The following is a 115,343-nucleotide window of genomic DNA, read 5'->3' as shown; positions in this document are numbered from 1 at the left end:
AAATCATTTACCGGAACTCACCACCTTCCATTGGCATGGCCTGATCGTTTCCGGTCCCTATGTCGACGGTGGCTGTCATGCACCCGTATATCCGGGTGAAACCAAGCACATTGACTTCACCTTAAACCAACCCGCTGCAACCACTTGGCTGCACGCTCATCCGTGCCCATCAACGGCTGAACAGGTTTGGCACGGCTTGGCAACCATGGTGCTAGTTACCGACGACCACATCAAGAGCCTGCCAATTCCACACAACTACGGTGTAGATGATATTCCGCTGGTACTGCAAGACCGCCGTTTCCACGAAGGCAACCAGTTGGACTATCATGCCGATTACGATCCAGACGGCGTGCAAGGGCCAACCGCTCTCATCAACGGCACCGTCAACCCCGTCTTTGACGTGACGACGCAGAAACTACGCCTGCGGATTTTGGACGGTGCTAACCGGCGTGAATGGCGGCTGCACTTTTCAGACGACCTTAAATTTGCTCAAATCGGCGGTGATTCCAGTCTGCTGCCAGAACCCGTTTACATGGACCACTTGATGCTCACTTGTGCTGAACGGGCTGAGATCGTAGTGGACTTTGCAGGTTACCATGACGGTCAAACCGTTACACTGTTCAGCGATGACGTGCCAATCGTCAAGTTCAAGATTCACCAGTTTGCACCTGATAACACCACGTTGCCAGACCATCTCTTCACGATCAACAAACCTGAAGTTGATCCAAAAACACCCGTTCGTAAAATTGTGATGAGCGGCATGGACGAAAGTGTCATGATGGACAACAAGAAGTTCAGCATGCAACGCATCGATGCCACCCAGCCAATCGGTGAAAGCCAGTACTGGGACATTACCAACTCTAATGACATGGATTCCGGCATGGTTCACCCCTTCCACGTTCACGGAACTGAATTTCTCGTAATTTCTCGTAACGGCCACGCACCTTATCCAAACGAACATGGCTATAAGGACACGGTTGGTGTCAACCCCGGTGAAACGGTCCGCATCCTGGTCCGTTTCGACCTGCCTGGCGTTTACATGTACCACTGCCACATCATTGAACACGAAGATGGCGGCATGATGGCGCAAATTCAAACCTACGAACCCGATAAGCCAATGCCAAAATATAAATTGATGGACATGGATACCTTGATGAACGCCTTCGCAAAAGAACGCGGCATTGATCCCAAAGACTTATGGATGGCCGGTATGGATTCCTACGCCAAGATGGGTATGAAGATGTAACCAAACAATACATGGTTAAACTAAAACCTCTCAGTCAGATGATTGAGAGGTTTTTTTATAGCCATTTATTGAATTTTCGACCAAATGATTTTGCGCTGGCGATCGTAATATTCGTGGTCACGGGCGTTGATTGCACGCATGACCCGGCAGGGATTGCCCACTGCCACGACGTTTGCGGGCACGTTCTTGGTTACCACGCTGCCCGCGCCAATCACCGTATTGTCGCCGATTGTCACTCCGGGAAGGACAATAGCACCGGCACCTAGCCAGCAATTACGGCCGATCTTAATTGGTAAATTATACTGGTATTCCTTTTCCCGCAGTTCGAATAAAACCGGATGGGTGCCGGCAGCTAAAATCACGTTAGGGCCAAACATAGTGTGGTCGCCCACGTAGATGTGAGTATCATCCACAGCCGTTAAATTATAGTTAGCGAAAATTTGGCTGCCGAAGTGCATGAAATGACCCGCCCAATTAGCATGCAGCGGCGGTTCGATGTAGGTCTCTTCACCGATTTCCGCAAACATTTGACTTAGCAGCTCAGCCCGCTTGTCGTGATCCCCCGGCCGCGTTTGATTATAGTCATATTGTAATTCTTGAGCGGCTTCCTGTTCTTGAAGAATTGATTGATCCATGGGTAAATATAAGTTACCGTTATGCATGTCAGTGGTCATACTGCATCCTCCTCATATCCAATACCTTCATTATAGCAAAATTGAAAGCGTTTTACTTACCTTGATTACGCGGTTCTTAAACTTGATTAGACACTTTAAATTAGCAAACCAATTACATGTCAAAGTCAAGCTAACGTGCTATTATGTCCTTGCATTGAGAGATTGTTTGATTTATGAGAGAAAGGATTGATTAGTATGACAAACTATCATTTGAACCATTCATTCAAAAGGTTTCCCGGCCATTACTTTTACGTCATCGCCTTAGTCTCAGCTGGGCTCCTTTGGGGGCATACCACAACCGTTGTGAAGGCCTCAACTTCAGAGGATTCAACGCCTTCGTCTGGCACCGTCAGTTCAGTTGATCAACCAGCGCCTAGTACAGTTTTACGAACATCCGCCACGACTCAACCGAGTAGTACAGAACAGAATACTGATGGATTCAATAACGTGCGTGTGGTAGCTGATTCCTCATTTTCTAATGAAAGTACAGCAACTAAGATTGCGGCAGTCGAACCAGTTGTCACCACCAGCAACGCCGATGATCCTGGATCAACGGACTCTTCCGGAGGTACTTCAACCGCCAGCGTCACCCTCACACCTCCAGGCGGAACACTGCCGGGAAACGACGGCTCATCAGCAGTACCGGATACGGGTCAGACTGATGACAATCAGACTGGCTCTCAAACCAGTGTGCCTGCAACTAACATTACAACCATCACCCCAGATCCGGAAAACACCACGCAGGTTGCCCCAGATGCCCTGGGCGTTAAACCGGTCGGCAGTATCAGGCTGAACGTGCCGATTCCCACGACCGGTAAGGATGCTATTAAAGCTACGGATGAATATTACTATACGCTTAATGGGCCTATTAATACGACTTATCAATTGGCCAATTATCACACCGGGTTAGCGAATGTTTCAATCAAGCCCGGTACTTGGCTAGGCAGTGTCTATGCTGCCTCTATTCCAACAAATGCAGTGGGTACCGATCCTAAGACCAGCAACAACTATATCGATGAATGGATGCCGGACATTTGGTTTCAGTATTTACTTTGGCTGACCGAATACCAGACTCAATTTTCCACGTGGGCCGGCTTCAGAAATTCATTCTCCAAGTCAGACCTCAACACGCTGACTAATTTCACCATCACCCAGGCTTCTCAGCAAACGACTTCTCCTACTTCGACCGGTCCAGTAGCGACACCGATTTTTACGGCATTACAGCAAACCCAATCTTTGGAGGGTCTTCAATACGCTCAAAACTTGAACACCATTAATTTTACGCTCAATACGACGCTCTCTGACTACACCCAAAGTAGGTTGTGGGATATCAGTTCGCTAGCAAAAATACCCAGTTTAACTAGCGTTCGTTTCTTATACACTTCGATCCAAGATGTGTCGGCTTTAAAGACTAATAAAAACTTAACGAACATTGAGCTCAGTTTTAATCAAATTAGTGATATCAGCGGCTTTGCGATTACCTGGATAGGACAGCAGACGCCTCCCGACATTAACGACAATCGAATCGGCAGCGCACGCTACAATAGTATTAGCATGCCATTGCTAGTGCTTAAACCTGGAACTACCAGCGTGGAAGTGAGTTACAACGTCAAAGAATACGATGGCTCATTAGTTCACATGTATCCTTCTGACGGCTCCGACTTTAGTACTGACTATCCAGAAACCCAGGAGATGTATAAGCCAAGTACAGCTGATGCAGTCAGCGAAGACGATCAAACCATTGTGTTCTATAACTTAAAGACGCCCCCGGCTGGTGATGTTGGCTGGCTTTCAGCGGGGTACGTTTTTTGGGAGGACGGCTATCCAAAAGATCCGTCAGCCTTCGATATATGGGTATCGATTCCCTACATTATTAACGATGAATATGGCACGACAAAAGTCAATTACGAAAACTTAATGCCCAATGGCCAGCAAGAAGAAATTGCCACTTCGACACCATTAAGTGGTCCAATTAGCAACCCGTTCGATATTTCGACTGACCGCAACACGACTTACCCATTAGAATGGCTGATCGACAAATATGGCAGTAACTATATCGTTCTGGACGGTACGGGCAATTACTCAGATTACCTGGCCAATAATGGACTGGCTAAAGCAGCGCCAGTAACCGGAAACTATAGCACTGACCCGCAAAGTCTCACGGTGCTGTTTGCACCAAGTCAACTCACCGTTCAACACGGTTATTACCAGTCTGACGGTCAGTTCACATCACTAGTACCAGACAATCAAGTTGCACAGTCACTGACCACCAATTTGGCCATTAATGACCAGGCCACTGACATTCAAAACTTTCATTATAAAGGTGCAGAAATTGTGGCAAGTGATGGCACTGTGACAGCCATTGACTCGGCGACAACGTCCTTGCCTTACTTATCCGTCGACCACCTGCTCCGAATCGTGTATGCGCCTAATCAAATGACCATCCCAGTCAGCTACGTGGATAACCTTAGCCACGTGATCAATCCCACCACAATCTTCACTGGTACCGCTATCGATTCGGTTTCGCCAACCAGCACAACGGCACAGTTGCCCATTGCAAATTATACTTTTGACCACTACGAACTAAGCGATGGGACGCCTGTCACAAATACGGTTCCCCTGACGGATCTGCAAGCAGGCTTGAAACTGGTTTATACCGGTAACACACTACAAATTCCGGTTAATTACGTGGATAATTTGGGTCAAAAACTGCAATCTGCCCAGATTCAAGGTGTCGTCAACGCGCCATTACCGGCAGGTTTCGCAGCCAATCTGCAAATTAACATTCCAAACTATACCTTTAGTTATATCGAGACTGCCAATCACCAGCCGATTCCCGCCAATGCAACCTACGATACCATTCACGATGGGATTAACCTAGTCTATACGGCCAATAGCACCAATGTTATCCCACCGGTAACGCCGGAAGTAACTCCACCAGAGGAAAAACCGGGCGAAAACGCCCCCGAATCGGTATCGGCAAAAGTGATCTACGCTTTAAAACAAGTTAGTCTGCACACCAGCGTCAACTTCACTGATGACAACATCCTGATGACTTACGTGAAGAAACCGCGAATTTATCGTCCCCGTTTCATGGTGATTGGCACGGCTCGTGATCGTCAAAACCGGCTTCGTTATCTGGTTCGAGACATTAATTCCAAGAGTGACACTTACGGGCTCATTGGCTATTTGACTGCGGATCCAGAATCTGTGCGCAGCGCCTACTACCACATCGTGCCTAAAACCATTACCGTTATTAACCCCAAGGGAATTAACGCTTATGCCAACGCCGACTTAACTGGCAAGCTAACCCATTACCGCCAAGGAACGGTGCTGAAAGTCGCCAACATCATTAAAGACCGAACCGCTACCCGCTTTATCCTCACTAACGGCCAAATTGTGACTGCCAGCAAGGTCCTCGTCAAAATGGGTACCATTGCTCAACCGAAGACGACCACCAAGCTGCTGGCGCTAAATCGTTATGGTGATGTGAACTTAACCACTCGATTAGAGCACTTCAAACGAGTCACACCCAAGTCCTTTACCATCCTCAATTGGGACTACAGTAACGGCTATGACTACCACGTTAAATCATTGAAACGCTATCAAATTGGTAATGGCTACATTACGGCCTATAGTCAGTTAGTCAAAAGTGATTACTAAAGCGTTGAAAAAGCCAAATAAACCTCATCCTGACAAAAATATCGGGATGAGGTTTATTCGATTTAAAAGAAACGCTACCTATTTAATTGTTCAATTCACCCGTATACAAGAAAAAGGTTAGCTTAAATTGATGATCAAATTCAATCTGAAGTTTTCGCCGCTGCAGCAATCCTATCAAATTATAAAACTGATAGTTACTAGCTGTATCTGCAACCAGATAATAATGTGACACGGGAACCTGCTTCCAGTGATTGGCGACTGTTCCTAGCAGCTGCTGACCAATTCCTAGATTTTGATAAGCTGGATCAACGACTAGTAAGACGATTTCGCCTAAATATTCGCCCTTATTGAGACTGGTTAACAGCTTTTGGTCAATCTGTTTTGTTTTATTCAGTAATTTCAAGCTTTGCCGGCCTTCAGCATTCAACAATAACGGCAGCTTTGCTAATTCCAATCTCAAATGATCACTGACTCGCCGCTTCTTTAAGTACTTCGTCTCAGTCAAGGTGACACCAACAACTTCATCCTTCCATAAGGCAACTTTTGCATCATTTTGACGAACCAAACAAGCTTTCAAAAAGACATTGGCTAACCGATGATTTCCCTTAATATCATGGTCGCCACTGAAATCCCAAACGCGTTCGACAATCGTCACTAGCTTAGCAATATCACGTCTTCCTAACGGTCTCATTGTCAGCTTCCGAATCATGTTTCCCTCCTTAATACCGTTCGCTTCACAACCTGTTGCTGCCATTTTTTGGCAAAGTAGGCATCGTTCAGCCGATAGTGCGGTGCTGGTTGCCGCTGCGCTAAAAATGGCCGCACAACTTGATCAATTGCCAGCCAGCCGCGCCGACCCAAATGAATCGTATCCTGCATAAAGTAGTTCACGTTGCCAGCTTGGGTTAGATCCAGAACATGATTAAATCTCTGGAGTGACAACGACCAATTAAAACCTTTTGAAGCCAAAAAGAAGCTTGATACTGTCTGCTAACGCGGCAGTATCAAGCTTCTTTTATGTTTCCTGTTATTTTTATTTAGGCAGTCAATGTCGATTACCTGCGTTTAATATTTAACTTTATCCATGAATCCCCAAAGCCACCTTGGCGAACCGGCTCATCCGGTTCATGTCCCAAGCGGGCTCCCACACGAGGTTGATGTCGCAGGCGGTGACACCGTCCACTGACAGCACCGCGTCGTTGATCTGATCAGCCAGCAGGTTGCCTAACGGGCAGCCCATGGTGGTCAGCGTCATGGTGATTACGCACTGTCCCTTATCATCAACGTTAACATCATAGATCAGCCCCAGGTTGACCATGTCGATACCAAGTTCTGGGTCAATCACGTCTTCCAGTGAGGTCATCACTTTGTTTTCGATGGGTGAAAATTCTGCGCCAACTTCTTCAGCCATTGCGTTTACCTCCTCATTACTGTGCGAGCACGCCATGGACAACCATGACTTCGCCGGCTTCATCGGGTGCTTCCAACCAATGGAATTCACCGGGTTGCATAACAACAGCCTTTCCCGGAACCAGTGTGGTAACCTCATCATCCGTGTGGAACTGAATCGATCCCTTGATAGCAACCACCGTGACGGTCATCATTGACCGATGACGTTTAATGGTCTTCCCCTTTGGCAAAACCAATCTGACAATCGACAAATGGTGTTCAGACAGCATCCGATCTGGTCCTTCTGAAACTGTTGTATCTGGTGTTAATACCTTCATAACCCGATTACCTCCAACGACAAATTTTTATTTAACAATATGCACGTCGCCCTTGATGAAACGACGGCGAAGAACGTACCAGCAAATTAACGCGGTCAATACCAGCAGTGCGATACCTAACTGGTAACTGCCCGTCCAGCCCTTGATCCAGCCAACAACTAGTGGCGGGAAGAACCCGCCTAGGCCACCGACCGCACCTACGAAACCGGTAACGGCACCAGTATTACCCTTAGAAACGTATGGCACCATCTTAAAGACGACCCCGTTGCCCCAGCCGGCGGCAAGGCCAGTTCCCACGATTCCCGTTACAAACAGGATTTGAGAATCAAACGAAAACATGATGACCAATGAAAATACGGCAATGAGAATGAAAATCCACTGCAGCATTGACATTGGCCGAAACTTATCAGCGGCCGCGCCACCAACCGGTCGAATAACCGTACACAAAAAGGCAAACAAGGCCGCATATAGGCCAGCCGTTACCGCATTGACCCCAAAGATATCGCCTAAGAACATGGGCGTTAAATTGGTGAAAGACACGAACAAACCGAAAGTTAAAAAGTAGAATAATGACAGGTACCACGTACTGCTTTCTTTAGCAACGGAAAGTGCACCGCTGACAGACTTCGTTTTATCCGTCGGCATTTCCTTACAGAAAATGGCAAACAGGATCATGATAATCACAGTTAAGATCATCAAAAAATGATAAACACTGTTAAATCCACTAGAAGCTGAAATCCGTGGTAAGGTCAAGGCTGCCACCGCATTACCCATGTTACCCATGGCCACGATTCCTAAAGCGAACCCCTGCTTTTCTGGTGGAAACCAAACTGAAGCGTACGAAACCCCGACTGCAAATGACGTGCCGGCCATTCCGACTAACAAAGCAGCGAACAGTAACATGCCAAACGTGTGAACCTCGGTGATCATAAACAGTGGGATGAGAATAAAAATCATTAAAATAATGTATACTTTCTTACCACCGTATTTATCGCTTAAAATGCCAACTGGAATCCGCATAATGGATCCCAATAACACAGGTGTTGCCAGTAACAGCGTTTTTTGGCCCACTGACAAATGGAACATCGTTGCTACTTGCGCTGCTAGCGGGGCGAAGTTAGACCAAGACATGAAGCAGACAATCATTGCGATGGTTGCCAGAATCAACGCCATATAAGCGTTATACCGTGAGCCATGTGCAACATCCTCTTGAGTAGCCATTATATTAACCTCCTATTTGACTCATATGACGCCAAGTTGGCGCCTTGTCAATAATCCGATCAGTTTCAGCCATTGCCATTTCGTGGTTTAATGGTTTGTTGTCCAGAGCCTTTTGAATCAACTTGCGGAAGGCTGCCTTATCTGGAATGGCTTTGCGAATATCGATTTCTTCATTCCAGTACAGGCAAGCCTTCACGTAACCGTCCGCCGTGATCCGCAAACGGTTACAGTTTTCACAGAATTTGGAACTGATAGGATGAATCAGCCCGAAGCTGCCTTCGTAACCTTCAATTTGGTAATTATCGGAGGGTCCATTACCCTTTAATTCAATTGGGTGATAAACCATGCCGGCCTCGTCTGCGGTTTCAAAGACACTCTTTAGGCCAACATACTCCTTCTTCCACGTCCTCATCGAGTTACCAATGGGCATAAATTCAATGAAGCGAACATTCACATCATGCGTCTTTGTATAATGTAAAAAGTCTAAAACTTCATCATCATTTTGCCCGCGGATCAAAACAATATTTAATTTGATTTTCTTAAAATGAAGCTTGCTGGCAACGGCAATGCCTTCCAGTACCTGGTTGATATTGCCACCCCGAGTGATTTTCTTGTAACGGTCAGGTTTGAAAGTATCCAGGCTGATATTCAGTCGATCTAGGCCGGCTTCTTTCAAATCCTTAGCTAACTTCGCCAGAAACAAGCCGTTGGTGGTGATGGACACATCGTTGATCCCGTCAATGGCCTTAATACGCCGAACAATCTCAACCACATCCGTTCGTAAAAGGGGCTCACCACCAGTGATACGGACTTTAGAAACGCCCATGTCAGCGAAGTTTTGAATCATTTGCACAATTTCGTCTTGAGATAAGACCCGGTCCGTTGGAAAGAAAGGCAATCCCTCTTTGGGCATACAGTACACACACCGCAAATTACAACGGTCTGTGATCGATAACCGGACGTAATCATGTAACCGATCATATTTATCGTAAAGTTTATCCATTCTACTTCCTCCTCATCATTATCCGACAAACTTCAGTTAACCGCCGCTTACTGGTGGAATCAAAGCGATTTCATCGTCTGTACCAACGTCAAGGGGGCCGCTTGCGGTGAATTCTTGATTAACTGCTATTCTCGCCGTACCAATCACTTGGCGTAGATTTGGTGACGCATCAGCAATGGCTTGTTTTATTTGGTCGGCAGTCGGCTGCTCTGGCACAGAGACGACAATGACATCGCCTAACTGTTCTTGAAGCATCGCGAATAATTTCACATGAAGTTGCATTCTCAGTCCCCCCATCTTACGGCGTCAGTGTCGGTTTCTTTCTTCCAAATTGGGACCTCTTTTTTTAAGGTGTCGATTAAGTACTCGCACCAGCGAAAGGCATCGCCACGGTGAGCGGCCGCTACCCCAACAAACACAGCTTCGTCGGTTAAGTCCAAGTGGCCAGTTCGATGTGCGATGACCACTCGGGCACCCTTAGCTTCAATTGGTGCAGCCAATTTTTCCAGCTGCTTTTCGGCCATGGGATGATAAGCTGAGTAATCAATAAAGCGTGTCTCAATATCACCTGTCCACTGGCGAACCGTGCCGACAAAGGTTACGATACCGCCATACTGCGGGTCCTTTAATTTTTGGTAAAGTGCGTCCACATCGATTGGTGAATCGCTGATGTTTAGGTAATACATACTGACCACCTGTTTTTCATAATGTTGATTACAACCCCTATTATTTCAGAAGAATATTCCTGGTTGAATTAGTCAATTCCCTAATTTATTCCAAAATTGACAGAATGCTATACTGGATACTAGTTAGAAAGACTGAGAAAGTTCCCAGGCTAAGAGTTTCGAAACCTGATTAAGCACCAAAAAAGTGGTAAATCGAATTATTGATTGCTTCTAACGTTTCCTGGTGTGGCCTAAAACTATTTAGATGAAGGGAGTTGAAAATTATCTTACGAGTTAGGCACCAATTACAAATCATCTCCCTTGCGAGTATTATTTTAGTTTTATTATCATTTGCCTCACTGTGTTTTGGTAATTATCAAATTCCATTAATTCATTTGTATTATGCAATAATTGGTCAAATCACCGATCACACGGTTATTAGCCCCATTGAAACTAACATTATTTTCAGCTTACGGCTGCCTCGGATGTTAGCGGCGATTGGAATCGGCGCCGCTTTAGCCATTTCTGGAACGGCTTATCAAAACATTTTTCAAAACCCGTTAGTTTCTCCCGATTTACTTGGCGTGTCTAACGGTGCTGCTGTTGGCGCTGCTCTAGCCATCCTACTGAATTTGCATAGTTTCGGCACTCAGATCTTAGCACTTATTTTTGGTTTAATTGCCGTCCTTTTAAGTGTCACTATTCCCCGTTTAATGGGTCGTTCGACCAACCTCACGTTAGTACTAGCTGGGGTAGTCGTCAGCGGTCTCATGCAGGCCATTCTAGGGTTATTAAAATACCTTGCTGACCCTGACTCCCAATTGCAAAGTATCGTGTATTGGCAGTTGGGGAGCTTATCCAAAGTAACTGTCGGTAATCTTATTTCGGTACTACCAATGATGCTGATTGGTTTAATTGTACTGTACATCATGCGCTGGCGGTTAACGGTCCTCAGTCTTGGTGACGCAGCAGCGCAAAGTATGGGGATCAACGTTGTGTTTGAACGGCGCTTGGTTGTTTTTAGTGCAACGCTGCTCACGGCGGCGTCCGTTTGTCTGAGTGGCCCAATCGGTTGGATTGGTTTAGTTGTGCCTCACATGGCTCGCATGCTGATTGGTCCAAATACACGTTATGCTTTGCCGCTATCGGGATTAATCGGGGCCATTTTTCTATTACTGGTTGATACACTCGCACGCACGCTTTCAGCCGGTGAAATTCCCCTGAGCATCCTCACAGGATTTATCGGCACACCGATCTTTATCTACATCCTGGCAACAAAGAAGGTGACCTTGCGATGAGCTTGTTAACAATGAATCATCTCAGTTTTCACTACACCGGCCAGCCCAATCTATTTGAACGCCTTAATTGCAGTATACAAAATGGTGAAATACTTACTATTCTCGGCCCAAACGGTGTTGGTAAATCTACCCTGCTGAAATGCCTCATGGGCCTACTAAAACCATCTGCGGGAACCATCACGCTTGAAGGCCAGGCACTGACTAAATTGTCTGCCCGGCAAATCGCTCAAATTGTCGCCTACGTTCCGCAACATGTTGCCAATCCAGGCAGTTTGACGGTCACCGACTACCTTGTGACTAGCCGGACACCATACCTCAGTTTTGCGGCAACTCCTAGAGAAGCTGACTACCAAATTGTCAGGGATAACCTCGCAAAGCTAAGCTTAACTCATTTACAAGACCAACCTGTAAACACGCTTAGTGGTGGCCAATTTCAAATGGTGACTATTGCAAAAGCGCTGGTTCAGCAACCGAAGCTGATTATTTTAGACGAACCAACCGCAGCTTTAGACTTTGGTCGGCAAAAGCAGGTCATTGACCTCATTTCGGCCTTAGCTGCTGACCATTATGCCGTTTTGCATACCACACATAATCCCAACCACGCGTTTATGCTTGGCCACAAAGTCGGTTTATTCTCCCCAGATGGCCATTTTGAAACTGGACAAGCTGACCAACTACTGACGGAAAACCGTCTTAAAAAGATTTATGGAACGGATTTAAAATTGATCTATGAAGCTACTTTGGGGCGTTACGTTTGTGAGTTGGTTTAAAAAATTAGTGTTTTATCTGGCCCAATCGGGCTACAAGAAGGCAACAACCTGCACACAAAGGACTCCCACCCAAAACCCAAGTTCGGGGGCTGTTCACTTTTATATTGCCTAATCAGGCTACAGAAGGCAGTGACCTGCACACAAGAAGCGTCCGCCAGAAACCCAAGTTCGGGGTTTCCGGCGGACGCTTCTTGTTTTACGGTCACTAGGCGCCTTCTTGCGCACCTTTATCCAATTGACCCCTCCATCTCAAAGCTAATCAATCGGTTCAACTCAACCGCATATTCCATTGGTAACTGTTTCGTAAAGGGTTCCACGAAGCCCATGATAATCATTTCCGTTGCCTTTGATTCCGAAATGCCTCTCGACATCAAATAGTAAAGCTGCTCCTCTGAAATTTTGGAGACTTTCGCTTCGTGTTCCATGGCAACTTTGCCATTATAAATTTCGTTGTACGGAATCGTGTTTGATGACGACTGGTCATCCATAATGATCGTGTCGCATTCAACGTGAGCCTTTGAACCGTCCGACTTCTTCGTGAAGCGAACTGTCCCACGGTAGTCGGTGGCGCCACCAGTCTTAGCGATTGATTTCGAAACAATCGAGCTGGATGTATTCGGAGCGTTATGGATCATCCGCGCACCGGAATCTTGGTGAATACCGTTAGAAGCAACGGCAATGGATAACATCGTCCCACGAGCATTTTCACCATCCAGATAAACACTCGGATATTTCATAGTAACCTTCGAACCCAAGTTACCATCGACCCACTCCATTGTGGCGTTTTCTTGTGCTGCAGCCCGCTTCGTTTCCAGGCTGTAGACGTTATCCGACCAGTTTTGAATAGTGGTGTACCGGCAGTACGCATCCTTTTGAACGTTAACTTCAACCACCGCAGCGTGCAAACTATCCGATGAATAGTTTGGTGCCGTACAGCCTTCAACGTAGTCTACCCGAGCGCCTTCATCAACGATGATCAGGGTCCGTTCAAATTGACCGGAGTTTTCGGCATTTAGACGGAAGTAAGACTGAATTGGTGTTTTGGTTTGAACACCCTTTGGGACGTAAATGAACGAACCGCCGGACCACACAGCACCATTCAGCGCCGCGAACTTATTATCGGTTGGCTTCACTAACTTGCCAAACCACTTCTTGAACAGTTCTGGGTATTCGCGCAATGCCGTATCGGTATCAGTGAAAATGATCCCCAGTTTTTCAAAGTCGTTTCGCATGTTATGATAGACCACTTCAGATTCATACTGGGCTGATGATCCTGCCAGATAACTGCGTTCCGCTTCAGGAACCCCTAGCCGGTCAAAGGTCTTTTTCAGATCTTCTGGCACATCATTCCAGTCCCGATATTTCTTATCGGTCATTTTTTGATAATACAACATGTTTTTCAGGTCAAGGTCACTCAGATCCGGACCGTAATCCGGCATGGGCAACTTTTTATACGCTTCATAAGACTTCAGCCGGTAGTCCAGCATCCATTTGGGTTCCTTTTTTTCAGCTGAAATTTGACGGACGGTTTCCTCCGTTAAACCACGACCCGTTGAATAAGCTGGTTTAATATCATCGTGAAAACCGTATTCGTAATCTTTGTCTTTGGCGACGATGTCTGGGACACCTTCTGCACCAGTTCCTTTTGCCATCGCTACTACTCCTCCTTCTCCTGATCATCATCAACACTGCCATCCGGCTGTTTCAGCAAGGCCCGTTGCAACGCCCACCAAGAAAGTGTCGCGCACTTGATCCGAGCGGGGAACGTCATGATATTACTCAAAATCGCGGCGTCTTGCAGTTGGTCTAAATCCGCTTGGGGATGCTTTTTACCCATCACCATGTCCGAAAAGGTTTTGGCCATGTGCAGTGCCTCCTCCTTGGACTTGCCCATCACGGCATCCGTCATCATGGAGGCACTGGACTGGCTGATAGTACAGCCATCACCGGTAAAGCCAATATCTTTAATTTTATCTTGATCGTCCAACTCAATGTCTAAGTTGATCACGTCACCGCAGGTTGGATTCTTCAGCGTGATTTTATGGGTTGCATCAGGTAACGCATGCTTATGATGCGGGTGGTCAGAATGATCCAAAATCACTTCGCGGTATAAATTATTTAGTTTCTCTAGACCCATGATTGAAGAACTCCTTTGTTTCTTGAATTGCCACGAGCAAACGGTCCGCGTCTGCTTGGGTGTTATACAAGTACAGGCTGGCACGTGCTGTGGCAGTCAGGCCTAAGTACTCCATCAGCGGCTGTGCGCAGTGGTGCCCGGCACGAACCGCTACACCTTCCATATCCAGCGCAGTAGCCACGTCATGAGGATGCAGGTTTTCTAGGTTAAAGGCAATCACACCCGTATGTTTAGCGGGATCTTGCGGCCCATAAACTTGAACGCCGTCGATGGCTTCCAACTTCGGCAGCAGGTAGTTGACCAGCTGCTGTTCATGCGCCTGCACGGCTGACATGCCGATAGCATTGAGATAGTCTACGGCAGCACCGAGGCCCACTGCCCCAGCGATGTTTTGCGTTCCAGCTTCGAACTTGTACGGCAGCTCCGCCCAAGTGGATTCCTGCTGGTGCACAAAGCCGATCATTTCACCGCCGTATTGGTATGGCGGCATGGCTTCCAACAGCTCACGCTTGCCATAGAGAATGCCAATCCCAGTAGGACCCATCATTTTATGGCCGGAAAACGCGTAGAAGTCAACGTCCAGATCCTGCACGTCCACTGGCATATGAGGCACCGCCTGAGCACCGTCGCCAACGAAGATGGCGCCGTGCTGATGGGCGATTTGTGCTAGCTGCTTGATTGGATTAACGGTCCCCAACACGTTAGATGCATGGGCTACCGCGACGATCTTGGTTTTATCCGTGATCAAAGTCTTAGCTTCATCTAAATCAAGTTCGCCATCGTCCGTTAGATGAATGTACTTTAACGTGGCACCCTTGCGGATTGCCAGCTGCTGCCAGGGAATCAGGTTACTGTGATGTTCCATGATGGAAATCACAATTTCATCACCCTTTTTAATGTTTGCTTCGCCATAGGTGCTGGCTACCAGGTTCAGACCATCGGTACAGCCCTTTGTAAAAATAACCTCTTCAGGTTCCGGCGCGTTGATAAACTTTTGCACTTTACGGCGGGCGTCTTCATAGTCGGCAGTCGCGCGTTCAGCTAAGGTATGCACACCCCGGTGAACATTGGCGTTATCCGTTTGGTAAAAGTGTGTTAGCGCTTTAATTACTTGGTTTGGTCGTTGGGCCGTAGCGGCGTTGTCCAAATACACTAGCCGTTCATCGTTAACTTTTTGATCTAAAATTGGAAAATCACGCATTAATTTAGTTAAAGTGCTGTCCATCTTCTAGCTTCCTTTCAATCACATCAATCATCTCTTGACGGACTTCTGGTAACGGAATTTCTTCTAGGACGGGGCCTAAGAACCCTCGAATGACTAATCGCTGTGCCAGTTCCTTGTCGATGCCACGACTCATTAGGTAGTACAGCTGATTTTGATCAACTTGGCCAACACTGGCCGCGTGACCCGCAATCACATCGTCTTCATCAATTAACAAGATGGGGTTAGCATCGCCGTGCGCATGATCAGACATCATCAGCACCCGGTTTTCCTGTTCCGCGTTGGCACCGGAAGCACCGTGAATAATGTTCCCAATCCCATTAAAGATCAACTCAGATTTTTCAAGCAGCACCCCGCGTTGAGAAATATTGGCAGTCGTATGTTTGCCCCGATTGACAACTCGGTTGTTGATACCATTACTCTGCTTACCAGTCGTGACCGCGATTACCTTGGATTCAGAATGGGCACCTTCACCAATGAGTTCACTGGTGATATCACCCAACGTATTTTGGTCATTGACGATCCCAATCGCCCAGTCAAAACGAGCATTACGGCTAAGGTTAGCTCGGCGATGAAGAAATGAGTAGGTGTGCTCGCCTAATTCATCCACACTTGAAAAATGAACGTGGCTGTTAGCCCGGCTTAAAACTTCGACCATGCAGTGGGCCGCGTTAGCTTCGTCACCCTTGGTATTCAAATGCTGAATAAATGAGAACTGACTGTTTTCTTCGGCAATGATTAGCACGTGTGACACCATTGGCTGTTTAACCGTACTATCCTGAATGAGATAGGCTTCGATTGGCCGCTTAATTTCAACACCCTTTGGAACGTATAAGAAAACACCGGCATTCAAAAAGGCTTGCTGATAAGCGGTTAGTTTATTTTCTTTATAGTTCGTCACTTTTTCCATAAAGTATTTTTCAGTTAAACGTGGATGTTCACGAAAAGCACTGAAAATATCTGTTAAAATGACACCTTGATCTGCCAATTCATCGGGTAGATCTACGGCAACAGTCGTTTGCCCTACTTGAACAAACCGAATCTGATTCTTTGCTTTAGGTAATCCATCAGCCAGACTCTTGTCACTACGTCTGAAATTCAGTTCCATGTTATCCATTAATGGCCAACGGTGAAAATCATAACGTTTCATTTCCGGTAATGCGAGATCTTGCATGGCATCAATCGCTGCAAGACGACGTTCCACGAACCAGTGTGGCTCGCCGTGCTCGTTAGCAGCAGTTTCCACTGCGGTTTTTATTGCTTCATAATCTTGAACGGCACTTATCAAAACGACCTCTCCTCTCTAACGATTATCGTCAACTAAGCTGACTTTTAGCCCTAACTCATCGCGCAAGCCAGCGTAACCTTCCTTTTCCAACTTCTTGGCAAGGTCGGCATCGCCACTCTTAACGATTCGGCCATCCATCATCACGTGGACCACATCGGGCACGATGTAATTTAATAATCGTTGATAGTGGGTAATGATCAACGAACCAAAGTTATCGCCACGTAAGGAGTTGACACCCTTTGAGACAACTTGAAGCGCGTCAATATCAAGGCCAGAATCAATCTCATCCAATAAAGCGAATGATGGTTTAATCATTAATAATTGCAAAATTTCATTCCGCTTTTTTTCACCACCGGAAAAGCCTTCGTTGAGGTAGCGTTCCGTCATTTGCTCACTCATATCCAATAATGATAAATTCTTATCCAGTTCCTTCAAAAAGGCCATGACTGAGATTTGATCATCTTCTGGCCGACGGGCATTGATAGCAGCCCGAAGGAATTCAGCGTTGGTCACACCCTGAATTTCAGCTGGGTATTGCATCGCCAAGAACAGACCCTTACGTGCCCGCTCATCAACCGGCATACCTAAAATACTTTCACCGTTTAACAAGACATCGCCTTGCGTCACATGATAAGCGCCGTTGCCCATGATCGTCTGAGACAAGGTCGACTTCCCAGTCCCATTAGGCCCCATGATGGCGTGAATCTCGCCAGTGTTCATGGTCAGGTTGACACCCTTTAATATTTCTCGGGTTTCTTTTTCTTCTTTGATCGAAACATGCAAATCTTTCACTTCAAGTGTCGCCATAAAAAATCATCCTCCACTGAGTTATTATCGCCGGAATATTACCTTAACGAATACCACCAACTATTCCAGTGCGAATATTGTTTGCTACAAGTCAAATTATAGTTGTTTTTGGTGACGATTCAAACTAGGCATTTCCCCAATACATAAAAACTTCATATTATGTGATAGTATAGACAACGAGATATTCTTTTTCGAATATTATTTTTGACGCCATATTCATATTTTCAGAACGATTTGAAAGGTAGGATGGCAATCATGAATCACTTTATGATAAAGCAGTTTAATGGTCTTGACGCAGCGACCACACAACGGTTACATAGTCTGGGTCTCCAAGTGGGCAGTGACCTGCAAGCTGTGCGCTTTTATCCATTTCATGGCCCGGTCATTATTCAAGTCGATCATCAGCGAATTGGTATTCGTTACCGGGTCTTTAAACAACTCACGGGGGGCGAGGCATCTTGACTACTGTCGCCCTACTTGGCAATCCCAATACCGGTAAAACGACCCTCTTCAATGAATTAACTGATAAGTATGCTTATGTCGGCAACTGGACGGGGGTCACCGTTGAGAAAAAAGTCGGTCAGATTCGCCACTCCCACACCCAAGTCATCGACTTGCCAGGGGTTTATTCGTTGAGTCCGATCACCAAGGACGAGTCAGTGGTGACCAACTACCTGCTGCAAAGTTCCCCTGATCTGATCCTAAACGTCACCAATGCCAGTCAGCTGAAACGAAATCTGCTGCTATCAGTAGAAGTGTTGGAGTTGGGCGTGCCGGTGATCATTACGCTTAATATGATTGATGACTTAAAGCGTAGTGGGTATAGCTATAACCTTAAAACCCTTTCTCATGAACTGGGCTGTCCGGTGCGTACCAGCAACGCCCGCAATAAAGAAGGGCTGGCTCAATTAAAAGCTGACCTAGTGTGCGAACAGGCTGATATTAAACCTAATGCGCCATTACAATTAAACTACCCCATGATGGTCACTCAGGCCATCCGTCAGGCGGCAACTGCCCTGACTCAAAAAAATCAGGTCGAACCAAAATTTGCCCGCTGGTTAGCAATTCAATACATCAATAACAATAAAGTCGTTCGTAAGTATGCTGTGAAGCATCAATTGAAACCGCTTTTATCGCAAAAAGCTTACTACGACGCACAAAAGTTTGCCGACGAGATTTTTGAGACCCGCCTATCCTTCATCGAAGCCACACTGGCAGCTGCCACCGAGCAGCTGCAGTCCACCAAACACGTGGTGCTGACTTCCAAGATCGATAAGCTGGTAACGCACCCAGTTTTTGGCTTACCGATCTTCGTGGGCATCTTCTACTTCATGTTCAAGCTGTCCTTTGACTGGGTTGGGACGCCGGTTTCCACCCAACTGGATAAACTATTATCCGGCCCCATTTCCACTTGGGCAAACCAGTTTTTGACCCAGGTGGGCGCCTTGCCGATGCTGCGGTCACTGATCGTTAACGGTTTGATCGCCGGTGTCGGCGGCGTGCTGGTGTTCATTCCACAGATTTTCGTGCTGTTTGCCTGCATCTCGATCCTTGAAGATTCCGGCTACATGGCCCGGGCGGCACTCGTGACCGACCGAATCATGGAATTGATTGGCTTGAATGGAAAAGCCTTTATTCCGCTGATCATCGGCTTTGGCTGCAACGTCACTGGCATCATGGCAGCCCGAACTATCGAGCAGCCCAAAGAACGGCTGATCACCACGTTGATCTCCCCGTTCATGAGCTGTTCCGCCCGGTTGCCGATCTACAGTTTATTCGTGGCCGCCCTGTTTCCGCGGCACCAAGCGCTGATCGTACTGTCGCTGTATTTCTTAGGCATCGTGGTGGCTTTGCTGATGGCAAAGGTCTATCACGTGATCTTCAAGGCCAAGGAGCACTCCATTTTCATCGTGGAACTGCCGCAGTACCACATTCCCCGGCTGGATATTGTCTGGCACGGGACTTGGGATAAAGGTAAGGGCTTTATCAAAAAAGCCGGCACGATCATCTTTGCTGGTACCGTTTTGATTTGGCTGCTGTCTAACTTTGGTGTTCACGGTTACGTCACCCAAATCGACCAAAGTTTCGCTGCTGATATGGGACAAATCCTGTTACCCGTCTTTAAACCCATTGGCATCGCCACTTGGCAGCCGATTAGTGCACTACTAACAGGTGTACTGGCCAAAGAGGTCATCAGTTCCAGCATGATGGTCCTATTCCACACAAGCAACCAAGGTGCTTTAATTGCCATGATTGGCGGCAGTTTCACCGCCCTTTCCGCTTACGCGTTGCTAGTGTTCATCTTGCTTTATATTCCGTGTTTCGCTACAATTGGGACGATTAAGTCTGAAACCGGTTCCGCAAAATGGGCCGCCTACTCCGTTGTCTCTGGTTTAGTGATCAGCTACACGCTGGCCTTCCTGATCTTTCAGGTAGGGTCATTACTGATGTGAAAAGAGGTCATCTACATGGGCTTGTTAGTGAATATCATCATTATTGCCGTAATCATCGGCTTCGCGGGTTACCAGATCTACCGTGCAGTGAAACGTTCTAAGCAAGGTAAATGTGCCGCCTGTGATTATGATTGCGAAGCGAAAAAATTATTAAACAAATCAAAAAAACATGCGCTTTAACCAAAAACGCCCTGAACGCTGCTACCAGTGTCCAAGGCGCTCTTTGTGCTGTGCATGAACCGTTTAGGAGGAAATTCCGATGAAACACCCATTATCCGTGGCAGCTGGTCTAGTCAGCCTGTTGGCAGTGGCCGTTCTCGCCACCGGCTGCAGCCAGTCGTCCAGCTCCCAGCAAGACTCGTCAGGTGCGGCCACTCGCACCGTTACCGACATGAGCGGCACTCGCGTCAAGATCCCCCATAAAGTCAACCGGGTAGCTGATCTCTGGCACGCCAATAATCAAGTGGTGATGTTACTGGGCGAACAGCAAAAGCTGGTTGCCACCACGCAGATGATCAAGACGCAGCCGTGGTTTAAGACTGTTTATCCGGGTATCGCAAGGGTTAAAGCCCCCTTCTCCGGTGACACGATGCAGATGGAAGCCCTACTGAAAACTAAGCCGGACGTGGTGATCTCTGCTGATCCGGACCAAATCAAGCAGGCCCGCGACGCCAAGATCCCCACGGTCAACGCCATGTATCAGAACTTTGCTGGCTTGCGGCGCTCGGTGAATTTGACCGCCAACATTCTCGGCGGCAGCGCGCCGGTAGTGGCTAAAGCCTACCAAAAGAATTTAACCGCTAACTTGAACACAGTGAAGACCCGGCTGAAAGGCGTCTCATCCCGGCCAAAGGTGCTTCACATCGTCAATCCCACCAACCTCAACGTGGTGGACGGCAGGCACACCATCGTGGACGAGTGGATCAAAGCAGCTGGCGGCCAAAACGCGCTGACGCAAACCGGCAACATGATCTCCGTCACCACCGAGAAGCTGGCCAAGTCCAATCCGGACGTGATCATCGTGGGTTCCACCACTTCCAGTCAGGCACTGAAGGCGCTGAAGAAGGATCCCGTGTTAAGCAAACTGTCAGCGGTGAAAAACGGCCGCGTTTACGGCAATCCTCAAGGCACCTTCCCGTGGGACCGCTACAGCGCTGAAGAAGCCCTGCAAGTCCTCTGGGCGGCGCAAAAGCTCCACCCAGCACAGTTTAAGAACCTGAACATGACTAAGAAAACGCAAGACTTTTATCAGCAGTACTATCACTATCATTTAACGGCTAAACAGGCGCAGTTGATTCTGGCGGGGTCAAAATAGTAAAAAACAATCAGTTCATCGACTTGATGAACTGATTGTTTTTTATCTCACTTGTTTCCATAAGTTCTCGTCAAAGTGTCCGAGACCGTTTGCTTGCAGTGTTTTAAAGTACGCCAGTAACTCAATGGCGCCGCTCTTGCTGACGGTGGCGATAGCGTTCATGCCCATACCAGTGGGCACCACATTACTCATGTGGGTGATTTCGTTGCCATTGACGATCTCCACCTGCGCGCAGGTGATGGTCCATTTATCCAGCACGTTTGGGGCGAAGACCAGAAAAACGTTGTAGTCGTCGGACAGGTACCCCGGCATGGCCCAGGCCACGTCGTCTAACGGTTCAGGGTATAGGTTCCCCTGCATGGCAAAGTCTTCAATGTTGTCTTGGGTGGGCACCTGGTCTAGCACGAACAGGGTATTTTCGAATTCGGGCGTTCCCAGCTTGGCTTCTGGGCCGCTGACTGGCTCTTGATTCATCATCATGATCACATCCTATGCAAAGTTTTCCCGGTAGTATCGATACTTATTCTTGATCTCCTGCAGCGGCTGATCCATGACGTGTTCTTTCCCGTCGGCGTCCAGCTTGAAGTGATCAGCGATTTTTGCCGCCAGTTGGATTTTCAGGCCCGGCCGTTTGGCGATCAGCGGCCTTAAGTCAGTAGACATGATCTCAAAGCTGGGGATCACGTCTGGCACAAGGATCTTGGTGAAATCCTGAAAGTTGTCGGCTAGAACTTCGGAGTAAATGTGGTCCGCGTATTTCAGCTCGATCTGTTCAAGCTTATCGAAATACTCGCTCTCCTGCAGGCCCTTCTGGTTCTTGACGATGTGCTGTTCATCGTACTCGTGGGTCAGATAAGCATCCCAATCACGGTAGGCATACGTCGTCATCCGAACCACCAGATGGCGGCCTTCCTTGGTCACGTTAGCCGGTACCATGCCGCCCGTTGGATCGATCAGGTAAGGCTTCACCAGCTGTTCCGTGACGTAATAATAATACGTACCGGGAATCAGTTCTTGGTCCTGATCAGCATCATAAAGCTCGCCTTCACCTTCCAGTTCGGGCAGCCCAATTAAACTCAGCCGCGTCTGATTGATGGCATAAATCATGTCTTCTAGTTCTTCGTTGATATTATCAGTTCGGCTGATCACTTGCAGGATGTGGGTGTATAGGCGCACCAATTCGTTGCGCTCACCCTTCTGGTTGTCATACACCCCTAGCTGGCGGGCGTATTTGCGGGTTTCGCGCTCCAGCTGTTCTTCAAGACTAGTGGTCATCCGCTCCACCTTCACCGGTAGTACTGGCTGGTCGAAAGCTTCCCGAGCCACCGTTCGTACGGCTTCACGCAGTTTCGGCCGCATTTCGATAAAGTCTGGAAATTCAAACACGTTTTGAAAATCGTAGTGCCCGTTAGCATCTACTCGGGTTTCATTCAAGTTGAAGTTAAATTTTCCCAAAACTAGCCCCTCCATCATTCGCTTTTGTTTTATTGTACTGTGCCAGTCACGGAAAAACTATTAGGGAAAAGGCGCACTTCACCGAAAAAATCCCCCGCGCTGCTGAAGGCTTCGGCAGTACGGGGGATTTGAGTTTAAGTATCTATTTATTGATATCCTTTAAACTAAACGCATCTTTAATGTATGTGTAACCAGTGTGAACGCCGGTGTAGATGGCTTTTTGACCATCTGTGCTGTCTGGGTCAACAGAGGTATACCCATCTTCATAACGCTTTTGCAGGGCGTTTGTGACTTGGTTAGTCAGATCCTGCTTGGTGTATGCATCGAACATCCGTGAGAACGGATTCTTGGTGGTCCGGGTAATGCTATAAGTTGTGCCCTTATTGCTTAATAGCTTACCAGCCTTGTACGAATACTGCTTCACACGGTACTTGGACGTACTGAGCTTATATAGGCCAAACTTATAGGTTGCCGAGCTGAGGTTACCAGCGTTGGAATACAACTTGAAAGTCGTCGTGAACGTCCGCCGGTTCCGGCTGATCTCGTAACGTGAGATACCACCAGTGTAAACCGTCCCGTTTTTAAAGTTCGCCATACTAATGAAGTGATACGTCTTGCCGCTGCGTTTCAAGCTGGCCCAGCGAAATGCGTACTGGCCCTTGTTCGTATAGTAATAACCGGTTGGATTATTAAGCGTCGAGCGCGAAAAAGTTGAAGAAGCCTGCGCCGTTGCTGGCTGGCTAAGTAAGACACCGCCGAAAAGTCCAAAAGCGACTGCCAATGTTCCTAATAACGCCTTGTTTTTCATCATTGAATCCCCCTAAGAAAATTTGTCACTGTCAACCTACTACTACATTGAAACTATAGCATAACTTTCAGCTTCTACATAGGTGGAATTTGAAATGTTTTTCACTTAGTAAAAATGGTGATTTAAGATAACAAAAACCGTCAAAACGACGTTAATCGTTTTGACGGACTAATAGTTGTATGCTGTAAGAGTTAATCAATCTAATATTTGTAGTATGCAATTATTCAACACTGTACTGTTTGAGATACTTACTGAGTGGCTCCAAATCGTCAGCGTAGTAACGCTTCTTAAAGGCAGCAATTGTGTCAGCGTCAAACTTATCCGGATCCAAGGTTAATTTTTCAACCGGAATTGGCCGCTCGTTCGTCATGCGAATATCGATCAGGACCGGTTTGCCAGATTGCTGAATCTTCAGCGCTTGGTCAAAGGCGTTTGGCACTTCGCTGATCTTGGTTACTGTTATTCCGGTAAGCCCTTGTGCTTCAGCAACTTGAGCGAAATCAGTCTTTGGCAGGTCGATACCAAACCATTCCTGCCCGTCGTCTTCCTGCTCATCTTCAATGTAGCCCAACGCGAGGTTGGTGAAGACGACGTTGATTACGGGCAGACCATAGGTTACCTGGGTCGCCAGATCCTGCATGACCATGGCAGCGGCGCCGTCACCCACCAGGTTGAAGACTTGCCGTTGCGGGAAGTCCAGCGAAGCGGCGATGGATCCTGGCAAGCCAACACCCATAGTAGCAAATAACCCGGAAGTGATCCAAGGCTGCTTACCGTTGACCTTTAACAGCCGAACCGCGTTTTGCGTCACGTCACCCACATCGATGGAGAAGACCGCGTCATCCGTTGCGATGCGGTTAATTTCCTTAAACGCCGGTTCAAATCGCAGGTCACCCTCGGCCCGGTTCATCATGTCCTCGTTGTACTGGTGCCAGTTCGCCACGTTGGCGACGTTAGCCGCGTACCATGGTGAAGCGGGCGCGTCATCACCCTGGTCGATCAGCAGCTGCAGGGTCCGTTTGGCATCCGCTAAAATCGCCACATCCGTGTGGTGCCGTTTCCCGAGGATCTGCGGATTGGTATCGATTTGAACAAATCTTATCCTGGGTTTGAACATTGATTCCGCAAACGGGTAGTTGGAACCCACAAAGAGGATCAAATCGGTTTCCGGTAACGCCTCATTGGCTGGCTTAGAGGCCACCCGGGCTGCCGAACCCAGCAGTGATTCAAACTCGTACGGAATGATTTCCTTGCCCAGCGCGGTGGTAATGACTGGTGTCTGGAACTTCTTAGCAAAAGTGGTCACTTCATCAGCCGCACCGATAGCACCCTGACCAACGTACAGCAGCGGTTTCTGCGCTTCTTTCAGCAGTACCAGCACCTGTTTGATCAAATCATCATCTGGATCAGCTAACTTTGGCCGGGCGAAGTTGGCAGCCGAACTGTAGTAACCGTCAGCTGGGATCGGCTTATTGGCCAAGTCATTAGGAATCGTCACGAAGGCTGGTCCGTGCTGTGCAAACGCCCGTCGAATCGCTTCATCGATCACGTGCGGTAAACTCTCAGCGGTAGTCACCGTTCTGGCATATACGCCAGGATCATTGAACCATGGATCCTCATCGAATTCCTGGAAGAAATCTTGGTTCATCAACGCCTGCGGATTTTGACCAATCAAAAAGAGGACTGGCACCTTATCTGCCATGGCGTCATACGCGCCTTGATATAAATGTGTCGCGCCGGGTCCCGCTGAACCGAACGCAACCCCGATATGCCCCGTTAACTTCGTATCAGCCACCGCCGCCAAAGCCCCCACTTCTTCGTGGCGAACGTGGATGTACTTGATTCGTTCCTGCTCCTTGTCTAACGCATACATCAAATTGTTGATCGTCCCACCGGGAATCCCGTAGATGTGATCAACGTGCCAACTTTCCAACGTCTTTAGGGCTGCAACACCCGAATTAATGGTCTCTGCCATTGCTGTTTCCTCCTCCAAAAAAAGATATCGTCACATCACTTTTTGTTTAACCTTTTAAGCGCCATTATCATAAGTGATTTGTGATTTAATATCAATTAACTTGACTTGGTAAAGTAGTTTTAGTTGTAAGGATGAGGGATGCAATGGTTTTATGGGTGAGGATTCGGATTAAATGGGGGTTCTGGGCAGTTGGAAGTATACTTCCAATTTTTTGATATTTTTGGATTTTATGAAGTATACTTCAAATTTTCCGATATTTCATGATTTTATGAATCATACTTCCAATTTTTTGATATTTTCCGATTTTTTGAAGTATACTTCCAATTTTTTACTATTTCTCGATGTTTGAAGTATGTTTCATATTAAAAGTGCCATTAATTCCACAAATTGGGAATTAACGGCACTCTTTTGCTCTTACATAGCCGAAACGTGTGAAAAAAATCAGCTCCCTGCCACCTAAGCAAAGAACGCCATCAATTCCAAGTTCGGGAATTGACGGCGTTCTTTACTTAGGTTCTAGGAGCTAACCGATTTTTTCACACTCTGGGTTTTCTCCTATACACAATATACCGACGGAAAATGTACTGCCACGGCAGCGTCAGTGCGTGGATCAGCCTCGTATACGGGAAGAAGCCGAAGATGGCGAAGCCACAGATCACGTGAATCTTATAGATCCACGGCACATTGGCCATCAGCTGCCACTTTGGTTGCAGATAGAACAGCGATCTTGCCCAGACTGACAAGGTTGACCGGTAATCAAAGTTCGGTAAAAACGGACTGGATAACGTCGATGCCAGCCCTAAGATGATGGTGATCAATAGCGCCACGTTGACGATCAGATCACTCCAAGAACTGGTGAGAAACACCCTAGCGTTGGTAAAACGGCGGTACGTCAGAATAGTCATTCCGGCTAACGCCAGCAAGCCAGCCCCAGTCCCCATCATCAGGGAACCAAACAAGTGATACATTTCATCCGAAATCCCGAAAAACGCGGTCCACGTTTTGGGAATTAAAATCCCTAGGATATGCCCGAAGAACGCTAAAATAATTCCCACGTGGAAGAGCAGACTTCCCACCATCAGCTTACGCTTTTCCAGCATTTCACTGGAGACGGCGGTAATCCCCGCTCTAAACCAGCCAAACCGAATGATTGTCCCGAACACGAACGACAACAGCATCACGTATGGGTAGATTACCCACAACAGGATTGAACCAAAATTACTCATTTGGAGGCCACCTCCATCTCGACACAGCTGCGCAATTCTTCACGAATCACTTGAATCATCCGGAAGTACGGATCTTCAATATCGCCAGCCGCGTTTTTCAATAATTCATAGGTGCCGTCTTCAATCACTTGAAAAGCCAGCTTCAGATCCTGGCGGCGCTCATCGCCGTCAAAACTGCCAAAGGCTAAGAACTCCAGCAGCATCGGCAGAAAATCAGCCAACTCGTTACCCTCAATGGTCACACCAAACATCTCATAGAGCATCTTCAGCTTGGCCAAAATCGTCCCCCGTTCCCGGGAATCGGTCATCTTGTAGTAGCTCATGTATAAGGTGTAACGCTTGTTCATTTCAAATAAATTCGAATAGTGGGCTTGTTGCTGCAGCAGGTCTTCTTGCCGCATATCGTCCACGGCTGCCAGCAGTTTTTGCTTCTGCGCGGTTTCCGGATAGTTCTTGACGAAGTCCACGTAGGCTTCATCGCTGAAGGTGTCTTCATCTGGATAATCGATGAACCGGGAAAGGTCCACGAAGGCATCGGAAAGCGCATGTAATTGTTTAAAATTAATCACGCCAAATCCCCCCATAGAAACTTTCTGCGTAAATCTGGTTAGTCGATTCGCCAGCTTCCGCCTTCTTGAACATCGAACCGTGCTGCGGTGCTAATGAGCAGCCTTCACATTCGTCGTAGCCTAAGCCGCCCTGTTCACTTTGAACGTCTTCGAACTGTTCCTTGTGACTCTTTGGAATCACGAAACGGTCTTCGTACTTAGCAATGGCCAGCAAGCGGTACAGGCTGGTAGCGGTATTTTCGGTCAAACCGACCCGCTCCAATTTAGACGTATCAAAATCCTTACCGCTGGTTTGCGCCCGCATGTATAAGCGCATCATCGCTAATTTGTACAAGGCGTACTTGATGGCATCCACGTTACCACCGGTCAAGAGGCTGGCCAGGTAGTCCACGGGTACCCGCATTTCATCGATCCCTGGGAAAATCATGTCAGGATTCTTGATGGAATCACGGCCTTCAAAGTAGCTCATGATCGGTGATAGCGGTGGGATGTACCAAACCATTGGCATTGTCCGGTATTCGGGATGCAATGGGAAGGCAATCTTTTCTTCCACGGCCATCTTGTAAATTGGTGACTTCTGAGCGGCATCGATCATTTCCTCGGTGATGCCATCCGCTAAGGCCTGTTCAACCACTTCGGGATCGTTGGGATCCAAGAAGAGGCCTAGTTGTGCTTCGTAGAGCTTGCTTTCATCCTCAGTTTCCGCAGCTGCTTCCACCTTGTCTGCATCATACAGCATGGCGCCAATGTAACGGATCCGGCCCACACAGGTTTCGGAGCAGACAGTTGGTTCGCCTTCTTCGATTCGTGGGTAGCAGAACGTGCATTTTTCGGCTTTGTTGGTCTTCCAGTTGAAGTAGACCTTCTTGTACGGGCAGCCGGTCATGCAGAAACGCCAGCCGCGGCAGCGTTCTTGGTCGACCAGAACGATACCGTCTTCGTCACGCTTGTACATGGCACCGGATGGACATGATGCCACACATGGCGCGTTCAAACAGTGTTCGCACAGACGTGGCAGATACATCATGAAAGCTGATTCAAAGTTAGCCTTGATGTCCGTTTCAATCTTATCCATGTTGGGGTCCTGCTTGAAGTATTCAGGCGAACCGGCCAAGTCATCGTCCCAGTTAGGACCCGTTTTCAGGTCCATGTTCAGGCCGGTGATCTGTGACTTCGCACGGGCAACTGGCTGGTGCTTGCGTTCCTTGCCAAACAGGGTTTGGTAATCGTAAGTCCAAGGTTCGTAGTAGTCATCCAGTTCAGGCATGTCAGGATTCCAGAAAATCTTACCGAGGCCGACCTTGTTGATCTTATTGCCGGCTTTCAGCTGCAGTTTCCCCTTACTGTTCAGTTCCCAACCACCCTTGTAGTGGCCTTCGTCTTCCCAGCGTTTGGGGTAACCCACGCCAGGCTTGGTTTCAACGTTGTTAAACCACATATATTCAGCACCTGGACGATTGGTCCAAGTATTTTTACACGTCACGGAACAGGTGTGGCACCCGATACATTTATCCAGGTTCAGCACCATTCCGATTTGGGCTTTAATCTTCATTCCAGTTCACCTTCTTTAACTTGCGAACGTTCACGTACAGATCCCGTTGGTTCCCGATCGGGCCGTAGTAGTTGAAGCCGTAACTCAGTTGCGCGTAGCCACCGACCATTTGAGTCGGCTTAATGTGGATCTGAGTTGGCGCGTTGTGCGAGCCCCCACGGTTACCAGTAATATTTGAGAGCGGTTCTTGAATTTCCATATCCTGCGCGTGATACATGTACATGGAGCCTTCAGGCATCCGGTGAGAAACAACGGCACGGCAGGTCACGACCCCGTTACGGTTGTAGATTTCCAGCCAGTCGTTATCCTTGATGCCGATCTTGTCCGCGTCTACCGGGCTCAACCAAACGTTTGGCCCACCACGGAACAGCGTCAGCATTTCCAGGTTGTCGTAGTACATGGTGTGAATGTTCCACTTCCCATGAGGCGTCATGTAGCGCAACGTCAGTTCCTGACCGTCTTCAGCTGGGGCGATCTTGGTATCAGCTGGCCCCATGACTTGCGGCGGCAAGGTTGGCTTGTAGCTGGCCAGTGATTCGCCGTATTCTTGGAAAATTTCGTGATCCAAGAAGAACTGCTGACGACCGGTCAGCGTTCTAAATGGTACCAAGCGTTCAATGTTCACCGTAAATGGTGAGTAGCGGTCGCCGTCGTGTTTCGATGACGTGAAGATCGGCGTTGGAATGGCTTCGGCAGGTTGAACGGTGATGCTCTTGAAGGTCATCTGCTTTTCAGCTTGCCCCGCTGGAATATCACTGAGCTTTTGGCCGGTGACTTCCTCGGCATTCTTCCACGCCTTCACGGCCACGTGACCGTTAGAGCTACTTGAGAGATGCAGGATGGCTTCACAGACCTTCTTGTCCTCGTCCAGCCGTGGGCAGCCAGCGTTAGTCCCTTGATCGAAGGTGCCGTTCATGTCTTTGAGTTCATCATATTCAGGTGAAACATCGTAGGAGAAGCCTAAGCCACCGACCTTGCCCCGAGCGTTAGGCCCTAAGGCAACGTACTTATCGTAAACCGCGGTGTAATCCCGTTTGATCAAGGCTAGTGAAGGCATGGTCTTGCCTGGGATCGGTTCAACCTCGCCCTTCTTCCAGTCCTTGATAACGCCCATTGGCTGAGTGATTTCACCTTTAGAGTCATGGCCTAGCGGCTGAGTCTTCAAGTCATATTGCGGTTCGTCGTAGTACTTCTTGGCCATGTTGGAGAAGGTCTTCGCTAACGTCTTGAACTGCTGCCAATCACTCTTAGACTCCCACATTGGGCTGATAGCCGCGTTAAATGGGTGAATGAACGGGTGCATATCAGTTGAAGACAGATCTTCTTTTTCGTACCAGGTCGCAGCTGGCAAGATGACATCGGAATACATTGGTGTTGCCACCATCCGAAAGTCCATGTCGATGACCAGGTCTAATTTACCGGTAATCGTCTCGTCGTTCCAGACCATTTCTTCCGGCTTATTGCGTTCGTTAGTCTTCGCCAGCAAGCCGTTTTCGGTGCCTAGCAAATGTTTCATGAAGTATTCTTGGCCCTTCCCTGATGAGGTGAAGAGGTTTGACCGCCAGATGAATAGACTCTTTGGTGAGTTCTGCTTAGCGTCTGGATTTTCAGCGGCAAAATGCAATGTTCCCGCTTTCAGTTCTTCAACGACTTTCTTAGCAATTTCAGTCACATCGGTAGTGCCGTACTGTTCACTAAAGGACAGGTTGCTGCGGTCGAATTGCGGGTATGATGGCAGCCAGCCCAGCCGAATGGCCAGCTCGTTGTAGTCAGCCGTGTGATCGTAGCTGTGAGACGACTTAGCAACCGGTGACTTCAAAGCTTTGTTATCCAGTTCATCGTACTTCCATTGATCGGAAGCAAAGTAGAAAAAGGACGTCCCGTTTTGCTGACGGGCGCCACCCTTTTGCCAGTCATTGGCAAAGGCAATGGTTGCCCAGCCCTCTTGCGGCCGTAATTTTTCTTGACCAACATAGTGGGCCCAGCCGCCGCCTTGAACGCCTTCGCAACCGCACAGCATCAAGTTGTTGATGATGGAACGGTAGGTCATATCGGAGTTGAACCAGTGGTTGATCCCGGCACCCATGATGACCATGGTTTTACCGCCGGATTCAAGGGCATTTTGGGCAAATTCACGGGCGATTTGAACCACGAGGCTCTGCTTAACGCCGGTGACTTTTTCCTGCCAGGCTGGCGTGTAGAAGCTGTCAGCATCGTCGTAACCCTTAGCGGCCAGTTCGTCATTGTCATCCCGTTTGATCCCGTACTGACTCATCATGAGATCAAAAACGGTGGTGACGAGATGTTCACTGCCATCCGCGAAGGTCAACTTCTTGGCGTTGATATGGCGCTTCAGCACGCCGTTCCCCTGGTTATTAAAGGTTGGAAAATCAACGGTGACCTGCTGTTCGGCATCGATGGATAATTGTGGATCGATGTCGTTACCATCAGCGTCCTTCAGCGTTAAGTTCCACTGTTTGCCAGCTTCCCAGCGCTGACCCATGGTTCCGTTTGGCACCACGATCTTTTGCTGGTTGGCATCGTAGACAACCGGTTTCCACTCGCCGTTTTCGATGGCGTCAGCCGTTAAGTCGGAGATCCGCACGAAACGGTCTGACGTGTAATCATCACTGTTGGCGGCACTCGGCTGCAAGGTGATCAGGAATGGCAGATCAGTATATTGTTTGACATAATTGCGGAATTCTGGCACATCTTTTTCCTGATAGTATTCGTTGAGGATCACGTGGGTCATCCCCTGTGCCAAAGCGGCATCGGTACCAGGATTTGGTGCGAGCCAGTTATCAGCAAATTTAACGTTTTCAGCGTAGTCTGGGCTAACTGCCACGATCTTAGCACCGTGGTAGCGGGCTTCGGTCATGAAGTGCGCGTCAGGCGTCCGGGTCAACGGCACGTTTGAGCCCCACATCATGATGTACTGGCTGTTGTACCAGTCAGCAGATTCCGGCACGTCGGTTTGCTCGCCCCAGATCTGCGGTGATGCAGGCGGTAAGTCGGCATACCAGTCGTAGAAACTCAGCATTTCGCCACCCAGCAATGAAATGAACCGCGCCCCAGACGCGTAGCTCATCATGGACATGGCTGGAATTGGCGTAAAACCAGCGATCCGGTCAGGACCATAAGTTTTAATCGTATACAGCAGTTGGGCTGAAATCAGTTCTAGGGCTTCTGGCCGGTGAACCCGGACCATGCCGCCGTGACCGCGAGCGGATTTGTAGGCCGCGCTCTTCTCAGGGTCTTCAACAATGCTGCCCCAAGCGTCGATGGGGTTGTCGTACTGCTCTTTGGCTGCCACCCATAGCCGCCATAATTTGCCACGCACATACGGATACTTAATACGAACTGGGCTATATTCATACCACGAAAAACTAGCCCCTCTAGGACACCCACGAGGTTCATAACCAGGCATGTTGGCGCCGCACTCGGGATAGTCAGTTGCCTGATGTTCCCAGGTGATGACCCCTTGCTTCACATATACATTCCAGCTACAAGAACCCGTACAGTTTACACCGTGAGTTGTCCGAACAACTTTGTCATGAGCCCAGCGTTGACGGTACAGCTTCTCCCAGCGGCGATTGTGCTCTTCCAGCTGGGTGAAGGTCCCGTTGAATTTCTCAACGCGGTTAAAAAAGCGGGATTTTTTCACTTTTTACTACCTCCTTGTGTTCGAATTCAATGGTGCATTACTTTCGCGAGAACTGGTGAATTTAAAAGTAAGCCATTTCCCTAATACCAACATTAGCATGTGAATTGTTATACTTCGACTAGGGAAAGTCCTATATTTCGGAGCGTGAAACCGGGCGCTTAGAGACTGGAGTATAGGCAGCTATCCTTGTAATGCCGCGGGTTGTGCGGTATTGCAGGGATAGCTGCCTATATGCAAGTCTCTGCCCGGGCGAACGCGTTCAGGCTGTGTAGCCAAAAAAAGTGAACACAATTCCTGCTAAAAAAGCCAAACCAATATAAATCCAAAAAATCACAGAAAGGAGCCCCCACCATGAACCTGAACCGTTACGACCGCCAAGAACGCGTCAAAGTCATCGGTAAAGCCGGCCAGCAAAAACTCAATAGCGCTACCGTCCTAATTGCCGGCGTTGGTGCCCTGGGCAGCTACACGGCTAGCCAGCTTCTGCGTGCCGGTGTGAAGCAACTGATTTTAATCGATCCGGACGTGGTTTCAACCACTAATCTGCAGCGCCAAGCCCTGTTCACGGAACAAGATGTCGCTGACGGCACGTTTAAAGTCGATGCTGCCAAGGCGCATCTGCTGGCTATCGACCATACAGCCAAGATTAACGTCTATCCGGAACCGTTGAATGAATCCCACCTGACGGACCTGACCTTTGATCTGGTGCTGGATTGCTTGGATAACTTTCGTACCCGTGATTTAATTAACAAAGTTGCACTGAAGCATGGCTTCGACTACATCTTTGCCAGCTGTGCCGGTACTTTCGGCAGCGTCATGCCCGTTTCACCAACTGAGCACGCCTGTCTGAATTGCCTGTACCCGAACCTGGAAGATCTTAAGCAGACTGATTGTGACCTGATCGGCGTCAACACGGCATTAGTCCCCCTGGTTTCCGGGCTCCAAGTTTCATTAGCCCTCCACTATCTCGTGGATAAGGCCAGCGTTAATTTCGCACAGCTGACCACCATTGATAATTGGCAGCTGAGTTTTCAAAATTTCAAAATCAATAAGGATCCCGCTTGTCCGGTCTGTAGCAAACGTGACTGGGACCTGCCTAAAATGGAAAGCACAGAACAAGTTACCGTACTATGCGGGACCCAGACCTACTCGGTTCAGATGAGTAGGTCGCCAAAGTTAGCTCAGCTCAATCAGTGGCTGACTGACCAAGCCATTCCTTACCGGCAGTTCAAGAGTTTCTCCACCTTTATCTGGGCAGGCTATTCGGTCAGTTTATTCAAAACTGGCAAATGCTTGCTGTATGGGATTCCTACCTTAAAGGAAGCAACTGCCACCTATCAAAAATTGAAACAGGCTTTTCAGCCCGTCATCACTGAGGAGGCGACATCATTATGACAACCGCGATGATTTTAACGGTCAGCGATACCCGTGATCTCGTCGCCGATAAATCCGGGCAATACTTAGCCAGCACGCTTGAGGCCCACGGCATTACCGTGAGTGACAGGCAGGTGGTGATCGACGACATTGTGGACATTCAATCGCAGTTCTTGCAGTTTGAACAGCAATCACCCGACCTGATCATTACCAACGGCGGCACGGGGATCGCGCAACGAGACGTGACCATCCCCGCCCTCACACCGCTGCTGCCGACCATCGTGGAAGGCTTTGGCGAAACCTTTCGTCAGCTTTCCTACGATGAAATCGGCACCCGGGCTTTAGCATCCCGCGCGCTGGCTGGCTTTAACCAGCGCAATCAGCTCGTCTACTGCCTGCCAGGTTCAACCAACGCCTGCCAGACCGCCATGGAAGAGCTAATCCTACCAGAGTTTGAACACCTGGTTTTTGAACGCCACAAATAAAGGAGAACATTATTATGTTAACCAGAAGATATCCGATTTCAATAGACGAAGCACAGGCAAAAATCAATCAGATCACCCTGCCCACTAAAACGGAAACGGTGGCCGTCACTGAAGCTAACCACCGCGTCTTGGCAAAAGCGGTGACCGCACCCTATGCCTACCCGCACTTCCGCCGGTCAGGGGTGGATGGGTTCGCGATTCGCGATGCCGATGACCACGATTTTCCCAAAGTCTTTAAGGTAGTCGGCAACATTCCCGCCGGGGCAACATTTGACGGCCCACTGGGTGAAAATGAAACCGCGCGAATCATGACCGGCGCCTTTGTCCCCGAAAACGCGGATAAGGTCATCATGCTGGAAAAGACCCGGGAGATTGCTGACGACCCCGACCAGATCAAAATGGTGGTCACGGAAAAGCACAGCAACATCTCCGAAATTGGGACTGAATTTGCAGAAGGTGACCAACTGATCGCCGCCGACACGGAACTGAATCCTGGTGGTCTAGCGATCCTATCAGCTTTCGGCATCCGCGAAGTCACGGTCTACAAGCGGCCCACCGTCGCCATCATCACCACTGGTTCCGAACTGATGCAGCCCGACGAACCGTTACAAGCCGGTAAAATCTACAACAGTAACGGCCCCATGATCAAGAACTTGGTCGCTGAAAGCGGCGGCGAAGTCACCAGCTATGAACAGTTGATTGATGATGCCGACCTGCTGAAAAAATCATTGCAAAAAGCCATCGCCGAAAACGACATCGTCATCACGGACGGCGCCGTTTCGGTGGGTGACTTCGACTTCGTGGGCGACGCGGCTCGGAACGCGGACGACCTGCTGTTCAACAAGATCAAGATGCGTCCTGGCAGTGTCACCACCGCCTTTGTTGAAAACAACACGCTGGTCATGGCGCTTTCCGGTAATCCTGGGGCCTGCTTTACGGGCTTCTACCTTTACGTGGAACCCGTCCTACGGCGTTTCGTGCACCAGCAGACGCGCATTCGCCAAACCACGGCGATACTAGCGGCACCCTACCACAAAACCAACGGCTTCGATCGGGTGCTGCGCGGGCAGTTTCAAATTGACCCAGACGGTCTGAAGGTCTTTCCCAACGGCTCCGACCAATCCGGCGCGTTAGGCAACCTGCAGACCACCACCTGCCTGGTCAAAATCCCGCACTCAACGGAACCAATCGAACTGAATGCTGAGGTGACAACATGGCTGCTACCCTTCAAATAATCGGCTACAAAAAAAGCGGTAAAACCACGGTGACTGAGGCGCTGATCAAAGCACTAAGTCCAACTTACCGGGTGGCGGCGATCAAGCACGACGCCCACCAAGCCGCCATGGATAAAGCCGGTACCGACTCCGATCGGTTTGCGCAAGCGGGTGCACACAGTGTGGTTTTACAGTCCGATAACGGCCTGTTCTTCCACCAAACCGCCGACGCACCAACCTCTGCCGCCGACCTGGCTCAGTGGTTGCCGGACCAAACCGATTTTTTACTGATCGAAGGCTTTAAGCCCGACCCATTTCCAAAAATCGCGCTACTACGTGCTTCTGATTCCCGGGATGACTTCAAAGACTATCAGCAGATTCAAGTCTTCGCCAGCCTGACTCCCCATCCAGAAGCCACACTCGTTGGCCTCCCCGCCATCATCGACTGGGTGCTCGCCAACATTTTGAAAGGAACTGATCACATGACAGACGAACTGACCCACTTCAACGATCAGAATCGTGCTAAGATGGTGGATGTCACTGATAAACAGGTCACGCACCGGGTTGCGGTTGCCACCGGGCAGATCACCATGCAGCCGGAGACGTTAGACCGCATCCACCAGGGACAGATCAAAAAAGGCGACGTGCTGGCGGTGGCTCAAGTCGCCGGCATCATGGCCGCCAAACAAACGAGCAACCTGATTCCCATGTGCCACCTGATTCCGCTGACCGGAGTGGACATTCATTTTGAGGACAACGACCGCGACACCATCACGGTGAACGCGCAAGTTAAAACGAAACACGTTACGGGCGTTGAAATTGAGGCATTACTCGCCGTTCAAACCACCCTGCTGACGATCTACGATATGTGTAAGGCCATCGACCGCGGCATGCTGATCTCAAACGTTCACTTAGTCGAAAAAGACGGCGGTAAAAGCGGTCACTTTATTTATCAATCCTAACAAGGGGGTAAAGTCTATGATTGGCGTTGTGTTAGCTGGCGGAGAATCCCGCCGTTTCGGACAGGACAAAGCGTTATATCAGCTACCAAATCAACGGGTCAATAACGCGCAGCTGGCGGTGGATAAGCTCAGTCCGCTATGCGACCGGGTTTTAGTGAGCGCTAATACGCAAAACACACCCGCGCTGACCAAGCAGTTCGCGGATTCAACCAACGTGGCCGTGATCACCGATGAGCCGCCCTTTGAACAGCGCGGCCCGCTGAGTGGAATCTACGCGGCTACCTGCCAGTCGGATTTCCCCACTGACCTGCTGGTAATGGCCGTGGACTACCCCTACGTGTCGGTGGACGTGCTTTCAGTTTTGGCCAATCACGCCAACTGTTATGCCCGCACACCCGACGCCGACCACTACACCCTCGCTCACTTCACCACCACTCGAGAAGTACTTCGCGACTTCTTGCTATTAGATGACTACCGTTTACGCGACTTTATCACGGAAGTTCAGCAATGCGACCCGATTTCATTTGCCAACGCCGAACTTTTCGTCAACTACAACACACCGGAGGCTGATTTCCATGCTCACTAAAGACCAAATGTCCGACTCAGATTTTCAAAAATTACTGCAAGTGGCCCTCACCGACCTGACCATCAGGCGTACCTTAGCTGAAAACACAGTGGCCGAAGTCAACGAGGAAATGCGTTCATTGGAAAAAGATGATCGCTTAGATAAGCTGGATATGCAGATTCAAGCCATCGCCCACGACTACGATCACTACAAACAATTCGTGGACCCCAGCTTCAAACTTGATATTGATCAGGAATATTCTGAATAGTCAAAATATTCTATTTTTATGTAAATATTATGATTTTTTTGGGGTCAAAGCGCTTCCAATTAGGGGGAAACATGTTAAGATAGGAGGTAACAAACTTGAATCTGGAAAACGTTGATACACAGCACGACTACCAGGACTTGGTCAACCACATTTATCAGGTCGATGACTTCGATTTCGTGGGCATTGCCTTGTACGCAAATGATCAATCTACCATCAAATGGTATTTCGTTGCTGGAAACCAGAACGAGCAATTTCGAAAAATCGTACTTCGAAGTGGTATTGGCATTGCCGGTTTAGTTGTCAGAACAGGCAAACCATTTTGGAAGAACGGCCTCCAAGACTACGAGTATACCGATAAGATGTATACACCAATCGCCCGAGTGGAGTCGCTGCAAAACGCAGCTGCTGTTCCGATATATCCGTCTGCGGTGAGATTGGTCGGTGGCGTACTGCTTGCCGGTTACCGATCGAAGCAACCCGTCTCAAACGAAACAGCCAGTCGGCTTTCCCAATACCTTGACACTTTTTAAAGTGCGGCGTTGGGAGGTCGGCTTTTTTGCTAGAAACGATTAATTGGATCGAACGCTACTTTGACGAAGTGACGGACGCGGTCTTTATTTTTAAAGAAGAACACTTATTAGTCAGCAATCAATTAGCGAAAGACCTGGAAGACGAACTGAATATCGACCCGAACTACCTGGCAGAAGTCGCCAACACGTCCGTGAAGCAAAAGCTCTCCCCCTCCGACGACTGCTTTAAGTGCTCGATTCGCAACATGATGAAGGAAATTTCGATTCCCATCACGTTAGCAAACGACAAGCCGCACCCGCTGGAATACTTTTTGATCTATCACGTCATTGACGCGGATAATCACGTGTTCTCATTAACACTTAAAAGCCGCGGAATCATTGAACGAATGGATCAAGTAGCCCAGCAACGACAATTAAACCAGTACGTCAACCGTGCCCACGAAGAAGAACGCAAGAAGATCTCTGCTGATCTGCACGACAGTATCGCCCAAGGCGTCTACTCCGCCATCATGGGCGTCCGGCGCCTGCAAGAAGAACACCTGGATGAAGCCAGCACCCAAGCCTTAGCCCGTATCATTGAGCGGCAATTAACAGACACGCTGACTGAGGTCAAGGGGATGGCACTGGACATTCGCCCTTCCGTTTTGGACAACTTCGGCTTGCTGCCGGCACTTCGCGTGCTGGCGCAGCGCACCGAGGAAAACTCCGGCATCGACGTTGACGTGGTGGGCAAAGCTAACACTGATCAGCTGTCCACTAACGTTCAAAGCGTGCTGTATCGCATCGCCCAGGAATCCATTCATAACGCTCTCAAACACGCCCAAGCCACTGAAATCAGCATTCTGCTGGTGGCTCACGATCACTTTATTAACCTGGAAGTCATCGATAATGGCGTTGGCTTCGACGTGCCTAAGCACCGCCAATTCAACGGCCGGTCGCTGGGCTTAATGAACATGAACGAACGGGTCAAAGCACTGAACGGGTCTTTCGAGATCATTTCAGCCCCGGGAAACGGCACTACTGTGACCGCGAAATTCCCAGTAACATCGCTTAAGGGGGAACACTGATGTACAAAGTTTTAATTGCTGACGACCATGCCGTTGTGCGTTTTGGCCTTTCAACTTTAGTGAATAAACAACCAGAGTTTGAAGTCGTCGACGAAGCTGCCAACGGTACTGATACGTATTTAAGAGTGGAACAAGGCGACATCGACATCCTCATCATGGATCTCAGCATGCCCCCTGGTGAAAGCGGCCTGATTACTACTAAGCGGATTCACGATAACTTTCCGAAAGTCCGCATCCTGATTCTCTCCATGCACGAGGAACAGGAATACATTAACCAAGCGCTGCATAACGGTGCCATGTCCTACGTGTTGAAAAGTTCCTCTGATGACGAACTGCTCCACGCCCTGCACGAACTCATGAACGGTCAGGAGTATGTGGATCAAAACATCAAGCTGACCACGGACGATCTAGCCGAGATTAATCAAGACGGCACTAACGTCAATCTTGAAGGCTATAAGGGACTGTCCAAACGGGAAAGTGAAGTCTTGCCGCTGATCACCCTTGGCTATTCCAATAAGGAAATTGCTTCGGAATTGTTTATTTCTACCAAGACGGTTGAGGCTCACAAGGCTAATATCATGGCCAAGCTGCACTTGAAGAACCGTGCGGAGTTGATTCGATATGCTATTCATAATAAATTAATTGATTTGTGACTTATTTTCTGTGAAATGGGATTGGACTTAATGAGTTCAATCCTTTTTTGATGCCGTATCCAGCAAGCGAGTTTATTGCTGTGGGGACCGGTGAAAGCCTGAGGAGCGGTCTTTCACCTCGCATCTAAGCCACGCCAAGACCTCGCGTCTTAGATGTCGTCCCGTGCTGTAAGGGCGAAACGCCCTAACACCACCTTCACAGCAGACAAACTCACTTGCTGAATACTTATATTTGCTCACTGATTACTTCTTCCCGCTTCCAATACTGCATGAATTTATTTCGTTGGTTGCTGCTCGATTGTTGAGTGAATCCTAAAATTTCGTTTTTGGCTGATTTAGGTTACGACCCTATAGTTTTATAGGTCGTGTGTTCTAGTGCCATTTTGGTTGATTTTGAATTTGATAGCACTGGTCAATTCTGACGTAACCGAATATCCCTTCTCGTACAACGAACCATTTCAGCCCAATTATTCACTGGCAGGATTGCTCAAGAGGTAATTTCAGGGGGGAAATCAACTAGAAAGCCACTCAAGATTACCCCACCACGCGCCTTGTCATCAGCTTGGTCTGTTTCAGCGATGCGCTTCTAGTTGCCCGCCGGAAGCAGTCAGCCTGTTCATTAGCTGTGTCGGTGGTGTAAGGGCGTTTCGCCCTTACAGCACGGGACGACATATGAGACACGCGTACTTTGCGTGGCTTATATGCGAGGCGAAAGACCTTGGCTTTAGCCGGTCCCCACAGCAGATGAACGGGCTGACTGCTGGAGGCAATGTGCAAACTTAAAGTATACTCATACACAATGCAACATACTGTACAGCCATTTTCTGCTAAGCTATACTCATTTCAGGTAAAAAGAAAGGGTGCGACGCCATGAATGCTGTGAATTACAGTAACTTCCGCAAAAATCTAAAAGACTACATAAAAAAAGTAAATAACGACTCTGAAAGTTTAATTGTGACCTCAAAAGACCCGGCTGATACCATAGTCGTCATGAGTAAAAGTAACTACGACTCGATGAAAGAAACGATGTATCTACTCAGCAATCAGAAACTAATGGACCGCATCCGCCGTGGTGACGAACAGTTTGCAGCCGGAAAAAGTTACGTACACGAGTTGCTGGATGATGACCAATAATCAAATTTATGCCTGTCGATATCACTACTAGCTGGACATAGCCATACTGGCAATGAATCAACAATTAAAAAGCCCATCAAGAACTGGTGTCATCATCACCATTCCTGATGGGCATTTCTTTAGGCCTTTTCCCTATATCGCCCCCACGATTTAATCGCTAGAATATAATTAACGAGTTTAAACCGAAGGGAGCAAACACTTATGGCACATAACGTGAGTCACGACGAAGAATTGATGGGGATCTTAAACGATGTCAGCAACCACCGCTTTCGCCAAGGGCGTCAATTGAACCCAAATTCAATGCTTTATACCACCATTAAAGCCGCTAACGAAGACGGCTACTTGAACAATGCTGTTTTGGATGATACTTACAGTGCAACGCTTGCCAGCGCGGACTTATCGGCAGCCACCCTCACCGAAAGCGGCGAACAAAAACTACAGGCCTTGATCAAGGCTTCAGAAGCATAGGAGGAATTCGTGATGGAAATGGACGTCAAACAAAAATTAGCGCATCAATACGATAACATCGCAATTTATACATCCGGTTTCTACGCCGACCCCGAGGATGCTTTGGGCTCCCGCAGCAAGTTAATGGAAACTTTGAAATCATTGACCATGAACCAGCACGCCGATACCCCTTTTTCCCTGCAAATCATGACCACGAACGGTGAGATCAACGTCATGCCGCTTGGCCTGCTGAGCTTGGATGAACTGAAGGCTTACGAAAATGAGCACCGTAAAGAAGTCGGCCTCAAGGATGAAGATGATGCCATCCCAATGGTAGTGCAATTCGCACCCCACACGGAACACGCCAAGGTTGAAAAACAAATCGTTGGTACCACTAATGCCTTATTTGACAACTTTAACGACCAGTTCCCTAAAGTCTGGACAGCAGTTAGTCAGTATTTGGATGCTAACCAAGCCATCCTGATCAGCATTGAACGGGACCTTTTGACTGACGCGAAGGACGTGCAATCCGAGTATCAGAATAACTTCTCCACCATGACCGCAGAGGAGCGGAAACAAAATTTAGGCTACGAATTAAAGGACAGTGAGCTGGACCACTTCAGTCATTTCATGGCCGATATGCACGAAGTCCAATCCGTTGTCATGTCAGCAGCGTCATTCACGCAGCACGAAATCATGGGCGACAACTTATTTGCTACCGTGATGAACGACCGGGTACTGCGCAATACCTTCTTCTGGGTGCTGGATAATACGTTTTATGAAATTATGTACTACTTCATTGAAAAGACCCGAGCGATACCTGACAGCGAAAAAATCATCAAACACTTACGGCATCAAAAGAAGCTGATGATCATCAACATGCGAAACGATGCGTTCCAGCGGGCACAAAAAGCGCTGGATGATCCGAAGCAAACCATCGATCTCAATCACTACTTTACGGACATCTTTATCCCGGTAGCGGAACAGTTTTCGACTGAAATCGATAAAATGACGACTAACTAATGAGGTGACACAGTTATGGGCTTTAGTCCCGACAATTATACCGTCGATGTTGCGCTGGAAGACGACTTTCAGTCGTGGCTGAGACAACTACCTGCAGCTGTTCAAAAACCAGCTAAAACCGTTGCTGACGATGATCAACGTCATTTTCGGCAAGCGTTGTGGACGCTTTTCAGTCAGGCTGGCGGGATTTCTGATACCGAAACGTTCTCGGGAACCGTTGAAGTTTTAGCGCTAGCGAGCGGCTTGATTCCGGCCACCTTCAAGCCTCAGGCAATGTCGTTGAGTGATATTGCCATGTCCAAGGCGAAGGCCTATGGCAGCCAATATCTCTACGGCCATTTTGTGGCAACGCTGGCTACGGCCGGCCTGCCCCAATCAGAAATAACGGTGGTGCTCCAGACCGCACAGCAGTTTTGGCTAGCAAACGGCACCCGCCTGCAACTCAACTTTAACCAGCGCGAGCGAGTGGCGGATTATTTGAAAGACGCGAAGGCCCGATCTGGTGCCCTTTCCGCTATGACTTGTCGACTGGCATCAGTAACAGCCGGCATCACGGATAAGGCCGTCACAGACTTGATCAGCACCATCGGCGAGACGTTGGGCGTTATCGCGCAGATTCTGACGGACGTTAATCGCACTCATGATAGTCTCGACTTTAGAACGCTGATTTTGAGTGGCAACTATCCCCTGTCCTTACTCTTCGCGTTTGAAGAAGAAAGCGACTGGTTCCAGAACTTCTTTGGGTCAGCGAAAAAGCCTACCGATGATCAATTCGACATTGCCCGTAAGTTAACCATTCAAGCAGGTGAAAAATCGGCACTGCAGCTGGCCAAGGAATTGATCAGCCAAACGCAGATCGATGCCAAGACGCTACCCGACGGCACCGTTCAAGAACGGCTACAGCAGCTCTTAGTGCAGTTGGAAAACGATGCTGCCGATTATCTTAAATCATAAAAAGTGGTCTTGAACGGCTAGTGGTAGCGGTTCAAGACCACTTTTTAACGCAAAAAAAACGACCCTCACAGGTCGTTTTTCGCTTGTTCTGATCGATTTAGAATTTAACTTCGCTCTCGTCAGTACCCTTTGTAATTAAATTAACGTTGCTGGTCAAGGCAAATTGTGTCATGTTCTTAGCAGCAGTCTTGGTGTAGAAGGCGATATGTGGTGTAACCAAAACGTTTTCACGCTTGATCAAGTTCTTCAAACGTTCGTCTGGAATAGCATCGAAGCTACCAAAGTCTGTGTTGAAGATACCAACTTCGTTTTCGTAAACATCAAGAGCGGCACCGGCAACCTTGCCTGAATCCAAGGCACGGATCAAAGCATCAGTGTCGATCAATGCACCACGAGCAGGGTTCAAGATGAACACGCCATCTTTCATCTTGCTGAAGGCGTCGTCGTCAAGCATGTGTTCGTTTTCTTTAGTAGCTGGTGAATGCAATGAAATAACATCAGCTTGGGCATATAATTCGTCCAAGGTATCAACGTAGATACCTTCTTTTTCCAATTCTGGATTGTGGTAGATATCATATGCGACGATCTTAGCACCGAAACCACGGTAGATGTTGATAGCTTTACGGCCGATACGACCAGTAGCAATAACACCAACGGTCATTTGATCCAATTCGTCGGCAATATCTGGAGCCCAACGCAAGTCACCATGAGCGATCTTACGATCAAAGGTGTTAGTCTTACGAAGTAAACGCATCAATTGGGTTGCTGTTAATTCAGCAATAGCATTTGGTGAGTATGCAGGTACGTTAGTAACCTTGATGCCGTTACGCTTGATAGCGTCTGCATCAATGTTATCAACACCAACGTTACGAAGTGAAAGTGATTTGATACCGAAGCTAGCTAACTTGTCCAAAACTGAAGCAGTGTATGGCTTTTGTTGATAGACAACAGCACCATCATAGCCCTTAGCTTGGTCGACAGTTGAATCGTCCAATAAATCTGGGATAGCCTTAACCTCAATACCATTATCCTTTGACCATTGTTTCAGATAAGGCATTTCATCGTCACGCATACCATATGCAATAATTTTCACAATTGTTTCCTCCATTCACTGATATGTGACTATTTTATCATGTTTTTGTCCAATTGATAAGAGTTTCAGCAAATTGTGAAGAAAAAGATAAGGCTACACCTTTCAGTATTATTCAAAGCGTTGAAAGCAAGCCCTTTTACACGTCATCGTTTTATTCAATTTGAACGCCGTGTGCTAACAAATAATCGATTTTAGCCTTTCTGGGCTGATGTTTAAAAGCGTATTCCGCTTTCAGCGCAGCAGACTTTGAATCAAATGTTTCAAAGTAAATCAATTTTAACGGATGCCGGCTTTTCACTTTTGTGTACTTAGCACCTTTTCCTGCCTGATGAGCAGCAAAACGCTTATAAACATCAGTGGAATAACCGCCATACAAGGTGTGATCCGCGCAAAGCAGCACGTAGAAATAATATTGATTGGGTTTAGTCACCGTAAAGCATCTTCTTTATAGGAGCTGAGTACTCCCCAGATTCATCATAGGTCATTAATGGCGGCAAGATTTTTAACCCCGTTGCCCGACCATCTTTGATCGCTTCAACTAGCATAATATTGGCGTCTTTGCCAGCTTTGGGATAGACAAATTGAATGCGTTTGACCGCTAGACGGTGCTTGGCCATCATCGAAGTCATCTCTAATAAGCGGTCAGGTCGATAAACAAAAAAAGCCTTCCCGTTCATTTTTAATAGGCCAGAGGTCACCTCAATGACTGTTTCTAACGACGTGGCAATTTCGTGCCGCGCAATTGCCAGATACTGGTTAGGATTCTTCTTGCTATCTGGTAAGTCAGCAAAATACGGTGGATTACAAACGACTGTATCTACTGAATCCTTATGAATTTGATTAAAAATGGTTGCCAGGTCTTGCTCATAAACCGTGATCTGTTCACCAAGCTGGTTTAAAGCGACCGAACGTCTCGCCATATCGGCCAACCGTGGCTGAATTTCCACCATGGCAATTTGCCCCTTTACCCTTGGCGCCATAAATAAGCCAACTGCACCATTGCCGGCACAAAGATCAACCAATTTGCCGGCTTGTTTTAACGGTGGCTTAGCAAAGTTGGCGAGTAAAACGGCATCCAATGAAAAAGAGAAAACTTGTGAACTTTGAATAATTTGAATATCCTGACTGTAAAGCTGATCGATGCGTTCACCTGGAAGCAACTGTGGCGTTTTCAAATAATCACCCATTCCGTTGATGTTTCGGCTATTTATCCTTATAATAGCCAATGTTACAGCATAACTTTCTTCGATCCAATTGGCTCTTGCCAACAGATCAATGCTTAATTATCTTACTATTTTTCACAAACATATCAAGTCACTTACGGACTATTTTAGCATTAAAATGCAGGCCAGCCAGTGGTCATTTATCAGCTAGCCAAGACTTTTAGTGGTGACTAGTCTATAATAATTGAGACGATAATAACTTTACTTAAGAGAGGTTACATCATGTTTTATTCTTTTATTCGTGTTGTTGTGCGCGTGCTCCTTTTCATCATTAACGGTAAACCACGCTTTGAACATACTGAAAGATTACCAAAGGGTAACTACATTTTAGTGGGGCCGCATAGAACTTGGTTTGATCCCATTTATTATGCGTTAGCTGGCAGTCCCAAAAAATATAGCTTCATGGCTAAAATTGAGCTATTCAAAAATCCAATCTTACGCTGGATCCTAAAGCACGCCAACGCCTTCCCTGTGGACCGTGAAAATCCCGGGCCATCCGCTATCAAAACACCAGTCCGGCTACTAAAAAATAGTGATTTATCCTTAATCATGTTCCCATCTGGCACCCGCCACTCTCAGGACTTAAAGGGTGGGGTTGCCGTCATCGCTAAGCTTTCAAAGGCACCGATTGTCCCAACGGTCTACCAAGGGCCACTGACCTTTAAACAGCTTTTTAGCCGTCAAAAGGTCACCGTTTCGTTTGGCGAACCCTTTACAGTTGATCCTAAAATGAAACTTAACGATGATAATTTTAAATTGATTGAACAGCAAATGCAGGCCGGTTTTGATCAGCTCGATAATGAAATTGATCCTGATTTCCACTACGTTGATCCCAAAGCTAAATCACACGCCTAAGCTGCGGTTTCATTAATTTTAGACAAGAATTTCAAAAAGCATCAAACTTCAAAATTGTCGAAGTTTGATGCTTTTTTCTAATCAAGGTGCGCTGTATTTTGTAACTGAATCATGTCGTAATAAGCACCCTTTTGTGCCATTAACTCGTCATTTGTACCACGTTCAATAATTTTACCTTGATGCAAAACCAGAATTAAATCTGCATTTTGAATGGTTGACAGCCGGTGGGCAATCGCAATCGTGGTCCGTCCAGACTGTAACTTCGCCAGACTCTTTTGAATCTCCTGCTCTGTTTCAGTATCAATATTAGCCGTCGCTTCATCTAAAATCAGCACTTTAGGATCCGTCACCACAGTTCGTGCAAATGAAATCAACTGTTTTTGACCGCTGGAATAACCATTCCCACGTTCAATCACCCTGGAGTCATAGCCACGTGGCAGCGACTCGATCATTTTATCCGCATTCACAAAGGCAGCAGCGGCCCGCACTTGCTGATCAGAAATAGCTTGATTAAACATTCGAATGTTTGACGCAACACTCCCGTAGAAGAGGAACGGTTCCTGAAGCACCAGTCCCATCTTAGAGCGTAATGTGGCGTAATCATACTCACGAATATCATGATCATCGATCAACACCTGACCCGACTGAAATTCGTAAAAGCGCATTAAAACATTAATAATTGAAGATTTACCGCTACCCGTTTCACCGACTAAGGCGACGGTTTGTCCTGGTTGCGCAACAAAGGAAATATCATCCAGGATTGGCGTTTCACCATCGTAGGAAAAGCTGACGTGTTTAAATTCGATTTTACCGTTGGTGATCGTCCTGCCGGCAACGGGAGTTTGCTGCGGAACTGCAGCATTGTCAGCCATCAGTTTCATCACTCGAGAACCGGAGACGATTCCCTCCTGAAAATCACTCAGGTTATCCATCATACTGGTCATTGGGTTGAATAAGTTATTCAAATAAGTGACGAATGCATAGATCATCCCAGCTGGAACAACGCCGTTTAGGCCCCGGACACCTAGCAGTGTCAGCACAAAGATAACACCTAAGGAATAGAACAGATCAATGAGTGGGCTCAATAAGAGGGAATTAACGCGAATCATTGCTTGACGGGACTTGAAATAAGCACCGTTAACATCGTCAAATTCACGGTTCATCCGCTTCTCCTGCCGAAATTGCTGAATGATGCTGATCCCGGTAATGGCTTCTGCTAAGCGCGAGTTTAGTTCACTGAGCCGCTCGCGCATGCGGCGATAGACCTTTGAACTATATCGCTGATAATACCAGATTGTGACCGCCAGCAGCGGCAGCAAAATCAACAGCCAAATTGCGACCTTGGCATTTAACAAGAACATCGCAATCACTGAAGAGATCACTGAAAATAGCGCCACAATTAAACTGCTGAACAGTTGCCAAAAAGTACTGAATGACATGGTGTCGTTAGTTAACCGTGACAGAATCGAACCACTAGGAACTTGATCATAAAACCGCATCCCTAACCGGTGCAGCTTATTAAACAACTGGCGACGGACGCTTTCCAGCATATATTCCGCCCCCATGCTGTAAAGGTAAGTCTGACAAAATTGCATGACAGCACGAGTCAGCATGGCAAAAAAGTAAAGGGCCGCGAACAGCCACATCACCTTTAAATCCGCCCGGCCAACTTTTAGGTAATGATCCATGTAATTGCTCAAAATCATGGGCAACATAATGTTGACGACACTGACAAGGGCAGCTAAAACGATGGCAACAATGAAATGACGCCAGTAAGGCTTTGCATAGCCAATCAACCGTGAAACGATTCCCAATTGTTGTTTGACTGGAATACTCTTAGCCCACGCTGACTGGTGCTCATTATTTTTCATTTTTAACCCCCCTTACCCGCATTTCAAGTTCTTGGCGCTGGAACATTTGCTGGTACCAGCCGCCTTGAGCCATCAGCTGATTGTGGTTGCCACGCTCCGTGATCATGCCGTGATCCATGACGATAATTTCATCTGCTTGCATCACTGAACTGAGCCGATGAGCAGCGATAATCGTCGTTTTACCGGCCCGTTCACGGTGCAGATTACCTAAAATCTGACTTTCAGTTTCGGCGTCCACGGCAGATAACGCATCATCTAGAATCAATAATTCTGGTTTGATCAGTAACGCACGGGCAATGGCCACCCGCTGACGCTGGCCACCAGAAAGGGAAACCCCTTCTTCACCAACTAAGGTATCATACCCATTTTCCAACTGGTCAATTTGCGAAGCTAGGTCCGCGTCTAAAACGGCTTGTTCCACTTCTCGGTCGCTGGCATCAGGCTTCGCAAAAGCGATGTTATCCCTAACGGATTCGGAGAACAAAAAACTATCTTGTGGCACGTAACCAATTGCAGGCAGATAACTGTCCAGTTGATAATCAAGAATATTCGTATCCCCATAACTGATCCGTCCCTGATACTGTTCAAATTGTCTTAGCAGTAGCCGCATGATCGTTGTTTTGCCAGCGCCCACTCGACCAACGATCCCCAGCGTTTTCCCGGCTGGAATGGTGAAATGAACGTTTTTTAGCGCCACTTGTGGATCATCAGGATAATTAAACTGTTTCACATTAAACGTTAAATCACCTGCTGGCCGCTCTTTTTTACCTTGAGCTTGGTCAACCACTTGTGATTGTTCATTGATTAAATGCATGACTCGGTCATAACTAGCATTCCCACGTTCCATGGTATTAAATAACATGCCCACAGCAAAAATTGGCCAGATCATCATGGATAAGTAGGTAATAAAGGAAACCAGATTACCAATAGTGATCACATGACTCACGACTAAGGAGCCACCCATCACAATCGTGGCAACGTAGGCCAGCGCGATAATCAGCGTCGTGATGGGATCGAATAAAGCGTCTAACCGGTTGACGCGCCGGTTGACGTTAATCGTTTCGTCAACTTGCTGATTAAAATCAGCGATGTCTTCTTTTTCCTGACCAAGGCTCTTGATCACTTTGACGCCGCTAATACTTTCCTGAGCTTTATTATTTAACCGTGAAAAGGCTGCCTGGGAGTCCCGAAAGGCAACGTTGATCTTTTGCCCAAGGTAGTACGCCATAACAGCAAGTAATGGGAACGGCAAAACAGCAATCAAGGTTAACCGCCAATTGACCAAGGTCATCATCGCAATTAACGTGGTACCGCCCGTAATGATAGAATCAGCAAATTGTAAAATACCGCCACCAGCTACCCGTTGGATGGCTTGAAGATCATTTGTGGCACGAGCCATTAAATCGCCAGTCCGGTATTTCTGATAAAAGGTTTGATCCATTGTCATGTAGTGCCCGAATAATCGCTGACGCAGCGTTTTTTCAAGCTTGGCGGCTGCCCCCCAAATTGCCGTGCGCCACATGTAACGTGAACCGTATTGACCGACTGCTGCAGCCAGTAAAATTAACAGATCCGTTATTAATAATCGAACCGTTAACTGATGCCCATGAATGAGGTCCACGATCACCCCAATCATCCGTGGCGGGATAACCGCTAATAGCGCAGTGATCAATAATCCCAGCAACCCAAAAAGATAGGTTTTCCACTCCGCTTTAAAATACCAGCCTAATTTTTTAAAGATACTCACTTGCTCACCTCGCAAATTTACTGACAAAATCAAAAAAGGCTCGGGATTACCCAAGCCTTCGTTTCAACAAAGCGAATTAACGCTTTTCTGATTGTTGCTGTTTCATGCTGTTCATCATCTGACGCAATTTCTTTTCTGAAGGACGTTGTCCCATTTGCATCATCATCATGCGCAATTGGTCTTCGTTGATTGGCGGATTTTCACGGATGTATTTTTCCATGTACCGACGAGCTGCGAAGAAACCAAGTGCTAAACCGGCTAATAAAGCAACGATCACAATTAGAATCCAAATTCCAGTGCTCAAGTGGATGTGCCTCCTTTACAGTAGCTTCCAGTAAACAATATTACACAAGTTTAACCCATTTTGAAAGGGCTTCTGAAGGAATCGGTAAAACGTTTACCGTAAACCCTTCTTTTTTTGAATTTCTTGAACCTTTTTGGGTGTAATTTCCTTACCGGATTTATCGAAGACACGTAACATTTCAATATCGCTTTTAAAGCCCTCACGGAACTTCTTGAGGTACTTTTGACGAAGGTCTTTACGCTCGACTTTTTCAAGTTCAGTTAAGCCTTCAGCTTTGGCTTTTTTGGCTAATTCATTAATGCGGGCGATTAGTTTTTGCATTTCGGTATCTGCCATTCATATCACTCCCTTATACAAACATGCTTTAATATAATAACTCGAAACCCCTATTGGATCAAGGAAGAACGCCTATATATAGAAGAAAAATGGCCGAAATGGGCTCCTAAAAAGCTGAAACGGGTCAATTTTAGTCAAAAAGCGAACACTTGTTTGAAATAGTGCATCAACTATGCTATCATTACAGTAAATCAGAGCGAATGTTAGAGGTGAAACCATGACAAAATCTTCAGAAACAAAACAACTTGCAATCCTGCGGTTTATTTATAACCAGACTCAATCACACGGTTATCCGCCAACCGTCCGAGAAATTGGCGAGAAGGTCGGTTTAAGTTCAACTTCTACCGTCCATGGTCACATTGCCCGCTTAGCAAAGAAGGGCCTCTTGATTAAGGACCCAACTAAGCCACGAGCTTTGGAAGTCACAGACTTGGGTGTGGAAGCTCTCGGAATCGTGACTACCCCAACCAGAATCCCCGTTTTAGGCACGGTTGCCGCTGGAGAACCCATCTTGGCTGTTCAAGAAGCAACGGATTACTTTCCGGTTCCGGACCAATTAACGGAGGAAGCTAACGACTTGTTTATGCTTAAAATTCGCGGTGAAAGTATGATTAACGCCGGTATTTTAAACGGGGACAAAGTGATCGTCAAGAAACAGCATTCCGCTGAAAACGGCGAAATTGTGATTGCGATGACCGAAGAAAACGAAGCAACCTGCAAACGATTCTACAAAGAAGATCATTATTATCGCCTACAGCCCGAAAACGATACGATGGACCCCATTATTTTGAACCATGTCACCATCCTAGGTAAAGTCGTTGGTCTGTATCGTGATGAGATTTTTTAATCAGTATTTCAATTTAGTATTGGTTTCACTTTACAATAAAAAGAAGTCGGTTTTCATAACCGACTTCTTTTTTTCTATTCTGTTACTTTATGCTGATCACGATCTAAGTATTGGCGTTGGTCATGTTGAACACCAGTCAGCACAAACCGGGCATCGTCGTAACTGGTGTCAAGGTACACATCGTGCTGCGGCAAAGTCTGTGAAAAGACCCGTTCATATTGAGCCACGTCTAGACGTTTTCGGTTGCTGAAAAAGGTTTTAAACCATTGACGGGATTTTTGGGCCTTAAACTGATCACTAATTGTACCACTGAAAAACTCGCCTTCAGCCCCTGATCCGTAACTAAACAGACCAATCCGTTGCCCAGGTTTTAAGGCCGCATTATCAAATAACGACCGCAAACTTAAATACAGCGAACCCGTATACAAATTACCCACTTGGCGATTATACTGCCGGCTTGCTTCAAAATTCGCCTTTAACCGTTCCTGCTGCGTTTCTGTTGCTTCGGGTAAAATCGCCCTTAACCCTTTCAACCCCATCTTAGTAAAGGGTAAATGGAAAGCAAATGCCGTAAAGTCAGCAATCGTTCTGTTAGTCTGATTCTGGTAATCTAACCAAACCGCTTTAAAGAAATCGATGTAAACATTTTCTGAAAAACGGCCGTCAACTAAGGCTTCTGACCGGTAGAGTGGCCGCCAAAAGTCCATGATATCTTCAGACCTAAAAGCGGTTTCGTCATCCAGGTTTAATAGCCGTGGCGCCGCGCTGATTATCATGGCGACTGCGCCGCCCCCCTGCGTCACTTCTCCGGGCGTATGCAGCCCGTAGCGCGCGATATCAGCCCCGATCACAAGGACTTGCTTATCGGGATGAAGACGAACATAATCAGCCGCAAACTGAACACCGGCAGTCGCGCCGTAACAGGCCTGCTTGATTTCCAGCGCGCGAATATTATCAGGTAGATCAAGCAACCGCTTCAGGTAAATCGCTGCTGATTTCGAATTATCAATACCCGATTCAGTACCAAATAACACCATGGCAATTTTGTCGCGATTAGATTGATCCACGACTTTAATGGCAGCGTTGGCTGCTAACGTCACGGCATCTTGAGTAACCGGAATGACAGCCTGCTCAGACTGACCAATACCAATTCGATATTTATCCGGCTCTTCACCCCTTGCATTAGCGAGGTCAACAAGATCTAAATAAGTGTTTGGCGTATAAAACGCTAACTGATCAATTCCAATTTGCATAATTTCTCCTCATTTATGACGCATCAAAATTATTTTCCTAAATAGTGAAAATTGTAGTCCATACCTTCCTTATACAGCTGATAGGAAGCTTCCGTTTCGTCAGCAAAAATCACAGCGATAGCGGGTGTCCCCCAAGATGAATACCCCCAAAAGACGGTATCATCATAATCATAACTGTCATTTGGACGCCGATAAAACCCGCGGAAACGATCCCAAACGGTACCGTGTGTACGAACCCAGTCTTCGGCGATTCCTGCTTTAACTTCATCGATCCGTTCATCATTATCCAAAATCAGCTGCCGCAACCGTTCCCAGTCAATCTGCCAATCGTGCTGTTTTGGCCTGGGTTTCCCAGCTTGGTAAACAGTCGACGTTTCAATCACGTTTAACTCTATTGGCACTAAATCCTGAAAGCGCATTAAAACCTCTCCTTAATTACCATTATTTATCTCGTCTGCTTTTGATTTCTTCCTGTACCATGCTATCATAGTATTAACCGCTTACCAAGCAGTGGTTTCTTTAACGGAACCAAAGGGAACTTGAACCGTAAACTAATTTAATAAAATGGGGTGTTTGAATTGGAAATTACTACAATTAAAGTCGTGGCTTCTGACGGATTAACGGGTGAAGTTGTTAATCAGCTGACAAACGAATTATCAAAATACCAGTTTAAAATTATGCTTAAATATCAAGGGACTACTACGATTGCCACCAGTTCACTTGGTGTCATGAGCCTAGGTGTTCCAAACGGTGCAAATATTGAATTAAGTGTGGATGGTACCACTGAGCAGCTCGAGGCCGTCGTTTCGACCCTGGTTGACAATCATCTGGTCGCTAGAATTTAACCTGTATCATTAACCGATTGCTTTTAAAGTAATCGGTTTTTTTAATGAAAAGTTCAACTAATCAGCGTTATACTAATAGCATCACGAGAATGTTTTAGGGGGATTTTATATCATGCAATTATCTAAACAATTATTCACGGGTCTAGTGACTGCTGGCGCCGTTTTATTAGTGGGTGCTCATAACGCCAGCGCCCAACTTAACCCCAGCAGTTCTCAACCCAGAACTGACATGGTCGATTTATCCAGCTGGCAATCCAATTTGGGTGCCAGCGACTATCAAAAATTACACGATGCGGGTGTTAAAGCGGTGGCAATCAAAGCCACTGAAGGCACTTACTACACGAGTCCTGTGCTTCAGCAGCAAGCCCAGGATGCCCAAGATGCGGGCTTAGCGGTTAACTACTATCACTTCGCCCACTTTACCTCGGTATCAAGTGCCAAAGCTGAAGCCCAAAACTTCATTAACGCCGTTCAATCTGTCACCAGTTCAAAGAACATGGTCATGGTGGTCGATTTTGAAGCCAGCGAACTGGCAAACCTTTCCAAGAGTCAAAACGATGCTGATTTAGCCGCTTTTGACAGTGTTTTAAATGATGCGGGTTACAATAAAACTGATTTATACACCATGGCAAGCTGGATTGGCAACCGGATTGACACAAATGCCAGTAATAAAGGCTGGTTAGCACAGTGGCCAGCCAATCCTTCAGGCACTGAATACCCGTCTGCTAACGCTTGGCAGTGGGCTTCTGATTACCGTTTCAACGGTGAATCACAAAATCTCGATGTCAGCCAATTAAATAACGAATTCTACGTCAACGGCAGTGCTAACGTTGCCGTCCACACCAGCTCAAGCAGCTCAACACCAAAGACGACGTTGGTTAAAGTTCCTGCGCCAGCCCCAACAACGCCTTCTAACTATTCAGCTGCCCGTTCGAACTCAGTAACGCTAGTATGGCGTGCTTCGATGCACCGTCATGCTTACTGGACACTTTCTGGCGCTCGTTATTCTAAGCATTTAGGTATTAAGTACGCAGACATGAAAAACTTGCCGCATACGACTTGGTACACTGATGCTCACGAAAAATTATATCGTAAAGCTTCTCACAATTCAGCAATCTACTACCACGTCCGCAGCGGCAATGGCAAACACTCTGGTTGGATCTGGCGCGGTTATCTCCATGCCGGTGTTAACCCTAAAGCGTAAATGTCAAAAGTTGTCACTGAATGTTTAACACGCTGTTTCAGAGTGTGATTTAAATAATGCCTATTCCCGACTTATCGGAATAGGCATTATTTGTGTTTGGGTTCATTCATAACCCAAACTAACCAGCACCATTACAGCCATTCTGACCCGAAAATGCTATACTTAAATCATCGAGGGAGTGACAAAAATGACTGATAAATCTGAAAAACCAACAACGACCTTTAAAAAAATTCGCCGTGGTATCCCGGGTAATTGTCCGCAATGTCACCGAGAAATGACCATTTATTACGGGATGAATCGCTGCCCCTCTTGCGGTTACTTATTTAAATCCAATTTTATTGTTAAATAAACTTTAAGGAGACTCTTCATGATTCAAAATTACATTGAATACTGGTCAAAGCTCACTGTTTTCAACGCAACAGCGACCCGAAAACAGTACTGGACAGCCTACATTATTAATGCCATCCTAATTTGGTTCTACGGGATACTGACGCATCAATCTCAGTATTTGGTTAACGGTCATTATGAAGTTGCCGGTAATACCAATTCAGTCATCTTTGGTCTGTTACTTATTCTGATCTGGATCGCTAACTTCACCATTCGGGCACGCCGTTTGCATGACTCGAATCATAGTAACTGGTGGCTACTCATTTCCATCATTCCCGTATTAGGAACGATTTGGCTGTTCGTGTTATTACTCATGCCGACCGTTGAAAATCAAAGATGGCCTTTAAATCAGTCGCAGATTCAGTAATCAAAATGGGGCAGTGCCATAAGTCTACATTGGTAAGTATTTCAATCCATCTCTAAACAGAATTTGTTAAGATTATACTTCAGTTCAATACTTCAATATGGTCTAATCATGTGCCAAAACTCAGATTCCGGCCATTTAACGTAAAAATGCCAACTCCGAAAGTTCGTCGGAATTGGCATTTTTACGTTAAATTCTGGAATCTACCGAGTTTTGTCACACACTCATTTTTAACCTATTCTTCCGCATTAACGACGAGTACTTGAACGTTAGCGCGACGCACCACGTACGCCGTTGTTGAACCAATCAGTAAGCGATTGATGGCATCTACACCCGACTTACCAATCACAACTAAATCACAGTCACTGTTATTGGCAGTATCCACAATCACCGTTTTGGGAGAACCGGCCTCAATCATCGTTTTCGTTTCGATGCCGGCCTGTTCGGTCATCTTTTTACCTTCATCAATCACTTCTACTGCCCGTTTCCGCAACTCACCTTGGATATCAAGGGGAATATTTCCGGCAGCTAACGTCATCCGAGTTGCATCGACCACCGCAATTAACGTAATCGTCGAGCCAAAATAGCGGCTGATTTTAATTGCAGCCTGTAAGGCAGATTTAGAATTATCACTACCATCAAGTGGCACCAAAATGTGTGAGAACATTGTCATCGCTCCTTTAGTAAGCTTGTCAGCAGCCTGTTGGCCAATTTCACCTTATCATCTGTATTCAGTATGAGTGATAATTCTGACGAAAGCAATTTTAATGCCCTTCATTTGCGAGCGATTAGACAAAATGCGGCTGGTTGGAAGTTGAAATCCCCCCACTAAAGCTCACCTGTTTTTGCTGATCATAGACCCGCAGTGAATAGTTTCCTGGTCTGGCGCTGATCACGTTAGTCGCATGACCATCTGAGAATGTCCGGACAGCAATTCTCTTACCGTTTCGGAAGAGCCGGTATGAATAGCGTTGATGGCTCACATTTTGGTTATTGTCATAGGCGGTAATAATCACGTGTAATTGATGCGTATCTGACAGTGTCACTCGTCTAGTTGAGACTGATGTTTGGCTGGCATTTTGTAACGCCGACGTTTTTCGGCTGGATGCGGCTGTCGGCTGGCTTTGACTAAAGATTAATCCCATTGCCATGAAAACCAGGCTGAGTCCTGCTATTATAAGCTTGATTGTCCTATTCATACTGGCCCTCCTTCAGTTTTTAATATCATGAGTACTAGGATAACTGATGGAGATTAATACACAATAACGAGAAAGTCACATTTTTGTGACGAAACATTTCATTATTTTCGTTAATTGAAATCTTTTGCTGGTAATTAGGTGCAACTTAGCGTAATCTTGTAAAAGTGATTTTAAGTAAGGAGTCGATATTGATGAAATTAAGAAAAGCAACATTAGCAGATTTAGACACACTCATTGCTATTTTAAAAGACGGCAGTAACCAATTAGCAGAAAGCGGTGTTGATCAATGGCAAGGTGACTATCCTTCCCGTGATCAAATCACCTATGATATCAACAACGGCTTTGCTTACCTAGCACAGTCAGATGATAACGAAACGGTGGGTGCCATTGCCATCGTCACTGCCCCGGATCCTTCGTATGACACTATGAAGGGGACCTGGCTAAACGATTCCAACGACTACATCGTCCTGCACCGGGTAGCGATTCATTCGCAGCACGCCGGTCATGGCTACGCCACACGGTTATTCGAGGCCGTTATCAACCACGTGATTTCAGATCATCCTGAGATCACCAGCATCCGTATTGATACCCATGCCGACAACAAGCCAATGCAACACTTGATCGACAAGATGGGCTTCACCAAAGTTGGTGAGATCTACGGTGTTTATCACCCAACCGATTTAAGTTATGTCTACGAAATGCTGCCGCATCAAGACCACGCAGCAAAACACCAAGCAAGCTAATGAATAATAAAGGAGCAGGTTACCTCACGGTAGCCTGCTCCTTTTATTTACTCAAACGCTGTTCTGAATTTTTATAGGGATGCGGCTCACCCTTTATTTCGTGTGAAACGTGGCCTAGCATGGCATCTACCATTTCTAAAATATGTGGATCGTCCAAGCAGTAGTATACGTGTGTCCCCTTCTTTTCTCGCGTAACTAATTGATAGCGATAGAGCATTGCCAGTTGATGAGAAACCATTGGCTGTGGCAGATTAACATTTTCCACTATCGTCGAAACGTCTGCCTCATTATTCTCAAGAAAATACAAAATTTTGATCCGGCTTGTATTGCTCAAAACCTTGTAAATTTTGACAGCTTCTTCTAAAAGCGCATTACTAACTTTCATGCGAGATCCCTCCACTTATGCTGGATTCAATATCCCTATTATGGAACATTTAGTGCAAGAAAGCTATCACGTGACTGATTAAACCGCTATCCCAGAAGACCCACAAACCAATCAGGATGTAGCAGGCCTTCATTAACTTTTCGCCGTACTTCTCCATCACACTGGTAACAGCTGGCACGTTAGCAATACCCTTAATCACGAGTACGACCAGCAACGTTAACGCGCCAATAAAGACGAGGGTCATCAAGAAATGTGCCATGCTCTCACCCACTAATACCGGCAAGAAAATGGACAGGTTGCACCCCGCACACACGGATAAATACGTCAGCATGACACTGATAATCTGCGACCGATGGTGCTTATCGTCATCCGAATCATCGTCATCATGAAAAGCGAGGTAAATCGGCAGGATTCCCAAAATACCTAATAGCCATTCCGGCAGAAAAACCAGTAACGCTTTTCCGACAGCATAGCTTAAAATCAGTAAGATCAGATTACCCAGTAAATATCCGACCATCACTTTCGACATCTGATACTTCTTTAATAGGAAAATCAGCATGAAGAAAAAATCCAGGTTCACACTCAAGAAAGTTAACGTTAATAACCAGTAGTTCAAAATTCAAGTCCCTCTTTCTTTTCTTAAATATATTATATGCCACATATAACATATTTAACAGAATAGATGTCAAAAAAGCTTCACGACCGTATTGTCGTGAAGCTTTTAAACTACTTTATGATTTTTGCTAACTGTCTGTACTGACCTAACATCCACTGTTTGTAACTCAAGTTATCAGGTAAGGTTTCCGTGACCTTTAACACCGGCACGTGGTTTTGCTTGGCAATCGTGACCAAATTATTCACCGTTTTGCTATCAACTTGTTTATTGAAGACAAAGAACGCAACTTGATGTTTTCTGAGACCATTTTGCATCTGCCGAATCGATTTGGGTGACGGATCACTGCCATTTTCAATCGCTTCTTCAAAGTCCCTATTAGCAACTTTGAACCCTAATGCCTGAATGGCATAATCAACGACCGGTTCACTGACATACACTCGCTTTTGCTTCTGCCGTGAACTGAGCTGTTTAATGTGATTCATCTCAGTATCGATCGGCTTTAGCGATGCAATATATCGCTTGGCATTTTTTTCAAAGTAGGCCTTGTTTCTGGGCTGCTCTTTCGCAAATTGCTTTGCCAACGCCCGCGCTAATGTGGGCATGGTTTGCGGCTGGTACCACAGATGTGGGTTATCACCATTTTGCTTCTTCAACAAATCATTGCCAACCCGGATCAGCGTCGCTTTTTTACCCGTTACCAGTCGATTCATCCAACTATCATAACCAATGCCGTTAGCAACCACCACATTTGCATGATGCACCATTTTGGCAACTTTAGGCGTTGGTTCATAATCATGCGGGTCAACGGCTGCCTGATTAATGACGGCATGAACCGTCCCCTTATTCCCGATAACTGCGCGGGCAACCTCACCATAAAAATCAGTACTCGTTACCACCAGAATCTTTTGTGGTGAAGAACTGGTTTCTGAGCGACCACAGCCACTGAGAACCAGACCGACTCCTACCACTGCGACTAACCAACTAACCATCAATCTCTTACGTCTTATGCCAAACATTTAACTAACCTCCGAATTTAAATAGTAACAATTACTCTTTAAACAATAGCGTAGTTAGCTCTCCTTGTAAATAGTAATCATTACTTTTTATAACAATTCAATGATCAGTGCGTTTTTTTATAAGGCTGGACTGCTGGTTGATCAGCCGGTTTAACCCGATAATGAGCGATAATGAAATCACGGCATAAATCGCCGAGCCAAAGCTAATATCCTTTAAGCCGATCACATCAAACATCACTGACGCAGTTGCCGAACCCAGCGTGATCCCAAAATTAAAGAAAATCGAGCTGAGCGACGATGCTAGCACCAGTGCTTGTGGATAGTCGTGTTCAGCAATATCTAAAAAATAAACCTGCAGCGGCGCACTTAATAACGTCACAATCATGGTCAAAATCAGTAATGCGCCGAAACCTAGCGCTTCATTATTCAATGCTTCCGGCAGCAGCATCAAGATGATCAGATCCGCTACGTAATATTTTGGCAGCCGATTGAGCCCACCGTGCTTCGCCAGGTGTCCCGACCAGCGATTAGAAACAATGCTCATAACACCGATCATAAAGAGCAGCACGTTGAGACTGTTGCGGCTGAAACCCAATCCGCTGGTGAGTAACGGTCGAATATAGGTGTAATAGCCATACATGGTGGCCGCGGTGAAGAGTGCTAGCAAGATCCCGATTTGAATCCGCCGATCTCGCAGTAATTTTAATTGAGCAACCAGCGACCCCGTAACCTGATCCACATGCCTCGGCAGCAGCCAAACTAACCCACCATAGGCGATCACAGTCAGCAACGACACCAGCATAAACGCGTCCCGCCAACTATACTGAATGCTGATCATCGTGCCGATGGGAACACCAAAAACCGACGCAATGCTGTAGCCGGCAAACACCCAGGCTACTAGGCTTGCCCGCTTTTCTTCGGTGGCAATGGCCGAAATAAACGCCATCAGCAACGAAATAATTGCCCCGGCAACACTCGCCGCAATCATCCGCGACAACAGCATCCAACCGTAGTTGGGGGCAATGGCACTTAACGTGTTCCCCACTAAAAATACCCCCAACAGGACTAAGAGGGTCTGATACCGATCATACTTACTGGTAAAAATCGTGATGATCGGCGTACTCACCGCGTAGACCACGGCAAAAACGGTCACCAGGTAGCCAACTTGCGTCAACGACACGTTGAGATGCCGGGCGATTTCTGACAAAATTCCCACCACCATAAATTCGTTGCACCCTAATAGGAAGGTGACCAAAATAAAAGCGAAAGCTCTCAGGCGTTGTTTGTCCATCATATCAGCCCTCCTGTCTCTCTACACCGACTTATTTCACGGGCAGTATACCGCAATTTCCTTTCGATGACATCAATCATAGCTTCTCAAATTTTGCCCAATTCATTAAGACATCAAAGTTGCTTTTCGGCGCTTCTTTCAGCATAATTAATGACGAACATCACTATTATATTAAAAAAGAAGGCTTATTATGTTTGATGCAAAAGTAGCACTTGGGACCTGGTCTTGGGGATCAGGAGTAAACGGCGGTGATCAAGTTTTTGGTCATCACTTAACGCAAACTGATTTGCAAGCCGTAGTTGATTCAGCTATGGCAAATGGGTTAAATCTTTGGGATACAGCTGCTGCGTACGGCCAAGGTTCTTCAGAAACAATTCTGGGAAACTGTTTGAAAGCATATCCTCGTGATGACTATTTTCTATCCACAAAATTCACACCGCGGTTTGCCGGAACAGGAGATAATCCAGTGGCTGACATGCTGGCCGACAGTTTGAAACGATTGCATACGGACTACATTGACCTCTACTGGATCCATAACGCCGAGGGGGTTGAAAAATGGACGCCGCTGATCATCCCATTGGTCAAAGCCGGTTTGGTTAAGCATGTTGGTGTGTCCAATCACAATTTGAAGCAAATCAAGCGGGCTAGAGAAATTTTAAATGCCGGTGGCGTCCAACTTGATGCCGTGCAAAATCATTTTAGCCTGCTCCATCGACAATCCGAGGAGACTGGCATCCTAGATTACTGCCACCAAAACAACATCACATTCTTCCCTTACATGGTCTTGGAACAGGGCGTTTTGACCGGTAAGCATGATGCTACCCACCCATTTGAAGGTGACAGTAACCGGGCACGAACCTACAACCCAATGTTGCCAAAGCTGAACGAATTATTGGCAAAGATGATTAAACTTGCTGGCCAATATCACGTTGCAGTGGCTGATATCGCAACCGCGTGGGTCATCCAAAAAGGAACCACGCCCATTATTGGTGTAACCAAACAGCATTACATTGCTGACACTAAAAACACCATTTCACTCAAATTGGCGTCAGCTGACATGAAATCACTAGAATCATTGGCAGACCAGGCACACGTGAATACTCAGGGTAGTTGGGAACATAGCATGAATGAGTCATAATTGATAAATAAAAAATAAGGGCCGGCAAGCACTTCGAATGAGTGTTTGCTGACCCTTTTACTGACTGTTTGATAGAATTTTAAATTAAACAATAATTAATGACTTAATGGCTTCACGCTTTGTCATTGCTTGATAAGCCTCATCGATGTCATCCAAACTGAATGCTTTCGTAAAGACTTTACCAGGATGAATGTCCCCATCGAGTACCGCTTTTAATAGCGTTTGCTTATCATAGGTCGTTACTGAAGCTGGACCACCGGCAATAATCGTATTGTTATAAAAGGAATTAGCCATATCCATTTTAGGTTCATGAGGCAAGCCCACACGACCAACAATCGCACCTGGGCGGCCCACCTTCATGGCCGTGTCGTTGGACTGTTCAGTCCCGACACATTCCAATACGGCATCGGCACCCGCGTTATTCGTCAACGCCATCACCTTTTCAACGGCTTCGTCGCCCCGTTCAGCAATAATGTCCGTTGCGCCAAATTCAGTCGCCAATTTTTGACGGTCTTCATGCCGGCTCATCGCAATAATTCGTTTAGCCCCGCGCATTTTAGCAGCAATTACGCCGCAGAGACCAACGGCACCATCACCAACGACCACAACTGTATCACCCGTTGTTACGTTAGCTACTCGTGCCGCATGATAACCGGTTGCCATGACATCTGCAAGGCTCAACAATGAATTCAACATTTCATCGCTATAATCACTGGGCTGCCCTGGTACCTTGATCAGCGCCCAGTCAGCATGTTGGAAGCGGACGTACTCTGATTGAACGCCGTTACTGAAGTTATCATCATGACTCTGACAGTCACCGTCAAAACCAGCTAAACATGCTGCACAATGGCCGCATCCGTGAGTAAACGGCGCGATCACAAAGTCGCCCGGCTTCACGGTCGTTATGTTACCCCCAACTGAATCCACAATGCCGATTGCCTCATGACCCGAGTTGATAGAATGATCATCTTTATCTTCCAAGCCTCGATAAGCCCATAAGTCAGATCCGCAAACGCAGGTTCTAACGACTTTGATGATCACGTCATCTTCAGCTTGAATGGTTGGCTTATCCACATTTTCGATAGCGACTTGACCCACTTTTTCAAATACTGTTGTTTTCATTAAAATAATCCCCTCTCAATATCCATTTGACCTCTTTATGAAGATCATTAAAAATCCATTATCAGTATATCAGTTAGAGTACGGTTGAAGTCAAGGCACTCGCCGCAACACCCCCTGACTCCAGATGAATAAATAATGTTAAAATAAAAATAGTAATCAAAAAGGAGTTGGTATTTTGACAATCAAGAATAAAGTTGTTGTCATTACGGGTGCTTCTAGTGGCATTGGCCGGGCAACCGCAGAAAAATTAGCTCAATCTGGTGCTAAAGTTGTGATTGGTGCTCGTCGTGTCGATCGTTTACGAGCAATCGCCGATCAGTTTCCAAACGGAAATGTGCTGTTCCAAGAAACCGATGTCACTGATCGAAGCAGCGTTGCCAGTCTGGTTAAGCTAGCAATCGATAACTTCCAACGGGTAGACGTCCTTTACAACAATGCGGGGCTAATGCCCATTTCGAAATTGGCCGAACTGAAAGTCGATGAATGGGAACGGATGATTGATGTCAACATTAAGGGTGTCCTGTATGGCATTGCAGCCGTTCTGCCAACCATGATCAAACAAAAAAGCGGGCAAATCATCACCACTGACTCGGTCGCCGGCCATGTGGTTCATCCGGGTACGGCAGTGTACGCCGGCACCAAATATGCTATTCAGGCAATTATGGATGGCTTGCGTCAAGAACAAGTGGCCAACCATATTAAAACCACAATGATTTCGCCAGGTGCCGTTGATACCGAACTTTTCAGTACCATTAGTGATCCTAAACAACGGGCTCAAACCGAAAAACAGGAAAAAGAAAATGGCTTAAAAGCTGAAGACGTGGCCAATGCCGTTGCTTACGCTATCGACCAACCAGCCGACGTTGCGATTAACGAAGTCTTATTAAGACCTGCTTCACAGATGATTTAAAGTTTATCAACCAATTTGAATAAAAGAGCGGTAAACGCCTCCGTTATGGAAGAGGCATTTACCGCTCTTTTTTGATGCCGGGTGTAGTGGACCGACGTCAATAACTGTAGTTGAGAATTGTATTTCGAAAGAAAGTACAACTAGCATTCTACTAAATGCTAAGATCAATTACAAGCCTTTTTTATAAAATAGTTTATAGTATCAAAAAATTGGTACTAGACACTTAATCATTATAGCTTTATTGTGATTTTTAACACAAAAAATATTTGTTTGATAACCCAGTCATTCCATTGAATAGACACAATCTTGTGAAATTGGTAACCGGTACGAACTGTTGTTATATTCCATATAAAAGATGTGATATATTATAAAATTTATTTAATGAAACGGGAGCATCAAGAAATTTAGCCACTTAAAAATACCATCGATTTTCTGCATAAAGAGGTACATTTTTTTGGATGCGAACACCGCTCAATATATGTGCATTCTCACCTTGGAGAGCGTTTGACTAAATATTTGGGTTGTCCGCGAAATTTTCCATCAAACTAGACAACCTCCTGGACAACCAAAACTAGTTTATAAATGCTTGCTATTGAAAATTTATAAGCTAAAAAGCCCGTCATATCAGCCTTTTAGCTAGATATGACGAGCTATTGAAAAACATTTAAGGAGAGTACAGGATTTGAACCTGCGCGCCGGTATAAGCCGGTTCGCCGGATTTCGAGTCCGGTGCATTACCACTCTGCCAACTCTCCATAAGTAACACACTAAATAATTATAACAAACCTGAGAAAACTTGCAACTATCAGTTGTTATTATTTAGCGTGTTCATTTGCTTCTTAGTATTCCATTAAGCTAAAGATGTCGTGACCTTTAATCTTATCTCGGCCATGAAGATCCTTCAATTCAATAATAAAGGCAGTCCCAACTACGATGCCACCTAAGTCTTCGACTAAATCAATGGTTGCACCGATTGTCCCACCGGTAGCCAGTAAATCATCGGTTACTAATACTCGCTGGCCCGGTTTGATAGCATCTTTGTGCAAATAAAGGGCAGACTTGCCATATTCAAGATCATAAGTTGCTTTGACTGTTTCCCGAGGTAACTTACCTTCTTTACGAGCCGGTGCAAACCCAATACCCAGTTCATAGGCCACTGGGCAACCCACAATGAAACCACGTGCTTCGGGTCCAACCACCATGTCAACGTTCTTACTACGAGCATAGTCAACCAGTTGATCAGTTGCGTAACGGTAAGCTTCACCATCTGACATCAATGGTGAGATGTCACGGAACATTACACCGGGCTCAGGATAATCCGGCACCGTAGCAATGTACTTCTTTAAATCAATCGTCATTTTAAATAGCAACTCCTTTAATCTTGTGCAATTAGCGAGGTCAACAGTGACTTTAAGTCGGCTGTTTCGCTATACAATAGTTGTTTTTCAGTTTCAATTTGCTGTTGTCGTTTTTGGTAACTTGGTGCGTCAGTTATCTGACGATGAGCTGGTTGTTTAACTTCATTCAGCTTGCCATTAGCAATGGTCACAAAGTCTAGCTCACGAAAAATCTGCAACATCAAGACTAACTGAGTCGGGACGATTTGTAAATACTTCGCCAACTCATTTAGGCGATGGGAGACATCCACATCATGATGCGTTTTAACGAACCTAAACAGTTTAGCATATTGTGAGCGATCTGGCATCCCCAAAAGGTAATGACTTTCATTTAAATAGAAATAAGTGACAATTTGATCAGCTTTAATCGCACTTAACGCCACCTTTAAGTCAGTTATTTGTGCTGGACAATCCACTAAATACACGGTTGGTGTCTGAACCTTACCTAACCGTTTAGCATCCGATAGCAACCATGAACTGGCTGTCGCCGGAATTTGTGGCTGCAATTTTTCATAAAGGCGTTGGTTAAAGAAAACGTAAGTGGCATTGGCATCCTGAAATATTTCAGAGCGTAACTTTTGCGTTCGTTGATCGCTAATGATTAGTCCAGCGACTGCCAGATCTTTTACCATGACCTGCATGGACGTTCGGCCTTGCCAAACATTAGTTTCTATCTGACCAACGACTTCGACTTGTTGCGGCGCACTTTGCAATACGGGTGCTAAATCACCAGCACCGAAATCAATGGCATTGAGTTGATGATTTTGGTCAGCTAACTGAAACTTCAGGTGCTTGCCGTCAGCCCCAATGGCTTTTACATTTTTCACTGCAGTTGGCTTAAACACAAACATTGGGACCGGATTATCAGTCCCAAACGGTGCTAACTGACGCAGCTGATTGTAAAGGTTCTCAGATACATCTCCAACAGCCATTTCCGAAGCAACCTTTAAAGGCGTTTTCGGTTGATCGGCTAAATTCTGATCAATAGCTGCTTGATCAAAACCAGCTTGGAGCTGACTCAGCTGGTCAGCTTTTGCGGTCATCCCCACCGCAGCTGCATGCCCACCAAAATTAACCAGCAAATCTCGCTGGCCGTCAAAAGCCTCAAACAGGTTAAAGCCTTCAACACTTCGGCCGGAACCTTTTGCCGTACCATTTTCGGCATTCACATCGAGGACCACCGTTGGTTTCCCAGTAGCTTCGACAACTTTACTGGCAACGATTCCCAATACACCTTCATGCCAACCTTTGCCTGTAATGAGCATGGTTGGGTGGTTTCGGTGTGCTTCATCTTGCGCTTGAGCCAAGGCAACTTGACTAATGTCAGCAACCAGCTTTTGCCGATACTTATTCTGTTTTTCAGTCAATGAGGCTAGCTTTTCAGCTCGCTCCTCGTCCAATGTGGTCAATAATTCCACGGCGGGTGCAGCGTCATCTAAACGCCCCAGAGCGTTCAGTCGTGGCGCAATTCCAAAGCCAATTGACTGTTCGTCAATTCGTTCTGGCGCAATCCCTGCTTCTTTAATGAGCGCAACTAAACCTAACCGGTCCGTTTGAGAAAGTAACTGCAGGCCAGCCGTCACTAAAACACGGTTCTCATCAACCAGGGGTACGAGGTCAGCAACCGTGCCAATTGCGGCTAAATCCAACATTTCTTGCGGAATTTCGTCTAACAATGCGGTTGCCACTTTAAAGGCCACGCCAGCGCCTGATAAGCCACCAAAGGGATACTGGCCTTCTGGATGGCGCGGATGAATAATGGCGTACGCATCCGGCAATTTATCAGGCAACTCATGGTGATCGGTGACCACCACGTCACAACCTAATTCGTTGGCACGGGCAATGGCGTCGTTACCAGCCACCCCGTTATCCACGGTCACAATCAACTGGGTACCATTTTCAATTAAGCGCTCAAAAGCAGCAACATTGGGACCATAGCCATCCACAAACCGATTTGGAATAAAGTAATCAACATTAGCCCCAATTTGATCGAGGGTTTCGTACAAAATTGACGTACTGGTGACGCCATCAGCATCATAATCACCATAAATCGTAATGTGATCACCATTAGCAACCGCCGTTTGAATGCGCTCGACACCCTTTTCCATATCATGCATGGTCATTGGATCATGCAGCTGGGATAAATCGGGCTGTAAAAATTGCGTGGCTTTAGCCTCAGTATCATAGCCACGATTCAGCAAGATTTGGGCGACCATCGGTTCAATTGACAGTGAATTAGCTAACTGCGAGGCCGCTTCACTTGGCTGATCAACATTTTTTACTTGCCAATCATAATGTGCTTCAATCATGGTCATCATCCTTCACTTCTGATTGACTAGAATCGACTTTTTCACTATGAGCCAATTGGCCGTCAGTTGGCTTAATTTCGTCTAAACGTGTTTTTAACGCTTGAATCTGTTCGGCCTGCTGCTTAATGGTTCGTTTATTTTGAAAGTTTGAAATTGTCGCAAATAAAAACATCAAAATGGCACCAAGAAAAATAGCCACTAGTAAAATCAACACTAATGGCCATGAAACGGTGGTAACGCCAAAATGAACCGGTATTGATTCAGTATTCATGACCGAAAAAATGGCGATCAAAATAACGAGTAGAATCGCAATGATCACTTTTCCTTGACGTTTCATTGAATAGCCCCCTATTCCCGTTCTTTATCAAACGGAATATCAATGATATCAAAATCCTTCACAACTTTGCTACGGCTAAAGACAGCTTGTGCCTGTTTTTCTAACTCACGGGCCAGCTTGCCATTGTAACGAGCTGAAATATGGTTTAGTAATAACCGGCCGACGTGAGATGTCTTGGCAATATTAGCCGCCTGAACGTTAGTGGAGTGGTAATAACTATGCGCCATGGCCGCTTCATCCTTAGCAAAGGTGCTTTCATGAACCAAAACATCCGCGTTTTCAGCTAGTTTGTAGCTGTTAGCAGTCTTACGAGTATCACCTAAAATGGCAACTATCCGTCCCTTTTGTGCATGACCAATGTAGTCTTGCCCATTGATTTCTCTACCATCTGGTAAAGTAACGGTCTTACCCGCCTTTAACTGCCCATAAACTGGCCCTGATGGCACGTTATCTTCTCGGAGTTTATCAACCATGAGTTCACCTGGATGATCCCGTTCTTCTACCCGGTAGCCAAAGGTTTCAATCTTATGATCCAAATGTTCAGCATAGACGGTGAATTTATCATCTTTAAAAATTTCACCACCACCAGATAGTTCCACAAAATCAATGAAGTACGATAACTTGGTTTCGGAAACTTTTAAACTGGTTAAAACAAAATTACGAATCCCCTTTGGACCGTAAATGGTTAACTTATCGTTACCGCCCTGAAAGGATCGGCTGCTTAATAAACCTGGCAAGCCAAAAATATGGTCACCATGTAAGTGGGTAATAAATATTTTATCGATTTTTCGTGGTTTGATCGTTGTTCTCAGAATCTGTTGCTGAGTACCTTCGCCGGCATCAAACAGCCAGATGGAATTGCGTTCTTCTAGTAACCGTAGTGCTAAACTGCTGACGTTCCTAAATTTTCCTGGGGAACCGGCACCGGTACCTAAAAATTCAATTTGCATATCTGTCGTCCTTTTCTATCTATCTTGCACCGAACATCTCAGCTGGTGTGATCTGGTCCTTTTTAAAACGGATCCCAACCCTATAATTGTATCAGATTCGACGGCCGATTGTTTGATTATTTGGCTGAAATTCATTATGTTGGACGATGAATAAGTAAAGTGGTTCAGTTAACTTATGGGAAAAAAGATAAGGTATAATGATATTAGAGGGAGTGAAAAACTTGCGCCTAGAAGAATTGATAACGTTAATCCACCAGTTAGATCCAACTTTAACTTTAGGTCTTGATACTGATCCAATTACGCCGATTTCTAATCTGTCGAGTTCTGAACAACAGTTTTTACTCCATTCAGCCACTCAGACGCCATTAACTATTGCAAGCTTTCGCCAGCATGCCACTCACTTTAATCAGCAATTAATCATCTTTAACGCTAACGGCGAACGGCTTTATGGCTTTCGCCAATCGGGGCACTGGCTCTTATTTAAATAGGGGGATCTTCATATGAAATCTAAACATCTTATGCTAACCGCCGTTTTAATTGCCGGTCTAATTTTAACTGGCTGTGGCGGGCATGCAAAATCAAACAAACAGTCTCAATCTAGTTCAGCAGCTTCATCGAGCCAACAGGTCAAGAGGCCCGAACAAGCAGCTTCTGACCAAGCAACCATGAAGCCTTACAAGGTCCCAAGTTCAGAAAAAGCTAACCAAAATTATCAAAAGTCAGGACTACTCTCCTATCCCGGCCAATTTGCTTACGATCAGGCGGGAACTAAATTAACCTTGGCTCAAAACAAACCACTCAATCAGCAAACTGCCAGCCAAGGGCTCAGCTATCAGGTGACCGATGCTAAACGATTCAGCAATAGCGCAAAAACCAAACGGGCCCTGCAAATGGCTCAGCAAGCGTTCAATATTGGTCAGCTTCCCAATCCCTACCAAACCTTACAAGTTAAGTTCACCGTTAAAAACACTTTGAGCCATGCCGTCAAAATTGATGGAATTCAAAGCATCCGTCTGAACGATTCAAGAACCATTTCTTCCAATGGTATTAGCGATCCTAGTGCTGGACAGACCATTAACGCTAACAGTGCCCGGACCTTTTCAGCAATGGTTCTCGTTGGTCCTACTACGTTTAAGGTTCGCCAGCTACAGGTGAAATTTTCGGGCAGCTTTAATAACTCGGGGCAGCCAGTTGCTAAAGCCCCAGCAGCCATCACCGTCAATTTGTAAGGACTGGCTGAACAATTAAAACACCGTATGCTTGACGTCAAACGTCCGCATACGGTGTTTTTTTATTTTGCTGAAGATGAGTCTGGTTCAGTTAGGCGTTGAACCAATAAACGAGTAAAGTTGCGGTTTCCAGTCGGATTTGGGTGCACATTATCCCCGTAGAACCAGCTCTTTTGATCTTTACTTAACCCATGCCAATCCACGACCTTCACGTTTGGATAACGCTGAGCAGCTTTAGCAATGGTTTTATTAACAGAAGTTTCCCAGTTACGCGTTGGTACGTGTGTATTGACCCAGTAAATTTGGCGTTTGGGCCCAATCATATGGATCACACGGTCAATTTGATCATCCGTCATTGGACTATTGGTTCCTAAATTGATCACCACAGTGTTCGCCAGTGCACCTTGTGATTTAAGTGATTCAATCTCTTTAGGTGCCTGCCAAATTTGACGACCCACACCAGCTGAAACATAGGTGTTAGGAATGACCTGACGAATGTCCCTGGAAACATCCACCATAACTGAGTCGCCGATTGCTGTAACTGAAAGGTCCTTGGCTTGAACATATTGACGCTTAGTTAAACCGTATGTCTTAACCAGTTCCTCTTGATGGGCTGACAACTTAACTTTCTTCCAAGCTTCTTCCCGTTTCTTTTCAGCTGCCGCTTTTTTAGCAGCTTCCCGCTGCTTTTTTAAGGCCGCCTTGTTAGAAGAAGCAGCTTGCTTTTGGTTGTGCTTAATATTAGTTTGAAGTGCTGAATCATTTGCCTCCGAATGAGTCGGACTGGTAGCAGCACCAAAGAGGGCAACGCCGGTGACTAGAACAGCTGGAATTACGGCGTAGCGGGCCCAGCCAAACTTTTTGGGATTCTGGAAAAATCGTTTGATTGCTGTCGGTAATTGACTGTAATCGTAATGCCGTAATGGACGCTCCAAATAACGGTAGGATAAATCACTGACGACTAAGATCAAAAAGGTTTCCATCAGCGCATTAAATACCGGGTGCGCAGCAATATTAGTCACTTTCGCTTCATAGAAAATCATGACCGGAAACTGATACAAATAAATGCCATAGCTCCGGGCACCTACCCAGTCGAAAACTGGATTAGTAAATAAGCGATCCATAAATCCTGCTGGGTGAGCAACCGTTGCAACCAAAATGGCTGATAGCAGCGTGAAAAAGAACATCCCACCACGATAGGTGAACGTTGACTGACCGGACATCGTGAAGAACATGCTGATTAACAGCAGCAGACTCACGATACCAGCGCCATTTAAAAGCCACTTAGCCTGCCGATTCAATTCACTTTTCAGCTTAGTTGCCGGCCAAACAAACGCTAATGCAACCCCCAAAAGGATTGCAAACATTCGGGTATCCGTTCCGTAATAGACCCGGTTGGTCATTTTAGTCCCCGTATAGAGGTAGCCCATCCAAATTGCGGACGCAACTGCTAGCCCTGAAATCAGATAGAAAATAGACTTCCGCTCTCTGAAAATAAACAGAAACAACACCAAAATGACTGGCCAAAATAGGTAAAATTGACCTTCAATTGATAATGACCATAAGTGTGTAAACGGTGACTCTCCGTTAAATCGGTCAAAATACGACTGACCATGACCGATTTCCCACCAATTATACACATAAAGTAAATTAGTCCCGATAATCGCTTTTAAGCTCACAAACAACGAACGCTGAAACAGCGTGATATACGCTGCCGTCGTCAGTACCATCGTCACTAATGCGGGATAAAGCCGTTTCATCCGCCGATAATAAAAACTGAGAATGTCAATTCGGCCATTTTGTTCATATTCTTGTAACAGTAGATCGGTAATCAAATAACCTGAAACCACAAAAAATATTGGAACACCCAAATAGCCCCCCTGCAAGCTATAAGGCAACAAGTGATAGACAATAACACCAATCACCGCAATAGTCCGGATTCCATCGAACCCAGAAATATAACGACTATGTTTAAGCCGTTTACTCCCTGCGTGTTGCATCGATTCTCCCTCGTTTCATCTCTTAAATTTAACTCAAAATCTTATTCCACGAATTCAAAGGTAAAGTCATCGATTTGAACGAGATCGCCGTTACGGGCACCCTTTTCTCGTAAGGCTTCATCGACGCCCATACCTCGTAATTGCCGTGCAAAACGCAACGTACTTTCTTCATGATCCATATTAGTCATCTGGAATAGACGCTCTAACTTAGCACCGGTAAGGACCCAAGTTCCTGCTTCATCACGTGTGATTTGGAAATCGTCAGATTCAGCAGACTGATCGTCAGTGGTCAGCATTCTTTCCAGATCATCCACACCCTTCACTGGGAAGGCTGGCGTCTGATCAAGAATCTCAACCGTCTTTTGAATCAGCGGTGTCAAGCCTTCATGAGTCACGCTGGAAATCGACATCACAACTGGCGGCGTGGCCAGCGTTGTATCATGCACAAGCTTTTCTTTCAGAGTGGCTAAATTTTCAGCTGAGTCAGGCAAATCCATCTTACTTGCCACGACGATTTGTGGTCGTTTAAGCAAGTCAGGATCATATTTCTTTAATTCAGCATTAATTTTCAGAAAATCATCGTACGGATCGCGATCTTCAAAGCCGCTGACATCAACAAGATGTAGTAGGACCCGTGTTCGCTCAATATGCTTTAAGAATTCAAGTCCCAGGCCAACGCCACTGGCTGCACCCTCAATTAAACCGGGTAAATCAGCCACCGCAAAATCACGGCCATCACTCAACTTGACCATCCCTAAATTGGGTGTAATCGTCGTAAAGTGATACTCAGCAATCTTAGGTGTCGCGCTGGTAATAGCTGCCAATAAGGTTGATTTCCCAACGGAAGGAAAACCAATTAACCCAACGTCAGCTAACAGCTTCAGTTCCAAACGAACCCGTCGTTCTTCTCCTGGTGCCCCATTTTCAGCTAATTCAGGGGCTGGATTCCTTGGTGTAGCGAAGTGAACGTTGCCACGGCCACCGCGGCCACCGTGAGCCACAACAACTTGATCATCCGGCTCAACTAAGTCGGCAATCACCTGGTTCGTATCATCGTCGATTAACGTGGTCCCTTGAGGAACTAGAATCACACGATCTTCTGCACCGCGGCCGGTCATGCCTTTAATACCACCATTTTGACCATGATCACCTTTGAATTTCTGGTTATACCGGAAATCCATCAGCGTCCGCAGTCCCGTATTGACCTTGAACACAACGCTACCGCCGCGGCCACCATCGCCGCCGGCTGGTCCGCCGTTGGGTTCATACTTTTCTCGCCGGAACGCAACCATTCCATTGCCACCATTTCCGGCCTTAACATTTATTGTTACGTGATCTACAAACATAGCATTTCTCCATTATTCTTTTCATTCGGACTTTCCTAACCTTGCTATTATCTAATGAATATTAACAAATTACCACCGTTTATTGAAACTTTTTTAAACTTACGCTTAACTAGTCTCCGGCATTTTCGCTAAAGTTAGGTGAATCGTATCAGCAACTGGCTTAGAAATGCCAAGTTCATGCAGTTCTTCCGGCGTCGCAGCGGCAATTTTTTTCATCGAGCCGTACTTCCGCAGCAGTTTATTCCTGGTCTTTGGCCCAACACCGTTAATATCGTCCAGCCTAGAGCTAAGTGAATTTTTGGCATGCACTTTACGGTGAAAGGTAATGGCAAAACGGTGAACTTCATCTTGAATTCGCTGCAATAAGTAAAAGCCCTGTGATTTGGGATCCAGGTGCAGCGGCGTATCGTTGACTTCTGATAGTAAATCGGCCGTTTTATGCTTGTCGTTTTTAACCATTGCCGCTACCGGTACGTTTAAGCCCAATTCATTCTCCAGCACGTCCTTAGCAGCTTCTAGCTGAATCGTGCCACCATCCATCAGAATTAAATCTGGCATCGCCTCATGCTCCTTCAGCAATCTTGTGTACCGCCTCCGAATGACCTCTCGCGTGCTGGCAGCCTCATCGGCGTGATCCACCGTTCTGAGCTTATACTTTCGGTACAGACTCTTATTGGGCTGACCATCCACAAAGACCACCATTGCTGACACCAAATCTGCTCCTTGAATGTGAGAATGGTCAAAAGCTTCAATCTTATGCCCTGGCGCAATTCCCAAAGCATCCGTGATTTCCTTCATTGCACCAACCGTCTTTTGTTCATCCAGCTCAAGTAAACGAAACTTTTCTTCCAAAACTAAGCGGGCGTTTTTACCGGCCATCTCTAGTAACGCTCGTTTTTCCCCCCGCTGCGGCGTTCGTGCAGGCATTGGCAGCATTTCATCCAAAATATCCTTAGGCAAGCTGCTTGGCACTAAAATCTCTTTCGGGAAAATACTGTTCTTCCGGTGGTAAAACTGGATGATGAAACTGGTCATTTCTTCAATCTCATCATTCACAATTGGAAAAAGCCGCTTTTCCCGTTTAATCAGCCGCGCTTGGCGAATGAAGAAGACCTGAACGGATAGCCAGCCTTTGTCCAGGTAAAAATTAAAGATATCGCGAGGCGTCTGGTCATTGGAAATAATCTTCTGTTTTTCAACGGTGACTTCAATGTAGTGCATTTGATCACGAATATCAGCAGCCCGTTCAAATTCCAACTGATCCGATGCCTTTTTCATCTGAGCATTTAAATGACGTTTGACGGAAGCCACATTACCATTTAAGAATGACTTAATCCGTTCAATTTGTTTGTCGTATTGTTCCTTGGGGACCTCTTTAAAGCAGGCGCCCAGGCATTGCCCCATGTGGTAATACAGGCAAGGTCGGTTTTGGTACCCATTGCAGCGACGTAACGGATACACTTTTTGCAGAAAATGCAGCGTTTCTTCAGCCGCATAGACATTAGGATACGGGCCAAAATAATAGGCCCCATCTTTGCGGATAGAACTAACAATCAACATCGTAGGATCACGCTCATTGGTGATTTTAATGTAGGGGTACCCCGTCCCCTGCTTTAACTTAATATTATAGTGTGGCTGATGCTTTTGAATCATTGTAATTTCAAGTAAAAAAGCCTCTTTATCTGTTGAGGTCACAATGGTTTCAAAATCAGCAATCTCAGAGACTAATCGTGCGGTTTTTCCTTCATGGCTGCTCTTGAAATAAGACCGCACCCGGTTCTTCAAGTTTTTCGCTTTTCCTACATATATAATATGCCCATTAATATTTTTCATCATATAGATACCAGGCATATCGGGTAAAAGGGCTAATTTATGTTCTAAATATTCGGTGGCCAAATAGACGACCTCCTTCCGTTTCTTTTTCCGGGGGTTGGTATTATCTCGTACTTCCCCAGTTTCGACGTTTCATTATAACGCCGAATACGTGTTTGGGGCAAGCTGAGTGCCTATGTTGACCATTGCAATCAGAATACGATTAAAAAAATAAGCATCCTAATTTAAGAATCAAATCAGGATGCTTATTTTTAGATGAGATTAATTACCAATAATCTTACTGATAAAGTCTTGTGCACGTGGATTTTGCGGATGATTAAACAGCTCATTGGGTTCGTTCTTTTCCAGAATATACCCATCAGCCATAAACCAAACCTCGTTGGCCACTTCACGGGCAAAGCCCATTTCGTGGGTAACCACCACCATGGTCATGCCATCTTCGGCTAATTCTTTCATAACTGCCAGAACTTCACCAACCATTTCAGGGTCCAACGCACTGGTTGGTTCGTCAAACAGCAGCATCTCCGGATCCATGGCTAAGGCTCTCGCGATAGCCACCCGTTGTGCTTGACCACCTGACAGACTGCTTGGATAAACGTTAGCCTTTTCTTCAAGGCCAACCCGTTTCAGTAAGCTCCTGGCTTCTTCTTCAGCATCCTTATCAGACATCTTTTTAACCCGGATCGGTGCTAATTTCAAATTATCCAGCACCGTTAAATTAGGGAATAAGTTGAAGCTTTGGAAAACCATTCCCATTCGTTCACGTAAAACGGTCAATTCCTCGTCAGAAAACTTTGACGTATCTTTTCCTTCAAATAAGACCTGACCGGCAGTTGGCTTTTCCAACATGTTCAAGCAACGTAGAAAAGTACTTTTACCAGAACCTGAAGGGCCAATCACGCAAATCACTTGACCAGGCATAACCGTCCCATCGATTTCTTTTAGGACTTGGGTATCGCCATAGTTTTTTTGAAGCTTTTTGACTTCAACCAATGGTTTATCTTGCATGTTTCATTCTCCCCTCAAAGTAGTTTAGAACTCTCGTTAAAATAAACGTCATCACGAAGTAAATGCACATTGCGATGAACACGGGCATAACCCCACGATACGTATCGGCACGCACAATATTTAACTGGTAGATCAAATCAGTCACACCGATGATGGAAACGATTGAACTTTCCTTAACCAGTGAAACAAATTCATTACCCAGCGCTGGCCAAATATTCTTCAATGCTTGAGGTAAGACAACGAAACGCATGGTGTCGCTCTTAGCTAACCCAAGGCTGGCAGAGGCTTCAGTTTGGCCCTTATCAACCGAGTTGATCCCACCACGGATAATTTCCTCAACGTAAGCACCACTGTTCAACGAAACGGCAATGATACCTGATAATAATGCTGGCAAGTTAACAATGATTCCAACACCGAAGTAAACGAACATCACTTGAACCATCAATGGTGTCCCACGAACGAATTCAACATACGCCACTGAAATGGCTTTAAGCAGCTTGCTCTTGCTAAACCGCATTAAGGCTAAGATTGTTCCCAGCAAAACCCCAAAAATAACGGAAATCGCTGAAATCAGTAACGTGTATTCAATCCCTTTAGCGAAATAATTCCAGTAGTGAATCATTGACGTGTTATTGGTGTTAACTTTCATATATTTACCTGCATCCGCTAAGTACTGAGTGGTCAAATGTTTGGCCTTGATCTTATCAATACTCTTGTTAACGGCTGCAGCTAAAGTACCGGAACCTTTTCTAAAGGCCATTGCAGAACCGGTTTCGTTCTTGTTCAGCTTATAACCAGATTTGATCATTGCCAAATCATGGTCGTTCTTAACGTAGGCTTCGGCTGAAGGTGTTTCAATACCCAGCGCATCGATCTTGTGGGTCTTTAATGCCAAGACCAGGTCGGTGTTCTTATCCATTCCCTTAACCGTTGCACCAGGAATCTTGGATTTAGCTAGATTGTATTGCAACGTCCCAGTCTGGGCACCGATCTTCTTATGCGCTAATGCCGCTTTATTTTTATACTTGCCTATATCAGTCTTATTGATCAGGAAACTTTGACCACCATTGTAGTAGATTTCCGAGAAATCAACACTTTGACGCCGTTTAGCAGTTGGGTTGATCCCACTCATGGCCACGTCGGCTTTACCCGTTTCAACGGCGACCAAAACGGAATCGTATGACATGGACTTGATTTCTAGCTTAACGCCCAGATCCTTAGCAACCTGCTTCATAATGTCGACATCCATACCAACAATTCTGGATTTCCCGTTTTTGCTGACCTGGAATTCATAAGGCGGGTAATCTGGCGAGGTTGCCATGATAATGGTGCCCCGATCCTTAATTTTTTGTAGTGAATCATCCGCTGCATACGCAGTGTGATGAGTTGGCTGAATCGTAAATAAAAACAATAATGACAAACACAGTGTCATGATGGTGAGTAGTATGTTTCTCCCCTTGACTTTCATTCGCGGTAACTCCCTCTCTTGATTTGAATACATACTACACTACACCAAAATAATTCTTTATGCAATATAATTTGAAATAAAGTTAGATTTATACACTAAAATAGCTATTTTTGTGTAATATGCACTATTATATACATTATTCATATTTGAAAACGATTTCTTTGAATTTAATTGGCAATTTTGTCATTATTACCCTTTTATCGGTTTTCTACCGACGAAAAACGATCTATCTCCCACCTTTTTTCACCTTACTTGCTTCCCCTCTCAAGCCATGATAAACTAAGCGCAATGAAGGAGTTGACTGTATCATGGGATTAAAAGTAAAACGTCAGGATAATCTCGACGCAATGTTTGGTAAGTTTGCTGAGATGGATCTAAAAGACGAAAAACGCGATAAGTTTTTAAAACATGCTGACCAAAAAGATGATTCTAAAAAGGCAAAGGCTTTAATTAAGGAACATCGCAACTATCATAAGTAACATAAAAAAATGGCATCCATCTGGGTGCCATTTTTTTATGCCTTCATTTCTTTTTTCGCTTGTTCAATTTGCTTTCGGACCTGATCAAAACCGGTACCGCCTTCAGAATGGCGACGTTCCACCGCAACTTCTGACTTCAAGTCATTGTAGACGTCTGCTTCGATCTTAGGTGATGCCTTTTTAAGATCAGCCAACGACATGTCCTGCAAGTTCTGATGGGTCTGAATGCCCTTCAAAACTAACTTTCCCACAATACCGTGAGCTTCTCTAAATGGCACACCCTTAGTTGCTAAATAGTCAGCTAATTCGGTGGCGTTTGAGAAATCATTTTGCGTAGCGGCTTTCATATTATCCGCCTTAACGGTCACCGTAGAGAGCATGCCGTTGAAGACCCGTAACGCTGGTAATAGCGTTTTAACGGTGTCAAAAACACCTTCTTTGTCTTCTTGCAGGTCCTTATTGTAGGCCAGTGGCAGTGACTTCATGGTGGCTAACAGGCCCATCAAATGGCCATAGACCCGGCCACTCTTCCCACGGATCAGTTCCGCCATGTCCGGATTTTTCTTCTGTGGCATGATGGAACTCCCCGTGGTATAAGCATCCGACAACTCCAAATACTGGAATTCATGACTGACCCACATACTCAGTTCCTCACAGAACCGGGACAGATGCATCATCAAAATCGAGCTGTTGCTGAGAAATTCCAGCGCAAAATCCCGATCTGAAACCGCATCTAATGAATTGGCATACACTTTACTGAACCCCAACGTTTTCGCCGTCATTTGCCGATCAATTGGGAAAGTTGTCCCGGCTAAAGCAGCAGCCCCCAACGGTGAAATATCCGTATGCTGTTCGTTAAATGTGAACCGTTCCTTATCGCGTTTAAACATTTGGTAATAGGCCATCAAATAGTGACCGTAAGAAATCGGTTGGGCATGCTGCAAATGGGTGTAGCCAGGCATAATGGTTTCCACGTTCTTTTCTGCCAGACTGATTAACGTTTTTTGAACCGTGGTGATTTCATCGATCACCTTAGGTAGGCGTTTTTTTAAATACAGATGGAAATCTGTTGCCACCTGATCGTTACGCGATCTAGCGGTATGCAGTTTCCCGGCTACCGGCCCAATCCGATCCGTTAAGATACTCTCAATATTCATATGAATATCTTCGTTTTCAACGTTAAAAGTCAGGTTACCGGCTTCAAGATCCGTTTGGATGCCTTCCAGTCCGGCAATGATCTGATCACAGTCATTGGATGGGACAATCCCCGTTTTCTGCAACATTTTGACGTGAGCTAAAGAACCCTCAATATCTTCTTCAGCCATTAATTGATCAAAGGAAATGGAAGCCCCAAAAGCATCGACCCAAGCGGCCGCTTGTTCTTGGAACCGGCCACCCCAGAGCTTTTTGGTTGCCATTACTTTGTCGCCTCCGTCTGGTTCTTCTTTTCAGCCTTCACGGCGACCTTCACCTTACTCTTGGTGCTTTGGGTCACTGCGCTAACAAAGGCTGATTGCTGGTTCTTCATCTTCACTTGTGAGTAAACCGTTGTTGGTAATCCCCATAACTTGATGAAGCCCTTGGCTGCTTCTTGGTCGAATGAATCGGCAGCTGTATAGGTTGCCAGGTCCTTGTCATACAGTGAACTGTCTGATTTCCGGCCTAAGGTAATCACGTTACCCTTGAACAGTTCGACTTTGATGACGCCGCTAACGACTTCTTGCGTCTTCTTCAAGAAGGCTAATAAAGCATCCATCAATGGTGAGAACCACAGTGCATTGTAAATCATTTCGCTTAATTGTTTTTCAACAACTGGCTTGAAGTGAGCCAAATCCCGTTCAAAAGTTAAGTCTTCCAACTGTTTGTGAGCTTTCATCAAAACCGTTGCAGCTGGAGCTTCATAGACTTCACGGGACTTAATACCGACTAACCGGTTTTCGATATGATCGATCCGGCCAATCCCATGTTCACCGGCAATTTTATTCAATTCTTGAATTAAATCAGCTAGCTGCATGGCCTTACCGTTTAACTTAGTTGGTACCCCTTTAACAAAGGTAATCTCAAGATCCGTTGGTGTATCAGGTGTTTTATCAATTGGGTTAGTCAATGCGTAGGCGTCTTCAGGTGCACTGACCCATGGATCTTCCAGCACGCCGGCCTCGTTGGCACGGCCCCAAATATTGGCATCGATTGAATAAGGTGAGTCTAAGTCAATTGGAATTGGAATATTGTGCTTTTTAGCATAGTCAATTTCTTCTTCACGGGACCAGTGCCAATCCCGAACAGGACTTAAAACTTCAAGTGCGGGGTTCAGTGCGTGAATGGCAACTTCAAACCGAACTTGGTCATTCCCTTTACCGGTACAGCCATGAGCAACTGCTTGGGCATTTTCTTCTTGCGCAACTTCAACCAGCTTTTTGCTGATGAGCGGACGTGATAATGCGGAGATCAATGGGTATTCGCCTTCATAGTACGTATGCCCCTGTAGTGAGACCATTGCATAATCTTCTGCGAATTCTTCAAGTGCATCAATAACATACACTTTCACAGCCCCAACGTTTAAGGCCTTTTGTTTAATAAAATCTAGGTCCTTACCTTCACCCACATTAATGCAGCAGGCAATAACATCATAACCCTTATCCTTCAGCCAGGGAATCGCTACGGAAGTATCCAATCCACCGGAATATGCTAATACAACTTTTTTGTTTTTTGTCATGTTAACGCCCTCTCATTTTTTCATTTTAACTTAATGATACGAGATTAACACCTGTATTCAGTCAATGCAAGCTTTTTATTTATTTATACACCAATTAAGCTATTATTAGACGTAATATACATTATTTTTGAAACAAAATTTTAGTTTCTAATTTTACCGGATTAAAAAAGCTCGACTATTAGTCAGAATAAGTCACTAATAGTCGAGCTTTATTTATCAATATAATCAGTTTTAATGATTGTTAGGTGCATGAGGATAACGTTTATTCAAGCGGTCAATATTACCACTGGCAACGTCTTCAAACGGAATATCTGCCCATTCAGCAACTTGGGACAAGTACCAAAGCACATCGCCCATTTCCTTGACCAGCTTTTGCTTATCAAGTGATTCACCCTGAAAAGTATACTGTTTAACTAAATCGACCACCTGGCCGGTTTCACTGGAAAGGCCAAGCGCGCAATTAGTTAACACTTGTTCACTGCCAAAAAGAGTTCGGTTGGCAGCTTTTTGATAGTCGTTAAATTCCATTATGATTTCCCCCCAAACGCATGTTGTTCGATCCACTGCCATACTTCAGCTTTACCAGCCTTCGTTTGCGCAGAAAATGGCAGTAAATCATCTTCAGCACGAATCTGCAACGTTTTTTTCACGAGGCTAAGCTGTTTGTTCCACTTTGCACCCGGAATCTTATCCATTTTAGTTGCAACGACCAAGGTTGGAATTTCATAGTAGCTAAGCCAGGTATACATCGATTGGTCATCAGCTGTGGGCGCATGCCGCCCATCCACTAAGGAAATGACTCCCCGCAATGTCTCTCTAGCAGTAAGGTAGGTCTCAATCATCTGACCCCACTTCTCACGTTCCGTTCTGGATACCTTAGCGTAGCCATAACCCGGCACATCCACGAAATAAAGTTGGTCTTCTACATGATAAAAGTTTAGCGTCTGAGTTTTTCCCGGTTGACTTGACGTTCTAGCATAGCTATTCCGATTGATCAAAACGTTCGTTAGTGAAGACTTCCCAACATTTGAGCGCCCAACTAACGCAATTTCTGGTTGACCGGTGGTTGGATATTGCTTAGGATCAACCGCGCTCATGACCAGTTCCACATTGTGTACTTCCATTATTTCCCTCCGTTGAACTTTTGACTAGACAAAAGCCGCATGTCCCATAACGCGGAACATACGGCTTGAAATGTCAGCTGACATTAGTTGCGGATCAACCAGCTACGAAGCTTTTTGATCCTTTAAGATTAGCTCAGGTTCTTCATGATCTTTAACCGTATCACCCGTAACAATGACCTTAGAGACATCGTCTCGACTTGGTAATTCAAACATAATATCGCGCATGACATCTTCGATAATTGACCGAAGTCCCCGTGCACCGGTGTTACGTTTCAGTGCCAACTTAGCCATTTCACGTAGCGCCTTGTCTTCGAAGTCCAGCTCCACACCATCAAGCGAGATTAATCGTTGATATTGCTTAACTAAGGCGTTCTTAGGTTCAGTCAAGATACGAACCAAATCATCATCAGAAAGTTTCTCTAACGCTGTCAAAATAGGCAAACGACCGATAAATTCGGGAATCAGTCCAAACTCCAGCATGTCTTCTGGAACAACACGTTGCATCAAGCTTTCTGAATCACTGATGGGTTGATGAGTTGAATCCGTACCGAAACCAATCGTCTTATCACCAAGACGATTCTTAACAATCGTTTCAATGCCGTCAAAGGCACCACCGACGATAAATAGGATATTGGTCGTATCGATCTGAATAAACTCCTGTTGTGGATGCTTACGACCACCCTGAGGCGGAACGTTAGCAATCGTTCCTTCAAGAATTTTTAGAAGTGCTTGTTGCACCCCTTCACCAGAAACGTCACGCGTGATCGAAACGTTTTCGGCTTTCTTAGCAATCTTATCAATTTCGTCAATATAGATGATACCCTTTTCAGCGCGTTCAACGTCATAATCAGCGTTTTGCAGCAACTTCAACAGGATATTTTCAACATCTTCACCAACGTAGCCAGCTTCAGTCAGAGTCGTAGCGTCTGCAATTGCAAACGGCACATTCAAAATTTTAGCCAGTGTCTGTGCCAGGTAAGTTTTACCTGACCCAGTAGGACCAATCATCGTGATGTTACTCTTTTGTAATTCAGGACCATCATTTTGGTTAGTGGCCATTTCATTAACACGCTTATAGTGATTATAAACAGCAACTGAAAGCGTCTTTTTAGCTTCAGTTTGACCAATAACGTACTGATTTAATGAATCAACAATTTGTTGTGGTGTTGGCACATCAAATACCGTTTGAGTGCTCTCTTCACTAAATTCTTCATCGATGATTTCTTTACATAAATCGATACATTCATTGCAGATATATACGCCGGGACCAGCAACAATTTTTTTAACTTGATCCTGCGACTTACCACAGAAAGAACAATTTACGGGGCCAGTTGTATCAGTATTTTCAAACAATTAAGAGTCACCCCTCTTTAAATTTCTATGATTATGAATTCTTTAACGCAACTGCTACTATACCATACTATGACGGGAGTGGGAAAGGAAAAGCTCATGCGTAACAAGCGATAAACGCCGGTAAATAAGCCTTGGAGCCTGATTGATTTTTCTCGTGAATCAACTCTCCTTAATTCCCCCATAAACAAACAAAGACCCTAACAAGAATCAAATATTCTCGTCATTAGGGTCTTTGTGAGCAATGTTAACGTTAAAAACTATTTTTCGTTCTTTTCGTTTTCTTCGTCTTTTTTAGACTTGTCTTGCTTAGCTGAGTCAGTAATTAGGTCAACGGCCTTCTTAATAGCGATATCATGCTTCAGCATGTCATCTGAAAGTGCTGAACGAACGGCGCTTTCTTCCATACCGTATTGACCAGCAAGATCCTTGACTTCTGCTTGTAAATCATCTTCAGAAGGTTCGATCTTTTCTGCTTCAACAATGGCTTCCAGAACTAAGTTGGTCTTTACACGACGTTCTGCATCAGCTGCAAATTGTTTGTGTAAATCATCTTCGCTGGTACCCGTTAACTTGAAGTAAGTCTTAGGGTCGATACCTTGTTGTTGCATGTTAGCTAAGTATTGATCCATTTGACGGTGAATATCTTCTTCCTTCATTGCTTCAGGAATTTCTTTGACTTCAGCGTTGTCAACAGCTTCACTAATAGCTTCGTCTTCGATAGCGTTGTGAGCAGCTGTGACTTTCTTTTCCTTCAATTGATCCTTGATCTTAGCTTTTAATTCGTCTAAGCTGTCGACTTCTTCATCAACATCTTTGGCAAATTCGTCGTCAAGTTCAGGTAATTCCTTTTGCTTAACTTCGTGAATGGTCGTCTTGAAAGTGGCTTCCTTGCCTTGTAAGTTTTCAGCTTGGTAGTCATCTGGGAAGGTAACCTTAACATCAACGTCTTCACCAGCTTTATGACCAATTAATTGGTCTTCAAAGCCAGGGATGAATGAGTTAGAACCCAATTCGAGTGAATAGTTATCAGCTTTTCCACCATCGAATTGTTTGCCATCAACAGAACCATCAAAGTCGATAACAACGGTATCGCCCTTAGCAGCTGGTTCGTCTTCTTTCAAAACTAATTCAGCTTGTGATTGACGACGACTTTCTAATTCAGCATCAATGTCCTTTTGGTAAACACGTGTGTTTTGCTTGGTAACACTTAAGTCTTTGTATTCACCAAGCTTAACGTCAGGCTTTACGGTAACAACAGCCTTTAAAACCCAAGGCTTGTTCTTTTCCATAGATTCAACGTTAACTTCTGGTTGATCAACTGGTTCGATACCTGCTTCTTTGATTGCTGCCTCGTATGCATCAGGCAAAACAATGTTCAAAGCATCTTGATAAAGAGCTTCTTCGCCATACATCTTGTTGAAGATTTGACGTGGAACCTTTCCTTTACGGAAGCCAGGAACAGCTAAGTTCTTCTTGGTCTTTGCGAAGGCTTGGTCTAAGCCCTTTTTGATTTGGTCGGCACTAATTTCAAAGGTTAATTCGCCTTTATTAGTATCCTTTTTTTCCCATTTTGCAGCCATTATATTCCCTCCGAAATTAAATATATCTTCGAATACGATCATACTCAAATTGCGTACAGACTTTAGTTTAACGTAAGGAAGCCGAAATGTAAACATCAGAGTGCACTGCAACGCATAGAAGACACACTTTTATCATTATTCATTTTGCTTTTAAAATCAGCATTCATTCAAATAAAAAAGTCCGAAAAGGCAACCTTCTCGGACTTTTTATGTTCATTTAGGTAGGTATTAGTCCATGATTTCTGAAACAACACCGGCACCAACAGTGTGGCCACCTTCACGAACAGTAAACTTAGTACCCTTTTCAATGGCAGCTGGAGCGATCAAGTCAACTTCGAAAGTGACGTTATCGCCAGGCATAACCATTTCTACGCCATCTGGCAATTCAATAACACCAGTGATATCAGTGGTGTGGAAGTAGAATTGAGGACGGTAGTTTGAGAAGAATGGCGTATGACGGCCACCTTCTTCTTTAGAAAGGATATAAACTTCACCCTTGAACTTGGTGTGAGTTTGGATCGAACCTGGCTTTGCAAGAACTTGTCCACGTACGACTTGTTCACGGTTAACACCACGAAGCAAGACACCAACGTTATCGCCGGCTTCACCAAATTCCAAAGTCTTACGGAACATTTCCAAACCAGTAACAGTACTCTTAAGAACTTCTTCCTTAAGACCAACGATTTCAACTTCATCGCCGACCTTGATAGTACCACGATCGATACGACCAGAAGCAACAGTACCACGACCAGTAATGGTGAAGACGTCTTCAACAGGCATCAAGAAAGGCTTGTCGTTATCACGAACTGGAGTTGGGATGTATTCATCAACAACGTCCATTAAGTGTAAGATAACCTTTTCTTGTTCTTCGTCGCCTTCAAGAGCTTTAAGGGCAGAACCGCGGATAACAGGAATATCATCACCAGGGTAATCGTATTCTGAAAGTAATTCACGGACTTCCATTTCAACTAAGTCGATCAATTCATCATCGTCAACTAAGTCGGTCTTGTTTAAGAAGACCACGATGTATTCAACACCCACTTGGCGAGCCAAAAGGATATGCTCACGGGTTTGTGGCATAGGACCATCGGTTGCGGCAACAACCAAGATAGCACCATCCATTTGAGCGGCACCAGTGATCATGTTCTTGATGTAATCAGCATGTCCTGGGGCATCAATATGTGCATAGTGACGTTTCTCAGTTTCGTATTCAACGTGGGCAGTGTTGATCGTGATTCCACGTTCACGTTCTTCAGGTGCCTTGTCAATATCAGCATAATCTTCAGCCTTAGCTAAACCTTTAGCAGCTAAAACCTTGGTAATTGCTGCAGTCAAGGTAGTCTTCCCATGGTCAATATGGCCAATAGTACCAATGTTTACATGGGGCTTAGTTCGTTCGTATGTTTCTTTTGCCATTAATGAAACCTCCTGTATTTTTCACAAAGATCATGCCAACAAACAAATTGTTGACAACCCTTTGATGTAAATTATACTACTTCTTCTCGAAAAGGTAAATCGAGAATCCCTCAAGAAGAATCCTTAAATATTATATAGATTAGGTTATCGTTTGTAAACAATAAACTCTAAATTCGGGTGAACTTTTTTTATGCGCCGGTCATCTCCGACATAATCCGTGACAGTTTTCGCTGCCACCATTCAACGCTGTACATTGCTGGTAATGCCGCTGACTGCACTTCGTCGCCCCGAACCAATCGTGCAACCCAAGTCATCGGATCTGGAATAGCGCGGTCAATAAAAGGATACAACAGTGTCATCTGCAACCCTAGCTCATTTTGATACAGTTGCTGAGTCATGGGGTCTTTATTTCCCATCAGGTCCTGCAACATGCTCTCTAGTATACCAACTTTTTCAAACTCTGCCAGTGATTTTAATCGATTCCCGGTAATTTGGTAATTTTTATCGTCCAACCAACGAAATTCAAAGCTTTCCGCTACTTTGAGCTTTTGGACTAATTCTAATAAACTCACTCTTATGATGGGCTTAACAAATGGATCAGTCAGCAACGCTTTTGTCGCCGTTAGCCATTCGTTAAGTGGCAGCTGTTTGCCTTTTTCAAACACTCGCTGCTGCTGTGCCAACGTTAGTGCACTTAACTGATAAAAGGCTTGATACTCACGGTTAAAATCCGGTTTTTGCCTAGCATCGGTTTCAGCCTGCTGAATAAGCTGCCCGATGGCTTGAGGCAATCGCTCAACTGTGGCCGTTAAAACGTGTGCCATTAAAAGCTGATGATTAGCTAATAATATTTGAACCATTAAGATCACGTGCTGGTCGTCCATTAAATAACTATTTAAGTTATCCATCATGACCATGTGGGCGACTTGATATTGATGGGCCTCATATAAGCTTTTGACCAGTAAATGATTCACTTTTTCGCTGGGATCCGTCTGGTACTCCCGTTCGTAAAGTTGGGCTGCTTGGGCCCATTTTTGCTCTTTAAACGCGTCATTTGCGAGCTGTAGATTTCGATCCACCTTATTCACCTCAATTAAACGAAAATCCCGTACGTCTTCGTTTCAACATACGAGATTTAAACTGATTATTGTTCCGCTTGATGATTCTTTTGAGTCGCCTGTTTCTTATGCTTGCTCTTTGGCTTATGACGCCGAGGATCAACTTCCATAATCACTGGCAGGATCACAGGGTGACGACGAGTCTGATCAAACAGATAATGATTTAGTTTTTCACGAACATCTTGCTTCAAATGCGTCCAGTCAAACTCTTTATTATCAAGGTTAGTCTGAACGGCTTTTTTAATGATCTCCGCACTTTCATGCATCAGATTCTTGTTCGCCTTGACGTAAACGAACCCACGGGAAGTAATCTTAGGTTCCCCAATGATTTGCTTCTTTTTATGGTCGATCGTAATAACAGCCACAAAGATACCGTCTTCAGAAAGCACTTTCCGATCTCTCAAAACAATGTTACCAATATCGCCAACACCAATACCGTCGATCATTGTGTTACCAACTTCAACACTGCCGCTTAAGACCATCTCTTTACCATCGTAAACGAGTTGATCACCCTTAGCAGTTAAAAAGATATGGTCGTCAGGCATCCCGACTTCTTCGGCAGCTCTTTCATGGGCTGACATCAATCGATATTCACCTTGAATAGGAACTAAATAAGCTGGGTGCAAAATATTGATTAAAAGTTGCAGATCATGTTTGCTGGCGTGTCCTGATGAATTGAGTTCATCCGAAATGGATTTAACTTCACCATCGGCACGGTAAATCATATCACGTGTCTTAGCAACGTTAGTTTCCATGGCATGAGAAGGCGTTGTCGTAATGAAAACAAGATCGCCCTTGTCAATACTAAGTCCCTTCTCCTGCTTGTTAGCCATCCGTTGAAGGGCTTTAATGGGCTCACCCATCTTCCCTGTTTGGATGATTACGATTCGATCAGCTTCTAACTTATCTAACTGATCTTCTGAAATTAATAAATCATCTTCCGGCAAAACAAGCTTGTTTAAGCGCATTGCCGTATCAACAATTTTTTCAATATCTCGGCCTGTCAAATAGACTTTCCGTCCCGTTTTGGCAGCCGCATCAAAGACTTGTTGTAACCGCAAGATATTCGAGCCGACGCTGGCGACTACGATTCGGCCTTTAGCATAGTTAAACGTTTCAATGACGTTCTCAGCAATATCAAGTTCACTTGCTGTTTCACTGGGGTTTTCAGCATTAGCTGAATCACTCAGCAAAGCCAAGACCCCGTTGGTCCCAATCTGAGCAAGACGGGCATAATCCGTTTGGTATCCAGGGGCCGCGGTCTGGTCAAATTTGAAATCACCCGTGTACACAATGCTACCAGCACTGGTATCTAACACGATCCCCATTGATTCAGGAATGGAATGGGTGGTCTTAAAGAAGGAAACGGTAACGTCGCCAAAGTCAATCTCAGTCTGCGCATCAACCACGTGAAAATCATCAAAGTCCTTCACGTTTGGATCAGACTGACAATTTAACTTAGCTAATTCAATCGTCATTTCAGACCCAAAAACGGGCACTTGAAATTCCTTCAGAAAGTATGGCAGTGCCCCAATGGCATCTGCATGCCCATGAGTCAGAAAAACGCCAACGATTCGATCCTTGTTTTCTCGTAAATAACCGAAATCTGGAATCACAATATCGATTCCCAGTAACTCGTTTTCTGGGTACTTTAAACCGCAATCTAAAACGTAGATACTGTCATTTACATCTACAATATACATATTCTTGCCATTTTCGCGTACACCGCCTAATGGCATGATTTTTACTTTTGCTTTGTCCATAATTCACCTCAAAATATGTTGTTCTAGTTCCATTAACTCGACCAATCGAATCGTTCCAACTGGCGACTAAAGATAGTTTCTTTTTTCCTAAACTCTAAAAATTTAGGCACGACTACAAACTGTTTACAGTTTATCACACTTAATTCAACTATGTAACAGTCCAAACTAGCTCAGGTGAAAAAAGTCCGCAGTGCAACAAAAAAAGCCCTCCAAAGTGGAGAGCTCCAAATAATCAAAATTAACGACGTAAGCCCAATGACTGGATTAAGTCACGGTAACGTTGAACGTCAGTATTACGTAAGTAAGCTAACAAGTTACGACGATGACCAATCTTCTTCATTAAACCGCGTTGTGAATGAAAGTCCTTCTTATGAGACTTCATATGATTGTTCAATTCGTTGATGTCTGCTGTTAAAACAGCGATTTGAACTTCTGCTGAACCAGTGTCGCCATCGTGACGAGCATACTGCTTCATAATTTCGGTTTTCTTTTCTTGTGTAATAGCCATGAAAAAATTCCCACCTTTAATATTATTTGTCCACCCGTTACTGAGTTGTCGTGAGTGAGATCGCAATCAACTAAGTAAGGGCAAATTAAGAACGTTTATTATTATATCCGTTATGTCACAGAATAACAAGGCTTTATATTAAACAGCTTTCAAGTATTTTTACTTTACAATTAATGGAGAACTGTTGCAATCATTGATTTTATTCTGTATAATGACATTCGTTGAATATTACAGAGCCGTCTGGCTTATGAGTGTGGAGGTGAATTCATTGCCAATTATCAAATCTGCGATTGAACGTGCAAAGACGAACGTTAAAGCTAACGAACGTAATTCTGCACAGCTTAGCAGTATGCGAACAGCCGTTAAGAAGTTTGAAAAAGCTGTTACGAAGCACGACGATAACGCAGCTGAGTTATACAAAGCTGCTTCTAGCGCCGTTGACCGTGCTGCTTCAAAAGGTTTAATCAAAACTAACAAAGCTTCCCGCGACAAGTCACGTATGGCTGCTCGTTTAGCTAAAGCAAACGCCTAAATTAAACCAAATATTAAAGGATCGGTTCGATAATGAACCGATCCTTTTTTGTGTTTTAAGCAACTTCATCCAAATATTTCAGCATAAAAAGTTCAAAAAGCATGATTGGATCCTGACTCGTTGACTTCAGTGCCCGTTCAATTTGAATCAAGCCTAAATAAGCTTGGCGTAAATGCGTTAGTTCTAGATGACGCACGCTTTGCATCGCTAATTTAACACGGTAAGGATGGACTTTGAGCGAGGAAGCAATGCTGCCCTGACTATAACCGTTACGCATCAAAATTTTAGCCTGAATCAGTAATCTAAACTGACTGACTAAAACTGCGTTGATCCGCAAAGGTTCTTCCTTGGTCAAAATCAGCTGGCGATATAAATTCAAGGCTGCCTCGATTCGCTTCCCCATCACATCATTAACTAAATCAAAAACGTTTTGATCTAGTGATTTTGAGACCAGTTCGGTGACCACCAGCTGATCAATTTTTTTCGTATCTGCAGAAGCTAGCTTTAACTTTGGCAGTTCGTTCATAATCAATGAAAGATCAGTCCCAGTTCTTTGCAGGAGCAAATTGAGTGCGTCCGGTTCAATCTCAAAATGCTCCCGGGCAAGATTCTGTTGGACTAAAGACCGGATCTGGCTTTCACCCACCGCCTCTAAGCTAATCACTTCCGCAGCCTTTTTGATGGTCTTCACGACCTTTTTACGACTATCTAATTTACCATTCGTCGCAAAGAAAACCACAATCGAGGTTGGTTCTGGATGTTCCAAGTAATTCATTAAACCGTCAATATCGTGGTCAATTTTACTGCCCCGATGATTTTCAGTGGTTAAAAAATACGCCCGTTCTATAAAGACTAGCCGTTTTTCCCCAAAAAACGGCGCTGACATAGCGTCATTCAAGGCCTGTGCAAGTGGCGTAGACTCCATATCATAGCTGGCATAGTTCATTGTGCGCTCAGTCTCCGGAATAAGCGTCAAAAAAGCGTTTTTTAGGCGCTGTGTTAGATACGGCTGATCACCAGTAATCAAGTACACTGGTTTGGCAGCACTCTTTTTAAGTTGTGCCATAGTTGTCTCGTAAGTCACAATAGATTCTCCTTTAAAAAGGTCTCCCAATGACCGTTGTTTGGGTTTGTATACCGGTAGCGAATCATGCCGTTGACCTGCGTATTAAATGCAGGGATATGGTTGGTCGCCAAGGTCGCTAACGTTTCTTGATTGGGATGACCATAACGATTCTTCCGACCGGCAGAAATGATGCCGATTTTGGGCTGCAAGCGCCTGATCACTTCAGGGTCAGACGAAGTCTTACTGCCATGATGACCTAATTTTAACACGTCTGTCCGTAAAGCAGGATAGTGGGTTAAAATTTCCCGCTCGCCTGCTTGATCTAAATCACCGGTAAACAGCCACCTTAAACCGTTGATCTGCCCAGATAACACCATTGAATCTTCATTGGATCCCAGCCCCGGTTTAAAAGGATGAACGACTGTAAAAGGTGTTCCTACCACCTGCTGCCCCGCCTGAACGGGCACTATTTGGGTGTTCTTAATAAATGGGTTAATCCGTTTCATAAATTGAGGATTATTGGTCATGCCTGCCGGAATATACAATTTTTTAACGTGAATCGCTTGCAAAACGTCACCAACATCTCCCACATGATCGGCGTCCTGATGTGACAGACACAGATTATCAAGGTAAGAAATCCCCTGACTTTTTAAATAGTTAATACTAATGCGTTCTGCCCGACTGCGACCACTGATCTTTTGACCGCCAAAGTTCACTCGGCCGCCGGTATCGATCATCGTAATTTGTCGATCATAGGGTGAACGTACCAAAAAACTGTCTCCCTGGCCAATATCAAAAAACGTGACTTCACCAGATGATGGCAAGTGAATGACCAGGAAACTAGCGAGATACACCACTCCCAAAATCGGTAAGAGCCAACGTTTAAACCGCTCAGTCATTAGTAACAGGGTCAAAACAATCAGGAGACCGACAACCCAGGCTGCCGGTTTACCGAACACGATCATCCCCGGCAACGCATCAATCAGGTTTAAACCGTCAGTAAACTGCTTTAGCAGCCACTCCGTCACATCTGCCAGCCATGGGAAGACCTGTCCACCAATACCAGCGATCAATACCAGCGGGAAGATACAAAGGCTAAAAATCGGCAGAATCAGTAAATTAACAAATAGGGTTAACACGTGCCACTGATAAATATGGTACAAAATCAGCGGTAAACTCAATAGATTAAGCATCAAGGTTGTTTTAAACGCACCGAATTGCTTCGTAAACAAAAGGCCAAGCGCCAAGCCATAACTTAATTGACCGCCTAAATGCATCAGCAAAGCGGGTTGAACCACTAATCCCAACAGCAGACTGAGGCTCCAGGTGGTTAACCCCGTTAGGCGAAAGCTGCATAATGAGGCAATCAGCCCTAAAATCACGACGGCAACGGCGCGTAAAAGGCCGACCTGAGAGCCGGCAATAATATAGTAAGTCGGTAGCAGTAACAATAAAACGACTGAGATCGGTGTCTGGGTAAATCCTATGCGCCGCAAAAACCAACTCACCGTGGCAACGATCCAGACAATATGAAAGCCAGAAATACTGAACAGGTGAATTAAGCCTAAATCGGTTACCGCGCTTAATGAATCATAAAAATCAGTTGCTCGCCAACCTAGAAATAATCCCTGAACATAGAGCTGAAGCGTACTGGGCAAAGCTTTAGTATATTGTACTAACTGTGCTCGCAGTGCATGACACGCATTAATCCACCGGGTAATGGGCTGATGTGCTTGCACTGTCTCAATCGGGGTTAGCCGGTCAATTTTGATGGTATTAAAAATCCCTTGATCAGCTTGATACTGGCGAAAATCAAATTCGTTAGCATTAGTCGCCGGTTGGGGTCGCGATATATCGCCATGAACCAGTAGCTTAGCCGTCTTTTTAATCTGTAATTTCTGCAGCATCGCTTGATCATCTGAGAAATACTGTCCTTGAATCGTTCGCCCATCAGACAATTTGCCACTCAGTTGTATTCTGCCTTGTTCAACCCGTAATTCATCCGGCTGGACGGTTAATTGAAGGGAGGTGCCCGTCTGATCAGGCATCGTACGCACCTTCTCAAGTCGCTGCGTATGCCAAAAAAGACCACTAAAAATGAACAGCACCAATGCTGTCCAGATTAAAAGCTGCTGTTCACGTAAACAAATAATTCTGATGACCCATATTAAAGTCACCACAACTGAAAGCCAAGTCAAACCAAAGAAACAGCCACTTAAACTTCCAGCTAAAATTGCTAACCAAATTAGATTATGATTGATGATCCTGTAGATAGGCATCAACTGAAGCCCGTTCAATTGCTTCGGAATCAAGGGTAACTTGATTAAGTTCGACATTCTTCATTTTAATTAAGGACATGGCATACGGATCATTATGATAGTTGTGAAGATACGAAATTTTCGTGATCCCCGCCTGCAAAAGCATCTTAGTACACTGTAAACAAGGAAAATCAGTCACGTAGATTTCGGCACCGTCAGTTGCTTCCCCGAACTTTGCACACTGCAAAATAGCGTTCATTTCTGCATGAATCGTCCGTAAGCAATGGCCGTCTACCAAGTAACAGCCTTCATCAATACAGTGAACATCGCCGGATACCGAACCATTGTAGCCACCGGCAATAATCCGGCGATCACGGACGATCGTTGCACCAACTGATAACCGATTACACGTACTTCTGCTTGCGAGTAGTACCGACTGCATCATAAAGTATTGATCCCAAGGAATTCTCTTATTAGCCATAATGGCCGCCTCCATCATCTCATTGTCTGATTAAGTATACCAAATTATACTCGCCCTGATAACTCTAGACAATGATTTGAGGCTTCAGCCGTTCCAATGTCTTATCACCGAAACCATTCACGTTTTTAAGTTCATCAGCCGATTTGAAACCGCCATGTTCTTGTCGATAATCCAATATCTTTTGAGCTTTTTTCTCCCCAACACCATCTAGTTGCTGCAAACCAGTCAAATCGGCGGTATTTAGATTAACTTGAGGCGCCTGACTTTCTGAACCGGCACCGCCTGCAGTAGCTCCAGATGTTCCACTCACCGCTGCTGGTACCTGTTCACCACGTTTTGGAATGTAAACGACTTGCGAGTCAGTCAGCTTCTGTGCCAAATTAACCTGTTTTTCATCCGCATTGCTGGCAAAGCCACCGGCTAACTGCACGGCATCGATAACGCGCATGGTTGATTCTACTTTTTTCATCCCAGGCTGCTTGACCGCCCCTTTAACATCAACGTACATCGTCGTGTTCACACTGGTTTGGCTAGTGGTTACAGCAGTGCTTGACGAGGCCGTCATGCCAGAACCTGACATGAACGATTGTGAGGCAAATTCCGGCTGAGTACTTGAGACCGGGCGATTACTAAGTAACAAAAAGCTCAACGCAATGATGGTCGTGAAACCTAGTCCAATAATAATCCAGGCTTGACGGTTACTATTCTCTAGCAGTTCCCTTAACCTATCCACTTTTCTCACCCCCTTCTCTGACGTTTAACTACGGCAGAGAAACTAAAAACGTTCCGTAAGTCAAATGACTTTGCGGAACGCTTTTTTAATGGTGCGTATTCAAATAATGAACAGCTTGATTGAAAGTCGAAACTGGCACAACTTTCATGTGCGGTGCCACTTTCTTAGCCGTTCGTTTGGCTAATTGATAATTGGTGACGTGACCGGGTTCTAGTTGTAAAACAGCCTTTGTCGGTTTCAAGTACGGTGCAAAGAAGATGGTTGCACCAGCTTTCTTGGCAGCGACCACTTTTTTATCGATCCCGCCAATTTCACCAACTGAACCGTCCGGATTGATAGTTCCGGTTCCAGCAATATTTTGACCATGGCGAATATTTTGGCCAGTTAATTGGCCATAAATCTGTAGACTAAACATCAAACCGCCAGAAGGGCCGCCAATTTGTCCTGGATTTACTTTCACTGCGGGATCGGTTTTAATTTTGACATTATCCGTCAAAACAATGCCAATTCCCGTCTTGCCACTAGATAACTTGATCAGTGGTGCAGTGGTGGTTTTCAGCTTCCCATCATGTTGGTACTGAACCCTCAACTGATCACCAACAGCCTTCTTGGCAATATACTTTTGAAAACCAAAGGCATTTTCAAAGTGATGACCATCGACCTTTGTGATCGTATCCCCCACTTTTAGCTGATGCTTGAACCGGGAATTCTTCTGAACATCCATGACGTAAATGCCCAGATAATCCTTCGTCACTTTCTTATGGGCAGCCTTCACAGCCACAGCCTTGGCTTCATTAATGGCACTTTGCATGTAAAAATTCTGCATTTTTACATATGTATCATTACTCTGACCGCCAGTAACGCTCTGTGCACTTTCAATTGAAGTATAGGGCGCAACTTTGGCGATCAAATATGTAACTGGACGTGCTTGCGCCAGTTTAACTGAGGTAATCATGAATTTCCCTGAATGTTGATCAGGGTGATTTTTAATTTTGACGAACGTCTTCAGATTATCCGCAGAACCAGGTGATTCGATGTACTTTGGCATCGGCCAGAAAAAGCCGATTAGAATCAAAATGGCTAAAACAGTGCTGATACCATACTGAAGAATTCTCTTTCGCGTTTGTTTTTTCATATTATTCTGACCTTTGCTTTTGATTTAAAGCTTCAGCGACAGCCGGCGGCACTAAATCGGAAACGTCGCCTTTAAAATGAAGGACTTCTTTAAGTAATGAAGATGAAATGAAAGCGTACTTAGGATCTGTCACCAGAAAAATGGATTCAATTGAGCTGTCCAAATAGTGGTTCATGCTGGCAATGCCGGACTCATAGGATAAATCCCTGGAATCGCGAATACCGCGAACGATCACGCTAGCCCCCGCCTCCTTAACAAAACGGACAGTTAATCCTGCTTCAGACTGGACGGTCACGTTGGGCAGATGACTGACACTTTTTTTAATTAATCTAACCCGTTCTTCAGGCGTGAACAGCATGTTTTTACTGATATTGATACCCACTGTCACAATGAGCTGGTCAAATAGCTTACTGGTACGCTCGATAATATTCAAATGGCCTAACGTTAGCGGGTCAAAACTCCCCGGATAAACTGCAATTGTCATTATTCAGTGCCTCCTTGATAACGGTAAACAGTGATCTTGGTGATGCCATAGGACTTAGCGACTATTCGGGTGCAATCGCCAATTTCAGCTGGTAAATCCGCTTCCTGGTTCGTCTCACACATAATGCGGCAATCCGGATTCAAGAGTTTACTATCGATTAGTTCCTGAATTTCCTTCACGATCTTTTGCTCTCGATAAGGCGGATCAAAATAAACGAGGTCAAACGTTTGATGTTGGGCTTGAAGTTGCTTCAAAGCAATCTCTGCATCCCGTTTAATCACCGTAAACTTCTCCGGTTCTTTTGTGACCTCAATGTTTTGATTAATGGTCTTGATCGCCGCACCCTGCCGATCGATCAGTACCGCATGCTCAATTCCCCGTGAAACGCCCTCGATACTCAATCCACCCGAGCCGGCAAACAGGTCCAGACTCTGACCACCATCGAAATAGGGGCCTAAAATATTGAACACGGCTTCCTTAACTTTATCTGTCGTGGGCCGAGTTTTCATGCCAGGGACCGCCCTTAATCGGCGACCACCATACTCTCCTGCAACAACGCGCATTACTCTTCATCCTCCTCAAAATTAATTTGATCATCCTTGGCTTCTGGTTCGCCAGACAGCCCGAGTAAATCCATTAATTCATTTCGTGGAGACTCAATAATCCGTTTAACAAAACGAAGTTGTTTCAAGCGGCCAATGGTCTCTTTAGCAGCATCTTCATTCACATAAATAATGGCATAACGCATCCGCTTTGAGACGTACTCAAGGTGGCCATACCGTTTAAGCTGCCGTACTTGCCGTAAACTGGAGACGTATACAACTAAACTGGTTCGAGGTTGAATATCCATTGATTTACCCCTGCTTTCTGTGCTCTTGGGCACTAATATTTAACACGATCCCTAAGGATAGTGTCAGTGAAAACATACTTGACCCACCATAACTGATAAAGGGAAAGGTGACCCCCGTAATTGGTAGAAAGCCAATAACGCCACCAACGTTGATAAAGGCCTGAACCGCAAAGTAAGTCGCCACGCCATAGCAAACCAAGGTGTTGAACGAGTCACTGGATTGGATGCCAATTCGAATCATTTGCCAGATAATAATACTAAGTAGAATCATAATCACGACAACGCCGATCAAGCCAAGTTCTTCACCAGTAATGGCCATGATGAAGTCAGTGTTCGGTTCAGGCAAATACCCGCGTTTTTGAATCGAGTTACCTAAACCAACGCCAAAGAGACCACCATTACTCAACGCATAGTAGGAATTAACAAGTTGCTGACCAGAACCACTGGCGTGACCAAACGGATCTACAAACGCCACCAGCCGAGCTAACTTATAAGATTTAACCGTTCCAGATTCTGATAATTTTAAGGCAAGTGGAAAAACAATCAGCACAACAAATGCAACTGCACCGCCAAGATACAGATAACTTTTTTTAAATGAAAAGCCACTGCTGAGGCACATCATAAAAACAATCGTTGCGATAATCACGGCACTCCCCATATCTGGCTGGATTAAAACTAGACCGGTCATAATCGCACACAGACCCACGGGGAACCACATGCCTTGCCACCAGTGGCCACTCACAATATCCTCAATTTGGGCAGGCATCGACGCCGTTTTGGCCACCAATAAAATCAGCACAACTTTAACCAGCTCAGCAGGCTGAATACTAAACGGTCCAAGGTGGAACCACCCAGCCGCACCGTTAATCGTTTCGCCAATGGCTAATAAAGCGACCAAAGACAAAATCAATAAGCCGTATATGATAATAAGTACCTTACCATTCTTAAAGAGCTGAAGTGGCAGCATAAACATAAATAGCGTGATAAACAAGCCGATTGCTACGAAAAATAATTGCTTAAATAAGTAACTAATTGGCGTCAAGCCCATTTGTACAGCAACGTTAGAACTGGATGAATAAACCATCACTACGCCAATACCGCATAAAATTAAATACGGCAAAAATAACCAGTAATCGATGGCTTTCAACTTCTGTATCTGGAAGACATTGTGAAACTTTAAAGTCTTCAAATCTCGTAAATTTTGCATCTGAAATATCCCCAAACTACTCCACTAAATTTCTTAAATAAACTCCCTTGATTATAGCATATTGGCCGGTTTTGATGTAAATCCGTATGAAACCTTTAAAGTTTTGCCAATTCATTATAGCAAGATAAGTCTGGTATGCCTTAGTGTCCCCAAATACAACTCAAAAAAGCGTAACCCATCTGGGCTACGTTTTCTATTTGCAAATTTATTTCCCGAATCAATCTTCTTTACGCTTCTTGTGAACTGCAAGACCTAGCAAACTCATCAGACTAAGACCAAGCAATTGCCAAACACTAGCGGAATGTTCGCTAGTTTGAGGTAACGTCTCCGCTTTAGTTTCATTCTTTGAACGAACAGCCAGCCCTTTAGCTTGCCCTTGAACTGCACTGGTGGTTTGCTGCAAACCGGCAGCAGTCGTTTTAACACCGGAAGTTCCGTGCGTCTCAGTGACCACGTGGCCCGCATCATCACCAGTTACCGTCTGGTTTTCATCAGTAGTGACTTCGGTATGATCGCCAGTTGGTATTCCCGTACCATCTTCAGGCGTTGTTGGCGTTTCAGTTGGCGGCGTTGTTGGCGTTTCTGGAGCCGTTGGTTGATTTGGCACGTTAGGAACATCAGGTGTCCCTGGGTGATCATTGACTGGTGTATTGGCTTGGTAAACGATATCCCACGAGGTAAATTGAGTATAAGCACCTACGAAGGGATTACCCGCCGGCAATGTTGGCGTTTGGCCGAAACCAACCAATTTTTGAAGGTCATTAAGATATTGTGCAAACGCGTTACCAATACTTTCCCCAGCGACTAAATGAGTATCAAACTGCCGAAGCTGGTCAAGCGTCCATGTCACCGTTTGAGCAGGTTTACTTGGATCCGCATACGTCGTGGTCGAAGTAACGGTGTTATTTGCACGATTGATAACCATAACCTGCTGAACCGTCTGATCCGAATTCATTGGACTAGTAGGGTCATAGTTCCAAACAATTTTAACTAATTGATCATTGCTGTACCCGGCAGCAGATGCATTCGCACCCGGAACATCTTGATCGCCACCAAGCGTGATTTTCTGCTGTGGCTTGAGTACGTTACCAGAGGTATCCAAAACATTGACTAAAACATTAACTGGCGTAATGGTCAGCGTTCCGCCAACGACCACTTGGTTGTCAAACAGATAAGCATTCGTTAATAACTTCGCTAGCCCTTGCTTAGATAACGTAATTGGGTAACTGCCAACTTCTGGCTTCACCGCTGAAAGGTCTAAATCGCCGGAATCAGCATCGACACTGTACGAGCCATTACTAAGTCGGAACCAGGTAGATGGCGCCTTTAAACCGGCTGGAAGCGTAACGATATAGTTATTCGGCGTGAGGCCATCCCACTTTTTCTCTTTATCATTTACCTGGACTTTAACTTTGCTGGAGTCAAGCACAAGCTTATATTTAACCGTATAGGTATTGCCCTCAACGCTTGTCGAAGTACCCGTGGCTCCTTTAAATTGCTGTTCCAGGGCCAGACTGGTGGTGTCTAGAACATATGTCTGGCCATCGCTTGTATTGATTTTTTCTGGAACCACCTGCAGTGGGTTGTAGATGTCCCCACCCTTACCTGAAATAGTGACGGGGTCTGCAATCTGAGTGCCAAATTCATCAGTTAAGCGGTAGGTATCGGTTATATTGCCATGAACAATGGTAAAGGAACCGGTCCAGTCAGAATTATCATAAAAATCATTAATTGTTACAGCATCAGTAACACCTAAAGCAGTGGCTACTGGTAGAATATTCGGATAATCTCCCCGGTTAACAAGCTTATATGAACCGTTAGTCCAATTATACGAATCAGTTGCGTAAAGAATAGCCGCATCGTTTTGAACTTTCCGATCCCCATAGTTCACGGTTATATCACTTGTTAAGTTTGGATCGACTGTCAGTGCAACTGGATAACCATCTGCAAAATGGGGATTATTTAGGTCAACTGAACCAAATTGAACAGCAAAGGTTTGTCTGCCATTATAGTTAGCTAACTGAGTGACTTTGAAATTGGAATACGTCATCCCTTTTTCAGTTAAACTTGCTGTAAGCTGATCTTGAACGCTTCTTGCAGGATCATTGGCTTTGGTATAACTCGTAATGGTTTGACCATTCGTTGTCGTGGATGAGGAATCGGCCACAACCAGTCCCGTTGGCACAATAATAAACTCCGTTAAATTAGTAAAGGTAAACGGGGTACCTTGATTATTAAATAGCGGTAATGTCATGTAGACGACAGAGCCATCGGTCAATACGCCCTTTATCATATGGTCGTCTTTATCCTTGAGACGGCCACCAAAATTAGCCAGTGACCAATCCTTAACATCCGCTGGTTCGTTCACGACAACAATTTGGCCGGTCTGAATATTGGTCGGCGCAATCTGATTGGTACTATTAGCAGTATTCAGGGTCGCTAAAGCATCACTGCTCAAAGTCACAGCGTAAGTTCCTTCAGTTGCTGGATTAACCGCACTCGTATCGAAATAGGCAATTGGAACACTATAAACGATACTGTCTTGTCCAGAATTATCATAAATATTTTGCCAGTCTGTCGGTACAGTTTCGAAACGAGAAACCGCAACCGTCAGCTTATCTGGTAAACTCGTATTGATATTCATGTTCACGGTACCAATAATCAACTTATTATTGTTTTCAATGGTGAATGTCCCAGCGGTGACTATCCGGCTTGAAATGTCATCGTTCTTATTGGCAGCCATCAGTTTTTGCAAACCAGCTGCCGACAAGTTGATTTGATACTGACCCGCCTGTTGGCTCGTAATACCAACAGCTAAATCAGTAAAATTGGCAGGAATAGTATAAGTACCATCGCCATTGGCTACCCAATCAGCTGGTGCTTTGAGTCCAGCTGCTAATGACACCTTGTAAGACGACGGATCAGTGGCTGGATCATTATCATAGTGCTTAGAGCCCCCAGAAATAAGGACTGAACCCGTCGCAACGGGTGCCTTGATGATCGTTAGTTTTCCGGGTGTAACGTCGGCTGAACTAACCGCCAGATTCTTTTGATGATTAGCTGCAACTGCGTTTAACCGCTGTAACCCAGTACTGCTCAACGAAATATTGTACGTTCCGGCATCTTGACCAACTTGACTCAAATCTAGATCACCAGATGTAGCATCTACCAAATATTCATTATCTTGGTCGGTTAAATACCAGCCTGAAGGTGCCGTTAAATTATCTGAAAGCGTCACTGTATAGTTCACTGGCGTTGTATCCTTGTTATCATAAACTTTAGTGGCGTTATCAACCTTGACATTAACAGCTTCCTGCGTGGGTGTATTTTCTGTAACTCCAGTAGATGCAGTCGTTGGCGAGGTCGCTGTAATGGTTTGCGCTTTTCCGGTTGTTTGATAAGCTTCATCCGCGGCTTTCTTAGCCTGATCTATTTCAGTGGCGCTATCAACAACACCTAGATTAGTCGTTTGAACGTCATCGTTCACTTCTGTCGAAGGCGTGGTCGTTGATGGATCTGCATTTGCCTCGGTTGTCCCAGTATCTTGCGTACTCGTTTTTAAAACCGCCTGATTGGACACAGCTGGCACAACCGCCTGTTTGGCTGTTACTGAAGCATTGTCCTCACTCACTTGAGCGTTGGCATCTTGCTGTTCTATGGCAATACCCGCTCCTAGCGAAACCGTTAATAGACCAGCAAATAGCCACGTCCGACCAACTTTATACATCTTAAAATGCTCTTTAACTTGCGCGCAATCATGTTGTAATTTCTGTTGACGCTGCTTGATTTTTTTCATGATATTCAACCCCCCAATTGAATTGACTCATAAATCCAAACTAGCTTTCATATAATAAATGCCCTATACTATTTAAATATCCTATCCCCAAACATCCCCCATATAAAAAACAAACTTACCTACTAACAACTTCATTCTAAACCCTCTTCATACCTGCTTCAATCAAAATGGAACAAAAGATACAGAAAAAACTATCATTTTCACAACAAAAAAGGTCCCCCTGTAGTGACAAATGGCATTTACATCCATCCGTCACCCCAAGGAGACCCTTATTATTGGCGATTAATCACCAACGTTTTAGTTGTTTAGTTATGACGTGCGCGCTTAGCAGCCTTTTCACGTTCGTTAGTGTTCAGAATTTGCTTCCGAAGACGGACGTGATCAGGTGTGATTTCACAATATTCGTCAGTGTTCAAGAATTCAAGTGATTCTTCAAGTGACAAATGAACAGGTGTCTTGATACGAGCCATGTCGTCAGAACCGGCAGCACGGACGTTGGTCAAGTTCTTACCCTTAGTGATGTTAACGGTAATATCGTTTTCACGGCTGTTTTCACCAACGATCATACCTTCATAAACATCAGTACCTGGATCGATCAATAAAGTACCACGAGATTCGATACCCATCATAGCGTAAGTGGTTGCTTTACCAGAGTTCATTGAAACTAAGGTACCCTTCTTACGACCAGGGTTCCAGTTCTTGATAACTGGTGCATACTTTTCGAAAGTATGGTTCATGATCCCGTAACCACGAGTCATTGACATGAATTCAGTTGAGTAACCGATCAAACCACGTGAAGGTGCCAAGAAAGTCAAACGAGTTTGACCGTTGTCGGTACTTTCCATGTTTTGCATCTCACCCTTACGTTGTGAAAGGGAGTCGATAACACTACCGGTGTATTCGTCAGGGGTGTCAATTTGAACTTCTTCAAATGGTTCTGACTTAACACCATCAACGTCGCGATAGATAACTTCTGGACGTGATACTTGAAGTTCGAAGCCTTCACGACGAAGGGTTTCAATCAAGATTGACAAATGCAATTCCCCACGGCCTGATACAACCCAGGCGCCTGGTTCGTCAGTATCGTCCACACGAAGCGAAACATCAGTTTCAAGCTCAGTCTTCAAACGTTGTTCCAATTGACGACTTGTCACAAATTTACCGTCTTGACCAGCAAATGGTGAGTTGTTAGTCCGGAAAGTCATCTGTAAAGTTGGTTCGTCAATCCGTAAGATTGGTAATGCTTCTTGTGTATCAGAAGCAGTCACAGTTTCACCAACGTTGATGTCTTCCATCCCTGAAACGGCAATCAAGTCACCGGCTTTAGCTTCGTTGATTTCAAGACGCTTCAAACCGAAGTAACCGAACAGCTTAGTAACACGGAAGTTCTTGGTGCTACCATCTAACTTCATAACGGTAACGTTATCACCGACTTTGATCTTGCCACGGAAAATCCGGCCAATACCAACCCGACCAACGAAATCGTTGTAGTCAAGTAAGGCAACTTGGAATTGAAGTGGTTCATCTGAGTTGTCGATTGGTGATGGGATCCGCTTGATGATGGTGTCAAAGACTGGCTTCATGGTGTGTTCTTGAGTTGCGATGTCTGGATCGTAACTTGAAGTCCCGTTCATAGCTGAAGCGTAAACAACTGGGAAGTCAAGTTGGTCTTCGTCAGCACCTAATTCAATGAATAGGTCCAAAACTTCATCAACAACTTCTGAAGGACGGGCGCCTGGGCGGTCAACCTTGTTGATTACAACAATTGGAGTCAAATGTTGGTCTAATGCTTTTTTCAAAACAAAACGGGTTTGTGGCATTGTGCCTTCGAAGGCATCAACGACAAGCAAAACACCATCGACCATTCGCATGATCCGTTCAACTTCACCACCGAAGTCAGCATGTCCTGGGGTATCCAAAATGTTGATCTGCTTGTCCCCATAACGGACCGCAGTGTTCTTTGAAAGGATCGTAATCCCACGTTCCTTTTCGATATCGTTAGAATCCAACGCACGGTCAGCAATCTCCGTATGTTCATCTAATGTATCTGATTGTTTCATTAATTCATTAACCAAGGTAGTCTTACCGTGGTCAACGTGGGCAATAATTGCGATGTTACGAATGTCATCTCTGGTTTTCAAAATCTTGTTCTTCCTTTCATAAACGCGTGAATCTTCATTATCTAACGGTCAAACTGTAGCGCAGTCTCCACACTCTACACCTTGACTTAACGCCATAAAAAAACTGTGACCAGCGTCACAGTCAGACGTTTGAACCGATGATTGGCAGAATGTCTTGTTGTGCTTGTACCGTTGCTACCATTACGAAGTCTGATGATAGCATATCTAGAGCCTGTCCGTCAACCGTTGACACCGCAAGTCCAAGACTTTCTGCCAAAATCTTACCTGCGCCAAAATCCCACGGCTTCAGGTATGAAACGTATGCGACGATTTCTCCCTTTAATAAGTGAGTGATTTCAATTCCTGCAGAACCATAGATTCTTAAACCCGAACTGGTCTCTGCCACTTTTTGAAAATTAAACCGATCGTGAATCACCATTGGCCCACTTAAACTGACGAGGCCATCACGTAAACCGATATTTTTCGGTGCAGCTAATCGCTCATCATTTTGAAAAACGCCAATCTCTGGACCACCTGAGAACAGCTGGTCATTAATGACGTCGTAGATGTAACCCAGGACACCTTGCCCATCGACGTAGAGTGCAATCATAATCGCGAAGTGATCGCGCTGCTTAACGAAATTCATCGTGCCATCAATGGGATCAACAACCCAGACCCAGCCTTTCGTCTGCCGAATCTGATCGCCAAACCCCTCTTCACCGAGAATTTGGCTATCCGGAGCAAATGTTCGAATCTTACTGATCAGTAACTTTTCGTTTTCCTTATCAACGTTTGTTACGAGATCTTTTCGACTAGACTTTTCTGCAACGTTCAAATTCTCGTTCATTTTAGCCAAAATAAAGTTGCGGGACGTCTGCAGCCATTGTTTGACCGTGCGATCAATTCGGTGAAGTTCCGTTACATTCATTGGCCTAGCCTCCAATCATCATTTTAACCGACTTTTTGGCGGTCTCACGAGCAGTTTTCAGTGTCTGATACCAACTGTAGCCGGTTAACTGTTCATACTGCTTACCAAGCTGTTTTTCCTGCGATTTGGATGGTACGACCTTTTTGAAATCCGCATACGCAGATAATAAGGCATTGATTTGGACCCCTTGGGATAATTCGTAAGCATCTTCAATCAACCCATAAAAAGTCGTCACCGTCACAATTTCGTCAGTCGTCCAGTCTGAAGCTAAGGGATAACTAAAGTTTTTCAAAATGGCACCCCGTTTACTTAATTTGATATCTTTCTACTCATTTATTATACAGCAAAAAGGAACTAGGCACACAGCCTAGTTCCTCCTGTTGTTTTACAGAACAAGTTAGCTTAGATATGAGTTGGGTAACCAATTGCAATATCAGCAGCTTCTTGAACTGGTTCACTCAATGTTGGGTGCGGGTGAATTGTCAAGGCAATGTCTTCAGCGTTCATGCCGCTGTTAACAGCCAAACTCAATTCAGCAATCAAATCTGAAGCACCTGGTCCAACGACTTGGGCGCCGACAAGATTATGATTGTCATCCTTGGTCGTTACCAAACGAACAAAGCCATCTGGTTGATCAAGTGAAACGGCACGTGCGTTACCAGCGAATGGGAACTTTGCAGTAGAAACTGCAATGCCCTTATCCTTAGCTTCGCTTTGTGTCATGCCGACAGTGGCAAGTTCAGGGTCCGCAAAGCAGACGGCTGGAACGCCAACCCAATCGTTAGCGGTCTTGTTACCAGAGATAGCACCAGCGGCAGTTTTACCTTCAAAGAAGGCTTTGTGAGCCAATGCTGGACCTGGAACAATATCACCAATGGCAAAGATGTTTGGAACTGAAGTACGACCTTGCTGGTCAACTTCAATCAAACCATGATCGCCAACTTTGACATCAGTCATTTCCAGACCAATGTTGTCGGTATTTGGCTTACGACCAACAGTGACCATGCAGTAATCAGCTTTAATAGTTGATTCCTTGTCACCTACAGCGTAAGTGACTGTGACGCTGCTGTCGTCTTGAACAGCCTTCTTTGCCATGGCACCAGTAACAACGTCGATACCCTTCTTCTTCATTTGCTTAAGGACAACTTGAACCATGTCCTTATCGAAGTTAGGCAGAATTGAATCGGTACCTTCAACGATTGTAACGTGTGAACCCAAGTTAGCATATGCAGTTGCTAATTCAGTCCCAACGTAGCCACCGCCAATGACAACGAATTCTTTAGGAATTTCTGGTAAGTTCAAGCCGCCGGTTGAGTCAACGACCCGACCTTCAAACTTGAATCCAGGAATTTCAACTGGACGACTACCAGTTGCGATGATCAAGTTCTTAAATTCAATGGTCAACCCATCATCAGCACTCATGAATTGCTTAGGACCGGTTGAAACGACCCGTAACTTGGTGTTTGAATCAAGTACGGCTTCGCCATCGATGACGTCAACCTTGTGCTTCTTCAGCAACATGGTGACACCACCGGTCATCCGATCAACAACCTTCTTTTGCTTCCATTCTTGCGTCTTGGTAAAGTCAATCGAAGGTGCTTGAGTGGTAATCCCAAAGGTTGAAGCATCCTTAGCATCCTGAAAACGGTGACCAGCGTTAATCAAGGCCTTTGAAGGCACGCAACCAACGTTTAAACATACACCGCCGAGTTTGTTCTTTTCAATAACCGTCACACTTTGGCCGAGTTCAGCAGCCCGAATGGCAGCTACATAGCCGCCGGGACCCCCACCAATGATGACAGTGTCACGTTTTTCAGCATCTGACATATAAGGATCATCCTTCCATTAATAACAATTCTGGTTCATGAAGCAAATCATTTAACATGTTCAAAGCACGTTGAGCTAAGGCACCATCGATTAAACGGTGATCGTAGCTTAATGATAACTTCAGCATGTTGCCAACTTCGATTTCACCATCTTCGTTGACATATGGTTCTTTAGCAATCTTACCAACACCTAAGATTGCAACTTCTGGTTGGTTAATAACTGGAGTGAAGAAGCCACCGCCAATTGAACCAACGTTACTAATGGTGATTGAACCGCCAGACATCTGATCAGCACTCAACTTGTTGTCTTTAGCCGCTTGGGTGTTATCAGCAATTTCTTTAGCAATTTCGAACATACCCTTGGAATCAGCGTTCTTAATGTTTGGCACATATAGACCGTGATCAGTATCAGTTGCAATTCCAATGTTGTAGTAGTGCTTGTAGACGATTTCATCAGTTGTGCTGTCAATTGAAGCATCGAATTCTGGGAACTTCTTCAAAACAGCAACCAAAGCCTTAACAATGTAAGGTAAGAAGGTCAAATGAATATCTTCATCTGCAGCCATTGCCTTGTACTTCTTCCGGTTAGCCATCAAAGCAGAAACTTCGACGTCTTGGAATGAAGTTACATGAGGTGAAATGTCCTTTGAAGTCCGCATTGCCTTTGCAATAACTTTACGAGTCATTGACATTGGTTCACGGGTTTCAAGATCAGGTTGAGCTTCCTTGTAAGGCTTGATTGGAGCTGCGGCAGGTGCAGCAGCAGCTGCAGGAGCACCAGCTGGTGCAGCAGCACCGTTGAAGTTATCAATATCAGCCTTCAAGATTTGGCCATGATTCCCTGTTGGGGTTACGGCAGTAATGTCAACACCCTTGTCACGTGCATATTGACGGACTGAAGGCATTGCCAAAACCATCTTGTTAGGATCAGACTGTGCAGGCACACCTGTTGGTGCAGCTGGTGCAGCGGCAGCGGCCGGAGCAGCAGCTGGTGCGGGTTCTGGTGCAGCCTCTTCTTTAGGTGCTTCATCAGCAGAAGCATCAGATGATGCATCATCGTCAGGTGTATCAGGTGAACCATCATCGATCACAACCAATGTGTCACCGATTTCAGCAGTTTCACCCTCCTGCTTAACAATTTTCTTAATAGTACCAGCCACTGGTGATGGTAGTTCAGAAACAGACTTATCGTTTTGAATTTCGACTAAAACGTCGTCTTCTTTAACGGTGTCTCCTTCTTTTACATCCCATGTTGCAACTTCACCTTCAGCCATACCTTCACCAAGCTCTGGGAGTTTGAATGCATAAGCCATGGAAAAACTTCCTTTCTATTACAAAGTAGTCTTTAGAATTAGTAATTCAAAATTTCACGTGCTTTAGCTTCGATGTCGTCAGCATTTGGAATCCAGTCGTTTTCAACTTGAGCCCAAGGGTAAACGCTATCTGGAGCGGCAACACGGCCGATTGGTGCGTCCAAGTTCATGATGGCATTTTCAGCGATCTCAGCAGTAACTTGAGCACCAACACCAGCCATCTTTTGAGCTTCTTGAACGACAACTACTTTGTGAGTCTTTTCAACTGACTTGAAGATCGTATCAGTATCAATTGGTGACAATGAACGAAGGTCAATAACTTCAGCAGAAATGTTTTCCTTGGCTAATTTGTCAGCAACTTTCAAGGCTTCGTTAACTTCGGCACTGTATGCAACAATGGTAATGTCAGAGCCTTCGTGAACAACTTTAGCAGTGTCTAGTGGAACAGTGTACTTGCCTTCTGGAATTTCATCCTTCATTGAACGATAAAGTTTCAGGTTTTCCATAAAGAGCACTGGGTCGTTGTTTTCAACGGCTGAGATAACCATACCCTTAGCATCGTATGGGTTAGCAGGTGTTACAACCCGCAGACCTGGGGTGCCAACGAAGTAGTTTTCAAGGTTATCGGCATGCATTTCAGCGGTGTGAGTCCCACCACCAAATGGTGTCCGGATGGTAATTGGCATTGCGCGCTTGCCGCTAAAGCGGAAGCGGTTACGTGCCATTTGACCACCGATTGAGTCAACACCTTCAAAGGTGAAGCCCATAAATTGGATTTCAGGAATTGGACGCCAGCCAGTTGCAGCTAGACCAATTGATAAACCTAAAATCCCTGATTCAGCCAATGGTGTATCGAATACACGGTCTTCACCATACTTGTCTTGAAGGCCTTCAGTAGTACGGAACACACCACCGTTTTTACCAACATCTTCACCGAAGATCAACGTTTTCGGATCTTCGCCTAATACAACGTCTAAACCATCTGTAATCGCTTTGATATAAGTTAATTTAGCCATGGTTACTTCGACTCCTTTGCTTCGAATCTTGCAATGTCAGCTTTGATTTGTGGAGTTGGTTCTTCGAACGTCGTCTTCAACATATCAACAACTGATTGCGTAGGTGTATTTTCAGCTTCTTTCATTGATGCTTTAAAGCTGTCCTTGTATTCCTCAACAAGCTTGTCTTCTTGGTCTTGTGACCATAATCCCTTGTCGGTCAAAATCTTACGCATCCGAATCAAAGGATCGGCATCGAACCAAGGCTTTTCTTCTTCCTTAGTCCGGTAACGACTAGGATCATCACCAGCACTTGAGTGAGCACCGTAACGATAAGTCAACGTTTCAACTAATACTGGACCATTGCCTGCAGCAGCAAATTCACGTGCTTCTTTAGTAGCGATGTAAGTTGCTAAGATATCCATACCATCAACTTGGATTGATGGAACACCCATTGCGACGGCTTTTTGTGCTAAGGTTTCAGCTGCAGTTTGCTTGTAACGTGGAACTGAAATAGCCCAGCCATTGTTTTGAACCATGAATACGGCAGGTGCTTGGAATGAAGATGCAAAGTTGACACCTTCATAGAAGTCACCTTGTGATGTACCACCATCACCGGTATATACGAATGATACGGCATCTTTTTCACCGTTCTTCTTAATACCTAAAGCGGCACCGGCGGCTTCAACATATTGTGCACCAATGATGATTTGTGGGAACCAGTTACGTTGTTCACCATAGTCATCACCAACGGCGTTACCCTTTGACCATAAGAAGCCTTGAGCAACTGAAGCGCCATGTTGGATTAATTGTGGCAAGTCACGGTAGGCAGGGAACAGGAAGTCTTGATCCTTAAATGCGGATACAGACCCCATTTCACTTGCTTCCTCACCATAGGTTGGAGCATAGAAGCCCAAACGACCTTGACGAGAGAAGTTCATTGTTTGTTCATGCAATGTACGTTCCCAAACCATCTTTTTCATGAAATCAACTAATTGATCATCTGAAAAAGTATCGAAAAGTTCTTGATTCACGATCTTCGCATCTTTGTCCACAATTTGGAACGTTTTCTTATACGGATCGCTCATCGTGGCTTTAATTGACGCGAAATCAATTACTTGCCCAGTTTTCTTCGCCATAACTAACACTTTCCTTTCCGTTTGTATGCAACCAGTTTCAAAACCACTTTCATAGTTTTGAAACCGTTTGCCTTTCTCAACTACACTCTTAAATTAACACGCTTTCAGGATTCATGCAAGCCCTTTCATTACTTTTACAACGCAAAAGCGACCGAGTTGCCCATGAGGGTGGGAATCCCCTTTTCTGAAAAAAAGATTGTGCTTTTCTTCACATTTTTTTCATTTCATTTTTATTCTCTTATATGCTAGAATTAGTTGTTAAAGCACTTGTTTTTTCAATTTCGGAGGTAATTTTCGTGATTTTAATGAAAGACATCGTCAGAGACGGCGATCCAGTACTCCGACAAGAAGCTGCCAAAGTCAGTTTTCCATTGTCAGATGAGGATCAGAAGTTGGCTGACGATATGATGGAATATTTAAAAGTTAGTCAGGATCCAGAGTTATGCGAAAAGTACGGTCTTCGGGCTGGAGTTGGGTTAGCTGCACCCCAAGTCGGTGTGTCAAAAATGATGGCCGCTGTTTTGGTTCCAGCGGAAGAAGGCGCTAAGTCCCCTTTCACTGATGTGATTATCAACCCGGTTATCATTAGCCACTCAGTTCAAAATGGTGCGTTAACCGAGGGTGAAGGCTGCTTATCAGTAGATAAAGAAGTTCCTGGGTTTGTCCCACGTCATGATCGCATTACGTTGCGTTATCAAGATACTAAGGGAGAAACGCATAAGGTTCGGCTAAAAAATTATCCGGCTATTGTTTGCCAGCATGAAATCGACCACCTTCACGGGATTCTCTTTTACGATCACATCAATAAGGAAAACCCATATGAGGTTAGCGATGATACCATTATGTTTGAGTAACCTTTCAACTATGATGAGATAAAAGAACAGCTTACCGACCAGCGTTAAACCTGATCAGTAAGCTGTTTTTAGTTGTCATTAATTAACTTTTTGTCTGGGGATCCAGCCGGTGCAAATCTTGAATATATTCAATCGTTGCTTCATTAACAAGGTAGGCAACTCCCAAATGGATTCGCTTGGTATGCCGCCAAACATCCGTCACCAGAAAAGCCGAATCACCCGGCTCTACTGCTGATGGTACGTGATGATCCTGACAAAACTCAGCCAGAATATGGTTTAAGCGCTGCCTTAGAATAGGCAGCTGGTCATCCGTTACCTGGTCGATCAGCAACAAATATTCAAACGCCATCACACCTCTGCCCCAGCCATCCGGGATCACGTTTGCGTCCAACACCGTCGCTGGGCTCACAATAAAGTGTTCATCGGCTAACCGCTGGAGGGCCACCTTAACAGCAACGTTAGTTTGCTCAAGTGCCTCACTCTGTGCTTTATTCGTATTACGACGAACAATCAAGTGGTAAATCAGCAGGTATAAACAAACCGCAACGACGATCGCGATTAGAATGGTTGTTGTTCGATCCATGGTGAACCCTCCTTTTAAATTCATACTACCACAATTTATATTTCAACTCCTGCATTCTGCAGAAAGCCTTATGAAAGCAGACCATACAACGCTAACTGCCTGACGGGAAAACTATACAATTTTATTCATATATGATAATATGTTACCAACTGTTGTTCATTAACAACGAGACGTTCGGTACAAATAAAAGATCGCTTAACGATCAATGCAGTAAAAAACTGTATTTATAGAAAGGAAGTAGACAATTTCATTATGATTTTTAAAGTTTACTATCAAGAAGACCAAGTTCGTAACCCTAAACGGGAGGATACGAAGTCGCTTTATATTGATGCTGCTACGGAAGTTGAAGCACGCGCATTAGTTGCTGAAAACACCAAGCATAACATCGAATTCATCGAACCACTTGAGGGCAAGTTCCTTGAATACGAACAAGAAAACCCGGACTACAAGTTGACGGAGTTCAATAAATGAAAAAATTAAACGTCAAAAATAACGAAACAGCGATTTTTGGCGTTGGTGGTTTAGGCGAAATTGGGAAGAATACATATGGTATTCAATTCCAGGACGAAATCATTTTGATTGATGCCGGAATTAAATTCCCAGAAGATGAATTACTGGGAATTGACTACGTTATTCCGGACTATCATTATTTAATCGCCAACCAGCAAAAGATCAAAGCACTGGTCATCACCCATGGTCATGAAGATCATATTGGTGGTGTCCCCTACCTATTAAAGGACTTAAATGTGCCAGTCTATGCTGGACCACTAGCGCTTGCGCTAATCAAGAATAAGTTGGACGAGCACGGCTTACTGAGAACAGCTGAACTTCACGAAATCAGTGATGATACCGTTCTGAAGTTCCGAAAAACGAGTGTGGAATTTTTCCGAACGACCCACTCAATTCCCGATACTTTAGGTGTTGCTGTGCATACACCATCTGGGGTCATTGTCCAGACTGGGGATTATAAGTTCGATCTGACTCCCGTTACTAACCAGCCGCCTGATCTTCAAAAGATGGCTCGGCTTGGTGCGGAAGGTGTTTTGTGCCTGATGTCAGATAGTACTAACGCTGAACGGCCAATTTGGACCAAGTCTGAAAAATGGGTCGGTAAATCAATTCGGCGGATCTTTGACCAGGTTGATGGCCGGATTATTTTTGCGACTTTCGCTTCCAACATTTCAAGAATTGAAACTGCGTGTGAAACTGCGTTAGCCCATGGCCGTAAAATTGCGGTCTTCGGTCGAAGCATGGAGGCTGCTATCGTCAACGGTCGTGAACTAGGATATTTAAATATCCCAGATGATGCGCTTGTTGATGCAAACGAATTACGCAACCTGCCCGCCAATAAGGTCATGATCTTATGTACCGGATCTCAAGGTGAACCAATGGCTGCCCTTTCACGGATTGCCAATGGTACCCACCGTCAGATTTCAATTCAGCCTGATGACACCGTGGTCTTTTCAAGTAATCCAATCCCTGGTAACACCGTCAGTGTTAACCATGTGATTAATGAACTTGAAGAAGCCGGCGCTAATGTCATTCACGGTAAAGTGAATAACATTCATACTTCTGGTCATGGTGGCCAAGAAGAACAAAAGCTGATGCTGCGTTTAATGAAGCCTAAGTACTTCATGCCAATTCATGGTGAGTACCGGATGCTTAAGATTCATACTGAACTTGCGGAACAATGTGGCGTGCCACTTGACCATAGTTTCATTATGGAAAATGGTGATGTTCTTGCACTGACCAAAGATTCAGCACGGATCGCCGGTCATTTTACTGCTGGAGATGTTTACATTGATGGCAGCGGAATCGGTGATATTGGTAACGTTGTTTTACGTGATCGCCAATTGCTTTCTGAAGAAGGTTTAGTGGTTGTTGTGGCCACGATCAATTTGAATGACAAGATTATTCAAGCTGGTCCAGATCTCCTCTCACGTGGCTTTGTCTACATGCGCGAATCAGGCGAATTATTGAACGAAGGCCGTCGCCTGGTATTTTCTACGATTAGACGGGCAATGCGTTCTAAGAAAGCAAATGAAGCTTCTATTCGCAATGCCATCATTGATGACTTACAAAACTTCCTCTATGAGAAGACTGAACGTCACCCAATGATTTTACCAATGTTAATTATGGATTAATCCAATTTAAAAAGGTCAGCCGTTTTTAGCGGCTGACCTTTTTGTGACCCAATAAACCGGTTAACACAAGATTCTCATTACATTCTAACCAAAACTCAAGACTTCAATATAGCCCATCTGCGTAAAGTCGGCTATAATAGGAAAGTATGATTTTTGTAAGCTATTGGAGGATGAGTTAGGTGTCAGTTAGTTACTACATCATTTTAAATGAGTTTGCCGGTGGCGGCAGCGTTAAAACGCTCTGGCCGGAGATAAAGGCTGAGCTAGATAAACGTCAAGTCGATTATAAAATCGCGCGCTCGAACTATTCCGGACATGCTCAACTCTTAGCAAATCAATTTGCCAAAGCTCATGCTGATGACGCACCTTCAAAACAACCCCGCCAGGTTATTTTAGCGGTTGGTGGTGATGGCACGCTTCACCAAGCCATCTCAGGACTAGTTGATGCTCATTTGGAGCATCCTATTCCGGTGGCCTACCTACCAGTTGGATCTGGCAATGATTTCGCAAGGGGCATCAAAATGTCGATTAACTGGCACGAGGCCTTAAACCAGATTTTGGATTGTACCGCTGAAAACTGGCTAACAGTGGGCACTTACTTTGATACGAATAAACAGACCCACGGCGTTTTCACGAATAACGTTGGCATTGGTTTTGACGCCGCCGTGGTGACCTCCGCGAACGGAACACAAACGAAAAGTTTGCTCAACCGGCTTCATCTAGGTGCCTTGAGTTATCTTGCAGCCATTATTGGCGTCGTTTACAACCAAGAAGCTTTCCCGCTCACTGTCCACATTGGACA

Annotated in this window: 112 protein-coding genes, 1 tRNA gene and 1 pseudogene (2 of these 114 cut by a window edge); 38 read left to right on the top strand and 76 right to left on the bottom strand. The window is 45.4% G+C overall.

Annotated elements, in window-relative coordinates; genetic code table 11:
• On the top strand, positions 1-1,246 hold the 3' portion of the coding sequence (locus IWT5_RS07315) for a multicopper oxidase family protein (RefSeq protein WP_089109298.1). 293 nt of this gene lie to the left of the window's left edge; 1,246 of the gene's 1,539 nt are visible here — the last part of the coding sequence; its start codon lies off the left edge, out of view; the stop codon is at positions 1,244-1,246.
• A gap of 65 nt (positions 1,247-1,311) precedes the next feature.
• Here IWT5_RS07315 and IWT5_RS07310 read toward each other — a convergent pair whose 3' ends face one another.
• Complete coding sequence (locus IWT5_RS07310) at positions 1,312-1,920, bottom strand: sugar O-acetyltransferase (protein WP_089109297.1); 609 nt, start codon at positions 1,918-1,920, stop codon at positions 1,312-1,314.
• Between the two features lie 195 nt (positions 1,921-2,115).
• Here IWT5_RS07310 and IWT5_RS07305 point away from each other — a divergent pair, with 195 nt between their 5' ends.
• Positions 2,116-5,583 carry a DUF5776 domain-containing protein gene (locus IWT5_RS07305; protein WP_089109296.1) on the top strand — a complete coding sequence of 1,156 codons (3,468 nt, stop codon included), beginning with the start codon at positions 2,116-2,118 and terminating at the stop codon, positions 5,581-5,583.
• Positions 5,584-5,665: 82 nt separating this feature from the next.
• Here IWT5_RS07305 and IWT5_RS07300 read toward each other — a convergent pair whose 3' ends face one another.
• From IWT5_RS07300 to IWT5_RS07265, 8 genes are all read right to left on the bottom strand, one after another.
• Positions 5,666-6,292, bottom strand: coding sequence for a GNAT family N-acetyltransferase (locus IWT5_RS07300; protein ID WP_089109295.1), 627 nt, complete (start codon positions 6,290-6,292; stop codon positions 5,666-5,668).
• Positions 6,289-6,525, bottom strand: coding sequence for a D-alanyl-lipoteichoic acid biosynthesis protein DltD (locus IWT5_RS07295; RefSeq protein WP_225360245.1), 237 nt, complete (start codon positions 6,523-6,525; stop codon positions 6,289-6,291). Before IWT5_RS07295 ends, IWT5_RS07300 begins: the two co-directional genes overlap by 4 nt.
• A 136-nt stretch (positions 6,526-6,661) precedes the next feature.
• Positions 6,662-6,994, bottom strand: a complete 333-nt coding sequence (locus tag IWT5_RS07290; RefSeq protein WP_089109293.1) for a metal-sulfur cluster assembly factor — start codon at positions 6,992-6,994, stop codon at positions 6,662-6,664.
• 16 nt (positions 6,995-7,010) lie between these two features.
• Positions 7,011-7,310 (bottom strand): cupin domain-containing protein, encoded by a 300-nt coding sequence (locus IWT5_RS07285; protein WP_089109292.1) that lies wholly within the window; start codon positions 7,308-7,310, stop codon positions 7,011-7,013.
• Positions 7,311-7,337: 27 nt separating this feature from the next.
• Positions 7,338-8,531, bottom strand: a complete 1,194-nt coding sequence (locus tag IWT5_RS07280) for a nitrate/nitrite transporter (protein ID WP_089109291.1) — start codon at positions 8,529-8,531, stop codon at positions 7,338-7,340.
• A 4-nt stretch (positions 8,532-8,535) separates the two neighbouring features.
• A complete protein-coding gene (gene moaA / locus IWT5_RS07275; RefSeq protein ID WP_089109290.1) occupies positions 8,536-9,534 on the bottom strand; it encodes a GTP 3',8-cyclase MoaA in 999 nt (332 codons plus the stop codon).
• A 36-nt stretch (positions 9,535-9,570) separates the two neighbouring features.
• Positions 9,571-9,816: a MoaD/ThiS family protein gene (locus IWT5_RS07270; RefSeq protein WP_089109289.1), complete on the bottom strand. Its 246-nt coding sequence runs from the start codon at positions 9,814-9,816 to the stop codon at positions 9,571-9,573.
• A 2-nt stretch (positions 9,817-9,818) separates the two neighbouring features.
• Positions 9,819-10,220, bottom strand: a complete 402-nt coding sequence (locus IWT5_RS07265) for a molybdenum cofactor biosynthesis protein MoaE (protein WP_089109288.1) — start codon at positions 10,218-10,220, stop codon at positions 9,819-9,821.
• A 260-nt stretch (positions 10,221-10,480) separates the two neighbouring features.
• Between IWT5_RS07265 and IWT5_RS07260 the strand changes: the two genes are divergently transcribed.
• Both IWT5_RS07260 and IWT5_RS07255 read left to right on the top strand, forming a co-directional pair.
• On the top strand, positions 10,481-11,497 hold the full coding sequence (locus IWT5_RS07260) for a FecCD family ABC transporter permease (protein WP_089109369.1): 1,017 nt from the start codon (positions 10,481-10,483) through the stop codon (positions 11,495-11,497).
• Positions 11,494-12,267, top strand: coding sequence for an ABC transporter ATP-binding protein (locus IWT5_RS07255; protein ID WP_089109287.1), 774 nt, complete (start codon positions 11,494-11,496; stop codon positions 12,265-12,267). The genes IWT5_RS07260 and IWT5_RS07255 overlap by 4 nt, the downstream gene beginning before the upstream one ends.
• Positions 12,268-12,494: 227 nt before the next feature.
• Here the strand turns inward: IWT5_RS07255 and sufB are convergent, their stop codons facing one another.
• From sufB to sufC, 5 genes are read right to left on the bottom strand one after another with little or no spacing between them, the layout of a single operon-like run.
• Positions 12,495-13,919: a Fe-S cluster assembly protein SufB gene (gene sufB, locus IWT5_RS07245; protein ID WP_089109285.1), complete on the bottom strand. Its 1,425-nt coding sequence runs from the start codon at positions 13,917-13,919 to the stop codon at positions 12,495-12,497.
• A gap of 5 nt (positions 13,920-13,924) precedes the next feature.
• Entirely contained in the window at positions 13,925-14,404 is a 480-nt protein-coding gene (sufU, locus tag IWT5_RS07240) for a Fe-S cluster assembly sulfur transfer protein SufU (protein ID WP_089109284.1), read from the bottom strand.
• Positions 14,382-15,629, bottom strand: coding sequence for a cysteine desulfurase (locus IWT5_RS07235; protein WP_089109283.1), 1,248 nt, complete (start codon positions 15,627-15,629; stop codon positions 14,382-14,384). The genes sufU and IWT5_RS07235 overlap by 23 nt, the downstream gene beginning before the upstream one ends.
• Positions 15,610-16,911 (bottom strand): Fe-S cluster assembly protein SufD, encoded by a 1,302-nt coding sequence (sufD, locus tag IWT5_RS07230; RefSeq protein ID WP_089109368.1) that lies wholly within the window; start codon positions 16,909-16,911, stop codon positions 15,610-15,612. Before sufD ends, IWT5_RS07235 begins: the two co-directional genes overlap by 20 nt.
• Positions 16,912-16,929: 18 nt before the next feature.
• Positions 16,930-17,721 carry a Fe-S cluster assembly ATPase SufC gene (sufC, locus tag IWT5_RS07225; RefSeq protein ID WP_089109282.1) on the bottom strand — a complete coding sequence of 264 codons (792 nt, stop codon included), beginning with the start codon at positions 17,719-17,721 and terminating at the stop codon, positions 16,930-16,932.
• 255 nt (positions 17,722-17,976) lie between these two features.
• Here sufC and IWT5_RS07220 point away from each other — a divergent pair, with 255 nt between their 5' ends.
• From IWT5_RS07220 to IWT5_RS07205, 4 genes are all read left to right on the top strand, one after another.
• Positions 17,977-18,183, top strand: a complete 207-nt coding sequence (locus IWT5_RS07220; protein WP_225360244.1) for a FeoA family protein — start codon at positions 17,977-17,979, stop codon at positions 18,181-18,183.
• Entirely contained in the window at positions 18,180-20,174 is a 1,995-nt protein-coding gene (gene feoB / locus IWT5_RS07215; RefSeq protein WP_089109280.1) for a ferrous iron transport protein B, read from the top strand. The genes IWT5_RS07220 and feoB overlap by 4 nt, the downstream gene beginning before the upstream one ends.
• A gap of 15 nt (positions 20,175-20,189) precedes the next feature.
• Positions 20,190-20,354 (top strand): FeoB-associated Cys-rich membrane protein, encoded by a 165-nt coding sequence (locus tag IWT5_RS07210; protein WP_089109279.1) that lies wholly within the window; start codon positions 20,190-20,192, stop codon positions 20,352-20,354.
• A 79-nt stretch (positions 20,355-20,433) separates the two neighbouring features.
• A complete protein-coding gene (locus IWT5_RS07205; RefSeq protein WP_089109278.1) occupies positions 20,434-21,489 on the top strand; it encodes an ABC transporter substrate-binding protein in 1,056 nt (351 codons plus the stop codon).
• 42 nt (positions 21,490-21,531) lie between these two features.
• Here the strand turns inward: IWT5_RS07205 and IWT5_RS07200 are convergent, their stop codons facing one another.
• The 8 genes from IWT5_RS07200 to IWT5_RS07165 form a co-directional block, all read right to left on the bottom strand.
• A complete protein-coding gene (locus IWT5_RS07200) occupies positions 21,532-21,966 on the bottom strand; it encodes a hypothetical protein (RefSeq protein ID WP_439959090.1) in 435 nt (144 codons plus the stop codon).
• Positions 21,967-21,978: 12 nt separating this feature from the next.
• Positions 21,979-22,944: a hypothetical protein gene (locus IWT5_RS07195; RefSeq protein ID WP_089109277.1), complete on the bottom strand. Its 966-nt coding sequence runs from the start codon at positions 22,942-22,944 to the stop codon at positions 21,979-21,981.
• Positions 22,945-23,086: 142 nt separating this feature from the next.
• Positions 23,087-23,755, bottom strand: coding sequence for a hypothetical protein (locus tag IWT5_RS07190; protein WP_143443087.1), 669 nt, complete (start codon positions 23,753-23,755; stop codon positions 23,087-23,089).
• Positions 23,756-23,972: 217 nt separating this feature from the next.
• The gene (spxB, locus tag IWT5_RS07185) at positions 23,973-25,727 is read right to left on the bottom strand and encodes a pyruvate oxidase (protein WP_089109275.1); all 1,755 of its coding nucleotides are present in this window, start codon (positions 25,725-25,727) and stop codon (positions 23,973-23,975) included.
• 536 nt (positions 25,728-26,263) lie between these two features.
• A complete protein-coding gene (narI, locus tag IWT5_RS07180; protein WP_089109274.1) occupies positions 26,264-26,953 on the bottom strand; it encodes a respiratory nitrate reductase subunit gamma in 690 nt (229 codons plus the stop codon).
• Positions 26,950-27,522, bottom strand: a complete 573-nt coding sequence (gene narJ / locus IWT5_RS07175) for a nitrate reductase molybdenum cofactor assembly chaperone (RefSeq protein ID WP_089109273.1) — start codon at positions 27,520-27,522, stop codon at positions 26,950-26,952. Before narJ ends, narI begins: the two co-directional genes overlap by 4 nt.
• Entirely contained in the window at positions 27,515-29,074 is a 1,560-nt protein-coding gene (gene narH / locus IWT5_RS07170; RefSeq protein ID WP_089109272.1) for a nitrate reductase subunit beta, read from the bottom strand. Before narH ends, narJ begins: the two co-directional genes overlap by 8 nt.
• On the bottom strand, positions 29,064-32,738 hold the full coding sequence (locus IWT5_RS07165; protein WP_089109271.1) for a nitrate reductase subunit alpha: 3,675 nt from the start codon (positions 32,736-32,738) through the stop codon (positions 29,064-29,066). Before IWT5_RS07165 ends, narH begins: the two co-directional genes overlap by 11 nt.
• A 357-nt stretch (positions 32,739-33,095) precedes the next feature.
• Here IWT5_RS07165 and IWT5_RS07160 point away from each other — a divergent pair, with 357 nt between their 5' ends.
• The 14 genes and pseudogenes from IWT5_RS07160 (at position 33,096) to IWT5_RS07100 (ending at position 43,414) form a co-directional block, all read left to right on the top strand.
• Positions 33,096-34,133: a HesA/MoeB/ThiF family protein gene (locus IWT5_RS07160; RefSeq protein ID WP_439959089.1), complete on the top strand. Its 1,038-nt coding sequence runs from the start codon at positions 33,096-33,098 to the stop codon at positions 34,131-34,133.
• Complete coding sequence (locus IWT5_RS07155; RefSeq protein WP_089109269.1) at positions 34,130-34,597, top strand: MogA/MoaB family molybdenum cofactor biosynthesis protein; 468 nt, start codon at positions 34,130-34,132, stop codon at positions 34,595-34,597. The genes IWT5_RS07160 and IWT5_RS07155 overlap by 4 nt, the downstream gene beginning before the upstream one ends.
• Before the next feature lie 14 nt (positions 34,598-34,611).
• Positions 34,612-35,832: a molybdopterin molybdotransferase MoeA gene (locus IWT5_RS07150; RefSeq protein ID WP_089109268.1), complete on the top strand. Its 1,221-nt coding sequence runs from the start codon at positions 34,612-34,614 to the stop codon at positions 35,830-35,832.
• A pseudogene (gene mobB / locus IWT5_RS12395) lies at positions 35,811-36,146 on the top strand (molybdopterin-guanine dinucleotide biosynthesis protein B); the annotation flags it as partial. The gene IWT5_RS07150 and the pseudogene mobB, both read left to right, overlap by 22 nt.
• 147 nt (positions 36,147-36,293) lie before the next feature.
• Positions 36,294-36,773: a cyclic pyranopterin monophosphate synthase MoaC gene (gene moaC / locus IWT5_RS12390; protein WP_225360253.1), complete on the top strand. Its 480-nt coding sequence runs from the start codon at positions 36,294-36,296 to the stop codon at positions 36,771-36,773.
• A 16-nt stretch (positions 36,774-36,789) separates the two neighbouring features.
• The gene (locus IWT5_RS07140; protein ID WP_089109266.1) at positions 36,790-37,359 is read left to right on the top strand and encodes a molybdenum cofactor guanylyltransferase; all 570 of its coding nucleotides are present in this window, start codon (positions 36,790-36,792) and stop codon (positions 37,357-37,359) included.
• Positions 37,349-37,606, top strand: coding sequence for a hypothetical protein (locus IWT5_RS07135; RefSeq protein ID WP_089109265.1), 258 nt, complete (start codon positions 37,349-37,351; stop codon positions 37,604-37,606). Before IWT5_RS07140 ends, IWT5_RS07135 begins: the two co-directional genes overlap by 11 nt.
• Positions 37,607-37,701: 95 nt before the next feature.
• Entirely contained in the window at positions 37,702-38,136 is a 435-nt protein-coding gene (locus IWT5_RS07130) for a GAF domain-containing protein (RefSeq protein WP_089109264.1), read from the top strand.
• Positions 38,137-38,162: 26 nt separating this feature from the next.
• Positions 38,163-39,203 carry a sensor histidine kinase gene (locus IWT5_RS07125; protein ID WP_089109263.1) on the top strand — a complete coding sequence of 347 codons (1,041 nt, stop codon included), beginning with the start codon at positions 38,163-38,165 and terminating at the stop codon, positions 39,201-39,203.
• Positions 39,203-39,856, top strand: a complete 654-nt coding sequence (locus tag IWT5_RS07120; RefSeq protein WP_089109262.1) for a response regulator — start codon at positions 39,203-39,205, stop codon at positions 39,854-39,856. The genes IWT5_RS07125 and IWT5_RS07120 overlap by 1 nt, the downstream gene beginning before the upstream one ends.
• A gap of 870 nt (positions 39,857-40,726) precedes the next feature.
• Positions 40,727-40,990, top strand: a complete 264-nt coding sequence (locus tag IWT5_RS07115; RefSeq protein WP_089109261.1) for a type II toxin-antitoxin system Phd/YefM family antitoxin — start codon at positions 40,727-40,729, stop codon at positions 40,988-40,990.
• Positions 40,991-41,191: 201 nt separating this feature from the next.
• Positions 41,192-41,458, top strand: a complete 267-nt coding sequence (locus IWT5_RS07110; protein ID WP_089109260.1) for a hypothetical protein — start codon at positions 41,192-41,194, stop codon at positions 41,456-41,458.
• An 18-nt stretch (positions 41,459-41,476) separates the two neighbouring features.
• Positions 41,477-42,460, top strand: a complete 984-nt coding sequence (locus IWT5_RS07105) for an HAD family hydrolase (RefSeq protein ID WP_089109366.1) — start codon at positions 41,477-41,479, stop codon at positions 42,458-42,460.
• A 15-nt stretch (positions 42,461-42,475) separates the two neighbouring features.
• The gene (locus tag IWT5_RS07100; RefSeq protein ID WP_089109259.1) at positions 42,476-43,414 is read left to right on the top strand and encodes a hypothetical protein; all 939 of its coding nucleotides are present in this window, start codon (positions 42,476-42,478) and stop codon (positions 43,412-43,414) included.
• Between the two features lie 97 nt (positions 43,415-43,511).
• Here IWT5_RS07100 and IWT5_RS07095 read toward each other — a convergent pair whose 3' ends face one another.
• The 3 genes from IWT5_RS07095 to IWT5_RS07085 form a co-directional block, all read right to left on the bottom strand.
• The gene (locus IWT5_RS07095; RefSeq protein ID WP_089109258.1) at positions 43,512-44,507 is read right to left on the bottom strand and encodes a D-2-hydroxyacid dehydrogenase; all 996 of its coding nucleotides are present in this window, start codon (positions 44,505-44,507) and stop codon (positions 43,512-43,514) included.
• Between the two features lie 151 nt (positions 44,508-44,658).
• A complete protein-coding gene (locus tag IWT5_RS07090) occupies positions 44,659-44,937 on the bottom strand; it encodes a GIY-YIG nuclease family protein (protein WP_089109257.1) in 279 nt (92 codons plus the stop codon).
• Positions 44,930-45,694, bottom strand: a complete 765-nt coding sequence (locus IWT5_RS07085; RefSeq protein WP_089109256.1) for a tRNA1(Val) (adenine(37)-N6)-methyltransferase — start codon at positions 45,692-45,694, stop codon at positions 44,930-44,932. Before IWT5_RS07085 ends, IWT5_RS07090 begins: the two co-directional genes overlap by 8 nt.
• A gap of 258 nt (positions 45,695-45,952) precedes the next feature.
• On the opposite strand from IWT5_RS07085, the gene IWT5_RS07080 reads away from it, so the two are divergent.
• Positions 45,953-46,585 carry a lysophospholipid acyltransferase family protein gene (locus IWT5_RS07080; protein ID WP_089109255.1) on the top strand — a complete coding sequence of 211 codons (633 nt, stop codon included), beginning with the start codon at positions 45,953-45,955 and terminating at the stop codon, positions 46,583-46,585.
• A gap of 77 nt (positions 46,586-46,662) precedes the next feature.
• On the opposite strand, the gene IWT5_RS07075 is transcribed toward IWT5_RS07080, so the two are convergent.
• The 4 genes from IWT5_RS07075 to IWT5_RS07060 all read right to left on the bottom strand — a co-directional run bounded on the left by IWT5_RS07075 (position 46,663) and on the right by IWT5_RS07060 (position 50,843).
• The gene (locus IWT5_RS07075) at positions 46,663-48,456 is read right to left on the bottom strand and encodes an ABC transporter ATP-binding protein (protein WP_089109254.1); all 1,794 of its coding nucleotides are present in this window, start codon (positions 48,454-48,456) and stop codon (positions 46,663-46,665) included.
• Positions 48,446-50,203, bottom strand: a complete 1,758-nt coding sequence (locus IWT5_RS07070; protein WP_089109253.1) for an ABC transporter ATP-binding protein — start codon at positions 50,201-50,203, stop codon at positions 48,446-48,448. The genes IWT5_RS07075 and IWT5_RS07070 overlap by 11 nt, the downstream gene beginning before the upstream one ends.
• A gap of 76 nt (positions 50,204-50,279) precedes the next feature.
• Positions 50,280-50,507, bottom strand: coding sequence for a YneF family protein (locus IWT5_RS07065; protein ID WP_089109252.1), 228 nt, complete (start codon positions 50,505-50,507; stop codon positions 50,280-50,282).
• Positions 50,508-50,600: 93 nt separating this feature from the next.
• Entirely contained in the window at positions 50,601-50,843 is a 243-nt protein-coding gene (locus tag IWT5_RS07060) for a DUF896 domain-containing protein (protein WP_089109251.1), read from the bottom strand.
• 217 nt (positions 50,844-51,060) lie between these two features.
• On the opposite strand from IWT5_RS07060, the gene lexA reads away from it, so the two are divergent.
• Positions 51,061-51,690, top strand: a complete 630-nt coding sequence (gene lexA, locus IWT5_RS07055) for a transcriptional repressor LexA (RefSeq protein ID WP_089109250.1) — start codon at positions 51,061-51,063, stop codon at positions 51,688-51,690.
• Positions 51,691-51,764: 74 nt separating this feature from the next.
• Here lexA and IWT5_RS07050 read toward each other — a convergent pair whose 3' ends face one another.
• Both IWT5_RS07050 and IWT5_RS07045 read right to left on the bottom strand, forming a co-directional pair.
• Positions 51,765-52,943, bottom strand: coding sequence for a hydroxymethylglutaryl-CoA synthase (locus IWT5_RS07050; protein ID WP_089109249.1), 1,179 nt, complete (start codon positions 52,941-52,943; stop codon positions 51,765-51,767).
• A 29-nt stretch (positions 52,944-52,972) separates the two neighbouring features.
• Positions 52,973-53,362 carry a hypothetical protein gene (locus tag IWT5_RS07045; protein WP_089109248.1) on the bottom strand — a complete coding sequence of 130 codons (390 nt, stop codon included), beginning with the start codon at positions 53,360-53,362 and terminating at the stop codon, positions 52,973-52,975.
• A gap of 159 nt (positions 53,363-53,521) precedes the next feature.
• Here IWT5_RS07045 and IWT5_RS07040 point away from each other — a divergent pair, with 159 nt between their 5' ends.
• From IWT5_RS07040 to IWT5_RS07025, 3 genes are all read left to right on the top strand, one after another.
• On the top strand, positions 53,522-53,788 hold the full coding sequence (locus IWT5_RS07040) for an HPr family phosphocarrier protein (RefSeq protein ID WP_089109247.1): 267 nt from the start codon (positions 53,522-53,524) through the stop codon (positions 53,786-53,788).
• A 112-nt stretch (positions 53,789-53,900) separates the two neighbouring features.
• Positions 53,901-54,992, top strand: coding sequence for a GH25 family lysozyme (locus IWT5_RS07035; protein ID WP_089109246.1), 1,092 nt, complete (start codon positions 53,901-53,903; stop codon positions 54,990-54,992).
• A gap of 367 nt (positions 54,993-55,359) precedes the next feature.
• The gene (locus IWT5_RS07025) at positions 55,360-55,746 is read left to right on the top strand and encodes a DUF805 domain-containing protein (protein WP_089109244.1); all 387 of its coding nucleotides are present in this window, start codon (positions 55,360-55,362) and stop codon (positions 55,744-55,746) included.
• 232 nt (positions 55,747-55,978) lie between these two features.
• Here IWT5_RS07025 and IWT5_RS07020 read toward each other — a convergent pair whose 3' ends face one another.
• On the bottom strand, positions 55,979-56,410 hold the full coding sequence (locus IWT5_RS07020; protein ID WP_159459305.1) for a universal stress protein: 432 nt from the start codon (positions 56,408-56,410) through the stop codon (positions 55,979-55,981).
• 121 nt (positions 56,411-56,531) lie between these two features.
• Positions 56,532-56,894, bottom strand: a complete 363-nt coding sequence (locus IWT5_RS07015; protein ID WP_159459304.1) for a hypothetical protein — start codon at positions 56,892-56,894, stop codon at positions 56,532-56,534.
• Positions 56,895-57,133: 239 nt separating this feature from the next.
• Between IWT5_RS07015 and IWT5_RS07010 the strand changes: the two genes are divergently transcribed.
• On the top strand, positions 57,134-57,685 hold the full coding sequence (locus IWT5_RS07010) for a GNAT family N-acetyltransferase (protein ID WP_089109241.1): 552 nt from the start codon (positions 57,134-57,136) through the stop codon (positions 57,683-57,685).
• A 43-nt stretch (positions 57,686-57,728) separates the two neighbouring features.
• Here the strand turns inward: IWT5_RS07010 and IWT5_RS07005 are convergent, their stop codons facing one another.
• The 4 genes from IWT5_RS07005 to IWT5_RS06990 all read right to left on the bottom strand — a co-directional run bounded on the left by IWT5_RS07005 (position 57,729) and on the right by IWT5_RS06990 (position 60,993).
• A complete protein-coding gene (locus tag IWT5_RS07005; protein ID WP_089109240.1) occupies positions 57,729-58,070 on the bottom strand; it encodes an ArsR/SmtB family transcription factor in 342 nt (113 codons plus the stop codon).
• 49 nt (positions 58,071-58,119) lie between these two features.
• Positions 58,120-58,686, bottom strand: coding sequence for a cadmium resistance transporter (locus IWT5_RS07000; protein WP_089109239.1), 567 nt, complete (start codon positions 58,684-58,686; stop codon positions 58,120-58,122).
• 110 nt (positions 58,687-58,796) lie between these two features.
• Entirely contained in the window at positions 58,797-59,702 is a 906-nt protein-coding gene (locus IWT5_RS06995; RefSeq protein WP_089109238.1) for a metal ABC transporter solute-binding protein, read from the bottom strand.
• 97 nt (positions 59,703-59,799) lie between these two features.
• A complete protein-coding gene (locus IWT5_RS06990) occupies positions 59,800-60,993 on the bottom strand; it encodes an MFS transporter (RefSeq protein ID WP_089109237.1) in 1,194 nt (397 codons plus the stop codon).
• A gap of 190 nt (positions 60,994-61,183) precedes the next feature.
• Here IWT5_RS06990 and IWT5_RS06985 point away from each other — a divergent pair, with 190 nt between their 5' ends.
• Positions 61,184-62,131: an aldo/keto reductase gene (locus IWT5_RS06985; protein WP_089109236.1), complete on the top strand. Its 948-nt coding sequence runs from the start codon at positions 61,184-61,186 to the stop codon at positions 62,129-62,131.
• Positions 62,132-62,215: 84 nt separating this feature from the next.
• Here the strand turns inward: IWT5_RS06985 and IWT5_RS06980 are convergent, their stop codons facing one another.
• Positions 62,216-63,253, bottom strand: coding sequence for a zinc-binding dehydrogenase (locus IWT5_RS06980; RefSeq protein ID WP_089109235.1), 1,038 nt, complete (start codon positions 63,251-63,253; stop codon positions 62,216-62,218).
• 175 nt (positions 63,254-63,428) lie between these two features.
• On the opposite strand from IWT5_RS06980, the gene IWT5_RS06975 reads away from it, so the two are divergent.
• The gene (locus IWT5_RS06975; RefSeq protein ID WP_089109234.1) at positions 63,429-64,163 is read left to right on the top strand and encodes an SDR family oxidoreductase; all 735 of its coding nucleotides are present in this window, start codon (positions 63,429-63,431) and stop codon (positions 64,161-64,163) included.
• 667 nt (positions 64,164-64,830) lie between these two features.
• Here the strand turns inward: IWT5_RS06975 and IWT5_RS06970 are convergent.
• The 5 genes from IWT5_RS06970 to rnz all read right to left on the bottom strand — a co-directional run bounded on the left by IWT5_RS06970 (position 64,831) and on the right by rnz (position 69,156).
• Positions 64,831-64,918: transfer RNA gene (locus IWT5_RS06970), tRNA-Ser, on the bottom strand.
• Between the two features lie 84 nt (positions 64,919-65,002).
• The gene (locus IWT5_RS06965; RefSeq protein ID WP_089109233.1) at positions 65,003-65,521 is read right to left on the bottom strand and encodes an adenine phosphoribosyltransferase; all 519 of its coding nucleotides are present in this window, start codon (positions 65,519-65,521) and stop codon (positions 65,003-65,005) included.
• A gap of 17 nt (positions 65,522-65,538) precedes the next feature.
• On the bottom strand, positions 65,539-67,869 hold the full coding sequence (recJ, locus tag IWT5_RS06960) for a single-stranded-DNA-specific exonuclease RecJ (protein WP_089109232.1): 2,331 nt from the start codon (positions 67,867-67,869) through the stop codon (positions 65,539-65,541).
• The gene (locus IWT5_RS06955) at positions 67,862-68,206 is read right to left on the bottom strand and encodes a LapA family protein (RefSeq protein ID WP_089109231.1); all 345 of its coding nucleotides are present in this window, start codon (positions 68,204-68,206) and stop codon (positions 67,862-67,864) included. Before IWT5_RS06955 ends, recJ begins: the two co-directional genes overlap by 8 nt.
• 11 nt (positions 68,207-68,217) lie before the next feature.
• A complete protein-coding gene (gene rnz / locus IWT5_RS06950; RefSeq protein WP_089109230.1) occupies positions 68,218-69,156 on the bottom strand; it encodes a ribonuclease Z in 939 nt (312 codons plus the stop codon).
• Positions 69,157-69,377: 221 nt separating this feature from the next.
• On the opposite strand from rnz, the gene IWT5_RS06945 reads away from it, so the two are divergent.
• Both IWT5_RS06945 and IWT5_RS06940 read left to right on the top strand, forming a co-directional pair.
• A complete protein-coding gene (locus IWT5_RS06945; protein ID WP_089109229.1) occupies positions 69,378-69,644 on the top strand; it encodes a hypothetical protein in 267 nt (88 codons plus the stop codon).
• Positions 69,645-69,656: 12 nt separating this feature from the next.
• Complete coding sequence (locus IWT5_RS06940) at positions 69,657-70,385, top strand: hypothetical protein (RefSeq protein ID WP_089109228.1); 729 nt, start codon at positions 69,657-69,659, stop codon at positions 70,383-70,385.
• Between the two features lie 62 nt (positions 70,386-70,447).
• Here the strand turns inward: IWT5_RS06940 and IWT5_RS06935 are convergent, their stop codons facing one another.
• The 5 genes from IWT5_RS06935 to IWT5_RS06915 form a co-directional block, all read right to left on the bottom strand.
• Positions 70,448-72,385: an acyltransferase family protein gene (locus IWT5_RS06935; RefSeq protein ID WP_089109227.1), complete on the bottom strand. Its 1,938-nt coding sequence runs from the start codon at positions 72,383-72,385 to the stop codon at positions 70,448-70,450.
• Between the two features lie 41 nt (positions 72,386-72,426).
• Positions 72,427-73,731, bottom strand: coding sequence for a GTPase ObgE (gene obgE / locus IWT5_RS06930; protein WP_089109226.1), 1,305 nt, complete (start codon positions 73,729-73,731; stop codon positions 72,427-72,429).
• 105 nt (positions 73,732-73,836) lie between these two features.
• Positions 73,837-75,627, bottom strand: a complete 1,791-nt coding sequence (gene uvrC, locus IWT5_RS06925) for an excinuclease ABC subunit UvrC (RefSeq protein WP_089109225.1) — start codon at positions 75,625-75,627, stop codon at positions 73,837-73,839.
• A gap of 198 nt (positions 75,628-75,825) precedes the next feature.
• On the bottom strand, positions 75,826-76,572 hold the full coding sequence (locus IWT5_RS06920; protein ID WP_089109224.1) for an amino acid ABC transporter ATP-binding protein: 747 nt from the start codon (positions 76,570-76,572) through the stop codon (positions 75,826-75,828).
• Positions 76,562-78,004 (bottom strand): ABC transporter substrate-binding protein/permease, encoded by a 1,443-nt coding sequence (locus tag IWT5_RS06915; RefSeq protein ID WP_225360252.1) that lies wholly within the window; start codon positions 78,002-78,004, stop codon positions 76,562-76,564. The genes IWT5_RS06920 and IWT5_RS06915 overlap by 11 nt, the downstream gene beginning before the upstream one ends.
• Positions 78,005-78,348: 344 nt before the next feature.
• Here IWT5_RS06915 and IWT5_RS12310 point away from each other — a divergent pair, with 344 nt between their 5' ends.
• A complete protein-coding gene (locus IWT5_RS12310) occupies positions 78,349-78,519 on the top strand; it encodes an SPJ_0845 family protein (RefSeq protein WP_191981296.1) in 171 nt (56 codons plus the stop codon).
• A gap of 35 nt (positions 78,520-78,554) precedes the next feature.
• Here the strand turns inward: IWT5_RS12310 and argH are convergent, their stop codons facing one another.
• The 10 genes from argH to rpsO form a co-directional block, all read right to left on the bottom strand.
• Positions 78,555-79,937 carry an argininosuccinate lyase gene (gene argH / locus IWT5_RS06910; protein WP_089109222.1) on the bottom strand — a complete coding sequence of 461 codons (1,383 nt, stop codon included), beginning with the start codon at positions 79,935-79,937 and terminating at the stop codon, positions 78,555-78,557.
• Positions 79,937-81,235 carry an argininosuccinate synthase gene (locus IWT5_RS06905; protein WP_089109221.1) on the bottom strand — a complete coding sequence of 433 codons (1,299 nt, stop codon included), beginning with the start codon at positions 81,233-81,235 and terminating at the stop codon, positions 79,937-79,939. The genes argH and IWT5_RS06905 overlap by 1 nt, the downstream gene beginning before the upstream one ends.
• A 231-nt stretch (positions 81,236-81,466) precedes the next feature.
• Positions 81,467-81,763, bottom strand: coding sequence for a nucleoside triphosphate pyrophosphohydrolase family protein (locus tag IWT5_RS06900; RefSeq protein ID WP_089109220.1), 297 nt, complete (start codon positions 81,761-81,763; stop codon positions 81,467-81,469).
• Complete coding sequence (yihA, locus tag IWT5_RS06895) at positions 81,763-82,359, bottom strand: ribosome biogenesis GTP-binding protein YihA/YsxC (RefSeq protein ID WP_089109219.1); 597 nt, start codon at positions 82,357-82,359, stop codon at positions 81,763-81,765. The genes IWT5_RS06900 and yihA overlap by 1 nt, the downstream gene beginning before the upstream one ends.
• Before the next feature lie 102 nt (positions 82,360-82,461).
• Positions 82,462-83,712 (bottom strand): ATP-dependent Clp protease ATP-binding subunit ClpX, encoded by a 1,251-nt coding sequence (gene clpX, locus IWT5_RS06890; protein ID WP_089109218.1) that lies wholly within the window; start codon positions 83,710-83,712, stop codon positions 82,462-82,464.
• Positions 83,713-83,969: 257 nt separating this feature from the next.
• Positions 83,970-85,292, bottom strand: a complete 1,323-nt coding sequence (gene tig, locus IWT5_RS06885) for a trigger factor (protein WP_089109217.1) — start codon at positions 85,290-85,292, stop codon at positions 83,970-83,972.
• Between the two features lie 228 nt (positions 85,293-85,520).
• Positions 85,521-86,708: an elongation factor Tu gene (gene tuf, locus IWT5_RS06880; protein ID WP_089109216.1), complete on the bottom strand. Its 1,188-nt coding sequence runs from the start codon at positions 86,706-86,708 to the stop codon at positions 85,521-85,523.
• A 188-nt stretch (positions 86,709-86,896) separates the two neighbouring features.
• Entirely contained in the window at positions 86,897-87,787 is an 891-nt protein-coding gene (locus IWT5_RS06875; RefSeq protein WP_089109215.1) for a hypothetical protein, read from the bottom strand.
• Positions 87,788-87,852: 65 nt separating this feature from the next.
• Positions 87,853-89,589, bottom strand: coding sequence for a ribonuclease J (locus IWT5_RS06870; RefSeq protein WP_089109214.1), 1,737 nt, complete (start codon positions 89,587-89,589; stop codon positions 87,853-87,855).
• Positions 89,590-89,827: 238 nt separating this feature from the next.
• The gene (gene rpsO / locus IWT5_RS06865; protein WP_089109213.1) at positions 89,828-90,097 is read right to left on the bottom strand and encodes a 30S ribosomal protein S15; all 270 of its coding nucleotides are present in this window, start codon (positions 90,095-90,097) and stop codon (positions 89,828-89,830) included.
• A 268-nt stretch (positions 90,098-90,365) separates the two neighbouring features.
• On the opposite strand from rpsO, the gene rpsT reads away from it, so the two are divergent.
• Positions 90,366-90,629, top strand: coding sequence for a 30S ribosomal protein S20 (gene rpsT / locus IWT5_RS06860; RefSeq protein WP_089109212.1), 264 nt, complete (start codon positions 90,366-90,368; stop codon positions 90,627-90,629).
• Positions 90,630-90,684: 55 nt separating this feature from the next.
• Here the strand turns inward: rpsT and holA are convergent, their stop codons facing one another.
• The 17 genes from holA to pdhA form a co-directional block, all read right to left on the bottom strand.
• Positions 90,685-91,713 (bottom strand): DNA polymerase III subunit delta, encoded by a 1,029-nt coding sequence (gene holA / locus IWT5_RS06855; RefSeq protein ID WP_439959087.1) that lies wholly within the window; start codon positions 91,711-91,713, stop codon positions 90,685-90,687.
• Entirely contained in the window at positions 91,710-93,974 is a 2,265-nt protein-coding gene (locus tag IWT5_RS06850; protein WP_369688574.1) for a DNA internalization-related competence protein ComEC/Rec2, read from the bottom strand. Before IWT5_RS06850 ends, holA begins: the two co-directional genes overlap by 4 nt.
• A complete protein-coding gene (locus IWT5_RS06845; RefSeq protein WP_089109210.1) occupies positions 93,946-94,434 on the bottom strand; it encodes a ComE operon protein 2 in 489 nt (162 codons plus the stop codon). The genes IWT5_RS06850 and IWT5_RS06845 overlap by 29 nt, the downstream gene beginning before the upstream one ends.
• A 64-nt stretch (positions 94,435-94,498) precedes the next feature.
• Positions 94,499-95,167, bottom strand: coding sequence for a helix-hairpin-helix domain-containing protein (locus IWT5_RS06840; protein ID WP_089109209.1), 669 nt, complete (start codon positions 95,165-95,167; stop codon positions 94,499-94,501).
• Positions 95,168-95,252: 85 nt separating this feature from the next.
• On the bottom strand, positions 95,253-96,302 hold the full coding sequence (locus IWT5_RS06835) for a SepM family pheromone-processing serine protease (RefSeq protein WP_089109208.1): 1,050 nt from the start codon (positions 96,300-96,302) through the stop codon (positions 95,253-95,255).
• Between the two features lies 1 nt (position 96,303).
• A complete protein-coding gene (coaD, locus tag IWT5_RS06830) occupies positions 96,304-96,786 on the bottom strand; it encodes a pantetheine-phosphate adenylyltransferase (RefSeq protein WP_089109207.1) in 483 nt (160 codons plus the stop codon).
• Positions 96,786-97,349 (bottom strand): 16S rRNA (guanine(966)-N(2))-methyltransferase RsmD, encoded by a 564-nt coding sequence (gene rsmD, locus IWT5_RS06825; RefSeq protein WP_089109206.1) that lies wholly within the window; start codon positions 97,347-97,349, stop codon positions 96,786-96,788. Before rsmD ends, coaD begins: the two co-directional genes overlap by 1 nt.
• Positions 97,349-97,636 carry a YlbG family protein gene (locus IWT5_RS06820; protein ID WP_089109205.1) on the bottom strand — a complete coding sequence of 96 codons (288 nt, stop codon included), beginning with the start codon at positions 97,634-97,636 and terminating at the stop codon, positions 97,349-97,351. The genes rsmD and IWT5_RS06820 overlap by 1 nt, the downstream gene beginning before the upstream one ends.
• Positions 97,637-97,640: 4 nt before the next feature.
• Entirely contained in the window at positions 97,641-98,843 is a 1,203-nt protein-coding gene (locus IWT5_RS06815; protein ID WP_089109204.1) for an FtsW/RodA/SpoVE family cell cycle protein, read from the bottom strand.
• A 217-nt stretch (positions 98,844-99,060) separates the two neighbouring features.
• Entirely contained in the window at positions 99,061-102,639 is a 3,579-nt protein-coding gene (locus tag IWT5_RS06810; protein ID WP_089109203.1) for an MBG domain-containing protein, read from the bottom strand.
• A 305-nt stretch (positions 102,640-102,944) separates the two neighbouring features.
• On the bottom strand, positions 102,945-104,780 hold the full coding sequence (typA, locus tag IWT5_RS06805; protein WP_089109202.1) for a translational GTPase TypA: 1,836 nt from the start codon (positions 104,778-104,780) through the stop codon (positions 102,945-102,947).
• A 121-nt stretch (positions 104,781-104,901) separates the two neighbouring features.
• Positions 104,902-105,687: an inositol monophosphatase family protein gene (locus IWT5_RS06800; protein ID WP_089109201.1), complete on the bottom strand. Its 786-nt coding sequence runs from the start codon at positions 105,685-105,687 to the stop codon at positions 104,902-104,904.
• Positions 105,688-105,691: 4 nt separating this feature from the next.
• Positions 105,692-105,979, bottom strand: a complete 288-nt coding sequence (locus IWT5_RS06795; protein ID WP_225360243.1) for a UPF0223 family protein — start codon at positions 105,977-105,979, stop codon at positions 105,692-105,694.
• A gap of 110 nt (positions 105,980-106,089) precedes the next feature.
• The gene (gene lpdA / locus IWT5_RS06790; RefSeq protein WP_089109199.1) at positions 106,090-107,514 is read right to left on the bottom strand and encodes a dihydrolipoyl dehydrogenase; all 1,425 of its coding nucleotides are present in this window, start codon (positions 107,512-107,514) and stop codon (positions 106,090-106,092) included.
• Positions 107,515-107,521: 7 nt separating this feature from the next.
• Positions 107,522-108,826 (bottom strand): 2-oxo acid dehydrogenase subunit E2, encoded by a 1,305-nt coding sequence (locus IWT5_RS06785; protein WP_089109198.1) that lies wholly within the window; start codon positions 108,824-108,826, stop codon positions 107,522-107,524.
• Positions 108,827-108,864: 38 nt separating this feature from the next.
• The gene (locus IWT5_RS06780; protein ID WP_089109197.1) at positions 108,865-109,842 is read right to left on the bottom strand and encodes an alpha-ketoacid dehydrogenase subunit beta; all 978 of its coding nucleotides are present in this window, start codon (positions 109,840-109,842) and stop codon (positions 108,865-108,867) included.
• A 2-nt stretch (positions 109,843-109,844) separates the two neighbouring features.
• Positions 109,845-110,960, bottom strand: a complete 1,116-nt coding sequence (gene pdhA, locus IWT5_RS06775) for a pyruvate dehydrogenase (acetyl-transferring) E1 component subunit alpha (RefSeq protein ID WP_089109196.1) — start codon at positions 110,958-110,960, stop codon at positions 109,845-109,847.
• 296 nt (positions 110,961-111,256) lie between these two features.
• On the opposite strand from pdhA, the gene def reads away from it, so the two are divergent.
• On the top strand, positions 111,257-111,814 hold the full coding sequence (def, locus tag IWT5_RS06770; RefSeq protein WP_089109195.1) for a peptide deformylase: 558 nt from the start codon (positions 111,257-111,259) through the stop codon (positions 111,812-111,814).
• 82 nt (positions 111,815-111,896) lie between these two features.
• Here the strand turns inward: def and IWT5_RS06765 are convergent, their stop codons facing one another.
• Positions 111,897-112,397: a hypothetical protein gene (locus IWT5_RS06765; protein WP_089109194.1), complete on the bottom strand. Its 501-nt coding sequence runs from the start codon at positions 112,395-112,397 to the stop codon at positions 111,897-111,899.
• 252 nt (positions 112,398-112,649) lie between these two features.
• Here IWT5_RS06765 and IWT5_RS06760 point away from each other — a divergent pair, with 252 nt between their 5' ends.
• From IWT5_RS06760 to IWT5_RS06750, 3 genes are all read left to right on the top strand, one after another.
• Positions 112,650-112,868 (top strand): DNA-directed RNA polymerase subunit epsilon, encoded by a 219-nt coding sequence (locus IWT5_RS06760; protein WP_089109193.1) that lies wholly within the window; start codon positions 112,650-112,652, stop codon positions 112,866-112,868.
• On the top strand, positions 112,865-114,541 hold the full coding sequence (rnjA, locus tag IWT5_RS06755) for a ribonuclease J1 (RefSeq protein WP_089109192.1): 1,677 nt from the start codon (positions 112,865-112,867) through the stop codon (positions 114,539-114,541). Before IWT5_RS06760 ends, rnjA begins: the two co-directional genes overlap by 4 nt.
• A 179-nt stretch (positions 114,542-114,720) precedes the next feature.
• Positions 114,721-115,343, top strand: partial view of a diacylglycerol/lipid kinase family protein gene (locus IWT5_RS06750; protein WP_089109191.1) — the 5' portion only. The gene runs 346 nt beyond the window's last position; only the first 623 of its 969 coding nucleotides appear in the window; its start codon is at positions 114,721-114,723; its stop codon lies beyond the right edge, outside the window.

Origin of the sequence: Secundilactobacillus mixtipabuli (genome assembly GCF_002217925.1) — a bacterium.
Taxonomy (GTDB): domain Bacteria; phylum Bacillota; class Bacilli; order Lactobacillales; family Lactobacillaceae; genus Secundilactobacillus; species Secundilactobacillus mixtipabuli.
The sequence above is the reverse complement of the archived record's forward strand: the minus strand, read 5'-3'. Positions and strand labels throughout refer to the sequence as shown.

Coding starts and splice junctions, on each gene's coding strand:
- IWT5_RS07310 (WP_089109297.1), bottom strand. CDS start 1,920: ATGACCACTGACATGCATAACGGTAACTTATATTTACCCATGGATCAA.
- IWT5_RS07305 (WP_089109296.1), top strand. CDS start 2,116: ATGACAAACTATCATTTGAACCATTCATTCAAAAGGTTTCCCGGCCAT.
- IWT5_RS07300 (WP_089109295.1), bottom strand. CDS start 6,292: ATGATTCGGAAGCTGACAATGAGACCGTTAGGAAGACGTGATATTGCT.
- IWT5_RS07290 (WP_089109293.1), bottom strand. CDS start 6,994: ATGGCTGAAGAAGTTGGCGCAGAATTTTCACCCATCGAAAACAAAGTG.
- IWT5_RS07285 (WP_089109292.1), bottom strand. CDS start 7,310: ATGAAGGTATTAACACCAGATACAACAGTTTCAGAAGGACCAGATCGG.
- IWT5_RS07280 (WP_089109291.1), bottom strand. CDS start 8,531: ATGGCTACTCAAGAGGATGTTGCACATGGCTCACGGTATAACGCTTAT.
- moaA (WP_089109290.1), bottom strand. CDS start 9,534: ATGGATAAACTTTACGATAAATATGATCGGTTACATGATTACGTCCGG.
- IWT5_RS07270 (WP_089109289.1), bottom strand. CDS start 9,816: ATGCAACTTCATGTGAAATTATTCGCGATGCTTCAAGAACAGTTAGGC.
- IWT5_RS07265 (WP_089109288.1), bottom strand. CDS start 10,220: ATGTATTACCTAAACATCAGCGATTCACCAATCGATGTGGACGCACTT.
- IWT5_RS07255 (WP_089109287.1), top strand. CDS start 11,494: ATGAGCTTGTTAACAATGAATCATCTCAGTTTTCACTACACCGGCCAG.
- sufB (WP_089109285.1), bottom strand. CDS start 13,919: ATGGCAAAAGGAACTGGTGCAGAAGGTGTCCCAGACATCGTCGCCAAA.
- sufU (WP_089109284.1), bottom strand. CDS start 14,404: ATGGGTCTAGAGAAACTAAATAATTTATACCGCGAAGTGATTTTGGAT.
- IWT5_RS07235 (WP_089109283.1), bottom strand. CDS start 15,629: ATGGACAGCACTTTAACTAAATTAATGCGTGATTTTCCAATTTTAGAT.
- sufC (WP_089109282.1), bottom strand. CDS start 17,721: ATGGCGACACTTGAAGTGAAAGATTTGCATGTTTCGATCAAAGAAGAA.
- IWT5_RS07220 (WP_225360244.1), top strand. CDS start 17,977: ATGAATCACTTTATGATAAAGCAGTTTAATGGTCTTGACGCAGCGACC.
- IWT5_RS07210 (WP_089109279.1), top strand. CDS start 20,190: ATGGGCTTGTTAGTGAATATCATCATTATTGCCGTAATCATCGGCTTC.
- IWT5_RS07205 (WP_089109278.1), top strand. CDS start 20,434: ATGAAACACCCATTATCCGTGGCAGCTGGTCTAGTCAGCCTGTTGGCA.
- IWT5_RS07200 (WP_439959090.1), bottom strand. CDS start 21,966: ATGATGAATCAAGAGCCAGTCAGCGGCCCAGAAGCCAAGCTGGGAACG.
- IWT5_RS07190 (WP_143443087.1), bottom strand. CDS start 23,755: ATGATGAAAAACAAGGCGTTATTAGGAACATTGGCAGTCGCTTTTGGA.
- spxB (WP_089109275.1), bottom strand. CDS start 25,727: ATGGCAGAGACCATTAATTCGGGTGTTGCAGCCCTAAAGACGTTGGAA.
- narI (WP_089109274.1), bottom strand. CDS start 26,953: ATGAGTAATTTTGGTTCAATCCTGTTGTGGGTAATCTACCCATACGTG.
- narH (WP_089109272.1), bottom strand. CDS start 29,074: ATGAAGATTAAAGCCCAAATCGGAATGGTGCTGAACCTGGATAAATGT.
- IWT5_RS07155 (WP_089109269.1), top strand. CDS start 34,130: ATGACAACCGCGATGATTTTAACGGTCAGCGATACCCGTGATCTCGTC.
- IWT5_RS07150 (WP_089109268.1), top strand. CDS start 34,612: ATGTTAACCAGAAGATATCCGATTTCAATAGACGAAGCACAGGCAAAA.
- moaC (WP_225360253.1), top strand. CDS start 36,294: ATGACAGACGAACTGACCCACTTCAACGATCAGAATCGTGCTAAGATG.
- IWT5_RS07140 (WP_089109266.1), top strand. CDS start 36,790: ATGATTGGCGTTGTGTTAGCTGGCGGAGAATCCCGCCGTTTCGGACAG.
- IWT5_RS07135 (WP_089109265.1), top strand. CDS start 37,349: ATGCTCACTAAAGACCAAATGTCCGACTCAGATTTTCAAAAATTACTG.
- IWT5_RS07120 (WP_089109262.1), top strand. CDS start 39,203: ATGTACAAAGTTTTAATTGCTGACGACCATGCCGTTGTGCGTTTTGGC.
- IWT5_RS07115 (WP_089109261.1), top strand. CDS start 40,727: ATGAATGCTGTGAATTACAGTAACTTCCGCAAAAATCTAAAAGACTAC.
- IWT5_RS07110 (WP_089109260.1), top strand. CDS start 41,192: ATGGCACATAACGTGAGTCACGACGAAGAATTGATGGGGATCTTAAAC.
- IWT5_RS07105 (WP_089109366.1), top strand. CDS start 41,477: ATGGACGTCAAACAAAAATTAGCGCATCAATACGATAACATCGCAATT.
- IWT5_RS07100 (WP_089109259.1), top strand. CDS start 42,476: ATGGGCTTTAGTCCCGACAATTATACCGTCGATGTTGCGCTGGAAGAC.
- IWT5_RS07085 (WP_089109256.1), bottom strand. CDS start 45,694: ATGGGTGATTATTTGAAAACGCCACAGTTGCTTCCAGGTGAACGCATC.
- IWT5_RS07080 (WP_089109255.1), top strand. CDS start 45,953: ATGTTTTATTCTTTTATTCGTGTTGTTGTGCGCGTGCTCCTTTTCATC.
- IWT5_RS07075 (WP_089109254.1), bottom strand. CDS start 48,456: ATGAAAAATAATGAGCACCAGTCAGCGTGGGCTAAGAGTATTCCAGTC.
- IWT5_RS07060 (WP_089109251.1), bottom strand. CDS start 50,843: ATGGCAGATACCGAAATGCAAAAACTAATCGCCCGCATTAATGAATTA.
- lexA (WP_089109250.1), top strand. CDS start 51,061: ATGACAAAATCTTCAGAAACAAAACAACTTGCAATCCTGCGGTTTATT.
- IWT5_RS07050 (WP_089109249.1), bottom strand. CDS start 52,943: ATGCAAATTGGAATTGATCAGTTAGCGTTTTATACGCCAAACACTTAT.
- IWT5_RS07045 (WP_089109248.1), bottom strand. CDS start 53,362: ATGCGCTTTCAGGATTTAGTGCCAATAGAGTTAAACGTGATTGAAACG.
- IWT5_RS07035 (WP_089109246.1), top strand. CDS start 53,901: ATGCAATTATCTAAACAATTATTCACGGGTCTAGTGACTGCTGGCGCC.
- IWT5_RS07025 (WP_089109244.1), top strand. CDS start 55,360: ATGATTCAAAATTACATTGAATACTGGTCAAAGCTCACTGTTTTCAAC.
- IWT5_RS07020 (WP_159459305.1), bottom strand. CDS start 56,410: ATGTTCTCACACATTTTGGTGCCACTTGATGGTAGTGATAATTCTAAA.
- IWT5_RS07015 (WP_159459304.1), bottom strand. CDS start 56,894: ATGGCAATGGGATTAATCTTTAGTCAAAGCCAGCCGACAGCCGCATCC.
- IWT5_RS07010 (WP_089109241.1), top strand. CDS start 57,134: ATGAAATTAAGAAAAGCAACATTAGCAGATTTAGACACACTCATTGCT.
- IWT5_RS07005 (WP_089109240.1), bottom strand. CDS start 58,070: ATGAAAGTTAGTAATGCGCTTTTAGAAGAAGCTGTCAAAATTTACAAG.
- IWT5_RS06995 (WP_089109238.1), bottom strand. CDS start 59,702: ATGTTTGGCATAAGACGTAAGAGATTGATGGTTAGTTGGTTAGTCGCA.
- IWT5_RS06990 (WP_089109237.1), bottom strand. CDS start 60,993: ATGGACAAACAACGCCTGAGAGCTTTCGCTTTTATTTTGGTCACCTTC.
- IWT5_RS06985 (WP_089109236.1), top strand. CDS start 61,184: ATGTTTGATGCAAAAGTAGCACTTGGGACCTGGTCTTGGGGATCAGGA.
- IWT5_RS06980 (WP_089109235.1), bottom strand. CDS start 63,253: ATGAAAACAACAGTATTTGAAAAAGTGGGTCAAGTCGCTATCGAAAAT.
- IWT5_RS06965 (WP_089109233.1), bottom strand. CDS start 65,521: ATGACGATTGATTTAAAGAAGTACATTGCTACGGTGCCGGATTATCCT.
- recJ (WP_089109232.1), bottom strand. CDS start 67,869: ATGATTGAAGCACATTATGATTGGCAAGTAAAAAATGTTGATCAGCCA.
- IWT5_RS06955 (WP_089109231.1), bottom strand. CDS start 68,206: ATGAAACGTCAAGGAAAAGTGATCATTGCGATTCTACTCGTTATTTTG.
- rnz (WP_089109230.1), bottom strand. CDS start 69,156: ATGCAAATTGAATTTTTAGGTACCGGTGCCGGTTCCCCAGGAAAATTT.
- IWT5_RS06940 (WP_089109228.1), top strand. CDS start 69,657: ATGAAATCTAAACATCTTATGCTAACCGCCGTTTTAATTGCCGGTCTA.
- IWT5_RS06935 (WP_089109227.1), bottom strand. CDS start 72,385: ATGCAACACGCAGGGAGTAAACGGCTTAAACATAGTCGTTATATTTCT.
- obgE (WP_089109226.1), bottom strand. CDS start 73,731: ATGTTTGTAGATCACGTAACAATAAATGTTAAGGCCGGAAATGGTGGC.
- IWT5_RS06920 (WP_089109224.1), bottom strand. CDS start 76,572: ATGCAAGATAAACCATTGGTTGAAGTCAAAAAGCTTCAAAAAAACTAT.
- IWT5_RS06915 (WP_225360252.1), bottom strand. CDS start 78,004: ATGACACTGTGTTTGTCATTATTGTTTTTATTTACGATTCAGCCAACT.
- IWT5_RS12310 (WP_191981296.1), top strand. CDS start 78,349: ATGGGATTAAAAGTAAAACGTCAGGATAATCTCGACGCAATGTTTGGT.
- argH (WP_089109222.1), bottom strand. CDS start 79,937: ATGGCAACCAAAAAGCTCTGGGGTGGCCGGTTCCAAGAACAAGCGGCC.
- IWT5_RS06905 (WP_089109221.1), bottom strand. CDS start 81,235: ATGACAAAAAACAAAAAAGTTGTATTAGCATATTCCGGTGGATTGGAT.
- IWT5_RS06900 (WP_089109220.1), bottom strand. CDS start 81,763: ATGGAATTTAACGACTATCAAAAAGCTGCCAACCGAACTCTTTTTGGC.
- yihA (WP_089109219.1), bottom strand. CDS start 82,359: ATGGAAGTACACAATGTGGAACTGGTCATGAGCGCGGTTGATCCTAAG.
- tig (WP_089109217.1), bottom strand. CDS start 85,292: ATGGCTGCAAAATGGGAAAAAAAGGATACTAATAAAGGCGAATTAACC.
- tuf (WP_089109216.1), bottom strand. CDS start 86,708: ATGGCAAAAGAAACATACGAACGAACTAAGCCCCATGTAAACATTGGT.
- IWT5_RS06870 (WP_089109214.1), bottom strand. CDS start 89,589: ATGGACAAAGCAAAAGTAAAAATCATGCCATTAGGCGGTGTACGCGAA.
- rpsO (WP_089109213.1), bottom strand. CDS start 90,097: ATGGCTATTACACAAGAAAAGAAAACCGAAATTATGAAGCAGTATGCT.
- IWT5_RS06850 (WP_369688574.1), bottom strand. CDS start 93,974: ATGCCTATCTACAGGATCATCAATCATAATCTAATTTGGTTAGCAATT.
- IWT5_RS06845 (WP_089109210.1), bottom strand. CDS start 94,434: ATGGCTAATAAGAGAATTCCTTGGGATCAATACTTTATGATGCAGTCG.
- IWT5_RS06835 (WP_089109208.1), bottom strand. CDS start 96,302: ATGAAAAAACAAACGCGAAAGAGAATTCTTCAGTATGGTATCAGCACT.
- coaD (WP_089109207.1), bottom strand. CDS start 96,786: ATGACAATTGCAGTTTATCCGGGGAGTTTTGACCCGCTAACGTTAGGC.
- rsmD (WP_089109206.1), bottom strand. CDS start 97,349: ATGCGCGTTGTTGCAGGAGAGTATGGTGGTCGCCGATTAAGGGCGGTC.
- IWT5_RS06820 (WP_089109205.1), bottom strand. CDS start 97,636: ATGGATATTCAACCTCGAACCAGTTTAGTTGTATACGTCTCCAGTTTA.
- IWT5_RS06815 (WP_089109204.1), bottom strand. CDS start 98,843: ATGCAAAATTTACGAGATTTGAAGACTTTAAAGTTTCACAATGTCTTC.
- IWT5_RS06810 (WP_089109203.1), bottom strand. CDS start 102,639: ATGAAAAAAATCAAGCAGCGTCAACAGAAATTACAACATGATTGCGCG.
- IWT5_RS06800 (WP_089109201.1), bottom strand. CDS start 105,687: ATGAATGTAACGGAACTTCACCGAATTGATCGCACGGTCAAACAATGG.
- lpdA (WP_089109199.1), bottom strand. CDS start 107,514: ATGTCAGATGCTGAAAAACGTGACACTGTCATCATTGGTGGGGGTCCC.
- IWT5_RS06785 (WP_089109198.1), bottom strand. CDS start 108,826: ATGGCTTATGCATTCAAACTCCCAGAGCTTGGTGAAGGTATGGCTGAA.
- IWT5_RS06780 (WP_089109197.1), bottom strand. CDS start 109,842: ATGGCTAAATTAACTTATATCAAAGCGATTACAGATGGTTTAGACGTT.
- pdhA (WP_089109196.1), bottom strand. CDS start 110,960: ATGGCGAAGAAAACTGGGCAAGTAATTGATTTCGCGTCAATTAAAGCC.
- IWT5_RS06765 (WP_089109194.1), bottom strand. CDS start 112,397: ATGGATCGAACAACAACCATTCTAATCGCGATCGTCGTTGCGGTTTGT.
- IWT5_RS06760 (WP_089109193.1), top strand. CDS start 112,650: ATGATTTTTAAAGTTTACTATCAAGAAGACCAAGTTCGTAACCCTAAA.
- rnjA (WP_089109192.1), top strand. CDS start 112,865: ATGAAAAAATTAAACGTCAAAAATAACGAAACAGCGATTTTTGGCGTT.